The sequence below is a fragment of the Candidatus Krumholzibacteriota bacterium genome (assembly GCA_034520215.1).
GTDB lineage: Bacteria > Krumholzibacteriota > Krumholzibacteriia > Krumholzibacteriales > WJIX01 > JAGHBT01.
In genome coordinates, this window is sequence record JAXHNR010000001.1 from 634,388 (window position 1) to 749,730 (window position 115,343).

Genomic DNA, 115,343 nt, shown 5'->3' on the forward strand with positions numbered 1-115,343 from the left:
GATAAGCGGCGGGATTGTTGAATTAGAGAATGTTCCGGTCTTGATGGAAGATATACGCGTGGCCATCGAGATAATAAAAAGTATCGGAGCCGAAGTTAAAGTCAGCGGGAACAAAGTTATTATCGATCCATCCGGAATAAAAGATTCTTCATTGCCCCTGGAACTTGTTTCAAGAATCCGTTATTCACTTCTGCTTCTCGGTGTATTTCTGAATCGATTTGGCAAAGTGGAACTTCCTTTTCCCGGCGGATGTGATATCGGGGCGAGAAAATTTGATCTACACATCAAGGGGCTTCGTGACCTCGGCGCGGAAATGGTCGTAAATGACGAGGGTGTCTTCGGCACTGTCGGTTCGTTAAAAGGTGCTGAGGTGGAATTCTATCTTCCGACTACTTCCGGCACTGAAAATATTATGATAGGCGCTTGTATGGCCAAGGGTACGACTGTTATCAGAAACGCGAACACCAGACCTGAAATCCTTGATTTCGCGAGTTTCTTAAACGGTATGGGAGCAAATATCAGGATTTCAAACCGCTTAATTGAAATAAAAGGTGTAAATAGTCTTAAAGGAACAAAGCATAAAATCATGAAAGGTTCAGATGAAGCAATGACCTATATGATAGCCGCAGGCATTACAGGCGGGGAAATAGTTATCAAGGACTATAATCTTGATTATCTGAGGGTCGATGCACAATATCTAAGAGACTGCGGGATGGAAATCTTTGAATGGGGCGGTTCTATTTATGTTTCCGGAAAGAAGGAAATATCTCCTTTTGATATGTTTACTGCTCCGTATCCGGGAGTAAATTCTGATATGCAGCCGCTTTTTTCCGCTTTAGCGCTTAAGGCTGACGGTGAATCCACGATAACGGACCAGCGTTTCACCGACAGGTTCAGCTATGTTAAAGAGCTTAGATCTTTCGGCGCCGAGATAAATCACTACGGCAACTGCGCAGTTGTTCTGGGGGGAAAAGAACTTAGAGGAGCAAGTGTACGGGCGACTGATCTTAGAGGCGGTGTGTCTGAAGTACTTGTGGCTCTTATGAGTAATGGGGAGACTGTAATAAGTAATATATATCAGATAGACAGGGGATACGAGAGGTTGGAGAAGAAACTGAGCAGCCTGGGCGCCAGTATTGTAAGAACGGAAGATTAGGATTGAACAGATATAATGACGGAAAATTATATAGATATAATAAATAATAATATAAAGGGCGCTATTTACACCGGGGAACCCTTGTCAAATCACACTACCTACAAAGTAGGAGGAGAGGCTGAATGTCTTGTGTGTCCGGACTCCACGGAGGAAGCTCGCTGGATTTATGAATATGCCAAAAGAGAATCAATACCCCTGACACTTCTTGGGACCGGCTCGAATGTGATTGCTCCCGACCGCGGGATAAGAGGTATCGTTCTGAAACTCAGAACCGGTTCGGCGCGGGTTCAATTTCCCGAAGATAACAGAATTGTCGCGGATGCAGGCGTTACTCTTATAGACCTCGCAAAAAAGGCCGCGGCGAAAGGGCTTAAGGGGTTTGAATCTATCGCTGGCATCCCCGGCACGGTTGGAGGAGCGGTCTTTATGAATGCCGGGACAAAGGACGGAGATACAGCTTCTTTACTTGAAAAAGTGGAAGTCATTACGGGCTGTGGCAGGAAGAGAATATTTTATAAGGAGGAGCTTTCTTTTGGATATAGAAAAAGCGCTTTCCAGAAAACTGACTGGCTTATTCTGCGGGTCCATTTTAAACTTGAAAGGGGAGTGCCTGAAAGAATAAGGAAAGGCATAGAAAAGATATATAGGGAAAGGCAGAGGAAATTCCCTCTCGATTTTCCAAATGCCGGGAGTGTTTTTAAAAGACCGCCGGGGGATTACGCCGGCCGGTTGATTGAAGAAGCCGGATGCAAAGGTATGAGCGTTGGGGGCGCTTCCGTGAGTAAGACTCACGCCAACTTCATAATAAATTCTGATAACGCCACATCGGAAGATATAATCGGGCTGATATCAGAAATACGACGTATTGTCTACGATAAGTATGGAATCTACCTGGAGCTTGAGCAGAAGATATTTGAATCATTCAGATAGATTTGAACGATTGTTTTTGTTAACGATAGAGCGTATGTGCTGAAATCCCTTTTTTGCTAATTTAATGTACTTTTTAAAGTCTTCTTTATCAGGAACAAGGATTTTCCTGAGTTTTATTTTTGTCTGTATACGGAAGAATATCAGCAGTATAATTGAAAGTACCGAATATGAAATACTTGTGGCAATCCCCGCTCCGATAATGCCTAACCTGGGAATCAGAAAGATATTAGCGATCACATTAATTATAAGCCCTATAGTTGAAGCAAATATACCGATACCAAGTTTTTTCTTCGAGGCGAAGTATGAAGCAAGGAATTTGTAAATTGGGAAAATAGTTATTCCCCATAATATAGAATAGAGAGCATAAGCTACAGCTTCGTACTCCTTTCCATACAATAAAATAACAGCGGGATGGATTATAAACAAAGCGAGAATAGCCAGAGGGACCATGAGAAACAGATTGTTTCTACATAACCTGGCCGTAAATTTCGAGGTTCCTTTGTTCATTGCCATGAGTGTTGGGAAAAGCAGAGCGCTCATGGCATTTGGAATATACCAGAAGCGCTGAGCGATACTGGCGGCGATCTGGTAGTAACTGACATCACTTGCGGTGAGAAAATATTTAACCAGGAAAATGTCCAGCTTGTAATTCAGAAAATTAAAAATAAGAATCAGATAAACTTTTATCCCGTAACGGAAAAACGGTCCGGTCATGGAAAAATCAATTTTTGCCATTGGGCGATATTCTTTTGTGAAAAGAATAAAAGCAAGAAGACTCGCCGCAATAAAGGAAACGGTATAGCAGATTATTGCTTCCTTAATTCCGCCATTAAAAATCCAGACAATAATAATTACCAGAACGAGATAAAACAGGCTGTTGAGAATCCTTGTAATATTTGCCTCTCTTATCTTAAGATCGGCCATAAGAAATCTGATAAGAAAATTGTGTAGAAAGTAAAATGGAATAGCGATAAGTCCTATCAGCATCAGTGAGGGTGGTATACCTGTCCAAATATCTTTTATATAGGGGTATATGAAGAAAAAGATGATTGCCATAAAGCTACCAAGAATAAAGGGAACCGCGAATACAAATGAAAGAATCTTATTTCGGCTGTAATTTCTTTCTCCCGTAAAGTAGGCAATAGCAGAGCCGAAGCCAAAATGCCCCAGGGAGAATAATAACGAAGACGCCATAATAATCAGGCCGAAATAGCCTCTTTTTTCAGGTCCCAGCACTCTTGCTATAATTATCCCCGCGGCAGTTCCGAGTATGGTGGCTGAAATATTTGTTACAAAGATTCTGCCAGCTTTTTTTACAAAAGAGATGATTATCCTCCCCTGGAAATGATCTTTGCTGGTATACCGGCAACGGTTACGTCTTGGGGGATTGAGTCAATAACTACCGAATTAGCACCAACCGTAGCTCCGTTTCCGATTGTAACGGACCCCAGTATTTTTGCTCCCGTGAAAACAACAACATTTTTTTCCATTCCATTCGTCCCTTTATTCAATGATTATTTTCCCCATATCCGGTCCGTCAAAGCTGTCATCGTCATTTAAAAGGTCTTTGCTGCTGTAATTAGGATAAGCTGTACGTACTGACATTTTTACTGAAATTGTGTATTCTCCCGAGGCTATATCTTCAGGGATATCTATAAACATACTGTCATTTATTATATGCATAGGCGGCCATTTGTCAGGAGTAAATATACCGTTTAGAGGTAGATGACCAATACGGAAACGAAATCTTTGCCCTCTTACCCTTTCGAGAATTTTCCTATATATTTTCCCATACCATTTATGGAAAAGAAGCCCTTTATCAAAATCCGTGTCGAATCGAATATATGAAAGGTAGCTTCCGTAGTCGAGTTTTTTGCCTGCAACCCACTTAACATCAAGTTTTAGTTTATCACCTTTATTTATTATTTGTCTGTGAGGGTGAATAGACTTTATAAAAATCCCGGGGGTTTCAGAAGGAGTTAACTTCGATAATTCAATTTTTGTTATTTTGTTACCTATATATTCTTTCTCATGTTGTTTGCCTGAAGTTGTTACATAACTTGATGACAATTTATCGGTAATCTTAAAGATGGCGGTATTATTATCCTTGTATAATAATTTGAAAAAGGTTGGATATTCTGAAAATCTATTAATTGTTTCCATCGCCATTTTGTTATCCGGTTTCCAGTACAGTGTTCCTGTAGATACTGGGATCTTCCCGTTTACGACAATATATTCGGCTTGGTATTTAGTAAGCACTTTAGCAATATCAGACATTGGAGTTAAAAAAGAGAAGATGTCTCGACAGTCCATAATGCGCTGCAGGGCTGTCGAATCGTTTGGTGTAGAATGCTGGCTATTTGTGCAGATTACAAATTGATTCGTGAAGGCGGGTATGCAGTAACTTGTCATCGGATCGGAAGCGATGACACTTCCGTCGGGGACTTTTTCGTTAATTTGATTATACAGGTCGGAGATATTCAAACAACTGTATTCAGGTTTTAAACCTGTTGTTTTTGAATAGGCGAAATTTGGGGGTGTGATTGCAAGTTGATAACCGATAAAAACAATTATAGCGACACAGCCTATAATAGCTGCACCTTTTGAAATCGAAATTGACCGTCCCTTCAATTTTTCCCAGAGTGTTTTAATGAGGACAGCTGTTATTAAAGATGCCGGCAGAGCTATTGTTAATCTCATTACAAGATATGAGATTACTTTCATAAGAGGCGGTATCAGGATTGGATTAAACATCACTCCCCATATAGCAATTGTTCCCCATAGGAGGAGTCTAAGGTTTTCCTCATTCTTTGATTGTTTCCACAGGATAAAAATAGAAATAAAAGCGATAATACTCAATACACCCGTTTGTTGATAGAGCGTTACAGGATTAACTGTATAAAGATTTTCGGTAATACTGAAGATACCCTGAAGGTGTGTGTGAATTTCATTGTTTGGGGCGTAATCTCTAAGGTAACGCATTAGCAAATATGGTATATTTACAACTATTGTGATTGCTGCAATCAAAGGAGCTGTTTTTGTTATTAATTTTTTTCTTGCCGTGGGGGAATTTTCGATAAATTTTGCAATAATTAGCACGCAAAGTATAAAGATATCCACTACGAAGTGTCCTATATGCGTTCCTGTTGCAGCGATTGATGCTCCCGCTATTAGAGCAAGATATATTTTCTTATTATTCTTTAAAAAACCGAGGATTGAAAAGAGAAATACAAGGGAGAAGATTCTTCCTATGGGAAAAGAGAACGCCGCGGTGATCAGTCTGTATGAAGTGAGTCCGCCTCCGTGGATAAATACAAAAAGGAAAGCAGCTATTAAGCCCGTAGCCGCACTTCTGAAGATAAACCAGCCGGCACAGAAAAGAGCCAGGATGATAAAGGTAGAGCTTATAGCTGATATTAGAGGCCAGATAATTACAACATCTTCATGTCCTGTTAAGAGATTTATTGTTCCCCACACCGCATGCATAAGGCCCTTTCGAATATCGTTGGTCAGCATTCCGCCATCTTTGTATAGATACTGCTCGGGAAAGACGTTATGAGAGATAGATACTCTTTTTATATAACCTATATGGTCAACTGAATCACTCGTGTACATCAAGGGATCGCCGTGACCAATAATCAGTATAACAACGAAAATCAGCAGAAAAAGAAGGATTATGCGGGATTGGGTAGAAAACCCGGGCAGATCAAATTGTACTAACCCGGCTTTAGTAAAGGAAGAGGAGATGATTTTCCTGAAGAGCGCTAGAAACAACGATAAAGCTGGCATAAGAATTCCGATAAAAAAGATGTCTAGATGAAAAAGAGCAAATATCATAAGAAGTAAGAATGTAAATACTGTTCCAAACAGGAATGAAAGTAAGGTGTATCCGGGCAGATCAAGATCACCAAAAATTGTTTTAGTAAAGAGGTATCCCGGAAGAAGAATAATACTGAAGAAGAAAAAGAGGAATAAAAATGGATAATATCCAATAGAGAAAGAGAATTTGAGAAAGAACATGTGCATAAGAAGCAATAGGACAACAAGAGCAATTTCCCAGTTTTCTTTAATATATTTTTTTGCTTTTATTCCTGTGTACATAGCTTTAACCGGCACCTGGATACAAGAATTTTAGATTATTGTTCAAAGGATACTTCAGGAACACTTGTTGTTATCTTATCATTTGATTCAAGCCAGTTCTTCTTTTCACAAATGTATTTTTTCATTTTATCTGCCCGGTGTAATTATTCCAAATTTACCGTTAAGATTTATTCTTCCGTGTTTTTCTAATATATCAAGTATAATCAATCATTTGACATACTTTTTGCAAGACTTATACCATACTACTATTGTAAGATGTAATGTTGAAGTAGTAAAATCCAGGGCGATATTTTTGTAATCTGCTTGCAGGAGTTAGGTTTAAGAAAACGTTGGAGGATAATTGAGAATATTAATTTGTTACCCTTGGCTTGAGCTCGGCGGTGCGCCCAAGACAGCAATAACTCTGGCTAAGGGATTGAAGGAGAGAGGCCACCAGGTATATTTTTTCTCTAAAAAGGGCGGTATGTACGAAAGTCTTTTAAAGAAAGCTGATATACCGCTGATTTCAGCTCCATATAATTCTTTTCTTCCACATTTGTTCCATTTGAACACCAGGGCTTACCGTATATTGAAAAGGACGGTTGAAAAGTATTCGATAGATATCATCCATGCTTTTCATCCCATTTCCTATTTTCTTTCCCTGTTTTTTGCTCCGGGAAAGGATATTCCTGTTTTATACACGGTTGTTGGACCTCAGGACAGATGGCCATATCCGGCTTATCCGGGAAGAATTATGTTTGTGGCTGAGGAATTCAAGGATCAGTCAGAGCCGTTTCTGGGGAGATATTCTAAAGAGAGGATCGTGCTTCCAAACCGTGTTGATCTCGACAGATTCGGCAAAGATGTTGACTGGTCTGATTTTGCCATGAAGAAAGGGCTTCCGGAAGAAGGGGTTAAAATAGCATTTATGAGTAGGCTGGGACATACTAAAGAAAAATCGGTGTTCTATTCTATGGATGCTACCGAAATACTGGTGGAAAGGGGTTTTATGACGACACTTGTTATTGCCGGCGACGGGCCTTCCTATAGCCGGCTCCTTGAACACGCAAAAAAGATAAACGACAAGTATTCACGAAATCTGATAATATTTATTGGGAAAACCTCCAAAACGTCGGAACTTATGTCCTGGGCTGATATCGTTCTCGGTATCGGAAGATGCGCTTTTGAAGGAATGGCTACCAGTAAACCGACTCTGATTGTGGGGGAGACGGGTTTGGCCGGCGTTGTCCATAGGGATAATGTCAAGGAACTGCAGTATTACAATTTTGCCGGCAGGAATGTAAAAAAGGAACAGGATCCGGTTCTTCTGGCTGATTCTATTGAAGAGATCATGAATGATAGCCGCAAGTATAAAGAGTTAGCGGCTTTCTCAAGGGAGTACATCATCGAAAATTACGGATACCGCGAAGGTGTATTGAGGCTTGAAGATATTTATAAAAAGGCTCTGGAAGATAAACGGTTGAGTTTTTATGAAAAGGTAAGAACTCTTATAACAAACTTTTCGTATGGATTTTGCAGAAGTGCTTATATAGCTATGATAGTCAAAATAAAAGATATCTTTTCACGAGATTAATTTGATGAAAAAAGCATAGAGGCAATGGATACTAATAGAAAAGCAGAGGAGATATTACATTATGAGACAGACGGATTTAAAGAACGAATTGGAATCTTTTACAACTTTAGAAGAGTTGCCCCAGTGCGGGAATATACAGCGGGGGAAAGAACTTCATGTTCAGATAAAAAGACGTTCATCTCTAGATTCACGGAGAAAACTTTTATTTATATTGAACAATTTATCGTTACCGGCTGGCGGAAATGTATTAGAAATAGGCCCAGGGTGTTGTAACTTAGCGTTAGAATTCTTCCAGCGGGGATTCAATTATTACGGTTATGATATGGTAGATAAAAATATTGAAAAAATTGCCATAGATTGCTTAAGCCCGGGGGACGGATAGTAATAATCGACGGCAATATATTTGATCTACGAGGAACATTTAACATGATCTTTAAGAGGAAAGACGGAGGAATTCGGTGGTTATTTAATAAAAACAAGGTTTACGATAGCTACGGAATGGGCTGGAAAGGAAAATGCGAAGATGTAAAATCGATATTTTGGTGGAAAAGGACGCTGAGAAAACACGGATTTTCAGTTGTCAAAATATCAACGACCAGCTCATTTCACGACTGGTTTAGAAAGATTGGCTTATGGCCCTTTTTTGGCAGCGTGATAGCCGTTGGTGAAAAGAATTAAATTGCTACTGTTTTAAAACATTCAGTTTGAATTTGAGGTAGAAGGAAATTATGAAACCGCCATTTTACTGTTTCTGTTTCGGCTTAGAAGAAAACACTCTGAGTAAATTTGTACAACTGGGGTTTGACCTGTTCGGCAACGTTGATTCCGGGTATTTCTTTTGTGATGGTAGTAGTAACTGGTTTGGTAATGCTATTAATTCAATTAGAGATGACTATGATTCTGGTCGCAGCGGGGATTATAAAAAGCAATCATACGCCAATATCAATAAAAAACTATTTAATGCAATTAGCGATTATTGGGGAATGCGCCCTCATTATTACTATCACGAGGGCAGCAAATTTATATGCAGTAATAATTTATTACTAGTATCACTTTTCTCCGGCGCAAAAAAAATCTGCAGAAAATCTATGCTCGATTGTCTGCTTTTTGTTGTACCTCAGAACAATAGGACCTGGTTAGAAGATATTCGTGTGACAGGCCCCGGAGAGCATATCAGGTATTCTTTGGAAGAAAACAGCATTGAAATCCTAAAGAAACAATCCTGCCACGAATTATCCTCAATATCCGGGAAGAATATAAAAAGGACAGGATCGATAGCAGAAAGCTATTCGCGGTATTCAAGCTATTGTGAAAAAGAACTCTCGGAATTTCCAGTTTCTATGAGTCTTTCTTTTGGAAGTGATTCAAGAACTGTTTTGTCTCTGATACGGAAGAACCTCCCAAAATTAACCGCCTACACATTTGGTGATAATGATATGATTGAATTGAAACAGGTTCGGCAACTGGCAACTGAATTAGGATTGCAACACGAATCAGTTCCGTTCTCTGATTCATATTCTAATTTTAATTCTATAAATTTTTCAGGTGCCGTGTTGTCAGGTTTTTACATGAATCCTTTCAGAGTTCATTACTATTCGCTGTATAAAAGGATGGAAGGAAACAGGGCCGCGTTTGAAGGTATTCTCGGGAGTGAATTCATTAAAGCCGAGCTTGCTCAGAATGCAATGATAAGCACTGTTCAAGCTGATCATTTACGGGGACTGAAACTGGACGAAGCTGTAAGAAAAGAATTTGGGAATTCTAAAATTTCCGATGAATTAACTGAACACGGGAAATCGAATCAAGAAGATTACTGGAATTCTGATGATAAAATCAAAGTTTATGCCGAATGGGCACTTTCTAATATACCTTCCTTTATTTTCGCACCTATTTATTCCTTTCTCTACGTACGGGGCGTCTTCCCTTTCAGCCCTTTTCTGGACAGGAATATTCTAGCAACTATATTTGCTGATGGTTATGGGATAACTTCATACAATTCAGCCACGTATGATCATCCTGGGCCTATTCGAGCAGTTATTCCGGAAGCTATCGCAGCCAAGCATCTTGATAAGCGGTTATACAACACCCGGTTATCCAGGTTCTTCAGTTTCAGAGAATGTTTGAGTAGAAACAAATTCCTGCTTAAATATATAATCTATCTGCGGAGAGCTAAATACGAATATGGAAATAGAGAGCATTCGTTCGGACAGGTGAAGAATTGGGTAATTGACGATGCTTTCGGTGAATACATGGAAAATCGGGATTTATATTTTCCGTATTCAGATAACTCTCTGATAACAAAGGTAAACGGTACAGCTGCTACAATAAGGGAAGTACTTTCAGATGAAGAACGCGTTTGCGAGATAATCAGAGACAATATGTCCAATCTGACTTGAATAATTCTATCAGCGAAGTATTAAATTATGTTCAGTATACCTCTTTCTGTTATGAGCTTAGCTGAACTAAAAAATTTTGCAGAAGTCAGTTTGCGTCTGCATTTAATGAAATACCAGCCGCACTTTAGACATTTCTGAAACGGGGATTATATCGGACTGAATCATTTTCTGTTCATTTCTTACGGTAAGTAATAGAATGCGGGAGAGCTAATAGGGACTATTTTGTTGACACGACCTGTGAATTTGCGGTAGATATCAAGGTTAAATATAGTAGAAGTTATTTTAATTTATATGTCAGATTCCGCATTCAGAAGGAGGTTTTATGGAAGAGGAAAAGGGTGTGAAAGGACTGCCTGAAAATGCTTACAGAGTTTTAGAACCCGGAGAGGAATATGTTCCCTATGTACCCGCGGGGAAAAAGATACCCGAAGTAACATTCAGGTCTGTCTTTATCGGAATTCTTATGGCTGTGCTTTTTACAGCCGCCGCGGCTTATCTTGGACTTAAGATAGGCCAGGTCTTTGAAGCTGCTATTCCTATCGCTATACTTGCCGTGGGAATGGGCGGGATGTTCAGGCGCAAAAGTACAATTAGTGAAAATGTTATCATACAATCCATAGGGGGAGCTTCAGGCGTAGTTGTGGCGGGGATGATATTTACACTGCCGGCTATCTTTATTCTGAATCTTCAACTGCAGTTCTATCAGACATTCCTCGCCGCTCTTCTGGGAGGATTTTTAGGGATCGTCTTTATTATCCCGATGCGGCGCTATTTTGTAAGAGATCAGCACGGTTATCTGCCCTTTCCGGAAGGGACTGCTATTACAGAAGTTCTTGTTACGGGCGAGAGGGGCGGAGATCAGGCCAAAGTACTGGTTAAAGCGGCTGTTATTGGCGGTATATACGATTTCTGTATTGCCACGTTCGGGCTCTGGCGCGAAGTAATTTCTACGAGGGTTATTGCTCCTCTCGCTGTTGTTGCCGACAAGGCAAAGCTTGTAGTAAAGATCAATGCCGGCGCGGCTGTTATGGGGCTTGGATATATCATAGGTCTTCGTTACGCCACTATTATCGCGGCCGGAAGTTTTGTTTCCTGGCTTGTTCTTATACCGGCTGTTTTCTACTTCGGCCAGCATCTTGGGATGCCGGTCGGGGATACAACTCTGACTATCGCTCAGATGAGCCCTGAAGAAATATTTTCTAATTATATCCGCCATATAGGTATCGGCGGTATAGCTGTGGCTGGAATAATAGGTATTCTTAAATCATCTAAGATTATTATTTCCACATTTACCGTGGGGTTCAAGGAGATTTTCACAGGCAAATCTGAAGCTACCGCGGAGAGGACCGATAGAGATATAGGAATGGCGGCGGTTGTCAGCGGAATCGTTATCACACTGCTTGCGGTATTTCTCTTTTTCGGTATGGGCGTTGTAGATTCCTGGGCTTTCGCGGTGATAGCCCTGCTTGTTGTAGCTATTATATCATTTCTTTTTACCACAGTTGCCGCGCGCGCTATCGCTATTGTCGGCATGAATCCCGTTTCCGGAATGACACTTATGACTTTGATATTATCCAGTGTGATACTTGTCAAAGCGGGGCTTACGGGAGCTGCCGGCATGGTCTCAGCGTTGATAATAGGCGGAGTTGTCTGTACCGCCCTTTCAACCGCAGGGGCCTTTATAAGTGATCTTAAGGTGGGCTATTGGCTCGGGTCAACACCTGAGAAACAGGAGAAATACAAATTCCTCGGTATTGTTGTAGCGTCGGTCAGTATAACAGGAGTTATAATTCTTCTTAACAAAGTTTACGGATTTACCGGAGAGGGAAGACTCGCGGCTCCTCAGGCGAACGCTATGGCGGCAGTGATTAAAACGCTGATGTCAAACGCGACCGTTCCCTGGGGGTTGTACCTCGCGGGCGGTTTTATGGCCTTGATACTCGAAATGCTCGGGATATCACCCCTGGCATTCGCCCTTGGTATGTACCTTCCAATTGAACTTAATACTCCTATTCTAATCGGGGGTCTTGTAGCGTATTTTGTTTCGACGAGAAGCAAGGACAAAGCGGTTAACAAGAAGAGGAAGGAACGGGGCACTCTGATCGCTTCCGGGTTTATCGCAGGCGGCGCTCTGATGGGTGTTATAAGCGCGCTTGTGGCTCTTCCGGGATGGGATGAGGTTCTTAACACCGGAATAGCCGAGAAGCCCATAGGTGAAGTGCTGAGTGTTGTACTGTTCGCGGGATTGTGTATTTATCTCTATATAGATTCTAAGAAAGGGGCTGCTGATAAGGTCGCGTAGTGAAAGATGTTGAATTATGTTCCTTTTATGAATGGGAAATTATTTGTTACAGTAAAACCGTTGGTTCGGCAAGGTGCCGGGCCAACGGTTTTTTGATGAAAGTCGATAATTTTGTGATTGATTATGAAATATAATAAAGGACACATTAAGAGGTTTTAAATAACCTTAATATTTCCTTCAGGATTTTTCTTATTAATCGCGCCCAGAAGTGGGCAAAAAAGATTCTTTTATATTCGAGTAAGCTTAAGATCAAAGTAAAACCCGAATGATATACAACTTTTGAATCTTTTTCTGTTCTTCCATCCCAAAATAAGATTGCCGATGTTCTGGAAAATCTGTCAGATTTCTCGGACGGCAAATTCAGTAGAGAATCGCGAAATGACCGAGGCAAATCCTTTGCAGCGGTTGTCATTTTATACCCTATCTTTCTCGCCAGATAAACTCCGGTTTGTGTGCCGCTGCCGCCCGGCCAACATAGAAACTCGACCTTTTTATTCAAATTTTCTTCCAGTATTTTCTTTGAATCATAAAGTTCTCTCCATATTCGTTCTTTATACTCTTTCTCTGATTCATACCTGTCATTTTTGTGAATTTTCTTTGCTTTTTCAGCTTGCTCGAAAAGAATTTCTTTCCATCGCGGGCCTTTAAAAAATTCAATATTACCATGTGTTTCCACATATCTTTTTAAGTCCAGAGCTATCTCTTTATCAGGAAAATATCTCGGAGATGACAGGCTTTTATCATTTTCATATACCGGTTCGCCATAGTTGATTAGATTTTCATCATCAAACTGCAAATGAGGTTTCTTATCGATATTGTTATTCCAGGTATTCCAAATATATATGTCTGAGGGATGTCTGAAATCGATTATTTTATCCGATACCGGATACCATGTATGTGTCATAGCGTGTGACTGAGGGTCAAAGACACCTTCTTTTTCCCCTATTTGTAATTCCTGCCAGCTTAAGAAGCCCGAAGTATCCGATAAATTGAGTTTATCAATAGAGGACACTTCATCAGCGCGTTTTCTGATAATATTTCTTTTATCCACAAATTCGGGGTTAACGAATATTGTACCTTTCATTCCATATTTTTTCATTATCGGATAAGCAAAGATCCAGTTATCGGCAAAGCCGTCATCAAAAGTTAAAATAACGGATTTCTTTGGCAACTTTTTATTATTAAAAACAGAATTGTATAAATCTTCTAAATTTATGGTTACAAACCCCGTTTTCCTTAACCATTTCATTTGGTTTTCAAACTTATCATACGGACAGGTAAGATGCTTCCACATCCAGTCTTTATTCGGGATGCCTACTGTATGGTACATCAATACCGGAACGGGAGTTTCATTTTTCATTGGCCGCCTCGTTAAAAATAGTCTGATAGTCATCCAGCATTTCCTTGTATGAATATTTTCTTTCATAGGTTTTTAGAGCTTCAGCAGCGTAAGATTCGCTTTTTCGGCGGTTATCTATTAATTCTTTTATCTTTGATGATAGTTCCAAATGATTGCCCTGCTCAAACAATATTCCATTATATCCATTTTCTATAATTGTGTTTATTCCCTTGACGTCTGAGCCGATCACCGGAAGCTTGTTGTACATTGCTTCCAGTAGCGATAGAGGAGTAGCTTCATACTTTGAAGTTATAACATAAAGATCTGATATCTTGTATAAGTCGGGGATATCTTCTCTAGGCACATTACCTAGAAATTTTGTTCGTTCTGAATATTTTACACTCCTGATCATTTCTTCCTTCAGGTTTCCTTCGCCGGCAAAAATTAAATATAGATTGTTTTTATCTACAAAATCACTTTTAAGTAAATTGAATCCCCTAAGTAGGGTTAGAGGTGATTTCAGTTCCTTTAATGAACCGACGTACAAAATAATTCTAGAGTCTTTTGGGATATTATATTCTTCTTTTATAACATCAGTTTCATTTTCACTCTTTCTAAATGGCAATAGCGGAGGAATATATTTAACATTCAGTTTGGCTCTTCTATTGTATTCTTCGCAAATTCTCTCTGAAACTCCAATCAGTCTAAAAGCATTTCTAAAAGCCCAATAAAATGGGAAAAAGGGTTTCCACGGGTTCAGGCTGCCTCCATGTATTGTGATAATATATTCAATCCCAAAGATTTTTTTCAGTATAGGATATATTAACCATCCAAACCAATGAGACCGCATGTAAGAGAGGAAAATAACGTCAATCTTTTTTCGGGTTCTTAAAACATACCATAGTAATTTCAATGGCATAATGTAGCTTATGGGGCGCTGTTTTTTTACATTTACCAATTTGATATTTGCATGCTTTTTTGTGCAACATGAAAATAAAGTAACATTGTTGTTTGCTGATAATTTATCAGCAAGATAATAATTGAAAATTTCTGCTCCACCTGTAACACATGGATAAATATGATTTGAAACAAATAGAATTTTCATGTTCTTGTTTCTAAAATTTTATTTTTTGTTAAAGGTACCTGATCCAATCATGATTGTTTTGTTAGAAGTATTATAGGTTCTCAATCGAATTTATTCAATCAAGTATTCATATATAAATTTATCCAAAAGTGGTAATGTTAAGTTTAATGAATATTATGGACTTCAGGTTAGTTACTAGTTGAGTGGGCGCAATTCTTGCTTTCGGTCTTTCATGAGCCCTTAAGTGTTTAAAATAGAATATATTATGAAAAAAATTTGGATAGATATCGATAATTCACCCCATGTTCCATTATTTCGCCCTGTTATTAATGAACTGAACAGGAGAGATATTGAATGTATTATTACAGCGAGGGATTTCGCTCAGACCGTTCATCTTTTACATCTATGGGATATTCCTTTCCGGAAGATCGGGAAGCACGGTGGAAAAAACAAATTAAAGAAAATTATTAATCTTTTCACCAGAGCCAATCAGGTAAGGGGCTATATTAAAAAAAAATCAATTGATTTGGCTCTAAGCCATGGTTCACGGACTCAGCTGGTAGCAGCGAAGTTTTCAGGTATAAGATCTGTTGTTATGATGGATTATGAATATACTGAATCTAGAATATTTAATTATCTGTCTAACTACATGTTAATACCTGAGTATATTCCTGATTCAAGATTAAGATCCGTTAATATCAATACCGAAAAGGTAGTAAGATATTCCGGATTCAAAGAAGAATTATATCTGGATAGTTTTTCGCCGGATATGGATTTTAGAGAGAATTTGAATATAGACAATCAGAAGATCCTTGTTACAGTGAGGCCTTCAGCTATGGTTGGCAATTATCATGATTCAATGAGCGAAACTATTTTACTGAAAATCATGGGGGAATTAACAGCCGATAAAGATGTTTATCCTTTGATTATTAGTAGAACAGATGAAGATAAGGATTTACTCCGAAGTAATTTTGGCGACAAGGTTCATTTTCTTGAAAAAGCTGTTGATGGCCTTCAGTTGATATGGAATTCGGATCTTTTTATCAGCGGTGGCGGAAGCATGAATCGTGAGGCCGCTCTCCTGGGGGTTCCGGCTTATAGTATATTTACAGGGAGGAAGCCCTATCTAGATGAATATCTGCAGAAAAAGGGGAAACTAACCTTTATCGATACGGTAGAAAAAATTGATTTGCTTAATATTTCCAAAAGAGAAATTCCTGATAAATATGACAGTATAAATGCTGGTTTAGTTGAAGAAGTTGTCGATATAATATTATCTCTTTGATAGTAACCTGATATTTTTTAGAAATACTTTTCAACTGTTTAATTAGCTGCGCTTTAGTGGTATTATGATTGTGAAATAATAGTTTAGCTAAGATTTAGCGTTGATTGAATATGCGTATATCAGAATTAATTGAAAATCATTATAAGACCCTGAAAGAATGCGAGTTTAAAGGGTTCGATCTTTATGATGGTTTGGAAAGCAGGGTTTTTAAAAATTCACCTTTTTTTAAATCAAGGCTATTTCGGTTAGCCTGGATTCAATTTTTTAAATGTTCTCCCGTTAATTTTCGTTCTGTCTTTCTCGTCCCAAAGGGGTATAATTCAAAGGGGCTTTCTCTGTTTATTCGCGGTTTGCTCAATCTTTACAGATCAAGTAAAAAGGACGAATATTTAAAGGATGCTTACAGACTTGCAGATATAATCACCTCGCAAAAGGCGGAGAACAGAGATTATTTTTGTTTGGGGTATAATTTTTTCTGGGAGTCAAGGTCCTTTTCCGTGCCTCCTTTTACACCTAATTTGATAGTTTCTTCCTTTGTGGCTCATGCATTTATGGACTTGTATGACATTGATAGAAATCAGATGTGGCTGGATTACTCTTTGGGAATCGGAGAATTCGTTGAGACTGAATTGAAACTCTTCGAATCGGATAAAGAAATAATTTTTGGATATATTCCGGGTGAAAATACTATAGTTCACAATGTTAATCTTATGGGGGGCAGGCTCTTTGCCAGACTGTATTCATACACGAAAGAAGAAAAATACAGAGAATACGCAATTAAGTCTGCGCGATATTCAATTAACTCCCAGCGTGATGACGGCGCCTGGGTGTACGGAGAGAGCGATCACCTGCGATGGGTCGACAACTTTCACACCGGATTTAATCTTGTGGCACTGAGCGATACTCAGAAGTATATAGCCGCTGAGCGATGGGGTGAAAGCATGACCAAAGGGCTGGAGTATCATTTAGAGCGCCATTTTCTGGAGGATATGACACCGAAATATTATGATTATAAGTTATACCCGATAGATATTCATAATTTTGCCCAGGGAATTGACACCTTTTTAACCTTCGGATATGAAAATACAGCACGAAAATTGCTGGAGAAATCTATTGAATTAATGTGGAATAGTAAAAAAAATTACTTTTACTACCAGAAAAAAAGATGGTATACGAATAAGATTGATTATATTCGCTGGAGTCAGGCGTGGATGTTTTACGCGATGACCAAGTATCAAGTTTGTATAGAGTGAACTTATATTTTTTACAGTGAAATATTATTGTTTATTTACTTTTTTATCGAATCAAGTCTTTTAATTCCACGCGGGAGTATATATAAGTAGTAATTGTTCTGAATGAATTTATAAGTTCAAGGTTAATTAAGCAGGCATCGTTATGAGTGTTATATACAGAGTAAGAAAAGGGCTGCTTCGTTGGTTGTATAAGAGGAAGTTTAAATCCTGCGGCGAAAACTTCAGGTGGAATCCGATCAACAGTTCTTTTGTTAAACCTGAATCTGCTGAAATTGGAAATAATGTCTTCATTGGCGAAGGGTGTCACATTTCTGTTCATAACTCATTGAAGATAGGTGACGGTGTTGTTATTGGTCCAAGGTTAATTGTTATGGGAGGCGATCATGATTTTAAGATAACAGGTAAACGTTTATATGAAATAAAAGAAGGAATAAATCTTCCCGTAATAATCGGAAAAGATGTTTGGATCGGCGCCGGGGTGATAATTCTAAAGGGAGTGAGAATCGAAGAGGGCGCGGTTCTCGGTGCCGGAAGCCTGGTGACAAAGAATATACCACCATATACTATAGCGGTTGGAAGCCCCGCGGGACCCGTAAGAAAACGTTTTTCCGATGAAGAGTTAAAGCGGCATTTGAGATTATTAAAATATGATAAAGATAGAATTGGTCAGTTAATTGAAGCTCGAAACAAATATTTTGAAACAAACTGATTTCACCTGAGACTATTTGATTAAATGGAGTGATCTATGAAGAAGCTTATTAAAAATAACAAAACCGGTAAACTTGCAACAAAGGAAGTTCCCGTTCCTCATTTAAAAGATGGATATTTACTGGTTCAGAACCATTATTCGGCTCTAAGCGTCGGAACCGAGAGCTCTCAAGTTCAATTAGCGGAGAAAAATCTGCTCCAGAAGGCTCGTTCAAGACCTGAAGAGTTCAAAAAAGTGATCGATCTTGTTAAAACGGAAGGAATAATTTCCGCGTATAAGAAGGCGATGAACAAACTTGAACTTCCTTCGCCTTTAGGTTACAGCTCGGCAGGCAGGGTGTTGGAAGTTGGGGGAGGAATTGAAGGGTTTAAAAAGGGAGATAGAGTGGCGTGCGGGGGGTGCGGGCACGCGGAAGTCATCGCGGTTCCGAAAAACCTGTGCGTAAAAGTTCCCGATGATGTTGATCTAAAACAGGCCGCGTTCACTACCATAGCGTCGATAGCGATGCAGGGAGTCCGTCTGGCTGATGTGAAATTGGGAGACAATGTTGTTGTGATTGGTTTGGGAATAGTTGGACAGATAACGCTCCAGCTGATCGGGGCTTCCGGGGCCAAAGCTATCGGAATAGATATAGACAAAGATGTGGTAGATTACACAAGAAGCTTCGGCGTATTGGCGTTTCAGAGAAACGAGCGTTCACTTTTCGATAAACTCAGTTCACTTACAGGCGGTTACGGAGCTGATAAAGTTATTATAACTGCCGGTACCTCAAGTAACGACCCAATAGAATTCGCAGCGGGCGTATTGAGGGATAAAGGGCACATTACTGTTGTTGGGGGAGTAAGCATGGATCTCCCTAGAGAACCATTTTATGAAAAGGAACTCTCTTTAAATGTTTCCCGCTCTTACGGTCCCGGCAGATATGACGTAAATTATGAGGAGAAGGGGCAGGATTATCCGATCGGATTTGTAAGATGGACAGAAAAACGGAATATGGAAGCAGTATTGGAGCTGATGGAAATAAACAGGCTTGATCTGAAGAAGTTGATAACTGATCTTTTTCCGTTCTCAAAAGCTCCCGATGCTTATAAGAAAATAAAAGACGCGAAAGTTTCTGTTACTGGAGCGCTACTGGAATATGATCAGAAAGTAGAGACCCGGCGGAAAATAGTTCTGGCTTCCCCTAAAAAGAAAAATGGTATTGGAAAAACAGAGATCAATATCGGCTTTATAGGTGCCGGAAGTTATGCTCAGAAATTTTTACTGCCGAACCTGGCAAAACACAAAAGTGTGAATTTTACCGGCCTGTCAACAGCTACAGGGATGAATGCCGATCATATAGGCAGAAAGTACGGTTTTAATTACATAACCACAGATGCTGAAGAGATAATGGGTGATGATTCCATAAATTGTGTTTTTATTGCCACCAGGCATAATCTTCACGCGAAGTTGGTTATTTCCGCGCTGAAAGAGGATAAGCATGTATACGTTGAAAAGCCGATGGGGATAAAGGATACTGAAATAGAAGAAATAATGGAAGCCTGGAAGGAATCAAAGGGAACACTGACAGTTGGATTCAACAGAAGATTTTCTCCTTTTATAAAGAAAACGAAAAGTTTTCTAAAGGGTCACGCGGGGCCTCTCGCAATAAATTACAGAGTTAATGCCGGATATCTGCCTCCCGATCATTGGGCGCACGATCCGGAATTAGGCGGGGGAAGGATCGTTGGCGAAGCATGCCATTTTGTAGATTTATGCGCCTTTATAGCAGAATCTGAAATCGAAAGATTCAGCGTCGAAGCTATCAACTCAACTGAGGAAAGAATTCCGGATGAGGATACCTCTATAATATCTTTAAAATTCAAGAATGGATCCATTGCGACGATATCCTATTTTTCAAACGGGAATGATCGATTACCTAAGGAAAGGATCGAAGTTTTTTGCGAAAATTCATCTGTCGTTATAGATGATTTTAAAAAGTGCAAGTTTTTTTCCGGGAGAAAAGTTAAGAATTTTAATTTACGGAAGCAGGATAAAGGACAGAAGAACGAGATAGAAGAGTATCTTGAAATGTTGAAGGCGGGGGAACCTCTTATTCCGGCCGAAGAGCTGTTTTCTGTTTCAAAAGCTGTACTGGAAATGAAAAATCTCGTAAAGGATTAATCTCTAATTTCAGATTAACATTAAGAGCGGGCTATTACTGACCTGTAGTCGAGTCTATAATCTTTTTGAATCTTTCTTTTACAATTGAGATATCATATTTTTCCCTAGCGTCTTTGTGGGCGTTTAGGGCAATCCGCTCTCTGAATTGATCATCTTTGAGAGTTCTCTCTATATCTGAAGATAACCTCTCCGGGTTTCCGGGCAGAGTAATAACCGCGTTGTAATTGTTTTTCAGAACTTCAGATAATCCGCCGACCTGAGTTGCTACAATCGGAGTTTTTGTAGCCATTGCTTCAAGAATGACGTTGGGAATACCTTCTGAATAACTTGGAAGAATAAGCATTGTTGACTTGTATAAATAATCTATTTTTTCATCATCAGAAAGCCATTTTCCTACCTGAATGACATGAGCAAGTTTCTTTGTTTCGACATAGTTAATCAATTCCTTGCGTTGTTTAGTTCCAAAAAAATATAGTTGAAGGCCAAATCCTTTTTTTATAAGTATTTCAGTGGCGTCAACGAGGTCATAAACGCCTTTTTCGGGAATAAACCAACCTAGGAAAAGCAACTGATGTTGTCTTCTCCGGTTATTATGCGAATTGTTAAATAATTTTAGATTGATTGGGTTTCGTAATACATAAGTTGCTTTTTCAGGAAACAAAGAAGATATTTTTTCTTTCATGGACTCTGTAAGGACAATGAATGTGGCAGCTTTAAGTAGCAGGGAGAAAGAAAATTTCTTTTTAAACCCAGAAAGATTCATTAAAAAATCATAAAAGTGGCTAGGGTGAATATGAAATATAACCTTCTTTCGAAAAAGTAAGGCCAGGCAAAGAAAAAGAGATTTACGATAGAAACTTTTGCCTGATGAAGCATGGATATAAACCGCGCGTGTTCCTGTAATTAGAAATTTAATGAAAAATAGAATATTTTTTAGCAGAAAAAAAAGCTTGTTTATATCTTCATCGGTTACCGAGGGGATATATTTTATTTTACATTCTTTAAAAACACCGGTATCAGAATAAATTCTGGCTACCCTTGAAATGCCTCCAAGTCCTTTGATGTCCGGCCCAATCATGAGCATTGGTTTTGTCTTAATTGATTTGTTTTGATGTTTTTTATTGTTAATCATTGAGGCGATCCTATTTTATTAAATTTTTTCTTTCCAGCAGTTTATTATATAAACTGATATGTTCATTTACCATTTTGTCAATATGGAATTCCTTTTGAATTTTTTCTTTTCCCTTACTTCCCATAATTTTTCTCAAGTTTTCATCACTTAACAGACTGTTGATTTTTTCGGCTAACAGTTCAGGTGATTCATGGGGAATAAGAAAGCCTGTTACGTTATCTTCAACAAGTTCTCTTGTCCCTCCGCCGTCTGTCGCTATCACCGGTTTGGCCAAGGCCATATATTCCATAATGGAGTTGGAAATGCCTTCACCAATTTTCTCCAAATTTGTTAATAAAGTCCCTATATCAAATGTATTTACAATAGATTCCACATCATTCCTTTTACCGGTAAAGATAATTCTTTTCATACCTTTTGCCATTTTCTTTATTTGTTCTAGTTTTGGACCTTCACCTATACATATAAAAGTAACATCATTTCTTTGTTTTAATACTCTTTTGGCGGCTAAAATTAGTGATTCGTAATCCTTGTGATAATAAAGGCTAGCTACCATCCCGACAATATATTTAGTGTCGATATTTAGTTCCTGTTTTATTCGATTTTTATCTTTCAAGTCTTTAATTCGTTCAAAATCAAATCCGTTGTGTATTACATTACCTTTATTCTCAGGTACATTATAGGATATTAATCCGGCGAACGAATTTGATTGGATAATATTTGAAAAGGGAAATGATATTAATGATCTGAAATACTGTTTTCTGTTTAATTTTTTTGGAGCATTAGCGATCATGGCATTAATTAATTTTATCTTTTGGATCTTTGCCGCAGGGCTGGCATAGATCACCGGCATAGATCCCCACGCATGAATTATATCCGGATTCCATTTTTTGCAGATTCTATATAATTTATAAAATATCAGGGGATCTTTTTTTGTTTTTCTCTTGAGGATTATGACTTCTGTATTCAAATTTAATACTTCTTTGTAATGCACGATATTGGTTAACAAGATAACTTTGGTGGAGATTTCCTTATTATTCAGGCCCTTTAATAATTGTACAAGACGGCGTTCCTTACCTCCCGCTTCGAGTCCATCAATAATATATAAAATTTTCATTCTTCTCATTTTTAGAATTTTCTTAACTTTATCCCTGCTAAAGCGGCAAGTTTAATCTTGAATATGTGCTACAAAAGGAGATACTTTCGAGATAATAAATCGGTGTTTCCCGGATTCAGTCAAAGGAATTTTATCAACAAGTTCTATATCAATGTTCATATCTTCACCGCAATTTTCTTTAATTTTCTTAATCAGTTTTGCTTTTCCTTTTTCATTATATTGATTTGTCACAATTAATCTCAACAGTAATTTCCCATATTCTTCCTGGATTACCTGAAATTTATTTATCCCCTGAACATATTCTCTCAGCAAAATTGTCCAGAATGTTCCCGTAAGATGATTTCCGTTGGTTCCGACAATAATATCAAAGATTCTCCCCTTAACATTTTCCAGCATCGGGAGCCGTCGTCCACAATCGCAATTTCTATCTGATAGGACGCCAAGATCACCTATCTTGTATCGAATAAAGGGAAATGCGTAATTATCAAGTTCTGTAATGACAATTTCTCCAGTCTGGCCGGGCTTGCATGGCTTCCCATTTTCATCTACAATCTCCACGATTACATGTTCGATATTTATATGCAGTCCGCTCTGTTCTTCGCATTCCTGAGCAATATTACCTACTTCTCTGCATCCATAACGGTTTAAAACCTTGCAGCCGAATACCGTTTCAATCTTTTCTCTCTGGTGATTGTGCAGGGTTTCAGCGGAACTGATAATACCTGCGGGTTTGTGAATCTTAAGATCATTATTCTGGATAAATTCTGAAAAGAGATACAACGCTGAGGCATATCCGGTAATTATTCGCGGTTTATGCTTGTTTATTATCTTACAGTAATCAAACATGTCTTCTTTTGTCATGTCGTATGATGACATCATTTTATTCCTATGTATTAAAGAGCTCTGGAGTTTTCTGTAGAGACCGCCTGCTTTTGATATATCGTAATGAGCTCCCCATAATTGAGCCTGTTTTTCTCCAACTTTCCATCCTGCCCACTTGTTACCTCTCATTAGAAAAACGGCTCGTATTTCATTTTTATCACTATAAAATTGTAGTTTTTCGCCAGTAGAACCGCCAGTAGAATCTGTGTGAAATCTATCAGAAGTGTAATTTTGGGCTTTCAGCTGATTCTTGTTTCTCAGTATCACCTTCTTGGTCAGAAAAGGAATAGAAGCAATATCCTCAAGAGATTCGATTTTAATTCCCTCTAAGTTTTCACGATAATATGGAACATTTGATTTAGCGTGTTTTATAAGGGCTAAAAATTTATCTTCCTGTAGATTTTCCAGAAATTCTTTTGACCGGTACTCGTTTTTTTCCAGCTCGGCAAGTTTCTTCATTCTGGAGTGTCGAACGAGATAGAGCAAGAGTCTTGATAGATATTTAAGCATTCAGGTAATCCCATTACTTAATAATTGCAGGAACACGGTTCATTAAAAGCTCTAAACGCAATAATTATACCGGTTTTTGATATGTTCGTCTAATGATTAATTTCAGGTTAATTTCAGGATTAATCCAAAGCTGTAACTTTTACAATAGAACGATTAAATTATTAGAGGGTAAGATGTCATATAAATATTGATATCAGAAACTCTTCCATTTCTTCTTTATTCAGGTGGAATCAATAATGCTACAAGAAATTTTAATAAGCTTCTTCTGGTTCTCTATGCTCAGGTCGCCCCAGCGCGTTCTCTCGTTCAGGATCTCGTCCCATCTCTGCTTCTCGTACCAGGGCCCTCGTCTGTAAAAGATCTCTTGTCTACTAATGCTCTTTTCTTCTTCTATTTTCTCTTCTTCTAACTCTATCTCTTTTAATACATATTCCTGTTTATCTTTTTCTTTTTCCCCGCCCCCCTCCAAAGACTCCACCGCACCTCGAAGAGCCGCCCACACCCCTTCCCCAAAACAAAGAAGCTTCCTTAGCGCAGGAAGGGGATCATGATGTCTCTTCCCATTCCCGTCATTTTAAAATATCATGCTTGACTGAGGCCGTAACATTTGTGTAGGTTTCAGTAATGCTGTTATTCAGAAAGAATCAGTTCAGGTTTCATATGCGAATAAGATAGAGGTTGGAATGAACCGCGAAACAATTATTTATTCAGTTTTAACATTCCTTTTCATTATAGCTGCCGGGTGCGGCAGCGATCCTGAAGCGCCGGTAGTTGAAAGATTTCGTGACGGCACATATACCCCGGAGGCCGGAAAGACGTACTGTTATATAGATACTCTGGAGTATTCGTCAATCAATCTGGCAACAGGCGTGGGGGGGGATTGCAGTCTTCTTAAGATGGGATGGAATAAAGGGTTTAAGTTTGAAACCATACTTATTGATTTTAGTTCAGATTCACTCAGTAAATACGAGGGAAAGAGTGTTTCCGAAGTAACTCTCAAAATCCCCGTTAGGATCGGCCCGAGTAATTTTGATCTTAAAATAGGTCTTTACGAACTGCTGGGGCCCTTCAGCGAAGATGATACACTATCACCCGCCAACGCCCCGGCGCGGGCTGATACTCAGATAACAGATTCATTCGGGACGGTCCCTGAAAGGACTATTGCGGCTTTTGATCAGGAATATAGTATAAACAGAAATGTTGTTCAGAACTGGATCGACTCGAAGGCCGATACGAGTTATGGCCTGGCGGTTGTTCTTGAAGAAGATCCGGATTCACTGGGGTTTTTCGAGATCAATTCCGTTGCAGATCTTGAGGGAGGGCCCATAGCGCTTAATGTAATATTTGAAGATGATACCACTTCTTTTGGAGTGAATAGAAGTTACTCTATCGTGTCCGGTGGGAATAGTGATGAACTGGCTGTATACGGAGGTTTGGCAAGGAGAATCTTCTTTGAATTTGACCTCGGGGGAGTAAGTGACAGCGCTATAATTCACAATTCAGAACTTGTTCTCAATGTTGACGGCTCTGGAGGACTGGGGGCGACAGCGGGAGAGGAGTCCGGGGATATTTTAGGATTGCCCACAGTTTTTTATTACTATCTGTATTCACCTGACGATACTCTGTATCCTTCATTTCTGGAGGGTAAAGGCGTTTATGAGGGAGAATTCTACCCTTTTGAGTCGTTTGAATTAAGACTTCCACTTGATAAATACGTATCGGATATTATAGATGGTTCGCGAAGAAACACCGGGCTGGTTCTACAGTCCGATCTTGAAAATGTGAGATTCCAGAAGGTTCTGTTCAGTCCCGGCGTTGCTGATTCGTTAGAGCCTCCCCGAGTGGAGATAATCTATTCTATGCCGGCTGATTTTGACGGAGAATGATGAAGAGATATATGATGAAAAGATATATTGAGATAATTCTACTTTTCCTGATAGCGGTTTCTGTGAGCGGTAACGCTGCGGGGCAGTCAATATTCAGCCTTAATTATATTGGCCAGCATCAATTCAGAGGAGGCGCGCGCTCTATAGCTCTCGGGCTTTCGGCACTTGCGGTTCCGGACTCTAATATGGCCGGAACTATGAATACGGCGACACTCTCCGACCTGAATGCCGTAACACTTTCCGTTACGGAAAAGCTGCATATGAGCCGTGTTTCTTACCGGATGGAAGAATCAAACCAGAGCCGTTTTTTATTTCCATCGGTTATAGTTGCCGCGCCTGTTACCGAAGGGCTTGTATTGAGCGCCGGCTACAGAACGCGTTTCGCCGGAAGAGCTGATTTTACATTTCCCGGTGAACTTATCGGCAGCGAGAGTTCTTCCGCATCCGAGCCTTCGGAAGAATATGAACTGGACAGTTCTCTCTACTCAGTACCATTCGGGCTTTCGTGGAGAATCAACGAATGGGTAAGCATAGGGGGAGAATTACAAATAGAGAGAGGTTCTATCACGGACGGCGTTACAATAGCTTTTGAGGATTCAGACTACGGGACATCTTACTCGGAAAGAAAGAGGACTTTTTCGGGCGCGTCCTGGTCCCTGTCCTTTCTGGCAAAGCTGCATTCAAGGTTCTATATTGCCGGAGTCTTTGACGGCGGTGTTGGTTATTCCGTGAATGAATATATCACACATACAAGGAGTGAATTTAATTCAAGTGATTCCTGGAACTTTGATCTTCCTCCGGCTTATAGCGCTGGGATAGCGGTCGGCCTGTCAGAGAGATGGTGGATTACATCCGCGTTCTGGCTTCGAGCCGCACCTGACGCTTCAGGGTTCAGCGCTTTCGAAGGAGCGCTCGGGACCGAAAAACTCTACTCTGTAGGATTGGAAAGAAGAGCTGATAAGGAAGGCGATGACTGGTTTTCAAGGATGCCGCTTCGCGCGGGGTTCTATGAAAATACCTGGCATATCGAAATTCCAGGAGGAGAACCCGTCAAATCGAGATTTTTTACTCTGGGAAGCGGGTTTGAGATTCCCGGAGGAGACGGAAATCTTGACTGGGCTTTTGAATTCGGACGGGTGGGTTCTTTAGAACGTAACGGGATTGATGAAACGGTCTTCAGATTAAGCGTCAGCCTGGGTATTTCAGAAGCCTGGGAGAAAAGAGTAATCGAGAAACATTAGTCGCCGCGTCTTAGAATTACGAATTTCATATACTTAGGCAATCCATGAATAAAAAGATTTTTTCATTATGAACCATGTTGATTTGAAGAATAACCGGTTGAGCGGCAAAGGAATCCGCGGGATTTACAGTTTTTCAGTAATCTTTCTGATATTTTTCTTTTGTTCATTTCCGACCTCTCCTTGTACGGGACAGGAAATCCCCTTGGATAAACAGCTTGACGGACTCGGTCCGAAACCCCGAATAGCGTATCTTAGATATTTGATTGAAAAAAACGGGGCGAATGCCGATATTTATTTTCATCTCGGGCTGGCTTTCCAGGAAGAAATGAAAGCTGATTCCGCCATTTATTACTATGAAATGGCTTCCGAAGAAGACACCGCGATGTTTAAGGCTTTCAGTAATATGGGGGTTCTTTATGATAATCTCGGGAATTTCACAAGAGCTGTTGAAAATTACAAGAAAGCCATAAAGATACGGCCCGGCGCGGTTCTTCCGAATTCCCATATTGCCTATCTGTACTATCGGCAGAATTCATACGGAACCGCCACTTATTATTTAACCAGAGCTTTAAAGAGCAATCCCGATCACCCTCAGCCTCATTTCTATCTCGCGGTATTTTTCTGGGACAGCTTGATCTATAAGGAGGCCGTCAATGAATGGGAAAAGGTTATAGAATTGGCTCCTGATGACCCCCTGGCTCGCAGGGCGAAAGATAATATCGCGATGGTAAGAAGGGCAACGGGAGAACCCTCCGGCTCAAAAAAAGGCAGCCTCGATAATCCCATCTCTAATTAGAGGCAGTTCGTGCATACTATTACAAATCATCGACTACCTTATAGGTTATAAAAATTGGGGAAACTCCACTATTGACAATCGTTTGTTTCTTTATTTAAATTATAGATAGGGAGTAAGTATTTGTTTTTCATGAAAGGAAAGAGAATGAAAAAGGCAATTTCTGCGTTAGTATTTCTTTTACTGGCCGTATTCATTATTAGTTGCAGCAGTGTCGGGGATCTCTCAGCCGACCCGCAATTTAAGGATAGAAGGGGGTTTGACAAGGATCTGTCAGATGCTGAAGGAGAATATCAGTCCGCCAAGCAGTTCATGGAGGCGGAAAATTATTATGATGCGGTGGTTCATCTGCGTAAGGCCGTTAAACTTGATCCCGATTACGCCGAAGCCTGGGCTATGCTCGGGGATGGTCTTGCTAAAGTAAAGAAACACGAGGAAGCCATAGAGGCTTTTAAGAATGCTTTAGAGCTTAATCCGGAAGATGAGTCTCTGATTGCTTCTCTCGGATATAATTATCTAAGTAGTAATAATCTGGATAAGGCCGAAGAGTACTACAATATGCTTATTGAAAAAGATTTCTACGATTATAACGGAAATGTTTATTTAGCTTTTATAGCAAAACAGAGAAATCAAATTGACAGTGCTATTACACACTATAAGAGAGCTCTTAAGACGAAACCCGGCGACGCCGTAACACTGGGTTCTATTGCTTCCCTTTATGGTGATAAAGGTGATAAGGATAAAGAAATAGAATATATGCAGAAGGCTGTTGAAGTAGATTCGACTAACTACACAATGCTTCAGAAACTCGCCGGCGCTTATTTTTCCGCGCAAAAGTACGAAAAAGCTGTTCCGGTCTACAATGCGCTCTTAGAAGTTTATCCGGATAACGCCTCTTTTCACCAAAGACTTGGCTTTTCGATTTCTCAAGCCGGAGGCAACTATAAGGAAGCTACAGCCGAGCTCGAGAAAGCTAATTTATTAAGCGGAGGCAATCCTTTTAATTATGCGTTGCTGGCAAAGATTTATAATGATAACAAGAAGTATGACGAAGCCGTAGCCGCGGCCAGAATGGGATTAAAGATAGGCGGCGGCAAGGAGGCTTTCCTGCGTTATCAGCTGGGCGAAGCTCTTTCAAAGAAAGTAATGTATGAAGAGGCTATTACTCAATTTCAGAAGGTTGTCAGCTTAGGCGTAAAACCTTGGAGTAATTCAGCTAAGGAGCAGATCGAACGTCAGGAAATGCTGATAAAGAGGCTTGAGGCGCAAAAGGAACAGGAGAAGTACGAATAGCTGAACCTTCTCCTGGTAATTTAAAGAAACTTACAGCCTCTCCCTTTCGGGTGAGGCTGTTGTTATTGGTTCGCGCGTTTTTTAAGTGTGGTTCATGCTTGATTAAGAAATAAAGTAGAGAACGGAAAACGTCCAGTTGAGAGGAGATGGGATGAAACGGCAGAAGAGCTCGAAAAAGAGTGTTTATCTGGATCATAATGCCACAACATACGCGCGCGGCGAAGTTGTTTCTGCCATGGAGCCTTATTTTATGGAGAAATTTGCTAACCCGAGCAGTCTCCATTTCCTCGGCCGGGAAAACAGGGAAGCTGTAGAACGCGCCCGAAAAGAAGTGGCATCTTTTATTAACGCGGACGAGAGGGAGATAATATTTACATCTGGAGGAACAGAATCGAGCAATCTCGCGATTCGAGGGGCGCTGAGAACACTGGAGCGGCCTCTGAATGAATGTCATATTATTACTTCGACTATCGAACATCCCGCTGTTCAGAACACATTTATATCGCTTGAGCAAGACGGTGTGAGCTTAGACAGAGTAGAATGCGACCGCTTCGGGGTTGTTAAGATTGACATGCTTGAAGATCTTATAAGATCTGAAACTGTGCTTGTATCGATTATGACGGCAAATAATGAAACCGGAATAATTCAGCCCTTGGAAGAGATAGCTTCCAGACTCTCCGGAAGGGGGATTATTCTTCATTCTGACGCCGTGCAGTGTATTGGAAAGGTCGATGTTGATGTTGAGATACTGGGGGTGGATCTGCTCTCAATGTCTGCCCACAAATTCTACGGACCCAAAGGGACGGGGGCTCTCTATAAAAGAAAGGGGATTTCTCTTAAAGCCGTCTATACAGGAGCGGCTCACGAGTTTTCCCTCAGACCGGGAACAGAAAACGTTCCAGCCATTGTCGGTCTTGGTAAAGCGTGTAATATATCCAGGTCAATGCTTTCCGGGGAAATTGACAGAATCGGCAGGTTGAGAGACAGGATGGAAAAGATTCTTCTAAGGAAGATTCCAGAAGTCGATATCATAGGTAAGAACAGCGCAAGGGTTCCAAACACGAGCAGCATAATTGTTCCCGGCGTAGATGGTGAAGCGATAGTTCTTAATTTAAGCGCTCTAGGGTTTTGTATATCAAGCGGGAGCGCCTGCTCCTCAGGAGAGAGCGGGACCAGTGCTGTTATGAAAGCTATGGGGCTCGAGCCGGAACTGGCGAAGTCAGTGATAAGAGTAAGTCTCGGTATCCGAAACACGGAAAGTGATATTGAATCCTTCGCGGAAGCGCTAGCCGGCGTTGTGAAGAGACTCCGCGAAATCTCCCCCTCCAAATAGCTGATAACCAAAAGCTTTTGGATTTATTTACGCGGAATGGATATATTTTATATCTAAGTATAATTATGAATTTGAAAGGATACCGTGCGCAGCAGCAAATTGGAAGAAAAAGTAGTAGTCGGAATGAGCGGCGGTGTTGATAGTACAATTGCGGCTTTATCTCTGCTTCGGCAGGGTTATTCGGTAACCGGCGTAACCTTTCGTTTCTTCGGGGCTGTAAACTCTGTTTTAAATGATAAAGACAGAGAGGCAGTCACGAGGGCGGCTCACATTTGCCGGAGGTTTGATATACCTCATATTGCTGTTGAAGTGGGAGGAGATTTCAAAGACAGGGTTGTTAGGCGGTTTGTCGATTTTTACAGAAGCGGAAGAACTCCCAATCCATGTATAGGCTGCAATGAATACATAAAATTTCCATATCTTGCCGAAGCCGCTGATTCTGTGGGAGCAAAGTGGATATCTACGGGCCATTACGCGCGCGTAATAAATTATAAAAATAGAAAGTTCCTGTCAGCCGCGAGGGATAATCTTAAGGATCAGTCCTATTTTCTCTATCGTGTTCCAGTTAAATATCTGCAAAGAACAATTTTTCCACTGGGAGATAAATTGAAGAGCGAAGTCAGAGAGACAGCACGCGAGTATGGACTGACAGGGAGTACTGGCAGGGAAAGTCAGGATGTGTGTTTTATCCCCGAAAAAGAGTTCAACACTTTTCTAGAGAAAGAAGCGGATCCTACGCCCGGAGATGTTGTTGATTCAGAGGGTCAAACGTTGGGAAGGCACAGAGGGATATGTTTTTATACGGTTGGGCAGAGAAAGGGGTTGGGGATTTCAGCTTCGCAGCCCCTTTATGTAAAGAACATAGATCCGCGGACAGGCAGGATCACACTCGCGGAAAACGAAGCGATCTATACAAAGAAAGCTGTTTGTGAATCAGTAATACTAAGAGCCAGAGAACTGGAACTTCCTCTTAAAGCGAAGATCAGATTCAGACACAGAGCTGCCGTTCTGGAAGATGTTAAGCTACTGAACAGAAAATTGATCGTTTCTTTTCATAAAGAACAGCGTGCCGTAACGCCGGGACAGTCACTTGTTATTTACAAAGATGGTGTTGTTCTGGGGGGCGGTGTGTTAACTGACAGCAGAGGTGCTGGAAATTGAAAGGGAGACTTGAATATATAATTATCTTCGGTTTCTGCCTGCAGGCGTTTACCGCTTTCAATTTGTCGGCGAAAGGTGTAAATACCACATACGGCAGCCTCACCTCGCGTAATAAACCATTTATTGTCTTTTATCCCCGGAGATACGACAAAATGGCCAAAAGGATAAGAATGATTCTTAATAATTCATCCGGAAGGATAGCTTCTGATCTCGGACTTGGAAAGATTGATACGATAAGAGTTTATATCGCGGGCAATAAAGAGGATTATAGGACGCTGCACGGCGAGGCGGCTCCGGAATGGAGTGAAGCGTGCAGCGATTTAAGAAATATGCGTTTATGTATTAACACGGAGGCTGTTTTGCGCGAGCAAAGGCCGGTTCGTATTGTGATAACACATGAGCTCTCACATCTCCTGTTTGCTCAGAGAGTTCGCGGTACGCGTTGTCCCACATGGTTTCTCGAGGGGTTGGCCATGAGACAATCGGGTGAATGGGATTTTTCGGATCACTGGCATTTTATGGTCTCCGTTTGGAAAAAGAATTTGCCAGACCTTGAAGATCTTAGAGGAAAGTTCCCGAAATCCGGTGAAGATGCCGCCATGGCGTACAGACTTAGTTATATTGCAGTAAAGGAGCTTTTTGCCGAGAGGCCTGAGGACCTGATGACACTCACGGCTTTTACGCGTGATTCGGGTGATTTTAACAGGGCCTTCATCCTTACGTTCGGCAAATCTCCGCTCGATTTCGCGGCTGAATTTCACGCGACACTTGGTGATAAATACAGGAAAGGTTATATTCTGGCAGTATCCGCGCCTTTCTGGGTTGGTATGGTTATCCTGTTTTTAGTTGCCTACAATGTAAAGAGGTACAGAGCCAGGGTCAAAATAAGGAAGTGGGAGGAAGAAGAGATGGCCGCACAGAGGCAAACGGAGTCGGAAGTATAATCCCGTTTGTTCTTTTCGCCGGAGCGGCCCTCAGGCTCTGAAGTCTTTTATTTGACAGTGCAGGTGAATATTTTTATACTATCGGAGTCCTCTCGAATGAAATAATTCAGTTCGAGTGGAATTGTTTTTATATTTTACCGTAGAATATTCAGGAGGTAGTAATTCCGGAGGGCTAGTCCTAACAGGTAAGGCAGCGGATTTGAAATCCGCCGGGTGTTAAGCCCTTGGGGGTTCGAATCCCTCGCCCTCCGCCATAGGTTTAAATTCAGATTCACGGAGAGGTGGCCGAGCGGCTGAAGGCATCCGCCTGCTAAGCGGTTGTAGGGGTTATACTCTACCGAGGGTTCGAATCCCTCCCTCTCCGCCAGATTCCGCGCCCATAGCTCAACTGGATAGAGCGTCTGGCTACGGACCAGAAGGCTGGGGGTTCAAATCCTCCTGGGCGTATTTAAAATCGAATAAATACCTTCCGGCCGCAGTCATTACTATCAGGAAATTTTTTGCGGCCCGGGCGGACATTCGGCAGGTTCATTCACACTCCAGAGCGATTGCTTTTGTGGATACTGACAGACAATAGATTTTCTGGATTAAATTATGACAGGGTTGGTATAGCGCCCTTTGACAGCTGTTTCGGGAAAAAGGGGTTGACCTCTCTTTTGTGTATCGTGTATGATACTGCGGTATTGTTAGCATTAATTTGTTGTTTAGTCAGCAGAAATAACATAATGAGTTGATTTGAAGCTATACTGAAGGGAAAAGGTATGATCGAAATTAGAACCCATGGCCGTGGAGGACAAGGATCGGTAATTGCTTCGGAGATCCTGGCCGATGCTTTTTTTCATGAGGGCAAGTATGTTCAGGCTTTTCCGGCTTTCGGTGTGGAAAGGCGGGGAGCTCCTGTAATGGCTTTTACAAGGGTTTCGGAAAGTGAAATCAGGGAGAGATGCCAGATATATGAGCCTGATCATCTTGTTGTTCTTGATTCCATATTAATTGATACGGTCAATATAACCGACGGCCTTAAAGAGGGCGGCTGGATTATAATCAATACAAACGCTTCTTTTGATGATTCCGATCTGACCGGAAAATATCAGGTGGCAACAGTTGACGCTAACGCTATCGCAATAAAATACGGACTTGGATCAAGAGCGGCCCCGATTGTTAATACAGCTATAGTGGGCGCGTTCGCGGGAGCGACTGGACTTGTGGGGATTGAAGCTGTGCAGGAGGCTATAAAGGGTTTCGTGCCGCTTAAAAAGAAGGAAAACGCTCAAGCCGCTCAGGAAGCTTACGATAATGTCGGAAAATAAGGTCTTTATGACCATGAGTACGCGCAAAGAGGTTACATTTGCTGTATCAAGTTAGGAAAGTGGAGGATAAATGAGTAAACAGACGAAATTTGAAAGTTACAGGGAAATGCCTATCAGGGCTATGACTGTGGACAATATGCTGTGGAACGAAACAGGTTCATGGCGTAACGTCAAACCTGTTTACGACAACAAGGTGTCTCCTTGTATTTATGGCTGCCCCGCCGGGGAAAATATACAGCATTATATTCAGCTCGTTATTGACAGGAAATATAAAGAGGCCTGGGAGACTATTATTGAAACTAATCCAATGCCCGCAGTAACGGGAAGGGTTTGTTCCCACCCTTGTATGGATAAGTGCACCCGGGGTGATTATGACGAAACTGTCAATATAAACGCCATTGAGAGAGCGCTGGGTGATATGGGGCTTGATAATCCTGAATGGATGACAAAACCGGAAAAGAGTAAGAAGGAGAAGATTGCTGTTGTTGGTAGCGGTCCAGCCGGACTCACATCCGCCTTTTACCTTGCCCGGACAGGATATTCAGTGACATTATATGAAGCCGGGGAAACCCTTGGAGGAGTTCTTCGCTGGGGAATTCCTGAATATAGACTGCCCGACAGTGTTCTCGACAGGGTTGTCGAGTTTATTCTCAGTTCAGGCAAGATAAAAGTAGAAGCCGGCACTACTGTCGGGAAAGATATAGAATTTAAAAAGCTGAGAAATAATTTTGACGCCGTATTTCTCGGTGTCGGTCTTATGAAGAGCAGGCAGCTGGGGATTCCAAATGAAGATTGTAAAGGTGTAGAGCCCGGACTTGATTATCTCAGGAAAGTTAACAGCGGTCAGGTTTCCAGCTCCTCCGATAAAGCAGTTGTTATCGGGGGCGGGAATACCGCCATGGATGTAGCCCGTTCAGCTCTCAGAAAAGGAAGCGATGTAACAGTTGTTTACAGAAGAACCCGGACAGAAATGCCCGCTATCGCGAGTGAAATTGAAGAAGCTGAAAAAGAGGGGATTAAATTTCGCTTTCTAGCCTCCCCGAAGGATATAGTGACAGACGGGGATAAGCTCAGCAAGGTTATATTCCAGGAGATGGAACTTGGTGAACCTGACGAGACGGGAAGAAGAAGTCCGGTTCCTCTTGAAGGCAAGACCTTCACAATGGATGTTGACAGGCTTTTTACCGCGATAGGTGAAAAAGGTGATCTTGATGGTTTTAAATCGGAAGTTGACACGGAATGGGAATTGATCAAGGTCAAAGGTGAATTTGGGGAAACCGGAAAGAAGAAGATATTCGCGGGTGGTGATATCGTAACAGGAGCCGCCAGCGTTGTTGAAGCGGTAGCAGCTGGAAGAAGAGCGGCTGAGAAAATTGACAGAGTGTTTAATAATGAAAAAGATCCCCCCATAGAGCAGGAAATTGATTTTGGAATTGAAAACATTAATACTGATTATTTCCCGAAATCGAAGAGGGTATTGAAACCTAGAATTCCTGCCAGTGAGGCAATAAAAGGTTTCGAGGAAATTTTCAAGGGATTTGACGAGCAGATGCTTCAGAAGGAAGCGGATCGCTGTTTTTCGTGCGGTGTTTGTAATTATTGCGATAATTGCTGGATTTATTGTCCGGACGCTTCAATTATCCGCAAGGATGATGAATATGAGATAGATTTTGATTTTTGCAAGGGTTGCCTGGTATGTGTTGAAGAATGCCCGCGCAGCGCTCTTTCCATAGAGGAGGAGGGAAAATGAAAAAGGTTGTTATGGGAAACCACGCCGTAAGTTACGGTGTACGGGCATCAGAGGCAAAGGTCATTTCCGCCTATCCCATTACTCCGCAAACTCACGTTGTTGAGCTTCTGTCTGAGTTGGTGGCGAACGGCGAGATTGACGCTAAATTCATAAAAGTGGAATCTGAACACAGCGCTATGGCCGCCTGTGTTGGCGCTTCCGCGGCGGGATCAAGAGCTTTTACAGCCACATCATCGCAGGGTCTTTTGCTTATGACCGAGATGCTGCACTGGGCTGTCGGGGCAAGACTTCCGATTGTGCTTACAAATGTAAACAGGGCGATAGGTCCTCCCTGGAGCATATGGACAGATCAGAATGATTCACTCTCAATGAGAGATGTGGGTTGGATTCAGATTTACTGTGAGAGTAATCAGGAGACACAAGACGCTATTCCGCAGGCATTCAAGATCGCGGAAGAAGTCCAGCTACCAGTTATGTTGGTACTGGACGCGTTTTTCCTTTCTCATACCTACGAGATTGTAGATCTTCTGGATGTTGAAAAGGTGCGCGAGTTTCTGCCGCCCTATAATCCTGAATTAAAGATAGATCCGGCCGATCCCCATTCATTCGGCAACCTCGCCAGCGCGGATTATTATATGGAGCTCCGCTACATGATAGAAGAGGCTATGGATGAAGCGAGGGGAATTATAAAGAGAGTGGGCAGGGAATTCGGCGAACATTTCGGCAGGCATTACGGCATGGTTGTTCCTTACCGTTGCGATGACGCTGACGTAATTCTTGTTACTTCAGGCACGGTTGCTTCCACAACAAGAGCAGTCATAGATGAAATGCGTGATGAAGGGATCAAGATAGGCGCCCTTAAAATAAGGGTACTAAGGCCGTTTCCTTTTAAAGAAGTAAGTGAAGTGCTTTGTTCAGCAAAGAAGGTAGCTGTCCTTGACCGAAACATATCATTCGGTAACCACGGGATATTCTACCAGGAAGTAAAGAGCGCGCTTTACGGCAAGACAGATATTCCAATTTTAGGATACATTCTCGGTCTTGGAGGACGCGACGTAACTCCAAAAGTAATTCGCGAAGTTGCCGATAAAGCAATAAAAGATAAAAATCCTGAACCTTATATTAACTGGATAGGAGTCAAAAAATGAGAGAGGCAAGAATTCCAACTGATGAAATTATGGGGTCGGGGCATCTTGCCTGTCAAGGGTGCGGTGCTACTATGGCAATGCGGTTCGCCCTGAAGGCGCTTGGCCGTCAGACAGCTATGGTTATTCCGGCCTGTTGCTGGTCTGTTATTGACGGGACTTTTCCTCATTCAGCTGTTGATATTCCAATATTCCACACAGCTTTCGAAACCGCGGCGGTTACAGCTTCGGGACTCAAAGCCGGGTTGGAGATGCGGGGGGATCATGAGACTACAGTTGTGGCCTGGGCTGGAGACGGAGGCACTTTTGATATAGGCCTTCAGTCTCTTTCCGGAGCCGCCGAAAGAAACGAAGATATAATTTATGTATGCTATGATAATGAAGCTTATATGAACACGGGTATCCAGAGGAGTTCTTCTACACCGGTAGGATCCTGGACTACAACCACACCTGTGACAAATTATAAGAAACGACCTAAAAAGAATATGGTAGATATTCTTGCCGCTCACGAGATTCCATATATAGCAACAGGTTCTGTGGCATTTCCCGAAGATCTGATAAGAAAGTTCCATAAGGCGAAAGATATCAAGGGGACGAAGTATATTCAGATTCTCGCGCCCTGTCCGACAGGATGGAAGTTATCTCCTGAACTGACAGTCTGGGCCGCGCGGAAAGCGGTAACTTCGAAAGTTTATCCCATTATGGAAGTAACTGAGAATGGAAACAAAATTGCCGTATGGAAGGAATTTGAACCAACTTCGTTTAAAGAGTATATCAAACCTCAGGGGAGATTCCGTCATCTGAAAGAAGATGAAATCGCTAAAATTGAAAAGGATATTGAAGCAAGGTGGCAGCGCCTTCTCGCGAAAGAGGAAATGCTTTCCTCCATACCCGGGTTGTGAACTTACGAATAATCAGTCATTCTTTCATCGTTAGGCCTCGGGTGTGGTTAAAGTGGATTAGTTTATTATGGTAAGATAAAATCGGTGAACGGTTATAATGGATCATTATTACTTTAGTATTCCCTGCTTCTTCCACCAGCGGGTTTTCTCAGAACCATTTTATTATTACAGACTAAATCCTCCAACTCGCTCAGCCGGGTTTAAGATATTTGTTCCCCGTAGTACTCAGATCTTTCCGGAACTTTCCGGATGCTGATAATTATTTCGCGTAACCCTATTATTGGCAGTCAGATAACTTGGTATTTCAAATAATATTGCAACACAATTTCGCAAATCGACAATTCTTAAAACTACTGTCTAAAAAGATGGAGTTTCAATTGATTGATATAACGATAATTATACAAAGTTATCCAATTGGTACACCTTTAGCAAAGAGAGTTTAGTAAAACAAAGTGAAAGGAAAATAATGCGAAGCAAAAGTAAAAAAGAAATATCCGGATTGATGAGCCGGGGTTCCATATTCGCGGGAGTCATGATTGGTGTGGCGGCTTTAGGGATGATACTTGCCGTCGGAACACCTCAGACGGTTCAACTATTGAGGCGTTTTCAATCAAAAGACGCTGTGCAGATAGTAACTGGAGTTTTGCGGAAAGCGAGAACCATGGCGGTTCAGGAAAAAAATGAGTACGTTGTTTTTTTTGATTTGGAAAATTCTCAATTGAGTATTCTGGATGATGACGGGGGAGGGGGCGGGAACCCCGCTAACGGGTCTTTTGATCCAACTAACAGGGGCAACAGAGAAAAAGATAAAGACGAGAGATTATTGGGCCCTTTTAAGCTTCCGGATGGGCAAGTCTTTGGATTTATAGGTGGAACTGTCGGTCCGAATGGCAGCTACGTAACCTCTCCCGTGACTTTTTCCGGGTTTCCTCCGCATGTTGTATTCTTTTCTGACGGGAGCGTGAACGAGGAAGGAGTTGTCCTTGTAATGCCGGAGGTTGAATATCGTGAGCAAAAAAGAGGAAAAGATAAAATGATGCTGGTTAGCCGTTATACCGGCAGCATTGTTATCAGGGATCCGGGATATTTTAAAGTTGGGGGACGAGTAGAATAGAAGGAGTTTAAGAATGACCCCGGGCGTAAATGTGTTTAAGAAGACTTATATCGGAGTTGATTGAATAGAGCAAAGTGAGAGTAGTTTGATATAGCTGATCTATAAGTATATACAGATTTAAGAATATTAATTTGCGGTTTAATATTATATGGAGTAAAAATATGTCCGCCAAAGCGGCAAATAACAGGTTTCCTTATACAGAAGTGGCAATAGCGTTCTTTATCACAGCTGTTCTTGTGATGCTTTCCTATAATGTAATGACCAGTCAGAAAAAGATACGGGAAACAAAGTATAAATATATAAACGCCAGGCAGAATGCCCGTGTAAGTCTTGAGTCGCTCGAAGAAGCGCTGCGGCTCGCGGGGATCAATGTAGATGAATTCAATGGTCAGCCTGTTTTCCTGGACGCTGCTCCGTACCAGATAGTATTCAATGCTGATATATCCGGCGGTGTTTTTGGTACATCGGGTATGACTGTTGACCAGCGTGTACCGCTTCACGATGGAACCCCTTATACAGTCGGCTCATTTCCCGGCGAAAATATCGGCTTAATGCGTAATTATAACAATAACGCTGAAACGATAAGATACACTTTGGATAGAAATGATAATGGAAGAGTAGCCATCGAGGATAGATATACTGAAACCGGCAATCCGTACGATTACGCGATTTACAGAGAAGAGAATGGGGAGAGGAAGTTCATTGTAGGATATGGTATTCGAGGGGGAGAGGCATATCCCGACGGGAATCTTCCCCAACCGCTCTTTAAATATTACGGTGATTATAATAATAACGGAGCAGTTACACTCTGGGGAGATAGAAACGGTGACGGTATGCTAAATCAAGCAGAGATATCTACCCTCACAGCAGTATCACGAAATATGCTGGATAGAATTAGAGATGTTGAGATTTTTGTTGAAGTTGAATCGAGCGTTATGGAAGCTGGATTCGCGGGCTCTCACAGCATACCCGGTAGTACAAGAAACTACCGTTCATTCGTACTGACGAGTAGAGTGAGACCCGGGAATACGAATGTCGCTAAAGGCGAGCTTCATGCCTGTGGTGATCCTCCGGAAGCTCCCTCGCAACTTACTGCGGAAGATACACCCGGTGACAACGGCAGCAGTATTACCGTTACTTTCAAAGGTTCCATGGATGAACTTGCAGGGGAAGAGGATATTACCCAATATACAGTTTATCGCAAAAGAGAAGGGGCTCGAGGCTGGACCTGTATTGCTTCTGTAGTAACCGGAGGGACCGAAACCTATTCGATAGAAGATAACAAAGAAACTGGAAACAGGGAGCTGGAAACAGGCGTAAATTACTATTACTATGCTACAGCCTGGGACTGCAGACCGCAGGAATCTGATCCCTCAAATACGGCGGGTCCGGTGCAATCGGTTGCCAACGGTCCTTCTCCGCCCTTTATATTACAGGCCTATGACACGCCGTGCGACACGTTAGATGAGATCACTGTTGTATTGAAGCGGTCGAGTGAAGATCTGGCCGAATGCCCAAATGTGTCATTTTACAGGGTCTTCAGAGGGTGTGAAGAGGCCGGGGAAATTCGAAGCAGAGAACTTATAGGTACGATTACAGCGGATGGTTCGGAAACGTATATTCTTACTGATAATTTCAAAGATAATCTAAGCGGTACCGGGCCTGAGGCGCAAGAGAGTTATTACTACACGGCAGAGGCGGTAAGTCTCTCTGATTCAACTCCATCAGTTTTATCAAATGAATTCGGAGGGGTTTATTATACTGCAAGTATATCTTCAGCCCGTCTTACAGATGTAAGAGATTTTTCTGATAACAACGGAAAAGCACTTTCGATAAGCTGGACCGCGTCTCCTTCTGAAAATTGTGCTGACGCTGGGATTAAAGAATACGTATTAAAGAGGAAAGCCGTATTTGAATTGGCCTGGAGCGACGTATATTCCGTGTCAGCTTGCGGGGCACCTTCGTATGACTTTGTTGATACCGGGCTGAGCGCGGGAACTCAATATACGTACTGTGTTTGGACTGTTGGCAGAACAGGCGAAGTTCCTTCTAATAAGAAGGGCGGCATCCCCACGTTAAGCACTGAATTTAAAAGGTCAGAAGAGATAACGGGACATTTTTGATCCGAACAGTAAATATTGTGTATTTAAGGATGACTCTATCATGATAGATAAAGAACTTTTAGCGCTTAGAACTGGATCGGACGATATACCGTCCAGCTTAACAAGCTGCTAAGTAATGGATTAGGAAGAGTAATGTCATGACAAAGAAAAAGGTTGATAAAAGCAGTGAAAAAAAAGTGGTACTGGTAATTGTAACTCTTGTACTTATAGCCTTCGCGGGGATTGTGTTGGGAGTAAATTCAATATCAGTAAGTGAATTACAATCCATTTCAAATGGAAAATTAAATAAACAGGTTCTTTCCCTTGCCGAAGGCGGTGTGAATAAGAGCATTGAATATATTTCGCGGCTGCCGGTTCCCCTTGAAGGAAGGGGCGCTAATAAAGATCAGCCGATTCTTCTCTTTCAGGAAAAAACTCTCTACGATATCGGAACTGTGACGAGCTACCTTGATCCTCTGGATTCAGATAATAAAAGGCCGGCAGGTTTTGCAGTCATTACGGTTAGAGCTATTCTTAACGGCAGCGGTTTTTCTAGAGTGGTGCGAGTAAAAGTCGGGCAGATCAGCTTTAACGGCTATTCTTATTTCTTCGAAAAGGGGGAAAGCATCAGCGGAACTGCCGGGCGGCTTTTCCTGAAGGATAATCTTCCGAGCTCAGTTCTTTCCGGTAATCAGTTCTATAATTCTCAGGCTGAATCTCCCGCGAGGAAGCGGATTGAAAGAGTATCGTGGAGAGAACTCGACCCCTCCACAGATATCACTGTTAATTTCTGGTAGAAGAGGCCCTCGAGTTGCAGGCAGCAGTTTGGAGATAGTCGCGGCATACCGGATTTAAGGAAAGCACTTTCCCCAGCGTAGATTTATAAGAAGTGTAGCTTCAAGAGTATATATCGCCAAGTTATAATTAGGGCGGAATAAGATTTATTATCAGTTTCATTTATATTCCATATTGACATCTAAGTAAAGGACATGTAATTTTTAACAGGGGAAGTGGGGCTACTTGTGTACTGACTTCGATCAAGGAGAAAACCATGAAAAAGATCTTCTTAGTTGTTTTTTTGGTTATAGTTATGTTCTTTTCCGGCTGCGGGTCGAATCATCCTTCCAATATAATTGTTGATCCGGAGTTTAATCCTAACGATGTCAGTAGGATTCTTGTAACTCCTGTGATAAGCCTTATTTCAGACAATGCTGACAGAAATCGTCTGTCTGAACGAATGACTCAGAAGATGCTTTGGAAGAGATTATCCAGAATCTCCGATTATAAATTTTTTTCTCCACAGAGATTCTCCTTTGCTTTAAGGAAGGTAAAGAAACCGGTTCAGTTCGATGAAATTAAAAAGGGGTGGGTCGAAAGTAAAACGATCGACGCTGAACTATTAAAATTGATAAATGATTATGTGGATGCGGACCTCTTTCTTATTCCAGAAGTTTATTTATGGAATAAGGATGAAGCCGATTACAGAGAATCCAGTGCTGCTTCTTTAACCGAGGTTGGGGTGAGTATATATTTAGTTAATCCGGATTCCGGAAAGATTCTCTGGGAGGCCACTGATCAGAACTTTATGGAAGCTATGAGAACTGAGGGAGAGAGGGTGATGGTGAGAGGTAAGGGGGGATTTGACAGGCGTATAAAGGGTATAAGTCCTACGGGCAGTAATGTGTACGAGGCTCCGCCATTTGAGGATGTATTGGTCAAAGTACTTGGAGCACTTATTGAAGTTTTTCCCTCCCGTTCCATAGTTGGTAAATAATGGATGAAAAATGGATGGCCGAGGCCCTTGTCGAGGCTGAAAAGGCTTTGAACTACGGTGAAGTTCCCATTGGAGCCGTTATTGTAAAAGAAGCTGGAATTATAGGGCGCGGGCATAATGAGATAGAGAAAAGGGGAGTAGCTACCGCTCACGCGGAAATGCTGGCGATTCAACGGGCAGCCTCTGAGATAGGCGATTGGCGTCTTGTCGGATGCACGTTATATGTAACTCTCGAGCCCTGCCGCATGTGTTTTGGCGCTCTCTGCCTTTCGAGAGTAACCAGGGTGGTTTACGGAGCAAAACAATCTGCCGGTGTTCCCTGCGGGTCGATGGATGATTTCTTTCATTCTGATTCCTATGATTATAAAATGGAGGTAACCGGCGGAGTAGAAGAGGAAAAAAGCCTCTTGCTTTTGAGGAAGTTTTTTAGCAATCTCAGAAGAGAGGATTAGAGACGGAGAGATGCGAGAGCTGGCTGAATCGGCGCGATTGGAAATCGCGTGAGGGTATTTCCCTCCGAGGGTTCGAATCCCTCTCTCTCCGCCAGAATGGAACCTCTGAAATTTATATAGTGGAGAGATGCCAGAGCTGGTTTAATGGGGCGGTTTCGAAAACCGTTGAGCAGTTTGCTGCTCCGGGGGTTCGAATCCCTCTCTCTCCGCCAGAAAAATAAATGGTTTCTCTGGATTGGGAGCATGTTTGATATAAATGGGGATGTAGCTCAGCTGGGAGAGCACCTCGTTCGCAACGAGGGGGTCGGCGGTTCGAATCCGCTCATCTCCACCAAAAATTTTAAGGCCGCGCTAGATGGGGAGGTAGCGGTGCCCTGAACCCGCAATCCGCTAAAGCGGGATTGAATTCCCGATTGAGGGAATTCTGTTTTTGTGTGATCGACAGTGGGAAGTGATGTTGATAATCAGGACCCGCGCAACGGGAACCTGTAAACCCCGTCAGGACCGGAAGGTAGCAGCGGTAAGCAGTTATTCTTGTGTGATGCGGTGATTCCTGATTGGAGTTAACCCCACTGGTGGAGCACGGGAGCAGTTCACGAGATCGGGTGCGCGGTCTAACGGAATTAACAGTAAGGCTGCGGGAGTGATATGTCTTATGTAGTTTTAGCTAGAAAATGGCGTCCACAGACCTTTTCCGAAATAGTCGGACAGAACCATGTTTCTCAGACGCTCAAGAAGGCAGTTGAGAAAAACAGGCTTGCTCACGCGTATCTCTTCTCGGGACCGAGGGGCTGCGGTAAAACAACGACAGCAAGAATCCTGGCTAAGATAATTAATTGTGAAAAGCCGGAAGGCGGAGAACCATGTAATAAATGTAATTCCTGTAGAGAAGTATCCGCAGGTTCTCATCTTGATGTAATTGAAATAGACGGCGCTTCCAACCGCGGAATAGATGAAATAAGAGATCTAAGAGAAAAAATTGGTTACGCGTCAACCAGCGGAAATTCAAAAATATACATAATTGACGAAGTACACATGTTGACTCAGCAGGCATTCAACGCCCTTCTGAAAACTCTTGAAGAGCCGCCGTCCCATGTCTATTTAATACTAGCTACAACAGAACCGCATAAGGTTCCAGCGACAATTCGTTCGAGGTGCCAGAGATTTAATTTTAAGCGAATGGAATTTTCCGAACTTTCTCAGCAGCTTGTTAGAATATGCGAAAATGAAAAACTCAAATATGATAAAGAAGCACTTCAATTGATTTCAAGAAGGGCCGATGGCAGTATGCGCGACGCGGAGAGCCTGCTTGATCAATGTGTTTCGGCGGTTGATGAAAAGATCGACATTAAGCTTGTGCGTCAGATCCTGGGACTGGTCGACTCCAGGATTATTATAGAACTTCTTAAAGCGATAAGTCGTCATAATAAGAAGGGTTCTCTAGAAATAGTCGACAGAGCTGTCTCTTCAGGATTTGATCTTGAGGAGTTCTTTCTGGCATATTTAGAGGGTATTCGAAATATGCTGGTTATCAACATTGGAGAAGATAAATCAATTGAATGGCTTGATCTTACAGAATCTGAATTTGAGGAGATCAAGGAAATAGCAGGTCAATTCAATGCTGAAGACCTGCTTTTAATATTCAGAATGGCCGTTTCATCTTTCAGGGAGTTTAGAGGAGCCGGTCAACCTCGATACCATCTTGAGGCGGTTGTCGCGGAAGCCGCCGGATGGGAATCCGCCGTTGAAATATCGGAATTGATAAGTAAGATTGAATCCGGAGGCAATATCGGAGGAGCGAATTTAAATAGACGGGAAAAGAGCTTAGAAGAAGTTAACGGGGGAAAGAAGAGGTCTAAAAAAAAAGTATCCGGCAAGAGGAGTTTGAAAGAAGAAAATTTAAGTAAAGGCAATGAAGACATGGAAGTTTCTCAGGAAGAAACTCTGAGCAGCTTCAGGGAAAGAGAAAATGTTGAGGCGGGAAAAGCCCTTGCGATTCTCGGCGGAAGTGATAAGTGGGAAATATTTCTATCCCAGATCAGAGAATCAAAATTAACCCTTGGAATATGGCTCATGTCGGCTGTAGTAATAGAAGTAAAAAATGGTAATATTATTCTTGGGTTTGACGCGAATAACCGTTTTGCTAGAGAAATGGTCAGTGAATCTAAGAACAGGCGGTATATTGAAAATCACTTGGAAAAGTTCTTTGGCAGAAAATTGACTATTGAAGTCATAGAAATTGTCCGTGAAAAAGAAAAAAAGAAAAAAATCGGGAAAAAAAAGTTATCCGCTAAAAAGAGACAGGATCCAAATATCGATAAACTTGTCGAGAGCGAACCTATGGTAAAAAGGTTGATAGAGGAATTTGATGGAGAAGTTTATGGAGAAAATAATAAGAACGGGAGGACTGAAAGATGAAAGATATGGGTAAATTTTTGAAGCAGGCTCAGCAGGTTCAACAGAAAATTGCCGGAATTCAAGAAGAGTTATCGAATGAAGTCGTAGAGGCTACTGCCGGCGGCGGTATGGTTAAAGTTGCTATGAGCGGCAGTAACGAAGTATTATCGATCACTATAGACCCGGAAGTTGTTGATCCTGAAGATATCGAAATGCTTGAAGAGCTTATTGTAGCCGCGGTAAACGAAGCGCGTAATGAAGTTGAAGATATGATAAAGCAGAGAATGGGATCTATTACAGGCGGAATTTCAATTCCGGGTCTGTTTTAGTTACTCGCCGATATTTATAAGGTAAAAAAATATATTCTTTTTAATTATTCTGGTTTTAAGGCAAGCTTTTTGCATAAACATTGGAGAGAGTAATGAGTTATGAACTTCAGATTCTCAGGGCGTTGATTGACCATTTTAAGAAAATGCCCGGGATCGGAGAAAAAACAGCTCGAAGACTTGCTTTTTCGATATTGTATATGGGCACTGAGGAGGTCAAAAATTTTGCCAAAGTATTACTGCGTGCCAAAGAAAAAGTTAGATTCTGCAAAATCTGCGGAAACCTTGCAGAAAGCGAAACCTGCCAGATCTGCGAAGACTCCTCAAGAGATGGGAGTATCGTTTGCGTCGTTGAACGGCCGGCCGACCTTTACGTTCTTGAGAAAACGGGTCGGTTCAGGGGTCGCTACCATGTTCTGCATGGAGTCCTTTCTCCACTGGATGGAGTAGGACCTGAAGACCTTAATCTGAATGGATTAAAGAAGAGGGTTGAAAGAGAAGGGATCAAAGAGTTGATTATTGCGACCAATCCAAGTGTAGAGGGTGACACAACTGCTTTGTATATAAATGAATTGTTGAAAGACTGTAATGTTAAAATTACAAGACCAGCCAGAGGAATCCCCCTTGGTAGCACACTCGAGTTCATTGACGGCAGTACACTTTCAAAGGCTATTGAATCAAGAGAGCCGATTTAAATGCTGGTCGGGGAGTAACGGATAAATGGTAAAAGCTAACTGGAAAGTGTTTGAGAAGGATTATTGGGCCATAAATACGATACTTGAGGAGCTCCTGGATAATTCAAATTCAAAAAGTATTTTACTCCTTGATAAAACCGGACAGCTGATATCCAGCGTTGGTCAAAAACCGCAGTTTGATCTTTATACTTTTGCCTCTCTTTGCGCGGCTGATTTTGAGGCAAACGCTCAGCTGGCAAAACTTGTCGGAGAAGATGATTTTTCGACTTTATACCATCAGGGAAGCAATGAAAGCATGTATCTTTCAAGAGTTGAGAAGGATATTATTCTGGTTATTCTTTTTAACAAGAAAACAACCCTCGGACTTGTGAGATTGAGATCAAGGAAAGCTTTAGAAGGATTGGGGGTTGTGATTAAAAGACTTTATGACAAACTTGAATATGAGAATGAGGAGTATTCAGAGTCGGATTTCGATGAAGAATTCACAGCCGAAGCCGAATTTGAAATAGACAGCTTGTTTTCTGATTAGGGGGCGCTATTGTCGCTTATTAATTATTCATCTAGAGAAATAAACGTCAAAATAGTCTATTACGGTCCCGGCCTATGCGGTAAAACGACCAATATTCAATATATATACAACAAGGTTACTCCAGAGACAAAAGGAAAATTGATTACACTCGCTACTGAAATGGACCGTACTCTCTTCTTCGATTTTCTGCCTTTAGAGCTGGGGAAGGTCAAGGGGTTTAAGACAAGATTTCATCTTTACACAGTTCCCGGACAGGTTTATTATGACGCGAGCCGCAAGTTGATATTAAGAGGTGTCGACGGAATAGTTTTTGTGGCTGATTCACAATCTATGCGCTATGACGCGAATATAGAGAGTCTTTATAATTTACATGAAAATCTAGCTGAATATAATATGAAACTTGAAGATATTCCATTCACAATACAGTACAATAAAAGAGATTTGCCTGATACGATTAGTGTTGATGATCTGCAGCAGGAATTGAACCCGCGTGATTATCCATCCTATGAAGCCGTGGCGATAGAGGGTATGGGTGTCTTTAATACTCTAAAATCGGTCGCGAAATCGGTGCTGGGAAATCTCTCATAAAAATAGAGCCAATAGAGAAACTCTCTCTTAATTAAGTTCCCCAAAAACCCCGATACTTTTAAGATGCCTGAGAAAAGAATAAATTATTAAATGGCCCTTTCTCTCGACTGTGATCTCCAGGACAGTAACTGCTCTGACCATAATCAGAACCGGGCCGAACAATTCCCCGGCATTAAGTTGATACCTACCAATAAGTGGAGTTTCCCCAATTTTTATAACCTATAAGGTAGTCGATGATTTGTAACAGTATGCGGCTGATTGATATTTTCAAAATCGTGGTCGATTTCCCCGGCGAGGTAATCGCAACTCCCACCTCGGGCTCGCTCTTTCTGCCCCTTCGGGTCAGAAATCCTTGCCCGCTCGCCCTCCGGAGGGTTTTGAAAATATCAATCAGCCGCACTCATCAGCAATGAAAGCCCTATTCCACTTACCAATCCTGATAACTGATTGTATCTCGCAATGTTATTATAATACTTGCCGAATTTTCAGAGGGAACTCCAATCTACCAATAATGCTTGACCAATTTGAATTGTAAGAGTATTCTCCTATCCTTAAGAGGAGAAGATGCCGTGAAAAAACAGATTATTACATTCTTCGGGTCATTCTTTTATACTGGATTTTTTCCTGTTGCTCCGGCTACTTTTGCTACTTTTATATGGGCGGTGTGCTATCTCTTTATTCCTCCCTTAGGGTGGGCGGTTCATTTAATCGCTCTTCTTGTGATGTTGCCGGTATCGATATATATATCGGATGTTATGGAAGATTATTTCGGACATGACGCTCCCGTGATCGTAATTGATGAATTTGTCGGTTTGCAGGTTACTTTTTTTGCCGTTACGGCATCACCCCTTACAGTTCTAACTGGTTTTCTGCTGTTCAGGGTTTTTGATATAGCAAAACCTTTTCCGATAAGCAGGTCTCAGAAAATCAAAGGGGGTTACGGTGTTGTCGTGGATGATGTTATTGCCGGGTTATATGCCTATATAATTCTGAATATTCTAATTAAATATACTGACTTACTTTGATGTGCTGCCTTAACTGAAATTCATATAGTTTGTTTTTGTAACTGAAGAATTTTTCTGTTTTAAGGGAGGATTCAATAAATCAGCCAAGAATTATAAGTCTAGCCGCTGTGAGTAAAAGCTTTGCTGTAGAAAAATTAACCGGAATTTTCGGCGGCAGCGTAACTGAGAAGGTTAAGATAAAGGGGAGTTATCCCGCTTTAGATCTTCTGTTTTCCCAAAGCGACTACTCAGCCGGAGATATTGATATAATACGCGAAGCATTCGGAAGTTATTGTTATTCACGATGCGGAGACAGTCTTGAGAAAGTTGTGGCTGATCTTCTTCGCAGAAAGAAGGCGACTCTTTCTGTGGCAGAATCTATTACAGGCGGGCTGATTGCTTCAACCATTGTAACGGTTCCAGGTGCAAGTGAATTTTTCGTTGAAGGTTTTATTACTTACAGTAACAAAGCGAAAACGGACAGGCTTGGCGTGGATCCTCAGATTATAAAGAGTTATGGCGCGGTAAGTCCGGAGGTTTGCGTTCTGATGGTTCGCGGGGCGGCTTCGAAAGCCGGAGTTGACTACGCTCTGTCTACAACGGGAATTGCCGGGCCGGGCGGAGGCACGCCGGGAAAGGATGCGGGGTTGTGCTATATAGGGCTTCATTCGCCCGAGGGGAATAGTTATAACAAATATCAATTCAGTGGAAGCAGAGATGAAGTCAGAAGAAAAGCTGTTATCTTTGCTCTGGATTTGTTAAGACTTAAACTTGAAGGTTACAACAAGAGATTGGCTTCATTTATGAAAACCCTGCCCGGCCGGCAGATATAAGGAGTTATAATGAGGCTGTTTTTCGGAGTAAATATTATACCGCGGCTCACTGAACTTGTATGGAGAAGTATAGAGCAGTCACCGGTTCTGGATTCTCCCTGGCGCTGGATACCGCGGAGCAACTACCATATAACCCTTAAGTTTCTCGGTGAAACCGATGATAAGATTCTGTCTGATTTAAAAGAAGCCTCAGAGCGCGCGGTATCTGAAATTGATTCCCCCTTTAGAATAAGGTTTGATGATTTTGGCGCTTTCCCTTCTCTTTCCAGGCCCAGAGTTGTTTTCTATTCAGTACGAGAAGGAAAAGACAGACTCTCTATTTTAGCACAGGTTCTGAACAGGGAAATGGCAAATTTCGGCTTTAAAGCCGAGAGGCGTAGGTACCACGCTCATCTCACTCTCGCCAGGGTAAAGAAGAAGCTGAAGCCCGAGTTAATAGAAAAGCTGAAAAATATCCCACCCCTTCCTGAAGAAGCTAATCAGATGGTTGATTCTGTTGTTTTATTCAGGAGTCATCTGAGCCGCTCTGGAGCTTTATACGAGAAGGTGTGCGATTTTACTCTTTAAAATTCCTGATTATCATTGAATAAATTGTCTTTAAATGGTATAAAAATTTGTATCGGCTTTGCACTTGAAGCTGGCTAAATTGGTTTCTTTTGAAAAGATGAAGAAGTGGGAGGGTGAAGATGGCAAAATCAAATAATAAAGATAAGAAAAAAGGGAAGGAAAAGGCAATAGGACTTGCCGTTAATCAGATTGAGAAGCAATTCGGGCAGGGATCTATTATGCTGCTTGGTTCCGATAAGAGTGTTGTAGAGGTAAATAGTATTTCCACGGGAAGCCTGGCTCTGGATATAGCTCTGGGGGTGGGGGGCGTTCCGCGCGGCAGGATAATAGAGATATATGGGCCGGAGGGGTCCGGGAAAACAACCCTCGCGAGTTCGATTGTCGCTAACGCCCAGAGCAAGGGTGGTGTGGCGGCCTATATTGACGCTGAACACGCGCTTGACATAAATTTCACAAGAAAGATCGGTGTCGATGTAGATGAGCTCCTTGTATCACAGCCGGATACAGGGGAAGAGGCTCTCGAAATCGCCGAGGTTCTCATACGGAGCGCCGCGCTGGACGTAGTAGTTATCGATTCTGTCGCGGCTCTTGTTCCCTCCGCCGAAATAGAGGGGCAGATGGGGGATTCTCATGTTGGGCTGCAGGCGCGTTTGATGTCCCAAGCTCTCAGGAAAATCGCCGGAGCTGTGTCAAAATCGAAAACATGTGTTATATTCACGAATCAAATAAGAATGAAAATTGGTGTTATGTTCGGTAATCCGGAAACAACAAGCGGTGGTAACGCGCTCAAGTTTTACAGCACTGTTCGTATGGATATCCGGCGTATAGGAAAGATAAAAGACAGAGATGTTATAATCGGAAACAACACAAGAGTAAAAGTTGTAAAGAATAAGGTTGCTCCCCCCTTCCGGCAGGCTGAGTTTGAAATTCTCTTCAGCCAGGGGATAAGCAAGGAAAGCGATTTGATAGAACTTGGCGTTGAATCTGATATTGTAACCAAGATGGGAAGCTGGTATTCTTACGGTGATACCAGACTGGGTCAGGGGAAAGAAAACGCCAGAGTTTTCCTTATAGATAATCCCGATATTAGCAATGAGATAGAAGAGAAGATACGTGTTCATTATGGTCTCGAAGTGTCTCCTGAAGGGTTAAAATCGGAAAATGAAACCGGCAAGTGATGATCAAAAGGTAGTAAATATATCACGTAAAGCCGGCGGATTAAGGATAATCGAAATTTCTTCCGGCAAGAGATTTCTGGCAGTAAAAAATAATAAGACGGAGCATCTCATGACAACGGGGTTGGTATTGGGGGAGAAGGAGATTGATCTGCTGGAAGGAGAATTTGCCGAAGAGGCTGCTATGCGCCTCGCCAAGAATCTTCTTGCCAGGCGTGAGAGGACCAAATGGGAAATTCGTGATTCTCTTGTAAGGGAGGGTATAAATAAAGAGCAAATAGTTGATCGCACAATCGAGAAATTAAAAGAGCATGGTTATCTCGATGACCGAAGGTTCACGTCCAATTTTATCAGCTACAGGATGAAGCGCCGGCCTTCCGGCCCTCACTTTCTAAAACGAAAATTACTTGCGGTGGGTGTTGATTCTCGTATTATTGAAGATGAAATAGATCTTTTCTTTAAAGGCAGGGAAGAGATGGACGTTGCGGTAGATCTTGTTCTCGGAAGGTTCTCGGCTGAAATAGAAAGAGGTAAGCTGGTCAGGAGAGTGAACTCTTTTCTAAGACGCCGGGGTTTCACAAGTGAAGTAATTAATACTATTTGTTCCAGGTTAGCGAGAAGAGAAATGTTGACTGGTTGAGGTGGATATGAAGAGAAAATCGGCTCATGAGATCAGACGGACATATATCGATTTTTTTGTGAATAAAAATCATACCGAAGTTCCGAGTGCTTCTCTGGCTCCCAAAAATGACCCAACTCTTCTTTTTACTTCCGCAGGCATGGTTCAATTCAAGGATAAGTATATTGATACTGATGGATTGGAATACAAGAGAGCGGTAAGTGTTCAGAAATGCTTAAGAGCGGGCGACCTTGAAAACGTCGGGAAAACGCTTAGACATCATACATTCTTCGAGATGCTTGGAAACTTCAGTTTTGGTGATTATTTCAAACGTGATGCTATTCTCTGGGCCTGGGAGTTTGTGGTCGAAGTTCTGCAGCTTCCGGCTGATAGAATTTATATCAGTATTTTTAATGATGATGAAGATGCTTTCAATATGTGGAATAAAGAGGTTGGCATTTCTGATGACAGGATATTCAGATTGGGAAAAGAGGACAATTTTTGGGGGCCTGTCGGCGAAACGGGGATTTGCGGTCCATGTTCGGAACTTTATTATGACAGCGGCGAGAAAAATGGCTGCGGCAGAGAAGATTGTGCTCCGGGATGTGATTGCGACAGGTATATTGAATTCTGGAATCTGGTCTTCCCGCAGTACTGGCTTGAAAAATCGGGGGAGTATAAGCTGCTCGAAAAACCAGGCATTGATACGGGGTTGGGGCTTGAAAGGATGGCGACAATTCTGCAGGGTGTTGAGGATAATTTTCATACTGATCTTTTCAAACCAATAGTTGAAAGAATTATTAGTATTCTACCCTCTAACGCGCTGGGCGGCAGAGAGGATAGAATGTATGTAAATATGATAGCGGATCATGTGAGGGCTCTCACTTTCGCGCTCGCGGAAGGAATCTATCCCTCAAATGAAGGGCGGGGATATTTAATCAGACGCGTATTAAGAAAAGCCCTTACCCGAATGTATATGTTCGGTATTGAGAAACCATGTCTCTACAAGATTGTCGATCCTGTTGTTGAAATAATGAAAGAGGATTACCCCGAACTTGACAGCAGGTATTCAGAAGTCAAAAAAGTGCTCCGTTCAGGGGAGGAATCTTTCTTCAGAACGCTTATTTCGGGAAGGGAGAGGTTTTTATCCATTATTGAAGAGGTTAAGGACAAGGGAGGAAAATACTTAGATGGAGACGATGTGTTTCTTCTTTACGACACTCATGGTTTTCCTCTTGAATTAATGAAACCTCTTGCCGGTGAAGCAGGCGTTGAGATTGATGAAGAGGGGTTTAATAAAGAGATGGAGAGACAGAAAATGAAAGCGCGGGAAGGTAGTTCTTTCAGTGCCGCACCCGATGAGAAGATTCATATGGAAGAAGTCACAAACGGTAAAAGCTCGGCGTTTACCGGCTACGAAAGCTTGTCTGAACGCGCTGTTCTCAGGAAATTCGGGGAAGTTCCTAAAGAAGCCGTAGAAAATATTGCCTGGAGTAGTAAGGAGGGGACCGCGTATGAGCTCATCTTCGATAAAACGCCGTTCTACGCGATTTCTGGAGGTCAGGTCTCAGATAGGGGTTGGATAAGTTTTGATGATACTAAGTTTGAAGTAAAAAATGTTTTCTACAGGAACAACGAAATTGTTCATCTTGTAGAATCTTCTCGGAAGTCGGGGGGAATCGACATAGCCGGTTTATCTAAGAATGCGGCTCTCCTGGAAGTTGATAGAGAACTCAGGACCGCTACAGAAGCAAATCACACATCCACTCATCTTCTTCACGCTGCTCTGAAAGAGGTGTTAGGGGAACATATAGCACAAGCTGGTTCTTTTGTTTCCGAGGACAGGCTCCGCTTCGATTTTAATCATTTTGAGGCGATATCCCCGGAACAGAAAGAACGGATTGAATTTAGAATTAATGCCTGGATAAGAGAATCTATTGATGTAAAAACAGAGATTATGAGTTACAAGAAGGCGGTAAAGAATGGCGCAACGGCTTTATTTGATGAGAAATACGGCAATAAAGTACGTGTAGTAAAGATTAAAGGAGTTTCAGCTGAATTATGCGGAGGAACTCATGCCGATTCCACTGGAAACATTGGTCTTTTTCTTATTGTTAATCAGAGCAGTATAGCAGCTGGAGTAAGGCGTATAGAAGCGGTTACAGGTAGCGCGGCCCTTGAGTACGTAAGAGGTTATATTTCTGATGTCGAAGAAACCGCCGTGTTGCTTAAAACACCCAGGGACGAAATCGCGCAAAAAATCAGATTCCTTATCGATGAGAACGATAAATTGAAAAGGAGAATCAAGGAACTTCAGCGGGGGGATATCAACAATAGAATAAATCAAATTATAGAAAGCTCAGAAAAGATAGATAATGTGATTTTAGCCACCGGCAGAATAGACGTTGACGAAATGGCGGCTTTAAGAGCTCAAGCGGATCTATTCAGAAAAAGTGTGGGGAGCGGTATTGCCGTTTTGTCGATGTCCCCCGGCGAAAAACTTCATTTCATAGTGGTTGTAACTGATGATCTTGTTGAAAGGGGAGTTGGGGCAAATATTATTGTGGACAGGTTGAAAGATATATCAGGCGGTGGTGGTGGTGGAAGGAAACACCTCGCGCAGCTTGGTACGAAAAAAATAGGAAAAGAAAAAGATGTCTTTAAAGCTCTGGCTCCGATAGCACGGGATATTCTGTCATGAGTAAGAAGGGAAATCATGAATAGGATACAGGTTAAATTTTCTTTTTTTCTTATTATCGCTCTATCCCTGTTTATTCTTTGCCCTGTTTACGCTCAGATCGATACCGGCAATTATGACTATAACAGGGATAAGAATGTAAAGAGTTTTTTGACCAGGGACAGGAGAGCAAAGGATAATACGGGATTTCTTGCTGAATTGCCTAAGTTAAGCAGGCCAGTTGACCCCGACACGTATATTCTCGGTCCGTACGACAGGTTGTTGATTAGTATAACGGGAACCGAGACAAGGTCTTTTGATATTATGGTCCTTCCGGAAGGCAATGTGTATCTCCCAGGCATTGGTTCTGTCCGCGCGGATGGTATTTCTCTTTCTGAATTTCACACCAGAGTCCTGGCAAAAGCCCTGGAGGTTTTCCATGATATTGAACTTCATTCCTTACTTCTTTCACCCAGGATATTCAAGGTCTTTGTTTCGGGTGAAGTGAACAATCCGGGTATGGTAGAGGTTAGCGCCGTTGAATGTGTATCGGAAGCGGTAAAGAAGGCCGGCGACATAAATACCCATGGATCGAGCCGGCGAGTTGTGCTGCATAGAAATGGAGAAGTTACAGAAGTAGACCTTTTGAAAATATTGACAGGTGGTAATTTTGGAAATAATTTATTTCTTTCAAATGGAGATGCTATATATGTACCGCCGGCTGAAAGACATGTTACCGTCCACGGATGCATAAAGAAAGGCGGTACATACGAAATATTACCAGGCGAGTCGATAAAGGATCTTATCCAGCTCGCGGGTGGAATGAGCGGCGAGGCTGTGAGGGATTCAATCCTGCTGAGCCGTGTGGTTGCTGGAGATACTGTTTCTACTTCGAGTGTTGCCAGAGATGATTTTGATAAGAAATTAAAGGATCTTGATATAATAAATATTCTCGACAGGTTCAGTACCGCCGACAGAGTGTTTGTTTTCGGCGCCGTGGAGAAAACGGGACGTTTCTACATCACTGAAGGGGAAAAATTATCGAGTCTTCTCGCGAGAGTAGGTAGTTTCAATAACAGCGCGGATCTTAGAGCTTCCTCGATAGAGAGGAAGAGCAAGGAGCACATGAAGGTAGATTTAACTAAATATATGTCACAGGACATTGAAACCGATATAAGACTCAAGGATGGTGATAAGCTTTTCGTCCCTTCAGTTAACACAATAATAGCTGTCGGCGGTGAAGTTCAGGCTCCCGGCAGTTTCGAATATCAGGGTGATCTGACAGTAGCGCATTATGTTGGCCTGGCGGGCGGGCCGACCGAGAACGGCAGTATGAGCAGGATTGAAATTTATTCCACTGACGGGTCAGTAAGAGAATCCAGCAAAGACACGAGGCCCAACCGCGGGGATGTAATAATAGTCAAGAAATCAAAGAAACGTCTGATAGGGGAATTTGTCAATGGTGTAATAAGACTGGGAACTGTGGTTATTTCAGTCATCGTCCTTACAAGGTAGGATGGATCATAATGCGGGATAGATTTATCGAGCAAGTGAAATCGGAGATAGATCAACTCTATCAGATACTGCGGGTTTTTCCTGAAGGTCAGATTGCTGTAATTGTGAAAATGGCAGAAATTATGGCATCCGCGATTATTAAGGGTGGTGTTATTTTTACTTGCGGGAATGGAGGAAGCGCTGCTGACGCTCAGCATATTGCCGGTGAACTGGTAGGCAGATTTCGCCGTAAGAAATTAAAGGGTTACAAAGCTGCAGCTCTTACGACTAACAGCTCTATTGTTACAGCTCTTGCCAACGACTACTCCTATGATGAAATATTTTCCAAACAGATCGAAAGCAGGGGGTGTAAAGGTGATATACTGCTTTCTCTATCAACGAGCGGCAACTCAGCCAATACCGTTAAAGCGGCTATAGAAGCTGATAGTTTAGGTATGAATTCATTTGCTTTTGTGGGGAGGGAAAAGGGGCGGCTTGGTGAAGTTTGTCATTATTTTCTTTCCGTTCCTCATGATGACTTCGCGAGAATTCAGGAAGTACATATGTTAATGGGTCATATTCTGTGCGGTCTTGTTGAAGATATGGTCGTTTCTGAGAGCGGGGCGTAAATCTTGTAACATCTTTCTATAAAAATTTTATGTTGATTGAATAAACGGCGGAATTTAAGTATATCCTATTATTATTGTTGTCTATATGAACTTATCTTCTGCCGCTGCCGCAATAATTTAGCTTGATTTTTTGATATTCTTGAGTATATATAAGATGAGGTATTGAGTAGTATATATAGTCTTTTTTTGATCGACCATTGAGCACAAGACCTGATTTTTAAGGAGGAAACATGACTAAGTATTTAACTTATATAACGGCGATTATATTGTTTTTGTCTGTTGCTGTTTCAGTATCTTCCGCGGAGACTGCACAAAAGGTATATTCCGAGGATTTTACCTCCGGAGAATACTGTGACATCGAAAATACGACGGCCTCCTGGGATTCTCTGCGCGGTGAGATCAAACTGCCCCTTTACGAAATTAGCCTGATTGGGGGATATAGCACTTTCGATGCTTCATGGGGAATCGAGATAGAAGGTGACAGTGCTTATGTAGCTGATGGATTCGGCGGCGTCTTGCTTTATAATATAAGTGACCCGACAGATCTCGTATATGAAGGATACTATGAAACAGAAGGTGAAGTACACGGAGTGGATGTCGGGGAAGATCGCATATATGTAGCTGCGGGGGAGAAGGGATGGGACATCATAAACAAAAAATTTATATTTGCCTCTCCTTATTCAGGCGATAAACCTGAAAGGAATATACAGGACAGCTCGTCAATTCCTCAAGCAAGCGCGTTTGATTTCATTAATCCCGAGAGACATATTCTTAGTTCCGCAGGTCTTCAAAGTTTTGCTTTTGATATACAAAAGGCCAGGGATTCGCTTATTGTGGTAGCATCCTGGGATTCAGTAAAAGTCATAAAGTTCAAAAGCATTGTTGATAGAAATCTTCCCAACCTCATTGATGGAAAAGATACGCCGGGGGGCGCAATCGATTTTGATGTTGTTGGAAACAGGATTTTTGTTTCAAACCACACGAGCGGTCTTGAGATAATAGATTTTGATAACTGTATTGATGTTGTTGGCAGCTGTGAAATTCCCGGATATTCATATGGTTTTGATATAGAGGGAAATTATCTATATATGGCTAACGATGAAGCCGGCATGAGGGTTATAGATATAAGTAACGAAAAATCTCCCCATATCGTTGCTACATTTGATACTCCCGGGTATGCTGTTAACGTTGATGTTTCGGGAAATTATGCCTACGTTTCAGATTGGGAAGAGGGTGTTTTGGTAGTGGATATCAGTGATCCCACTATACCTGTTCTTGCAGGATCTTCTCCTTGCGAAACTGAGCTTGAGGGAGCTCTTAATTGGCCGTGGGATGTAAAAATCACTGGGAATTACGCCCTGGCCGCGAATCACGCGGGCGGGATTAAGGTTCTTCAGATAACGCCTGATTATACCATGGATTTCTATCATACTCAGTCCCTTGCTGTAAACGCCGCGGAAGAGGCTGTCTCAAGTGTTAAAATTAATACAGTTCAGGAAGGTTCTGTAACTTGGGAGATCAGCGCTGACGGCGGTGATAACTGGCAGGACATTAACCCGGATGACCAATGGCATAATCTCGTTTATCCCGGCAATCAATTGATATGGCGTTCCACTCATTCTTATCCGGGGGGCATGACGAAATCACCTTGCTCATTTCTTAATATTGAATGGGACAATCAGGTCCCGGCACTTCTGGCCAATTCCCCGGAAGTTTCATTAAAAGGATCTGCTATTGAGGTCGAGTGGTCTGTTTCCAGAATCAGCGATGAAATAAAGTTTATAGTATACCGTGGGCTTTATCCGGATGGCAATTTTGAGAAAATTTCTGTTGTTGACGCGGAAGATCGCCTGAAATATAAATTTATCGATGACCGGTGCGAAGATGGTGAAACTTATCATTATTCAGTATACGCGCGGGAAAATAGTAAAGAGATATTCCTATTTGATACAAAGCCCATTACCATTCCTCCGGCCGTTTTATCACTTCATCAGAACAGGCCAAATCCGTTTAATCCTCTAACGACTATTGGATATAACCTCGCAGTGAAAAGCCGCGTTGTGCTTGATATTTATGATGTTTCGGGGCGTTTAATTAAACGGCTGGTTGATGAAGTTAAGGACAGGGGACCTCACGAGGTTATATGGAATGGAAAGGATTCCAAAGGTCATACATTTGGATCCGGGGTGTATTTCTATACATTGAAAGCTGAAAATGGTAAAAAGACCAGGAAAATGGTTCTTTTGAAATAGCAGAAGTATCTTTCGGGAAGAACATCTTATAAGTTTGGTCTTTTTGTCGGATGGATTCAAACCTTTACAACTAAATATTCAATGAATCTTCGAATAAGCGGATAGAAAATATTATAGCTTTGCGATCATGGAGTTATCTTAAGGGGGAAGGTTTTTATTATTAATGAGAAACGTAATTAATATAACAAGGAGTATGCGTCCGAAACAATGGACTAAAAACCTGGTCCTGTTCGCGGGTGTGGTTTTCGCGAAGGAGTTTTTGAACCCGTCTTTACTTCTTAGAAGTATCCTGGGATTTATCGTATTCTGCGTACTTTCGGGGATGATATATATCATTAATGATATATTCGACCGCAGGAAAGACAAAAAACACCCGGCAAAAAGAAACAGGCCAATTGCATCAGGTTCTCTTTCTGTAGTTCACGCGGTAATAATCTCGGTGACGGGAATAGTTGTTTTTACTGTCTTTGCAGTCTTCTTGGGTATGCAGTTTTTCGGATTTGCTTTAGCTTTTATTATAATAAATTTATTATATTCTCTGTTTTTAAGGGATATAGTGATAATTGATGTTCTAAGTATATCTTTCAGTTTTCTCGCAAGAGCGGGAGCCGGTGTTGCTGTACTCTTTCCCGTTCTTCCATCTATTCAGTTTTCTCCCTGGCTCTGGATGTGTACCTTGTTTCTTTCCTTATTTCTTGCTGTTTGTAAAAGGCGCAACGAATATATTGTTCTCGACAACGCCGCGGAACACAGAGGGTCGTTATCGTTCTACTCCGCTCACTTACTTGATCAGCTTGTAGGATTAACAGCTACAGCGACTTTGCTCTCTTATTCAATATATACTGTATGGCCGGGTACTGTGTCTAAATTTGGCACAAATAATCTTGTTTTTACAATACCGTTTGTGATTTTTGGTATTATGAGATATCTCTATCTTGTTTACAACCGCATGAGGGGCGATGATCCATCCGCTGTACTCCTTACTGAGAAGCAGTTGATGATCGATGTTTTTCTGTGGTTTGCTGTTACTGTTATTATAATTTATTTCAGCTAAATATGTTGAGGAGAGCATTTGAGCAGGACCGGTTTTTCTGTTGTTAGATGCGCTGCCAAAATAAATCTTTATCTTGGAGTAGTTGGAAAACGTTCTGACGGCTATCATGACATAGAGACCGTTTTTCAACCCGTATCACTCTTTGATGAAATAACTTTTGAGAGAGCAGATGAAGGTATTGAGCTTTACGGGAGCGATAATAATATTAGCTGGGATAGAACAAATCTCTGTTACAGGGCGGCGGAGGAACTCTTTGGGCATGTTGGTTTAACGCCGGGAGTTCGAATTAATGTAATAAAGAATATTCCTGTTGGGGCTGGGCTCGGAGGGGGAAGCAGTGATGCGGGTGCTGTGATCAGGGGGCTTAATGAGTACTTTGATTTTGGTCTTAGCAGCAAAGAGCTCATGGAAATCGCTTTAAAAATAGGAAGTGATGTTCCATTTTTTGTTTTCGGCCGTCCAGCTGTAGGAAGGGGGAGAGGGGAGCTTCTTGAAGGTATAGACGGTCTCGAGGAATGCTTCATTCTTCTTGTTCTGACTGGAATAAGAATTTCCACAAAGAAAGCTTTTAAAAATATTAGTTTATTGTTGACAAGGTCTGACAGTAGATATAGACTGAACCGACTGCTTAATGGATTAGATGAATTTCCGGAATCGGAAATCGTTACCCATAACAGTTTTGAAGTACAGACGGAGGAAAAATATCCGGATATCGGGAAGGTTCTGGCTATATTGAAGGAGCGGGAAGGTTGTGTTTTTTCTTCTCTGAGTGGCAGTGGGTCAGTGTGCTTCGCTGTTTTTAACGATAGAACAAACGCGGAAAGAACATTGAATTATTTGTCCGGCAAGGGGTTTATGGGTTCAATTGTAGAGCCCTTAAAGAAAACTGTTTATTTAGAAGGAAATGGTAAGCTCAAGGGGGGCAAATGGAAATCACCGAAATAAGAATTTCATTGCATGAGGATAATAAATTAAAGGCCTTTGCCAGTATCACGTTTGATGATTGCTTCGTCGTTCGCGGCCTTAAGCTTATCGAGGGGTCAAAGGGAGTATTTGTCGCAATGCCAAGTCGTAAGCGCCCTGATGGAAGTTATCAGGATGTAGCTCATCCTATTAACAGCGAGACGAGAAACTGGATGGAAAAAGTAATAATTGAAGCCTACCAGAAAGAAATTAAGAACATTGAATCCGAGGCCGAAAAAGAGCTCTTAGAGTAGAATTGACACGGAAGGGTTAACGGTCGATGTATAAGGTGGGGCGTCGTCAAGTGGCAAGACACGGGATTTTGGGTCCCGCATCGGAGGTTCGAATCCTCCCGCCCCAGATAAAATAGGTAATGGTGACCTTTGCGGTCACCTTTTTTATGGAGGAGTTTTGATGGCTGACAAAATAACTTTGATTTCAGGAACTGCGAATCCCAATCTTTCCAGATCAATCTCTGAATATTTAGGGAAAGATTTATGTGATGTCAGCGCGGAGCGTTTTTCAGATGGAGAAATACAGGTAAGTATCAATGAAAATATCAGGGGACAGGATGTATTTATTATTCAGCCGACATTTCCCCCGGCGGAAAATATGCTTGAATTACTGATATTAATTGATGCTTGTTATAGGGCATCGGCAAATAGAATTACAGCTGTAATTCCTTATTATGGTTACGCGCGACAGGATAGGAAACATAAACCGAGAGTTTCGATTTCAGCAAAGCTCATGGCCAATCTTATTGAAACATCCGGAGCCCACAGAGTGCTGGCTTTTGAACTGCACGCTGCGCAAATTCAGGGATTTTTTGACATTCAGTTGGATAATCTCTTTGCAACCCCGGTCTTTCTTGAATATATTATGAAAAAGAAATTCAATGATCCCGTTGTTGTCTCACCCGATGTCGGCGGAATTAAAATGGCAAGAGCTTTTGCCAAGAAAGTGGAGGCAAAGTTAGCTATAGTCGACAAACGGAGAATGACGCCGGATGCAACGGAAGTCATGAATATAATAGGTGATGTTTCAGGCAGTGATATAATCATTTTTGATGATATAATAAGCACAGCCGGGACAATTACTCAAGCAGCAGAAGCGTTGAAAAAAGAAGGTGCAAAGAGAATAATCGCGGCCGCTTCACACCCCGTGTTTTCCGGGCCTGCTCTTGAAAGGCTTGAGAAATCCGTTATCGAAGAAGTTGTTGTGACGAATTCGATTCCGTTTAATGGAAGCGGCAAATGCAGTAAGGTAAAAGTGCTTGATCTTTCGTCTCTGCTTGGTGAAGCAATCAGGAGGATTCATAAAGAGGAATCAATCAGTATGTTATTTATATAAATACGGAGGAAAAAATGGAAAAGATACTGTTAAAATCAACTGTAAGAGAAGAAGTTGGGAAGAAAAGCGGAGGCAGGTTGCGTAGAAACGGGAAAATCCCGGGCATTCTTTACGGCCACAAAGAAGAGCCTATTCCCCTTGCGATAGATGAACATGATATATGGGAGATTCTTCACAACGCTCAAACTGAAAATCTTATTGTTCACCTTGACATTGAAGGTGTGGACCTTCCCGAGAATGTAACAATTGTAAGAGATATTCAACAGCACCCTGTTACAGGCGATATCCTTCACGTCGATTTATTGAGGGTCGCTATGGATGAGATGATCGATGTAAATGTGCCAGTTAGAATCAAGGGTGTCGCAAAGGGTGTAACTGAAGAAGGAGGAATACTCTATCATAGTATTCGACAGATAAGGATTAATTCCAACCCGTCTGAAATTCCTGAATTCATCAATGTCGATGTTACGGAAATGTCTATAGGCGATACGATTCACGTTTCTGATATTGTGGGAGATTATGAAGATATAAACTTTGTTTCTGAATTGGATTTAACTCTGGTCCATGTTGCGGCTCCCAAGGAGCTTGAACTGCCCGAAGAAGAGGTCGAGGAAGAAGGGCTCGCAGAGGGTGAAGAGGTTGAAGAAGGCGAAGAGGAAGAAACTGAGGGTGAAGAAGAGCAGGACGAAGAAGGATCCTGATATTAAGTGTGTGGGATATCTTATCTTTGCGGGCTTGGCAATCCCGGCAGTGTGTATGCCGGCACGAGACATAACCTGGGGTTTCAAGTACTGGATCTACTCGCCGGAGAATATAATCTCAGCTGGAAAAACGGGAATGAAAGCGCGGATGCGGCAATATGGAAAACCAGACATGGCAAAGTAACTTTAATTAAGCCACTTTCCTATATCAACCTTTCAGGTTCGGTGCTGTCTGCTTTCACTCACCTGGAAAGTTCTAATATTCTAGTTATATGTGATGATATTCATCTCCCGGTTGGATCTCTACGCGTAAAGAAATCCGGAGGCAGTGGTGGACATAAGGGGCTTGAGTCTATTGAGGAAGAATTCAATTCAACAGAATTTGCTCGTCTCCGTTTGGGAATAGGTCCGGCTCCTCTGTCATCTAAATGGAAGGAATTTGTTCTCAAACCATTTTCTGAATCAGAAATATCAGATGTAAATTCAATGCGGAAAGAGGCGGTTGAAGCGATTAAAGTAATTGTAAACAGGGGGATTGAAACAGCCATGCGGAACTTCAATCGAAAAAGAGAATAGAACTGATAAATTTTCAGTCAGTTTTGGGGCTTGACCCCAAATTGTACGAGTGTTATATTTCATCTCTGCTGTTTCTGCGGAAATAGCGGGTATAGTTAAGCGTTCTTTTATCACCCTACTTTCTCCCTGATTAGGAGAAAGTCATTAAAGACCGAAGGGAGGGAATTGCGAATGAGAGCATATGAATGTGTTTTTATTCTGGAGCCTTCATTAGAAGAAGCTGAGATAAACAGCCATGCCGACCGCTTTGCTGAGATTATAACTTCACGCGGCGGACTAATTAATAAAAAGGATATATGGGGGAAACGTAAACTTGCCTATGCGATCGATGGATTCGTTGAGGGTGTTTATGTTCTTCTTAAATTTAAAGGGAATAATGAAATCCTCGATGAATTGAAAAGGGTATTCAAATATGATTCCGTTATTATCAGGCATATGATTGTTATAGACGACAGTAGTGTTTCGCCAGAGGATGAAAAAACAGAGGAATCAATAGAGAGGTAAAGCTATGGCTAAAAAATCAAAGAATAGAAAAATTAAAAGCAGAAGGCCGGGGTCTGATAAACCCTGTAAATTTTGTAAAAAAGGTGTTAATAAAATCGATTGGAAGGATGATGTTCTTCTCAAACGCTTTATCACCGACAGAGGGAAAATAGCGCCGCGCAGAGTGACCGGTACGTGCGCCCGTCACCAGCGAATGCTCGCGCGCGCTATTAAACGCGCTAGATTTATGGCATTGTTACCATTTGTAAGGGTATATTACCGGTAAGGTGGTGCGAGGATAATGGAAATAATTTTAAGAGACAATATAGAGAATCTAGGTAAAACTGGAGAAATTGTTGATGTTAAAGACGGTTACGCGAGGAATTTCCTCATACCGAAAGGCCTGGCCGTTATAGCTACCAAATCAAGCAAGAAGGTAATAGAAGAAGAGGACCAGCAGCGTAAAATTAGAGCCAGGAAAATAAAACGTAATTTGGAAGGGACTGCCGAGAAGATGAAAGGCATTTCCTGCACTATTACTGTACAAGCCAGTGAAGAAGATAGATTGTATGGTTCCGTTAACGCGTCTGATATCGCTGATGCAATTAATAAACACAGTGATATCAAAATCGACAGCAAACAGGTTATACTGGAGGAACCAATAAAGATTCTCGGTGTATATACAGTTACTGTGCGCCTTCACAAAGAAGTTGAAGTTCCTGTTAAGGTATGGGTTGTCAAGGAGTAGTTACTTTCTTTTTTCAAAAAGTTTTTTGGAAATTCGACAACTCCCTTGTTGATTGATAAGGAGGATAATCATCGTATTACCGGAAAAAATATTCAGAGAGTACGATATTAGAGGTGTTGTCGATGAGGATTTAACGGATGATGGAGTGAGGAATCTTGGTAAAGCAGCGGCTGTGACATTCCTGAGAGACAATATAGAAGAAGTTATTATCGGAAGAGATATACGTCTTAGTAGTGAGAGGTTTTTTAACGTTCTCACCGAAGGATTACTAACAAGCGGTGTGAATGTTATAGATATTGGCGTTGTCCCTACTCCTGTCTTCTACTTTGCGGCAAAGAAATGGGACAAAAGGGGCGGAATAATTATTACAGCCAGCCACAATTCCGCGGAATTCAATGGTTTTAAGGTGTTTCGCGGTGAAGGCACTATTTATGGAGAGGATATCCGTGAGCTGCACAGCATTATCGTAAATGGAAGATTCAGGGAGGGAAACGGCAGTTTAATCCAAAGAGATATTAAAAACGAATATATCGATTTCCTTTGTGAAAATATAGATATTAAACGCCCGGTAAAATTTGCCGTCGACGGCGGGAATGGAACGGCCGGTATTGTGGCTTTGGATATATTCAGAAAGCTGGGGTTGGAGCCTGTTGAGTTGTTCATGCGCCCGGACGGCAATTTTCCCAACCATCATCCTGATCCTACAGTTGAGCATAATCTAATTGATCTCAAAACCGCGGTTAGTGAAAACGGACTTGAACTGGGTATTGGTTTCGATGGAGATTCTGACCGAATCGGCGTTGTAGACGAAGAAGGAAATGTTCTATGGGGTGATGCTCTTCTGGCACTGTACTCGAGAGATGTGTTAAAGAATAATCCCGGTGCTACAGTTATATTCGAGGTTAAATGTTCAAGGTCCCTCGAGGAGGACATAAGGAATTTGGGGGGCAACCCTATCATGTGGAAGACGGGCCATTCCCTTCTTAAGAAGAAAATGCGTGATGAAAACGCTCTGCTGGCGGGTGAGATGAGCGGACATCAGTTTTTCGCCGATAGATATTTTGGATATGACGACGCTATATATGCGGCTTTGAGACTTCTTGAGATCGTCTCGATGAGAGAAAAGCCTCTAAGCGATTTTTACAGAGAATTTTCAAGATATAAAAGTACACCTGAAATAAGGATCGAATGCGAAGATGCCCGGAAATTTGATATAGTAAGAGAAGTTTCCGCTCAATTCAAAAAGACGAACAGGGTTCTGGATGTTGATGGCGCCAGAGTTGATTTTGAAGAGGGATGGGGACTTATAAGGGCGTCAAACACTCAGCCCGCTCTTGTTTTCAGGTTTGAAGCTGAAACAGAAAAGGCTCTTATTGCAATAAGGGAAGAATTTTCCAGAGTGTTGGAAAAATTCAAATTGAATACTTCAAAGTTTTTTAATTAAGAACACTCTATGTTCGTTAGGAATTTTTTCTTGGTAAGTGGAGGATATAGTGTACGCTGTTATTCTGGCTGGGGGTAAGGGTAAAAGATTTTGGCCGGCAAGCAAGGCAAAAGAACCGAAACAGTTTCTTAAGATAAACGGCGACCGGAGTATGCTGTCGATAACCTTCAATAGACTGGCTTCCGTTCTTTCTAAAGAGAAAATATTTCTTATCACCGTTGAGGATCAGTTGGAACTGATAAAAGAAGAACTTCCTGAAATTTCTTTTGAAAATATATTCACCGAACCCGCGGGGAGGAATACAGCCCCGGCGCTGGCTATTGCCGCCCTTTTGGTTAAGAAGCGCGGCGGCGATGAACCTTTTCTGGTTTGCCCGGCTGACCATTTAATAGAAAATACTGACAATTTTTATGATTCAGTAAAGAGAGCAGCGAGATTAGCGGAGAAAAACGACTTTATGGTGACATTCGGAATAAAACCGAAATATCCCGCCACCGGTTATGGATATATTCAGGCTGGCGAAGAACTTGATATGGAAACCGGAAATATTTTTTACAGGGTTGAGCGCTTTCACGAGAAACCGGATCGAAAACTGGCTGTAAAATTTATCGAAACAGGTGGATATTATTGGAACAGCGGCATGTTTATGTGGAGACCTTCTGTTTATCTGCTGGCCTGGTCGCGTTTTCTGCAGTCGGGGAATGACGCTCTTATGAGGATTGATGAATCGATAGGAAAGAAAGAAATGCAAAAGGTTGTCCGCGAGGAATATCCACATCTTCCATCTACTTCCGTCGATTACGGAATTCTGGAAAAGGCAGATAATGTTGTTGTTATTCCAGTAGATCTAGGTTGGAATGATGTCGGCAGCTGGGATGCCCTATATGATATTTTCCCAAATGATAGTTCCGGAAATGTTAAAATCGGAAAATCTAAGCTGGTTGATTCTAAAGACTGTCTTTTTTTCAACCCTGATGGATTTACCGCCGCCGTCGAAGTTGAGGATATTATTGTGATTTCTGACGGCGCCAACATTCTTGTCTGCAAAAAGGGAAAGAGTGAGAGAGTTCGTGAAATTGTTGAATTTGCTGAAAAAGAGGGATTGAATAAACTTCTGTAGAATCTGAAGGAGGTTTTGTTATGTCACGCAACTTGTTTACAGTAATAATAGTTATCTGCGCGGTGAGCTTTATCGCGGGATGTAAGGGAGGGGATGATATTGAAGTTAAATCCGGTTTGGTCGCGAGACTGGATGATGAAGTCATAAAAGAGAGAGAACTTAAGGCCAGGATGAAATCCCTTCCTTACAGTCAGAAGAAGAAATATGAAGGAGAAGCCGGAAGGGCGGAACTTGTAGATGAAATGATCAAGGAAAGAGTTCTTTACAAGGCAGCTCTTGAAAATAAGATTCAGAATAAGGAAAGTATAAGAACAAAACTGGATTATGCCAGGCGGGCAATTTTAATCAAAGCGTATTACGGTTATATGGCTGAAAAGATGGAGTGTACTGATAAAGAGATAAAGGAATACTATGATAATCATCAACTTGAATTCAAGAATGAGTCTACGGTAAGAGCTCAACACATATTTTCCCGCGACAGCCTCAAAGCTGCAGAATGGAAAAAAAGGATCGAAAGCAGTGATGATCCTCACATCTTTAATAAAATTGCCAAGAAGGAAAGTGAAGATTTATCGACTTCACAAAATAATGGAATCTTGGGATATTTTAACCCTTATGGTTATATTAATTTTGTTGGAAAAGACCGAAGATTCGGCAATGCTGTAGAATGGCTCTCCGAAGGGCAAATCAGCGATGTTATTTCTTACGACAAGGGGTATTCTATCGTTAAGGTTCTGGAAAAACGCCCGGCAACAATTAAACCCTTGTCTGAAGTTCGTGAAGATATTATTAGAAAGATTAAAAATCGTAAAATAAAAGAGGTTATTGAAAATGAAATAAAGAGACTGCAGAAAAAATACAATGCTGTCAATTATCTTCGCCAGGAGTTGATAAAAAACACAAGATCGGCCAAGGAGCTATGGGAGCTTGCCCAGGAAGAAGAGTCGCCAAATAAGAAAATCATATATTACAGAGCGATATCCAACGGTTATCCCGATCACAAATTCGCGCCGCAGTCTCTGTTTATGATAGCTTTTACTTATTCCGAAGAATTAAGTGATTATGTTTTTGCCCGAAGAGCCCTTAACGAATTATTTGAAAAATATCCCGATTCTGAGATAATCGAGTCCGCGAAATGGTTGAAAGAGAATATGGGTAAAAATTCATTGAAACTTGATTCAACAGGTAGTATTAAGAAAGAAAGCGCAGAAGAGTAGGCAGGGGGATAATATCAATGAGAGAAGTTGTTGTAAGCGCTTTAGCTATGGATAAAGAACGGGAATATCCAGTGGTACTTCTAAAGGCTTCCGAGAAGAGCGCGGTGTTGCCGATTTGGATTGGTCCCGCGGAGGCCTCCTCGATATTTACCGTTTTAGCTGGAAAATCATTTCAAAGACCAATGACACACGATCTTATGCGGATTATTGTGGACGTCCTCGAAGCTGAAGTAAGTAGTGTGGAAATAACCGGAATTTCAAAAAATACCTATTTTGCCAGGATTGTTCTGAGGCGGGATGAAGATATTTTCTATGTGGATGCCAGACCGAGTGATTCGATTGCTCTTGCTCTGCGTTGCAAAGCTTCTATTTTTGTGGACAATGATCTTTTCGATGAATATTCCAGGAAGATGTCTATCAAGAAGGACGACGAGGAGGGACATCTTGACAGAATTGACCCTGAAGATTTCGGGTTTTTTGATTTGTAGCCGGAAAAATATGTTTATACGTAAATATTGAGTTTTCTTTGAATAAGAACTGATTATGAAAATATTCATTATTCTATCTTGCTGTTTGATCCTTTTTTCCTGCGCTCTTTTTCCCCCTTCAGGAAAAGAGACAGAAGATCTAAGCAAAGACGAAGAAGCATTAATCACGAAAATAAGAACCCTTCTTTTTGAAGGTGATATTAACGGCGCGATCGAATCCGGCAGGCGCTATCTACTGCGTTACGCGGACAGTGAGAATGCAGGTAAAGTCCGTGTTTATGTGGGCAGGGCTAATTTGAAACTGGGCCACACTGACCGGGCGATCGAAGTCTTAAGTCCAATTTTTAAAGAAGATCATCCGGACAGATTAAAAATCAAAGCTTATCTTATCACCGCTGAAGCCCAAATGGCCAAGGGGAAAATATCCAACGCGACAGAGAATATTTTGAAGGCTTCAATACTGGATATAAGTGAATCTCAGTTATATAAAGCTAAAGAATTACTTTCTGAAGAAGAAAAAATGCTGACTTTAGCAGATCTTGAGAATATGGCAGAAAAATATAATTCATCTCCACTTCTTTTTTTTATGCTGGAGAGGAGTCTGAAATTATCCGAGAGGGGGGCGGATAAGGATTATAAAGATAGAATAGTAGAATTGATTTCCCGGTATACAGGCGCTGATTTACCTGAAAATAAGGGATTGGAAAGGGGAATTCGGAAGCGGGAATTATCTCCCTTCAGGATAGGCGTTATATGCCCGCTAACCGGCAGGTTTTCAAAACTCGGGGAATCTTTCGCTAACGGAGCAATCCTCGCTTTGAAAGAAGCCAGGAAAAGGGGTGTCCGCGGTGTTGAGATTGTTGTTGGAGATACAAAAGCGAATTCTCTTGAAGCTTACTTAGTAGCCGAAAGACTTATAAAGGAAGAGGATGTTGATGTGATAATCGGGGCTATTTCAAGTTCTTCTACTGTAGCCGCGGCGCAGGTTGCTCAGGCTCGCAAGAGAATACTGTTTTCTCCAGTTGCCCCCGAAAGAGGGATCGATGATATCGGTGATTACATATTCCAGGATTTGAGAAATTATGAATCTGAAATAATTGCCGTCGCTAAAGTTGCCTGTAGAGAACTCGGAATAAAAAGGATTGCTTTACTTGCTTCAGATAATCAATTAAACAGGAGAATCGAGTTATTGCTTAGAGCTGAAGTAGAAAGAGAAGGAGGAAATATCTGTTTGGCTGATTATTATAAGGAGGGGGATACCGATTTTAAAGAAAATATCGATAGAATAAGGGCGGCTTCTCCCGAAGCACTTTTTATTCCTTCAGATAAAGATGACCTGGTTTTGATATTGCCCCAGCTTTCATTTTATGAATTCGGAGTACAGCTGCTCGGCTTGAGTAGTTGGGATTTTGATGATTTGATACGGATGACTGGAAAAGATATGACAGGGGCTTTATTTCCCGCGAAAACGAGCACCAATGACGAACGCGAATTATACAACTCAGCGGCTGCTTACACGGGACAGTCCGAGGAAGCCGCCAACCGTTTTGAAATCAAAGGATACGCGGGAGCTAAAAAAATCATCGATCTTCTAACTGTTGAAATAGAGGATATGAACTTACGTGAAAAGATGGAGTATCTGTTGAATAACAGGAAGCACCAATATCTTAAGAGCATATCGGACAAAGGCATTTTATTCTACACGGTAAGAAATGCCGAGAAAGTACCGTTTTTATCTCATAAAAGCAACCAAGCGGATAAAAACAGAGAACACTGACCTTTTAAGTACTTCGAGTATATGTTATGTTGCGGGATATGATCAATAAACTGCCGATCAATCATCTTTCAATTCAATTAATATTTCATTTTCCGTCTCAGCTTGAACATCATACATTCCCCAGCGATACTCTTCGCCGCGAGTTTGAACAACGATCATATGTTTTCCGGGGTCAATATGGCTGAAAACCGCTATTCCCCTGTCATTTGTCGGTAGTGTAAGAAGATTATCGACGGTTACGTATACATCAGGTATACCACGTCCTTTAGAGGTTATTTTGATTTTTACCGGATTAAATTCAGCGTGGTCAGCGTTGAAATAATTCAGGATAGATGAAAATATATTTTCGCTTATCAGATTTATATAATCAGGATCGGAGGCAATTTCTTCAAATTCTTTTTCATCCAGCGACGTGAAATGGATTTCACAGGCGGGGCAGGATGTCTGTGAAAGAAGTGAGCTCGCTGAACTTTTTATTACACCGCTTTCGGCCAGGTAGAGTCCTTCGAGGTTGGAGTTAATGATAGCAGCTATTTTTGTTCCTCCTTGGCTGTCGGGATAGTGCCTGATCGAGAAGGCGCCCTTAGCATTATCCAATTTCAAGTCGTGGTTGATCTGGATTGACAGCTCCGGATAGAAGCGGTTTATACCTGCGATTCTTTCCTGCTGCGATAGAGTTTCTTCCCCTTCTCTGGTTAAATACACAAAGGCTCCGGAAGTTTTTAAAATATTACTTACTTGTTTGGCTATTCTCAGATTTATGGAACTTTCTTTAATCATCTTCTTACCTGAAGTTCCGCCGTACGCTCCACCGCAGGCGGGATCTATAGCAATTCTTCGTGAGTTTAATTTTCCCTCAAATAAAGGAGGAAGTTTTATAACTATCGTCTCTTTCCCCTCAGAAAAAGCATTGATGTCGGTTGTAAACGGTTTGAACCCTCCCGCTATTATCAGAGGGTTTATCTTTGGAAGGGAATCGGGAAGATGAACGATTCCATTTCCGTCACCTTTTAGCGTATGGCTGTTTTTACCCGTATAAACCAAGGGGAAAGGTATTACGCTATTATCCCCCGAGCTTACGATTTTCAGGGTTCTGGTTTTAGAGGGGGCAAATTGGGGAAAGTAGAGAGTATCATTTCTACCTGATATATCGACAGTAAAATTCCCCGGTAGAAGGGATTCTTTTACACAAAAGGAGAGCATTCCGTTATTGCATTCCTCCGAATATTTCTTCTCGGAGTCCAGAGGTGAAATTAAAGCGTGAGATCCGTCGATTATGGGATTGCCGAATTTATCAAGTATTTTAACAGAAAGAATAATATTTTTATCTGAGCCGCGTTTGGGAGGAAGGGGCAGAAAATGCACCGGAGGCCGGTTTAATACAAAAGTATGCAAACCGCTTGTAGCAGTTGCTCCTCTTACACTTTTGACGCTTGCCCGGACTGTATGAATTTTGTTCGGAGTATCGGAAGTGATGCCGAAATGAAGTGTTTGAGTGTTTATGTCTAAGGACGGTTTATTTGCTTTTCCGTCAAAATATATTGTTGATGAAGCGGGGTCGATTGGTATATTATTTCCCCTCTTTATTTTGAAAACAATATTATTATTACTATAAACAGTATCAGCTTGAGTCGATATTAATTTTAATACGGGTACTCCCCTTGAAAAATAATTTACCAGAGCGATAAAGTAACTTTCAGCTTCGAGTTGCTGCTTGGAAGACAATTTCAATTTACCCTCTACCGCCGGATTGGATATATAGCTTGCTTCACCCAGAATCGACGCCTGTCCGGTTGAATTCCTCAGGACATAGTAATTCCCGGGATTTATTCTTGAGTTTTCTATGCCGAGATTCCTTGCCAGATGAAGTCTGACCAATTGAGCAAGCTCAAGTGAAGCCCCTGAGTCCTTGCTGTTATAGTAGATTTCAATTCTGTTTTTATCTCTTTTGACGGGGAGTGTTGAATTATGATGAATTGAAATAAATACTTCGGGGTTGTAAGAATTGGCTTCTTCAACCCGGGCTTTAAGGTCGTCTTTAAGATCTTTGGAATCCTCTGAGAGGAAATCACGGTCAGTTGTTCTTGTCAATTTAACGTCAGCGCCGGCTTCATCAAGCAAACCCCAGAGGTAAAGCGCTACTCCCAGATTTACTTCCGCTTCGGACAGACTGTCTGCTCCCAGGGCGCCTTTAAAATTACCGCCGTGCCCGGGATCTATAACTATTTTTCTATCCACGAGAACCCTTTGTTCAAGGGTTGGTCTTTTTTCGGATAGAGATGAATACAGTCTAATATATTTTGAATGTCTTGAAGCGCAGCCCGCGTATAACAACAGGGCTGCCGCGGCGAATATTGTGTAAAATGCTAGTCTCTTACGGTTCTTTAAACACAGTTTTCCAAAAGAGATCAAGAAATTCTTTTCCATTCATTTCTCCTTTTATTATCTTTATCGAGTTCAGAGAAATTTATCTGAAAGGTCTATTTTAATATTCTAGACAAAGCCTCGTTATTGGTCCAAGATACAATAGATGTGTGGAAATTGCAATCAAGCAATAATATGATGGACAGCAGACTTGTTCAATATATTGTGAAAGTTATTGACTATACCCACAATATGTGGTAGAAAATGGGAAATTAAACCAACTCAGGTTTGTGAGGAAATATGAATTTACAAGTGCTTCTGAAAAGTTTGCCCTCAGTTGAAAAAGTACTTAAAGATGATCGTATAAATATTCTTATCACCCCCTTCTCAAGAAAGGGGGTTGTACAGCTGGTACGTCGGGCAATAAGTGGTTACCGCCGTGCTATTATCGAAGGTGAGGGAACTGTCTCCGGCAGGGAAGAAGATCTCACAGGCGCGATAGTAACAGAGGTTGTAGAGAAAGTTAAAAAGTTGACAGGGAGTGTCTCAAATAGAGTGATCAACGCTTCAGGAGTTGTGCTTTATACGAATCTTGGGAGAGCTGTACTGGGAGAGCAGGTAAAGGCTGAAATCAAAAAAGCTGCTTCCGGCTACATTGATTTGGAGATCGATCTTGAAACAGGTCAGAGAGTTAAGAGAGAGAGGCGCGCCGCAAAGCTGCTGTCCCTGATAACAGGAGCCTCCGACGCTCATATTGTAAATAATAACGCGGCCGCTGTCTTTCTTGCGGTAAATACTCTGGCGGAAAATGGGGCGATAGCCGTATCAAGAGGGGAACTCGTTGAAATTGGAGGAAGCTTTAGACTTCCGGATATACTATCAAAATCCGCGCGTAGAGTCATTGAAGTCGGGACAACGAACAGAACGCACATAAAAGATTATAAGAAAGCTATCCTGAATGGCGCGGATCTTTTATTAAAGGTGCATAAGAGTAATTATAGTATAACAGGTTATACTAATGAAGTTTCTTTAAAAGAACTGGTGGAACTTGGACGGGAGAATAACATTCCCGTTATGTATGATCAGGGTAGCGGATTATTGTATCCTATTGAAGCGGGGGAAATAGAGGGAGAAGAATCTATAAGTGAAATAATAGGGTCAGGGGTCGATCTGATTTGTTTCAGCGCCGACAAAATGTTCGGGGGTCCGCAGGGCGGAATATTACTCGGTTCATCCGATTTGATTGAGAGTATGAGGAAGAATCATCTTTCAAGGGCGCTTAGAATTGACAAATTAACGCTCGCTGGTCTTGAGAAAGTCCTTATCCATTATTGGAATGGAGAATTGGAAAGTATTCCCGTGCTTGAATCGGTTAATATGAGCGCGGAAGAAATAAAAAAGAGAGCCGTGAATTTTTCAGAGTCGATTGAAGAAGAACTTTCCGGAAAGATTTCAATAAGTACTGTAGAGGGGCTATCTTCTGTGGGCGGAGGATCATTTCCAAATTATTCCTTGCGAAGTGAACTTGTTAAAATTACTCTTGCAGAAGGGAATCCGGATAGGTTTTCGGTTCTGCTGAGAAAGCAAGATCCCGCGGTTATCGTAAGAGTGAAAGGGGATTCTATATTTATAGACCTTCGGACTGTTAGTCATGATGAAGAAATTCTACTTAAGAAAGCAATTGTAAAGGGACTGCGAGATATTGCCTCGAGGGAGTGATTTTAATGACAAATAGTGATTCCAGAGACGATTCTCTGAGAAATAATGATGGATACGGCAGAGATGTTTACTCAATTTCCCTGAGTAAAGAAAAAATGATAAAGTTTATCGAGGAGGGGGATTATTCTTCTACAAATTATCTTGATCTTTACGAAGAAATAGGCAGAAAGCTGGAGGATAAAATCACAGAAAAGGGGTGTGTGTCATTTTTCCTTTTCTCTTTAGGTGAGGACAGGATTACAAGAGATTTTTCAGTTCTTCAACTTGCTCATTTCTTTTCCAGAAAGGGAAAAAAGCTCCTTATTGTGGATTGCGATTTTCTTAGTCCGGGTCTGAACGGGCTTGTTGACAATGTTGAAGAACTTGGGTTTCTTGATCTCCTTTTATACGGAAGTTCATTAAAGTCTGTGGCCAGACCGATTGGAATCGAAGGTGTTAAAACAATAGGTCCGGGGTCATTCCCCGTTTCAAGAACGGTTCCTTTCGCCACGAAGGAGTTTGACAGAGTAAATCATTTCCTTCGTGAAAGAAATGATGTTATTCTATATTGCTCCACACTTTATTCAGACAGCAATGAAATAAATCCTCTTATTAAATTTGTTGATGACGCGGTTATTTCCTGCCGGGCTGAAGAATTTTCGAAGGGGAAGCTCAGAAAGATCCTGACTGATCTGGAAACATCCGGTTTTCCATCAGTAAAAACGATTTTTTTCGGCGGTTTATTAAGTGGGCAAGCCGTGGCAGGAAAAGAGGAAAAACGGCGGGAGGAAGAAGTTAAGAAGGAAGATATAAAAAAGAAAAAGAAGCTGGAAAGACAAGAAACTAAAGGGGAGATTGCAGATGGGGGGATAGGAGGCAAGGTTCCCTCGGATGGGGAATCCGGCGACATTGAATCCGGATTCATAGAGAAAACAGAAGAGATTGAACCTGAAGATGAATTTCCCGGAAGAAGGATAAATCCGCTTCGAATAGTTCTGATAACTGCCGCTTTCTTTATAGTCGCTTTTGCGGCGTGGATGTTTATGAGGGGATGTTCGTCAAAAGAAAAGAGAAGTAGCGAGAGGATTAATAAAGCTGTTCAGACAATGCAGGAAGCCAGTAGAGATAACAAGAAAGATGTTAACGAAGATGCCGGTAAGAAAGAAGAGACAGATACAGAGAAAGAAAGCGGTGTAATTCCCGTGGCCGGAGTTGAAGATTCCCTGCAAGAAGCTTCTGAAAAAGAAGCCTCAGGGGTTTCTCCTGATGAGGCAGAAGCCTCTAAAGCGGATAAGATAGAAGAAGACGTAAAGCCGCCGGCGGATTATTATTCTGTTCACATAGCTTCATTCAGGGATATAAAGAACGCGGGGGATGAGGCTGAGTATTTTGAGAAGAAAGGGTTTGATGTCTTTGTAACAGAAGTAACGGTTAAAGATACTAAATGGTTCCGCGTGTTGGTTGGAAGACACAAGACAAAGAAGTTAGCAGGTATAACGAAGATGAAATTGCTGCCGTTGAAAAGAATTGGTTATGCTAGAGTGGTTAAAGTGGACAAATAACTGGATTTAAACTTTGGAGGAAAATATAAGTGAGTCTGGCAAAATTAAAAGTTTTCGGGTTTAAATCTTTCATGAATCCAGTAACTCTCGAATTTAACAAGGGAATTACCGCGATTCTGGGTCCAAATGGCTGCGGGAAAACTAACATTGTTGATTCTGTCAGGTGGGTACTTGGGGAAAGAAGCGCCCATCAACTTAGAAGTAATAAGATGGAAAATGTTATATTCAATGGAACTCAGTCGCATAAACCTGTCGGTTACGCGAAAGTAGATCTGACACTTGATAATGAAAAAGGAACTTTTCCCCTGGAATATTCGGAAATTGTGATAAGCAGAAAGGTCTATCGTTCAGGAATAAGTGAGTATTTCATTAACAAGACTCCCTGTCGTTTGAAAGATATTAAGGAATTATTTGCCGATACAGGAACGGGAAGTCATTCTTACGCTGTTATTGAACAGGAGATGATGGATTATGTGCTGAAAGATTCTCATGGTGAAAGAAAGGAGATGTTTGAAGAAGCCGCGGGCATTGTTAAATACAGAATGAGAAGAGAAGAAGCTAAAAGAAAACTGAAATTGACCCAATCGGATCTTCTCCGTCTTGACGACATAATGGATGAACTCGGCAGGCAGGTTCGTTCCCTTCGTTATCAAGTTGGAAAGACAAAGAGATATAAAAGGTTAAAGGATAAGATAAGGGGTTGGGAACTTATTCTTATACGTAATAAACTTGCCGGTTTTCTTGAAGATAAAGTTAAAGAGAAAAGAGAGCTCTCGGAAATACAGCAGCTTTCCGGCAGGGAAATGGTTTCAACGGGGGAAATTGAAAGAGATGTAGAAGCCAAGAAACTCGAACTTGTGGAAATTGAGAAGAACAGCAGGGAGTTTCAGGATAAACGTTATGATCTAAGGAAGAATATCCAGTCGATTGAAGAAAGAATAATTCAGATGTCGGAACGCCGCGGAGAAATGCAGAGAATAATCGCGAGAGCTGAGAGTGAAATAGAGGAAGCGAAAAAACGAATCGATAAGATTGCAGGCAGGATTGACGCCGTGAGTTCCGAATGTGAAAGGATTTCTGAAGAAATAGAAGACAGCAGAGAGAAAAATGCCGATTTAGAAAAAGAACACAAAGAGGTTTCAACAAAGGCGGAAGAATTAAAAACCAAACTCTTTAATCTTAAACAGACTCAGCTGAGTTTTGTTCAAGACCAGGCCAGATTGAAGAATGACATCGAGCATTACGAATCTGTTCTCAGCGAACTTGATGCGCGTATTTCAGACGAGAGAGACCAGCTGCTCGGACTGGAAGAAGAAAGCTCCAGATTGTCAGGTGAGAAAGAAGAGGCCCATTCAGAGGTTGAATCAATTCAGCGGCATTTGAACAAAAACAAAGATAGCCGAAAGGAACTGTCTGAAAAGGCCGGTGAAGTTAAAGAGAAATCGTCGAAGCTGGAGAAATCACTCTCGGAAAGAAGAACAAAGCTAGCGAAGTTGAATAGCGAATATGAGCTTTATTCAAAGATGATAAAAGAATTTGAGGGTTTTCCATCCGGCGCGAGACACGTTCTAAAGAATGGAAGCAGTTATGTTATAGGTCCTATAGCGGAACTTTTAAGCGTAGAAGATAAATTCCATACCGCCCTTGAATCAGTTCTTGGAGGTATGCTTGACGCCATTGTAGTAAACGATTTCTCGGGGGCGGTAGAACTTGTCGGAGAACTTGAGAAAAACAGTCTTGGCAAGGCGAGGTTCCTTGTCGAGGGTCCTGATACCGGTGATAAAGAAGAGATCGGGAATATTAACGGACTACTTGGGAAACTGAGTTCCTTTGTTAAAGCCAAAGATGATGTACGCGGGTTTGGGGTTAATTTTTTCAGCAGAATACTGGTTTTTGAAAAGACGGCTCACGCGGTAGAATTTATCAGAAGACATTCTGATAATTTGCCCTACGATGCCGTCAGCCTCTCAGGGGTCTTTCTACGCCGAAGCGGCGAGCTGTATTTTTCAGGGATGGAGGAGAATGAAATATCTCTGCTTGGAAGATCTGAACGGGTTGATCAAATAGAGAAAAAGATAAACTCCCTGGAGAAAGAGGTGGAAACTCAGGAGGGTAGACATAGAGATTATATCGAGAGTTATGATGACCTTCAGAATAGAATAAATATTCTTAGTGATGAGTATTTAGCGGCAGAGGAAGAACTCGCGTCCAAGAGGGATGAACTTCAGGAAAAAGAACGGAATTATATAACAAAAAAAGAAAAATGTAATCTCAAGAGCAAATCACTTCAGGAACTCGAGGAGTCCAGAAAAGATGTCCTTTCACGGTTAGAGGAAGTAAGACTGTCTATTGAAATGAGGCGTAATTCGGATGATGCTCTGCAAATATCTTCAATGGAGGAAGATCTGAAGAGCATGCTGGAAAAGAAAGAAGAAATAGAGAGCGTTATTACACAGCGGAAAATCTCCTTTGCTTCTTTTCAGGGCGATTATGAAAAGAAGAAGGAAGAAATTCGCGGATTACGCGAAATGCAAACTCAGTTCAGAGAAGTGATTCAGCAAAGGGGAGAGGAAATAAGTTCCCTCGAGAGTGAATCTATTGAGAATGAAGAGGGGTTGAAGAGAGAAAGAGCTGTTGTTAAAGACTTACTCGAGAAAGAAAGGCACTTTCAGAGCAAAATAAACGACTTTAGTGATAAGTTGGAAGATAAAAGGTCGGATATTACGGGGATTGAGAAGGATCTTAAAGAAAAGCAGCAGCGTAAGGAGGACCTTGTTTCCCGGGAGAATCAGATCCGAATAAATATTTCCGCCCTTGAAACGAAGATGAACGACGCGATTGATGTGGCAAACGATCTGTATGGTGAAGATTACAGGTGCTATCTTGAGGGTATTCAGATCCCTCTTTCAGAGGAGGAGAAGAGGATTACCTATGATATGCTGGTCGGAGAAAAGGAAAAACTCGAGAGAGTAGGGCCTGTCAATCTGGCGGCCGTTGAAGAATATGAAGAAAAAAAGGAACGCCTGAATTTTCTTGAATCTCAGAAGGAAGATCTTATTAAAGCAAGGGAAGAATTAGATGAAGCAATATCAAAAATAAATACAAAAGCGCGGAAGTTGTTCAGAGAAACCTTTAATCTGGTAAAGGTGTATTTTTCTGAAATTTTTGAAGTTCTTTTCGAAGGCGGGGAAGCCAACTTGTCACTGAGTGAGAACAGTGATCCTCTCGAAGCTGATATTAATATTTCCGCGAGGCCGAAGGGGAAAAGACTTCAGGATATATCACTGCTTTCAGGCGGTGAACGCGCTTTAACCTCACTCTCTCTCCTCTTTGCTCTTTACAGAGCGAAACCCAGCCCCTTCTGTATTCTCGATGAGGTTGATGCTCCCTTAGATGACTCTAATGTACAGCGGTTTGTACGTATGGTCAAAAAGTTTTCGGATGAAACCCAGTTTATTGTGGTCACTCATAATAAAATAACAATGGAGATGGCTGATTCACTTCTGGGTGTTACGATGCAGGAAAAGGGCGTTTCAACAGTAGTAGGTGTTGATATAAAGAAGGTTGAGGATATCCTTTCAAAGAACGAAAAAACAGCAAATAAGTTGAAAGAAACTGCCGTTTCACAGAATTGACAGGGTCATAATGGCAAAGGGAATCTTCAAAGGTCTGGAGAAGACACGGGAAAAATTTATCAGTCCTCTGCTTGATCTGTTTAGATCCGGAGAGCTTGATGATTCGAGCATTGAAAAAATCGAGAGGCTTTTGTTTTCAGCGGATTTGGGTTTTGAAGCTACCGAGAGGATCGTTGAGCGTCTGAGTGGAAAAAACTGCCGGGGAGAAAATGATGAGGTGTTGGATATTTTAAGATCTGAACTTCTCGATGTTATCGAAAGTGTTCCCGACTATAAACAGCCGGAAGGTAATCCGAGAGTTATAATTGTTGCCGGAGTAAACGGTGTGGGGAAGACTTCAACGATCGGGAAACTGGCAAGGCGTTTTCAGAATGAAGGCAAATCTGTTTTATTCGCCGCTTGTGACACATTCAGGGCGGCCGCGATAGAGCAACTTCAGCTATGGGCACAAAAATGCGACGTTCCTGTTGTAAGGCAGCAAATGGGATCTGATCCTGCCGCTGTAGCTTTTGACGCCGTAAGCTCAGCCAGATCTAAAGGTATCGATATTGTAATAATAGATACAGCGGGACGTCTGCATACTAAGAAGAATCTTATGAGAGAACTGGAAAAGATATTCCGCGTTCTTTCAACCAGATTTGATGATATCGGGTTGGAGGGGTGGCTGATTATCGATGCCAATTCCGGACAGAACAGTATCAGACAGGCTGAGGTTTTTGTTGAATCTTTGCCCATTACGGGAATGATAGTCACTAAACTCGACAGCACTTCCAAAGGTGGAGTAATAATACCAATACAGAATAAACTTAACCTTCCCGTTCTGTATATAGGTGTTGGTGAGGGAATAGACGACCTGGCAGATTTTGACCACAAGTTGTTTGTGTCAACTCTCCTCTCCGGTTAGTCCTGTTTTTTATATCTCTGTGTGGATGCAACTAGAACGCTTGAACTTTTTTCCTTCTCTGACAGGCATTTATGAATATCATTCTTTCTTGATATATTTCCGCATGAAATCTTTTCCATAGGCGCGTTCCGCCTCCAGCTTGTTATGTCTCTCGCAGAGAAGCCTCAGGTTGCCGGGGGAGTTATCACCTCCCCTGGCAAACTGGAATATGTGATCGATCTGAAGATTCCAGGTTGAATCACACATCTTTCCGTTTCTGCCCGCGAAGCTGCAGAGCCCTTTATCTCTCCTATAGACTTCATCACGGACAGCGGCCGGGATATTGCGGGTTCTACGCCCTCTATTTTTCTGCTCCCTCTTTTTGTTATCTCCGGAGACAGTCTTTGTTTCTCTCTTTTGAGAGCTTTTTTGTTTTTTTCTTCTCTCTATTCTTTTCTCAGGGCTGCGGCGCTTCAAGTATTCATCCATAACTATATTAAATAACATCTCAAAACTAACACCTGCCGGGTATTTTCTTGAAAGTTCGGATCTGATCCTTTCAAGTTTCTTTAAGAATTCAGGGTCCACCATAAATTCCACCTTAAATTTCTGTTTCACCTCTGCCTCTTCAGCAGAATCAGTTTCAACGTCGGGAGTGATTTTCGCGCCCTGCTTACCGGAATCTGTCTCAACGTTGAGACTTTTACTGTAATTATTAACACCAGGATCACTACCGGCGCCGGTGGTAAATATCTTGCCACTTTCTCTTTTTCCTATCTCCGGACTTTTCCCCTCTGAACTATTTGTTCTAAGGAATATCGGTTTGATTGTATCGAAATAATTTTCCCCGGGGGAGTACCTGGCCACAATTCCTTCTACACTTCTTGTGGACATATTTTTTAATTAATTTCAAATAATAAGTGCAATTTAAAAAAGCTCAATTCAATTAAACATCAGATTAACGAAACATTGAGAACAATTCAAAATACCGCGTGTTCTTGACTATAATTGTTAAAAAGATTATATTGCGGAAAAGAAACGAAGTTTTAATGTTTCTATTTTAAACCTTCGGGGCGGGGTGAAATTCCCCACCGGCGGTAAAAGTCCGCGAATGGGTGGAAACCCATTGACTCGGTGGAATTCCGAAGCCGACAGTAACAGTCTGGATGGGAGAAGGTAAAGATGAGACAGCAAGCTTCAACTGCTATCAAATTCATATTAACCCTTTTCCATTTAAATACCAGAGATGCCCGAAGTTTAGTTTTGTTTTGCTGACTGGGGAGTTTCTTTTGAACTCAGATGAATTGTATCTAGGGAGAGCTATTGAGCTTGCCAGGAAAGGTATTGGAGATACTTTCCCTAACCCCAATGTCGGCGCTGTTGTTGTTTCAGACGGCAGAATTGTCGGGGAAGGGTATCACAAGAAAAAGGGTGAGCCCCATGCTGAAGTTGAAGCTATCAATGAAGCCGGCTCTGAAGCACGGGGGGGTACTATTTATCTGAATCTAGAGCCATGCTGTCACTACGGAACGACACCGCCCTGCACCGAACGAATAATACAGGCAGGTCTTAAGCGTGTTGTTTTCAGTATATACGATCCTGATCCCAGGGTTAGCGGAAAGGGGGCGCGAATCTTGAGGGAAAACGGGATCGAAGTGGAAACGGGTGTTAAATCGTGGGAGGCTATGGAAATAAATCTTCCTTTCATTCACAGGTGTGAAACAGGCAAACCCCTGGTTATTTTGAAGTTAGCTTTGACCCTTGACGGTTGTTTAACCGTGGAACCGAACGGATGGTTTACTTCGGAAGAATCAAGAAAGTATGTTCATTATTTGAGAGCTCTAACTGATGCTGTTGCTGTCGGGATTGGGACGGTAAAATCGGATAACCCCGTTTTGGACAGGCGTTTTTTTGAAAGGAAGTTGCCACCGCCTGTCAGGTGTGTATTTGATTCGAAACTTGATTTTCATCTTGAGAGCTCCTGGTTCAACGACGGCGAAAGAATTATGATTTATTGTTCGGAAGACGCGAATACGGCTAAGGCAGAATCTCTGAAGGAAGCAGGGGCTGAGGTTATTCCATTATCTGAAAATAACGGCAGGATAGATCTTGAAAGATGGATTGAAGATCTTTCAGAAAGATCAATCCATTCTGTTCTTGTAGAGGGTGGAGCCGGCATAGCAACCTCTTTTATAAAGAAGCGGCTTGCTGACAGAATGTTTATATTTTTTGCTTCACGAATTTCCGGAAAGAAGGGGCTTTCTTTCTTTATGGAAGACGAGGAGCCGGATTGGATTAAAGGGGGAGGGTTGAACCCAAGCCGTGTTTCTCTGTCCGGAAGTGATATTGTTGCCGTATATGATAATCCGGTAATTGAAGGATATTTCAAGAGATTGGCGGGCGATTGAGTTGTTTACAGGTTTGATTCAGGAAGTGGGAAAGGTTGCCTTCCTGCGCAGGCATTCGCGGGGAGCGGGTCTCTCTGTAAAAATGGCTGGGAATGTTGACGTTGGAGAGAGTATCGCGGTAAATGGAGTATGTCAGACAGTAAGCCGGGTTCTCAAAGACGGCTTTGAATGTGATATCCTGCCGGAAACGTTAAGAGTCACTAACCTCGGTGAGTTGAAATCCGGCGCGAGTGTTAATCTCGAGAAAGCCCTTTTGCCGGGTGATAGAATGGGAGGTCATATTGTTAATGGCCATGTGGACGGTGTTGGTACCGTAAGAAAATTATCGAAAAGACCTTATTCCTTGAATATTAAATTAGAAAAAGAGATGTTCGATTATATTGTCCCGAAGGCTTCTATAGCGGTAAATGGAATCAGTTTAACTATAGGTCCTGAGCCGGGCAGCGGGTGTTTCGATGTTTATATTATTCCTCATACGTGGGAAAATACGAATCTCAGATTTGTCCGCCCCGGAAACAGAGTGAATATTGAAATTGATATTCTTGCCAGGTATGTAAAAGAATTCACGCGTAAACTAAAATAACGGAATAAATATAAAGCTGAGAGGTGAAAGATAGTGAAAAATTTTTGTACGGTTGAGGAAGCGATCGAAGAAATACGCCAGGGAAGGATGCTAATAGTAGTTGATGATGAAAACAGGGAAAATGAAGGGGATATTGTGATGGCCGCGGAAAAAGTGGATGCGGATGATGTTAACTTTCTGGCACATCACGCTAGAGGACTTATCTGTGTTTCACTGGAGAATGAACGGGCCGATAAATTGGGACTTGATATGATGGTTAAGAAAAACACCGCGAGGATGGGCACTTCTTTTACCGTCTCTGTTGACGCGAAAAAGAACACAACAACCGGGATTTCAGCTTTTGATAGAGCGGTTACGATAAATGCTCTTGTTGACCCGGACACAAAACCTGAGGATCTAGCCAGGCCCGGACATATATTTCCTCTGAAAGCCGTAAGGGGAGGGGTCCTTCGCCGGGCGGGACATACAGAGGCGTCAGTTGATTTTGCGAGACTCGCGGGGCTTCATCCGGCGGGTGTTTTGTGTGAGATTATGGCGCCGGACGGCAGTATGGCAAAGAGACCGGAGCTTATTGAAATGGCGACCAAATTTGATCTTAAGATAGCCACAATAACCGATTTGATCGAATACCGGAGGCGCAAAGAAAAATTAGTAAGGAGGGGGGCGAGAGCTTCACTCCCGACGAAATACGGGGAATTTGAACTTTTCTCTTATGAAGGCAGTATTGACAAGTCTGTGAGTGTCGCGCTTGTTATGGGGTCTCCTGAAAAGGACGAGAGCCCGCTTGTAAGGGTTCATTCTCAATGTCTTACCGGCGACGTGTTCGGATCACTTAGATGTGATTGTGGAAATCAGTTGAATAAAGCCCTGGAGATGATAGCTGAAGAAGGAAGTGGAGTATTTCTTTATATTCAGCAGGAGGGACGGGGGATAGGACTGATGAACAAGGTTCGGGCTTACGAGCTTCAGGATAAAGGCAGAGATACAGTCGAAGCGAATATTGAACTGGGATTCCCCGCCGATTTACGAGATTACGGAATAGGCGCCCAGATTCTTGCCGATCTGGGGCTGCACAAAATAAGGCTTATGACAAATAACCCAAAGAAGATTGTCGGGCTTAAAGCTTATGGGTTGGAAGTGATCGAGAGAGTGCCGATCGAAATTGCTCCTAACAGGAGGAATATAAAATATCTTTCATGCAAGAGAGATAAACTCGGACACATCCTGAAGGATCTCGATAAGACAGAAGAATGGAGAAATCTGAATCAAACCAATGGAAAGGAGAAATAAATGGTTATCGAAAAAGCCGGAAATCTCTTAGGCAAAGGAAAGAAATTCGCTATAGTAATTGGCCGTTTTAACGAGCTTGTTACGGGGAAGCTGCTCGAAGGAGCTCTGGATTGTCTTGAAAGACACGGTGTGGATAAGGATAATATTACTGTCTGCCGTGTTCCCGGATCTTTTGAGATTCCACAGGCGGCAAAGAAGCTGGTGTCAACGGATATTGACGGTATTATTTGCGCCGGCGCTTTAATCAGGGGAGATACACCTCATTTTGATCTGCTTGCAAGCCAGGTTGTCAAGGATGTTTCAAATATAGCCGTCAGTTCAGGTATGCCCGTATCGTTTGGAATTATAACGGCGGACACACAGGAGCAGGCACTGGAAAGAGCGGGCAGTAAGGCGGGGAATAAGGGATGGCAGGCAGCTATGTCGGCACTCGAAATGTCTAATCTATTCGATGATATTGGATGAAAAGGTGAGGATTTGAGTCGAAGAAGAAAAGCCAGGGAAATAGCCCTACAGGCGTTATATGCCGTGCAGTTATCTTCTCAGGATTGGGAAAAAGCGCTCAGCGAGAATGTTTCAAGGCGTCATTCCAGCGGAGAAGCTGTTGATTACGCGGAGGCTTTGGTCGAGAGAGTTGTAAAGGAAAGTGGAAAACTGGATTTAATGATAGAGGAAGTTCTTGAGAACTGGGATTTTGAGAGAATATCCGTTGTAGATCTTTTAATATTGAAAATAGCTCTTGTCGAGCTCATCCATTTTCCGTCTACACCAAAGAATGTTATAATCAACGAAGCAGTTGAAGTGGCGCACCGGTTCAGTTCAAAAAATGCCGGCGAATTTGTTAACGGTATTCTGGACGAACTTGCCAGCCGGATTCGTGATTGAATCGATAGAAAAGCGGGTATTTGAGTAAAATGGAATAAATACTGCTTTTTTTACGCAAATGTTTCCCGGTAATTTATAGTGGTATTATTATTTGAGGTTACATAATATGAGTGAAAAGCACATCTCTGAGAAAAGGCACTGGAACAGTTTCTGGGAACAGTCACCTGACGTTAATCAGGTTTATGACAATGAGGAAAGAGTAAGCAGACATTTTACAGAAATTGTCCCGCCTGAAGGTTTGAGGATACTTGAAGTTGGAGCCGGCTCGGGAAGAGACGGGATTTTGTTCTCCCGAATGGGAGCAAGGGTTGTTTCTCTGGATTACAGCAAAAGTGCGCTGGGGCTGGTTAAATCACAGCTTTCGAGTGGTGATTCCGTGGACCTCTGCTGTGGTGACGCGTTTTCTCTGCCCTTTAAAGATGAAACGTTTGATCTTGTTTTTCACCAGGGACTTCTGGAACATTTCCGAAATCCGGACGATATGATAAAGGAGCATAAGCGGGTTATTAAGAAGGGTGGTTATCTTCTCGTGGATGTACCACAACGGTACCATTACTATACGGTTGGTAAACATCTGCTGATATCTCTGGGAAAATGGTTCGCGGGATGGGAGACGGAGTACAGCGTGAAAGAGTTGGAGAGAATGCTGGAAAGGCAGGGGCTGACCGTTGTAAAGAGTTATGGTGAATGGTTGAATCCCCCTATATGGTTTCGAATGCTTCGGAAAGGACTTGTCAGGTTTGGAATAAGAATTTCTATGTATCCGGCGGTTTTCTCAGCCCTGAGAAAAATCTTTCAAGGTCCGAGAAGATTTATTCTTAACATGAGATGTACTCTTTATACAGCAGTTGTCATTGGAAGTATTGCCCGGAAAGATTAAAGGAAGGTTTGTTTTGAGGTTTCTTGCTCTGAACTGGAGAGATATAGAACATCCCGAAGCCGGCGGAGCTGAGGTGCATCTGCATGAAATACTTACTTTCCTTGTTAAGTGGGGACATAATGTGACACAAATTTCTTCCGCTTTTCCCGAAGGAGAATCCCAGGCAGTAGTCGATGGAGTAAGGATTCTAAGATCCGGACACTGGTTTGACGCGAATTTCACATTGCCTATCTTTGCCAGGCGTATAATGAAATCGAATACTTTTGATGCTGTTATTGAAGATATAAACAAACTTCCCTTTTTTATGCCCCTTTATACAGATATCCCCGTTCTTGGAGTGGTACCCCATCTTTTTGGCACTACAGTATTTCGTGAAGCAAATTGGTTGATAGGTTCATATGTTGTTATTATGGAAAAACTTATACCATATATATATAAGAACAACCGATTTATGGTTATAAGTCCAAGTACTAAAAGTGACCTTTCCGGCAGGGGAATAGCCCCCGACAGAATAGATGTTGTATTATGCGGTCTGAATCACCAGCTATATCGTAATCTTGATCTGGAGAGGAATGAAGATCCGACGATAGTTCATCTGGGAAGGCTTAGAAAATATAAGAGTGTTGAAATAGCAATCCGGGCGGTAGAAATTATAAGAAAAAAACTACCTAAAGCAAAGCTCTTGATAATTGGAGACGGGCCCTATAAATCAGTACTTGAAGATACCGTTGAGAAAGCAGGCATGGAAGAGGCAGTTGAATTTAAGGGGTACATGGAAACGGAAGATGTTGTAAAGTGTCTTAATAAGGCGCATCTTCTGATTAATCCGAGTCCGAAAGAGGGATGGGGATTAACGGTTGTGGAGGCGAACGCCTGCGGTATGCCTGTTGTAGCAAGTGACAGGCCGGGGCTTAGGGATTCCGTATGGGTAGGTGAAACAGGATATCTCGTTCCCTACGGTGATGAGAACGCGTTCGCGGAAAAGTCCCTGGAATTGCTTTTGAACAGGGACCTCTGGAGTAAGATGAGCAAAAACGCTCTGCGGCGCGTAAAAGAGCTTACATGGGAACGTTGCGCCCGCGAGAGTGAATCAATTTTAAAGAGAGTAGTTGAAGGTTGATAAACCGGAGGAGTTATTGTTGAAAAGAAGAAAAATCCTCTTTCAATGGGTTAAAATAATAATCAGTGCCGGGTTGATTACTTTCTTGATCTGGAAAATATCACCGGCCAAAATATCACACTATATCAAAGATATAGATCCATTTTTGCTAACCGCGGCTCTTTTAGTCTTTCTCCTGAGCAGTTTCCTGGGAGCTGTTCAATGGTATATTCTCCTTAAGAAGAGCGAGCTGAATTTGTCTTTCTCCAGGGTTCTTAATCTCTATTTTGTCGGTTTGTTTTTTAATAATTTTCTTCCGGCAAATGTAGGGGGCGACGCATACAAGATATTCGATGTATCAAGGATGGGTAATGACCCATACAAAGTATTCGCGATCACGTTACTCGACAGGATATTCGGTATATTCGGTCTTTGTATCCTGGCACTTGTATCTTCACTGATTCTGCTTCCTTCCGGGGATATAGGCAATATTAGTATGTATATATTGCTTTTCGCGGCTATCGTGGGAGGAATTCTTATATTAATGTTGAACAGGCGGCTGGCAAAACTTCTTAGAAATATTCTTACGCGAATAAAGCTGTGGAATATTGGAGAGCGCCTGGATATAATATTTAATCAGCTTGGAGGGTTGAGAGACCTCAAGTTCTTAATGACTAAAATTGTTTTACTTACTCTTTCAATCCAGTTTTTAAGGATTATGACTCATGTCATAGTAGGAAGATCGATTGGGATGGAGATGTCTATATGGATTTATCTATATTTCTTCGTTTTTGTGCCGCTACTTGGGATAATTATGATTTTACCAATTTCAATAAACGGACTTGGAGTTCGTGAGGGAGCTGGAGTTCTGCTGTTTACCAGCGTTGGGATTCTGGCTGAACAGGCGCTGCTTGTTGAATTCCTTACCTACGCCGTTATGGTTACAGTAAGTTTATCCGGCGGTATACTCTTTTTAAGGAGGAATATAGGCAGTCGATAGGAGAAATATTATTTCCAATTAAGATGGAATTGTTTTAGTTTAAATTAGTAGAATAAGATATTATGATTTAATGGTTTTTAAGGGAAGATGCTATGTCGGAAAAGAGAATACATTATATTATTTCAGTCTTAATTTTTATAGTCAGCCTGACGGTTTATCTGCAAACTATGGCCGCGAGTGTTTCATTCTGGGACAGCGGTGAATTTATAGCAACTTCCCATATTTTAGGTATTCCTCATTCTCCCGGCACCCCCCTTTATGTACTTGTGGGAAAAGTCTTTTCTCTATTACCTCTGCCGCTAACCATTGCTCAGAAAGTTAACCTTCTTTCAGCAGTATTTGGAGCACTTGCCGTTTTAGTGGCATATTTGATTATGGCCGAAGTTCTCAGCCTGATGTTCGGCAGGATGAAAAACGGCTTAGAGAAATTTATCCACTACTCAGGTCCCGCGGCCGGCGCTTTGTATTTAACATTCAGTGATACTTTCTGGTGGAATGCTACTGAAGCGGAAGTATATTCACTGAGCGCGTTTCTGATGGGACTGACTATTCTATTGGCTCTGAAGTGGTATAGAAACCCTGACGGAAAAGTCAGCGCCCCGAAAAGGCAGACAATAATCGAAGAAAAAGGAAAAACTGAGGGAAGTAAAATACTGCTTACACTGGACGAAAAGGGAAAGAAGCATTCCCGCAATCTCGCGCTGTTTATTATTTATCTTTTTTCACTCGGCATCGGATTTCATCTTGGAACTATTCTGACAGCCGGGGGCATATTTCTGCTCTTTTTTATAGTTAAAGAAAAAACATTCAGCAACTTTGAATTTATCGTATTCGGGTTTGGTATGGCTGTTATTGTTGCTGATATGACGATGTACAAGAATTCAATGATTACGGTCGTAGGTTTGCTGATTCTAGCCGTTCTTCTGATATGGACTATATTGTCTGAAGGAAAATTTGCCGTTACAGCGACCGCTCTCTTTCTGCTGGGTCTGTCCGTGCATTTGTTTCTCTATATCCGTTCAGGATTGAATCCCCCGATCGATGAAGTAGATCCCGAAACATGGAGGGCTTTATACGCGCATATTCGACGAGAACAGTATCCCCCGATGAATATTTTTAACAGGAAAGCTTCTCTGATATTTCAGTTTCAGCATTTCTGGGGTTACTTCCGCGAGCAGTTCAGGATGCTCGGTGACATTATGATTGGGCGCTTTAATTTAGGCAGAGCCAGTATGATTATCCCCTTTGGATTGGGGCTTTACGGGATAATTTCAAATTATTACAGAGAGAGGAAAAGCTGGATTGTTAATTTTACGGCTCTGGCCTTGAATTCAATAGGATTGATTCTCTTTCTCAATTTCAGTGATCATGAGGTCAGGGAGAGGGACTACTTTTATAGCGGGGCTTTCTATTTTTTCTCTATCTTTATCGGGATCGGGGCGAGCGCGTTTCTAATTCTGCTCAGGGATTATTTTAAAACCAAAGGGGCTAAATTCAGGCGCCCGACAGTAGCGGTAGGAGTTATTATTATAGTTTTATCGATACTGCCCGCGAGATATCACTGGTTTGAGCATGACAGATCTGAGAATTATATTGCAAGAGACTACGCTTACAATATGCTGGCTTGCCTGGAGCCTGACGCGGTTATTTTCACCAATGGTGATAACGACACTTTTCCCCTGTGGTATATTCAATGTGTCGAAAATTTCAGGAATGATGTATGCGTGGCCAATCTCAGTTTATTGAATACGAATTGGTATATAAAACAGTTAAGGGATATGAAGGCCGGCGCGCCAATTAAACTGAACGATTCAGAGATTGAAAACTTAAATCCCGTAAAACTCAAAGACGGCAGTATAGCCTGGAAACGAGACAGAGCTGTTCAGCATATAATACGGAACTCGATATGGAAACGTCCTGTTTATTTTGCGGTTACAGTTCCGCATGAAGTGTGGGAGCCTTATAAACAGAATCTTGAAATGGAAGGAATGGTGCGCAGAATTGTACCCTACAAGGGGGAACACCTTCTTAATGAATTTTTAATGACAAGGAATTTTGACGATATTTATAAGTACCGCGGGGTACTAACTGACAAAATGAAAAGAGATACGTCGGTATTTAAGAACAAAGACACAAAAACGATGTTTATTAATTTCTCAGTCGCAGCGTTTCAATTAGCTCAGGAGGCGGCGAGAGACGGAGATTATGAAGAAGCTGCCAGTCGGGCTGAACTTTCGATTGAATTTAATTCCTCTTTTGACTACGCGAAGAAATACGCGGGAATCTATTATGTTAGAAACGGGGAGCTGGCCAAAGCTGTTCGACACTATGAAGAGTTGTTAAAGAATTATCCCGAGAGAGCGGACTATTTTACAGGTCTTGTTGCGGTTTACCGTGAAGCGGGAAAACCGGCCATGGCAATTGACGCGGTAGATAAGGGTATTAGGATGTTTCCTGATGAGAGAGATATTTATGCTTATGGTTTCCAAATCTCCGTGGACCTTGGGGATTACAGCCGGGCAAAATCATATATAGATAAATGGCTGGTACGTCATCCGGAGGATTCTGAATTCAGCCGGCTTAAGAGACAATTTGAACAAGAGAGCAAGAGCGATTCCGGATTAAATTTACCGGAATAGAAAAGGGACTTTCTAAATTATGAAGAACAAGGTGTTAGTGACGGGAGCCGCCGGATTTATTGGTTCAAATGTTTGTGAGCGGCTTATCGCGGACGGATATCAGGTGTTGGGAATAGATTCTTTTACTGATTATTACAGTCCGGAACGAAAACGGAAGAATATAGAGAATATTATTTCTGACAGTAATTTTGAATTGTTGGAAGAAGATATCAATGATTTTGATTTTCGGGGGATGATTGAAGGTTACGACTGTGTTTTTCATCTTGCCGCTCAGGCTGGAGTGAGGATGAGCTGGGGGCGGGAGTTTTCGATTTATGTTGATTCAAACATTCTTACAACACAGAAAATCCTCGAAGCGCTTAAGGAAAACGTCAGAACAAAGCTCGTTTATTCAAGCTCAAGTTCAGTATACGGAGAAACAGACAAGCTTCCAATGAAGGAGGAACAGAAATTAAAGCCGCTGTCTCCTTATGGAGTGACAAAGCTGTCCGGAGAACATCTGTGTGAGCTGTATAGAAATAATTATGATGTAAATGCTGTTTCTCTGAGATATTTTACAGTTTACGGGCCGAGGCAAAGGCCTGATATGGCCTTTAGCCGTTTCATAACTTCAGCTCTTGCCGGTGAGGGAATAGAGATTTACGGGGATGGTAAGCAGACCCGGGATTTTACATACATATCGGACGCTGTTGAAGCAAACATATTGGCTATGAAATATGACGGAGAAGAGAGCATCTTCAATATAGGGGGAGGAAGCAGAGTCTCCATACTTGAAGTACTGGAATTAATAAAGACCGGAATTAACGAGGATTTCGATATTACTTTTCTTGACAGGGCTAAAGGTGATGTTCTCGATACATGGGCTGATACTTCAAGGGCAAAAAGGGAACTTGGATTTTCGCCGGAAATCGGTCTCGAAGAAGGTCTCAAGCGGGAAATCAGGTGGTACCGTGATCTCTTAAACTCCCGGTAAATGAGAAGATAATATGGAAAAGAAACATAACATCTCGGTGGTTGTTCCTCTCTTCAACGAGGAGAGGAGTCTCGAAGAGCTTTATAATCGTTTAACGGCCGTGTTGGAGAAAATAGCCAATTATTACGAAATATTATTTGTTGATGACGGGTCGACTGACGGTTCTTTGAAAATTCTCCATTTATTGCGGGAGAAAGACAATCACGTTAAGATAATAAGTTTCCTGCGTAATTACGGCAAATCAGCAGCCCTGTCAGCTGGATTTGATGCCGTAAAAGGTGATATTGTAATTACAATTGATGCTGATCTTCAGGATAATCCCGATGAAATTCCAGGACTTATCGAAGTGATAGATCAGGGAGCGGACCTTGTTTCCGGCTGGAAAATTAACCGTAAGGATCCTGTTACCAAGACCATACCCTCAAAGATTTTTAACTTTGTTACTTCGCTTGTGAGCGGCATTAAACTTCACGATTTCAACTGCGGGCTAAAGGCATATAGGAAAGAAGTTACCAAACGGGTATTAATCTATGGTGAACTCCACCGTTTTATTCCAGTTCTGGCAGCCTGGGAAGGATTTAAAATATCTGAAGAAGGGGTAAGCCATTTCGAAAGGAAATTCGGTAAAAGTAAATACGGCACGAGAAGATTTCTTAATGGTTTTTTTGATCTAATGACTGTTATTTTTATTACTCGACGATCTACTTCACCTCTGCATTTCTTCGGGCGCATAGCTTTCTTCTTCCTGGTAATCGGAGGGTTAATTAATCTGTATTTTCTGATTCAGTGGCTCACAGGCAACGGGTTGCATGTGAGACCTGTTATGGTCGGCGGGATGATCTTGATTGTAATGGCTGTTCAAATCGGCTCTTTTGGATTACTTGCTGAACTCTTTTCATCCCGGACCACGAAATCTTTTTCATTCAGAGAGTATTTAATCGATGATTAATACCGGTGAGAGCGATTGTCAGAGAATTTGTCTTGTTGGACCGGCTTATCCCTACAGGGGAGGTATATCCCATTATAATACAAGACTTGCCGAAGAATTGAGAAAAAAGTACAGAGTTTATCTCGTAAATTATAAACGTCTTTATCCGGAATTTTTATTTCCCGGCAAGACTCAATTTGACGAAAGTAAAAATCCTCTTCTGGTTGATTCTGACAGGGTCATAGATTCTGTTAATCCCTTTTCCTGGATAAAAACAGCAGTCCGCATTATCCGTTTTAAGCCGGATATTGTAATTGTTCAATGGTGGCAACCCTATCTTGCTTTCGCGTTGTCGAAGATATGTTCTATTCTGCGTCTTCTATGCGGCGGAAAAATTATCTATATCTGCCACAATGTTCTTCCTCACGAACGATCGGTACTTGACGGTATTCTCACCAGAATGGCGTTTCTTCCCGCGGAAGGGTTTATTGTTCAGTCAAAGGAAGACAGAGACAATTTGGTTAGAATAAAAAAAAATGCCGATTTTATCCTGAGGCCTCTTCCAATCTTCGATTTTTTCAGAAAAGGAGATATTACAAGGCGGCAGGCGAGAGAAAATATTCAGGCGGATTATGATAATATTATTTTATTTTTCGGTTATGTAAGGCCATATAAGGGGCTGAAGTATCTCCTTGAAGCAATGACCACGATTCTGAAAAATGTACAGGTTCATTTATATGTCGTGGGTGAATTCTATCAGGACAGCTCTTTTTATAAAAACTTTGTCAAAGAGAATGGGCTTTTGGGCAATGTTACTTTTATTGACCGTTATGTTGATAATGAAGAAGTGGAAAATTTCTTTGTTGCCTCCGACCTGGTTGTGCTTCCCTATATTTCAGCTACTCAAAGCGCTATTGTTCAGATAGCCTTGTCTTTTGACAGGCCTGTTGTTGTTACGGATGTGGGAGGGCTTCCTGAAGTAGTCTCGGAAAACAGAACCGGTTTTATCGTTCCTCCGGGGGATGAGAAAGCTCTGGCCTCGGCAGTGACGAAATTCTTCCTCGAAGAATGGAATCTTAAGATGTCACCCTGTTTTGAAGAAGAAAAGAAACGTTTCAGCTGGGAAGGTATGGTTTCCGCTCTCGAAGAACTTTTCAGAAAGTAATATTGGAGAAGATTAAATTGTCTCAAAAATTAATTCACGTGATTGTACTTAACTGGAATGGGAAAGATGTAATAGAGGAATGCCTCGAGTCTCTTTCCGCGGTTGATTATTCTCCTATAGAAATAACAGTGGTAGATAATGCTTCTACGGATTCATCTTTGAAGATAGTGAGGGAAAGATTTCCTCAGGTTAATATTATTCGCAATAAAGAAAACCTATTGTTTGCCGGGGGTAATAATGTGGGCCTTCGGAAATGTATAAAGGAGGGGGGAGAGTTATTCCTACTGTTGAATAATGACACTGTTGCAGCGCCTGATTTTATCTCTGAGATGATAAGGGTTTTCGAGCGTCCCGATGCGGGTATAGCGGGAGCAAAAATATACTATTTTGATAATCCTGAGAGGATATGGTACGGAGGGGGCGGATTTTATCCTTTGATCGCCCTGCCCCGTCATCTGAATATAAGGAAACTCGACAGGGGAATCGATAAAGCAGTAGAAGAGACGGGTTATGTTACTGGCTGCGCGATGATGATAAGAAGGGAAGTATTGGAGCAGATTGGTCTCCTTGATCCCGGCTATGAGATGTATTGTGAAGATGTTGATTTCTGTCTCCGCGCGCTGAAAGCGGGATGGAAATCTTATTATTCTCCCGAGGCTCATGTATGGCATAAAGTAAGTTCAAGCAGTGGCGGAGGTTTTACTCCATATAAACTGGAAAAGAGGATTGTCAGTACATACAGACTTTTCAGACTGCATAAGTCACGGGTGTGGAGAATTCTGGTTTTCCCCCTTTACGGATTTTTATTTGTTTTGCTGGCATTCGCTTTTTCCCTCTCTTGGAACTGGGCTCTTTTCAGAAGCCTTTTCAAGGGCGTTCGGGGTGTATTTGATACTATGAGAAATATGTAGTCAGACATGTTTACTAAAAGATATTAAAATGTTAGAATGTTAAATAGCTTGAGACAACCCTTTGTGGTAAATGTATATAACAGAAGGGACGTTAATTTCCAATTATACCTTTTTAGCGCTGGAACGAACGGATTATATTTTGAAGAGGAGAGTTTGATTGGTTGATATAGATCAGGGACAAAAAGGAGATCTTTCCGGTTTTGATCCTGTTATTAAACTGGATAGGATTTCCACGTGGAAGAGGACATTGATTGTCGGCGCGGTTCTGCTTATTGTTATAGCTGTTTTAATGCCGGGCATCTTTTTTCAGAATAAGATTTTCTTTGTTCCTGACAGCAAGACTCCTGTCAGTTTTGCTTCAGTTGGAAAAGAAGCTCTCGATTCGGGGATATATCCGCTCTGGAATCCTTATCTTTTTTCCGGGATGCCGAGTTTTTCGAGCATGGCCTATAATCCATATGTCTATCCACTAAGCTGGATAACACATTTCTTACATAAATCTCTGGCTTTTCCCAGGATGACCTGGCTTATACTTCATTATTTCCTGGCGGGTGTAGGGATTTATCTATTGTTACGCTCTTTCGGTGTTTTATCTTCAGTGTCGCTGATTTCCGGGGTGCTCTTTATTATGCTTCCGAATTATCTCGCTATGGGAGCTAATGGACACGGTTCCAAGGCCTGCGCTGTGGCGTTTATGCCTTTCGCTGTTCTTTTTGCCAGGCGATTGCTGTCGGGTGATAGAAAGATTATGATGGCAGGTCTTCTCTCTCTTACGCTGGGTGTTCAAATGCTTCGCGGCCATGTTCAGATTTCTTACTATACTTATCTTGTCGTAGGGCTTCTTTTTATCTTCGAGACTGTATATTTGTTCCGGAAGGGTAAGAAGAAGGATTTAGCCGTCAACACTATCCTGATATTCCTTTCCTTTATCATTGCTGCCGGCATAGCTTCTATTCTCATTATGCCCCTGAAACATTACGCTCAGTTTTCTATCAGAGGCGGAGGCGCCGGCGGAGGGCTGGAATACGGATATGCCACGAGCTGGAGTTTGCATCCCAAGGAAATGTTGACCTTTGTGTTTCCATGGGCTTTCGGGTTCGGAAAAATGACCTACTGGGGATACATGCCGTTTACAGATTATCCCAATTATCTGGGAATTGTAACTGCTCTTTTTTCCGGCGCGGCGTTATTTCTTATAAAAACCAGATGGAAGTGGTTTCTCGCCATTACAGCTTTGTTGTCAACTTTATTGAGTTTCGGAAAATTCTTCCCTCTTTTTGGATTTATGTTTAAATACTTTCCGTATTTCAACAAGTTCAGGGTTCCGGTAATGGTGCTTATCGTTCAACAGCTTATGGTTGTCGTTCTCATGGGGCTTGGCATTCAAAAGTTTGTAAACTTGTATAGTGAAGGTGTTTTGTTCAGTTCAAAAAGCAGAAAAGTTTTCAAATATTCTATTATCGCCTGTGCTGTAGTTCTTTTTCTTGTTTTTGTCGCCAGCAGCGGAATACAGGAGAGAATATTAAACAGCCGGGTAGCGGATAAAGTCCGTTATGCCGACAAAGCTGCTGAAGGATTCACAAAAGACCTGATTACAAGAATTTTTCTCCTTACAGCAGTGGCCGCTATTCTACTGGTTGCTTCTGTAAAGAAAATTAGAAAAGGATATTTAATATTAGTCCTCGCCGCTGTCTTGTTCTTAGATCTTTTTCTTCTGAGTAATTCTATAATTCATCCTGAAAGAACATGGGGGCATGAAGGTATGAGGATTGTGAAATCAGGTGAAGAAAGAGAAAAATATAAAGAACCTGACGAAGCGATAAAATTTTTAAAGAAAGACGAGTCATTCTACAGGATATTTCCGGCTCCAGCTGCCGGGTTAGGCAGATGGTCTCACAGCGTTTTTCCTTTCAGCGAGAATAAGTATATGATATCGGGATTATTTTCTACCGGTGGATATCATGCGGCAAAACTGCAAATATATCAGAATGTAATGGATAAAATGTTTGAATTATTCAACAGCAGGACGGTCCCTCTGCAGATTCTTAATATGCTTAATGTAAAGTACATATTTTCTTATAATCCCCTGTTTAATGAAAACGCTACTTTCCCGCTTGTGTGGAAGCAAGGCTCAAAATGTATTTACGAGAACACAAGAGTCCTTCCTCGAATATTTTTTGTTGACAGAATGAAAGTTTTAGAGCCGGAAAAGATGCTTGATTTTATTGCGTCAAGTAAATTTAATCCGGCTAAGCAGGTGCTTCTGGAAAAACCTGTTTCCCTCGAGATAGGATCGGCACAGGGAAGCCATGCTGAGATAAAGAGTTACGGATTGAATTCAATAAAAATAGATGCCCACGTTGAAAATTCATGTATAATGGTTTTAAGCGAGATATATTACCCTGACTGGAGAGTTGAAGTTGACGGTGAAGAAAAAGAGATTCTAAGGGCTGATTACTGTCTGCGGGCATTACCGCTAAAAGAGGGCGATCATAAGATCAATTTTAATTATCAACCTAGAGTGATAGAAGCTTCGTTAACATTATCGATTATAAGCTTTATATTGTCAGTGTTTTTGTCTATAGCCGGGTTTTTAATATTCAGGAGAAAGGTCGGTTGAAATTGGATGCTCTTGTTGTAATCCCCACGTATAATGAAGAGGAGAATGTTCGGGAGATAATAAGCATAGTTCTGGGAGTTTCGGACAATCTGGGAGTATTAATTGTTGATGATAACTCTCCGGATGGAACTGGCGAGATTGCCGAGAGAATAGCAGAGGAAGATGAAAGAGTTAACGTTATTCACAGGCAGGGTAAAATGGGTTTGGGGTCAGCTTATATAGCCGGGTTCAAATGGGCTTTGACGAACACTCCAGCAAAATATATTTTCGAGATGGATGCCGATTTTTCCCATAACCCGGAGGATATCCTCAGGTTTCTCGATGCAATCCGAAATAACGATCTGGTGGTTGGATCCAGATATCTTAAGGGGATAACAGTTGTCAACTGGCCCCTGCGCCGGTTGATTCTGAGTTACGGAGCGAATCTATATACAAGAATTATTACGGGGCTTCCGCTCACAGATTCTACCGGGGGCTTTAAATGTTTCAGGCGCGAAGTCCTGGAAAAAATGCCACTCGAAAAAATTCACAGCGATGGATATTCATTTCAGATCGAGATGAATTACCTATGCTGGAAAAAGGGTTTCCGAATCAAAGAGATTCCTGTAGTTTTTACCGATAGAAGAGTCGGCGTCTCTAAAATGTCGAAAAAGATTGTTTGGGAAGCTGTTTTTCTGGTATGGCGTTTAAGATTTATGAGTATAAGCCATATGAAAAAGTTTAAATAATTCTAATTTAAAAAGACAAATTCTTTATGGATCTTTCAATAGTTATTGTTACTTACAACAGCAAGAATGTAATTGGAAAATGCATTTCCAGTTTGAAAGAATATTCTCCTTCCTGTAATTATGAAATAATAGTAATAGATAATGCCAGTAAAGACGGTACGCCTGAATTTGTAAGCAGCGAATTCAATAATGTCAGGGTAGAAGCAAACAGTAGAAACAAAGGATATTCAGGGGGAGTAAATCAGGGGGTTTCCCTTTCAAAAGGACGTATGGTTTTGATCCTTAATCCCGATATAGTAGTAAGAGAGAAATCTATAGACAGATTATTTGATTTTATGGAAAAGACACCGGACGCGGCGATGGTAGGGTCAAAGCTGCTTAACTCTGATGGATCTCTGCAATATTCCTGCCGGTCTTTTTATACGATAAAGGCTCTTTTTCTCCGGCGGACATTCTTAGGCAAGCTGTTTCCAAGAGCTAAGTCATTGCGCAGGCATCTCATGCTGGATTATGATCATCAAAAAACCAGAAGAGTGGACTGGATTCTTGGAGCCTGCATGATGGTCCGCGCAGAAGTAATTGAAAAAATCGGGATGATGGATGAAAGGTTTTTCCTTTATTTTGAAGATGTTGACTGGTGTTACCGGATAAAACAGTTTGGATGGAATGTTTATTATCTGCCGCGGTCCGTTATGACTCATTTATATATGAGATCGAGTTCACGTTCCATGTTCCGTAAACCGTTCTTGATTCATCTTCTCAGTTTGTTGAAATATTATGATAAATGGAATGTGGTATTCTATTTTTTCAAGAGACACAGGGCGATGCTAAAATCACTGACATTTGTTATTGTCGATATTTTGGCAATTAACGCGAGTTTCTTCCTGGCATATTGGCTTCGCGCGATCGCGGACTCCTTTTTCGCGCATGGTTTGTATCCACTGTCCTGGTATTACTATTTTATTTATTTCTATAACATTATATTTTTCTTCTCATTCCTTTTCGGAAAGCTGTATAGTATCAGGCGTGAGACAAGTTCTATAGAGGAATTCAGCAGAATCATAAAAGCAGTCCTTGTTTCATTGACTGTGATAATGACTTCCACCTATCTGCTTCGTATTAGAATATATTCAAGGGTGATCATACTGGGCCAAGGTGTTTTTGGAATTATTATTGTTTTTACCTTTAGAAAATTAATTCGAACAGTACACCGGTTATTTGTTGAAGCCGGATTTGACCGCAAAAGGGTGGGGCTGGTTGCCAAAAGGGAAGAAACGGAAACTTTTCTAGAATCTGTTTCTTCTTCCCCTGAGCTGGGATTAGATATCGCCGGACATATTAATTACGAAGAGAATTCTTTGGGTACACCCGATGAAATTGTGGAAATTATTGATAGATTTAAAATTCATGAAATATTTATTTTCCCGTCATTCGAGAACACTGATATAATGTTCACCTTAGTATCAAGCAATAAATTCAGTACTATTCAGATAAGGATCGTTTCGCCTATTGCTCGTTTCCTGAGCGACAGAGTAAGGGTCGACAATATAGGAGGGGATTATCTGTTCTCTGTTGAGAAGGGCTCTGCTTTTCAATTGAGAAAGTGGATAATACGTGTTTTTGACATTTCCCTGTCTTCTTTGCTATTACCCATTTCAACAGTACTTTCTTTGCTTTTGAAGTTGTACGGAAAGTGTAGAGTTAATATCTCCTTTTATAGCGAGAGGAGATTTGCGGGAGGTAAAAGAAGAATATTGTGGCCCAGGATAGTATTCGAGTCAGGCAGGGAGGCAAGTGATATTTTCAAGCCCGGGTTATATTTCTCCGTATTGAAAGGAAAGTTAAGTTTTGTGGGAGCTCCTGCTCTTCTCGCCGAGGATAGTATAACACACTTTTGCTCAGAGGGCGCCTATTACAAACCGGGGATTACAGGACGATGGAGAATTTCGCCTACCGGCAACTTTCCCGCTTTAATCGAAGAAGAGATAGTTGCACTGCAAAAACAGTCTTTAACAAATTATATATTATTAATATTTAAATCGTTTTTAGTATCCTTGTCAGGGACTTACCCCGAATGGTTTTATATTGAGGATGGGGAATAATGAAATATTTTATTCTATTGATTGCCGCGGCAGTTATATTTCCCGGTTCAGTGGTCCGCGCTGATATAAACTGGGATGTTTATATATCTCAAAGCAAGGTAAACGCGATAGAGGTGGTGGGGGATAGTCTATGGTGTGCTACGGACGGCGGAATTATGCTGTTTGACAAGGGTGATTCGGTCTATACCTCTTATTTAAACGGTCTTGAATTACGATCGAGTAATGTGGAAGCGGTTACTGTTGACGCGAATAATGATATCTGGGCGGGATTCAGAGGACACGGTGTAGCCCGTATAAGAAATACAGGGCAGGAGGCGAATTGGTATACGGAAGAATACGGTTTAATAAGTGACAGTGTAACCTGTATAGCCAATGTAGATAATGAAATATACTATGGGACAGTGAAAGGTATAGGTAAATTTGTGGAAAAGATTCCTTCAGGGGAAATGGTGCTTACAGATAGTTTGAGCGGTTCAACTATAAATGATATTTTTGCTGTCAACGATACTATTTTATGGGTAGCTGGTTCGGACGGCGTGTCGAGATTCAACAGAGAAAGTTTTGATTATGATTTCTTTCCTCTCAGCAATGCTGTTTCTCTATGCTCTTTTAACGGTAATATTTATTGTGCCACAGACAGCACCATACAGTTTTTAGATGACGGAAAGTGGTCAGTGTTGGGATTTCCCTCCGGCCCCGACAAATATCCGTTTGTTGCTGTAGCCTCCGGAGGCGGGGAGCTCTTTTGTATAACAGCGGACAGACTTTATAATTGGGACCTTTCATCATCTGTATGGCGGAGCGTTGATTTCGTAGGAATGAAGGGTTTATTCTATTCTGAATATAAATTATCTGGGAGGTTCAATCTGAGAGCCCTTGGTATTGACAATGCGGGTATGCCCTGGATTGGCGGTGATAGCGCGGAGAGACCCGGAAGAGGAGTACACATCTGCTCTTATGACGGAGGCGCATGGATAACGAGGAATCCGGGAGGACTTAATTCTAATATAATCAGAAGAGTCGATATGGACCCCGAGGGAGGGGTATGGGTTAGTACGACTTTTTTTGGAGTTTGTTATAATTCAGGGAATGACAACTGGATTTCATATATAGATTCCCTGTCCTATCTCAATTATAACATTGCTCTTATCTGTGATTCAAACGGAAGGCTGTGGAGTAGCGCGCTTGAAAATCCACTTGATATGGTTGAACTTGGAGAACGGCTTGTTGCTGAAGATGACAGGTGGAATAGATTTACCAGAGATGAAGACGGAATATCTTCGAGGCATATAAATATCGCGGAAGACCCCGCCGGTAATATCTGGTTTCTTTCTGATGACGATTATCCTTCGAAAGGATGGGGGATAGATATTGTAAACGCGTCCGCGACCGAGTGGATAAGTATAACACCGAGTAACAGTGATATTGCAGGAGGCAATGTAAGGGACTGCGTTTTTGATGGTTCCAGCGCTTATCTGGCTATCAATGATTACGGCGTTCAAGTGTGGAACACAGGGGGATTTGAATGGTCATCACTTAAGGATCGAAGTGATGATTATTGGTATACTGCTGTTGATCAAACAGATCTTTCAAGTACTGAACTGAACGCTCTTGAGATTATTGAAGATAATTTATGGGTGGCGAGCGGGGGAGAATTATTGAAACAGGGTAGTAGTGGAAATTTGATAATATACACAAGCGATTTGACCGATGAGAAGAGGAAGATATTAAATAATGAGGTAAATGATTTAGATAGGGATGATTTCGGGAATTTATGGGTTGCAACAAGCGCCGGATTGAATATTATTGACAAGAATGGTGAAGTTAAGGGAATTTATACGACTTATGATTACTGGAAATCTAATTTTCAGATCACATATCCCAATTCAGTGATTTCACCCCTTCCCGATGCTTATTGCAAATCCCTTGCTTTCGATGGAGTGAACGACAAAATGTGGGTTGGAACGGGGAAAGGTATCGCCGGTATTGATATGGGAATTCTTTCACCGGAACAAAGCCCCCTTTCGGAATTATTTCTTTATCCAAATCCGGTATATTGTCACAACGGTGATGATGAACTGAAGATTTCTGGTATATCGGGCATTGTGGATGTGGAAATTTACAATATCGAAGGAGAGCTTGTACACGAAAAGGAGAATATTTCTGACGGAGAAGTGATATGGGATATTCTTACAATTAATGGATTTAAGGTCGTCTCCGGCATATATATTGTTAGGGTTATCGGAAATAACAGTTCAGAGATAAGAAAGGTTGCGGTTGTCAGGTGAATAAGAGAAAAAGAATTCTCATAGTGGGAGCGGGCGAAGCCGCTAGAATGGTAGTTTCCAGGATAAAGGAAAACAAAGAACTTGGATTGGTTGTTGTTGGCCTGCTGGATGATAATCCTGACCTTGACGGAAAAAAAATTGACGGTATTCCAGTTTTCGGGAAGACCTCACGTCTGGAAGAGTTTGTACTGGAGAAAAAGATCGATGAGATTATAATAGCGATCCCGACGGCTCCGCGCCCTTTTGTAAGGAATATGATACATCTATGCGGTAGGGCGGGGACTCCATATAAGATAGTTCCCGGTGTCATGGAGATAATCAAGGGTGATGTCAGCATTAATCAGATTCGTGAGGTTCGTGTTGAGGATCTCCTGGGAAGAGAGACGGTTGATTTTGAACTCGATTATATCAAACCCGCTCTATCCGGAAAGCGAGTGCTTGTAACTGGAGCTGGCGGAACGATAGGGAGTGAACTCTGCCGTTATATTTCTTATGTAAACCCCGCTGAACTTATACTTCTGGGGAGGGGGGAGAACAGAATATTTGAGATTGAAGAAGAGTTGAAAACAAAATTCAAAGATATTAAGATATCGACAGTCATTAACAATCTGAGGAATCCGCAGAGGACTAAAAGACTGATTGCTACCATTTCCCCTGATATCATCTATCATACTGCCGCCCATAAGCATGTTCATTATATGGAAGAAGATCCCGAGGAAGCAATTATAAATAATGTAGGTACAACTCTCAATCTTGCCAGGGCTTCCGCAGAAGCTGAGACGGAGCGTTTTGTATTTATCTCTACAGATAAAGCGGCGAATCCCCGAGGTGTAATGGGGGCCTCTAAACGCGTTATGGAGTTGTATTTTTCGACTCACGGGCGCATGGATAAATGCCGTTTTATATCTGTGCGTTTCGGTAATGTGATAGGGAGCGCGGGTAGTGTTGTTCCCCTGTTTCTCAAACAGATTGAAAGGGGAGGCCCCGTTACGGTGAGCCATCCTCAGGCCGCTCGCTACTTTATGACAGTAAAAGAAGCGGCGCTTCTGGTACTTGAGGCGTCTGTAATGGGGGATGGAGGAGAGATATTTATTCTCGATATGGGAGAGGCAATAAACATCCTTGAGATGGCAAAAGATATTATCGTACTTACAGGCCATATTCCGGAGAAGGAGATATCAATAGAATTTACAGGACTGCGTCCCGGAGAGAAGCTCCTTGAAGAGCTTGTAAATGTGGAGGAAAATCTGGTTTCGTCTGAACAGGAGAAGATATTCCTCGCCCGGTCCTCGTCACAAATCCCCGCTGAATTGGATGAAAAGATAGAAAAAATGGTGCAATTTGCCGTAGAGGGAAAGAAAAACAAGATGTTGGAGATCTTAAGAACTCTAGTTGCCGGTTTATATAATTGATATTATTAACCCCGGAGAAGTAATATTTTGGTCAAAATAGAAATTGAAGAAAGAGTTGAAGAAGGCGAAATATACAAACTTTTAGATAAGATTAAATTCCGCAATTTTTTTAATACTCCCATCTGGATTGATATTCTCGAATCATCGTTTAGTGAGTTTTCAGCTCGTTGGATTACCGCCAGAATAGGAAAAACCCTTTTAGGCTTTATGCCTGTTATTTTTATCAAAAGGAATATCTTTTATTTTATTCGCAGTCTCCCTTTCGGAACATACGGAACACCGGTAGCAGAAGATGGAGATATTTCAAAGAGTTTGGTAGAGCAGTTTCTAAAGCTTTCAACATCTTTCAGGTGTCTTAACGCGACCGCTGTAATATTTGATCCGGATTGGGATGAATGGCTCTCTTCTGCCGGGCTGTACGAAGTCGCCGAATGCAGAATTGCTGATTTGAAAGGCGGTTTTGAGGATTATAGAATGGTTAAGCTAAGCAGTTCTAAAAGGAAAGCATGCAATGGCTGCCAAAGAGCGGGTGTTGTTGTAAGACCTCTGAAAACAAAGGGGGAAGTTCTAAACTTTTATGATATCTACACCGATATGGCTGCCCGATGGGGAGGTGTTCATCCTTTTCCCCTAAGTCTTTTTATGGAATTGTTCGTAAAGGGAGGCAGCAATGTTCTGATTCTGGGCGCCTTTCTCGATAACAGGTTATTGGGAGGTCATGTGGATTTTTATTATGGAGATATAGCTCAGGCATGGCAGGCCGGCGTTTCTGAAGAAGCTAAAAGTTACGGAGTTTCCCCTTATCTTGTTCTTCGTGCTATAGAGGAAGCATATAGGAGAAAGATGAAATTCTTTAATATGGGAAGCAGCGGGGGAGACGAAGGATTGATTTATTTTAAAGAGTCGTTGGGTGGAAGAGAATTCAACTATCCGGTAGTAAAATCAGGGAAAAGATGGTGGGAATGGATAAGAAACCTGTAGAATCAGGGCAATCAAGGCTAGTGGAAAATACAGTATCTCTTACTGTATCGGGGATATTCAGTGTTGTCTTTACCCTGACACAACTTGGACTTCTCAGCCGTTTTTTAGGGGGTGAAGAGTTTGGCCTCTTTATCGCTCTAAGAGGATTGCATATCCTTCTTGCCACATTAATTCTCCTTGGTTTGCCGCAGGTACTTATGAGATTTATACCTTCCTATCAGGGAAGAGGAATGAGAAAAAAGGCTTTTCTTCTTTTCCTTTCCTCAACGGGGATCGTTCTGTTTCTAGGTGCACTGCTGTATTCTGCAGCAGATCTCTGGAAGGGATGGATGCCTTCGAGACTGACGGAATTGCTTATCAGCAGAGATATTATATTCTGGCTGACACTTGCTTCTATCACACTCGGACTTAAGTTGTTGCTTTACGGGGCATTCAAAGGGTTAAGGGTTATGAGCGCCCAGATGGTTTTGGAGCTTTCCTGTCTAGGTCTCTTTACGGGATATATTTTCTTTACAAGGAACAGTCTGAGTGTTATTTCGCTTTTCCGCGCGCTTTTTGTAATTAATTTTCTTGTCTGCCTTACGGGGTTTCCTTTCTATTTCAGTTTGTCAAAACGTCTGATCGGCAAAGAGATAATCAGGAAAGACAATATTATCCTTCCGAAATTATTTCCATACTGGGGAAATTGCCTTCTCTTGAGCTTTGTAGCGCTTGCTTTTACCGATATTGACCGTTTTGCAATGTCATCAATGCTTCCAGTAGCGATGATTTCCGTATTTCATATAGCTTCCAGGATAAATGTGTTTCTGAAGAGATTCCTGGGATTTCCAATTATTGCCCTTCAGCCTGAAGTGACAAGGCTTTATGAAGAAGGCAGGTGGGGTGAATTCAAAAGTAAAATTGTTCTTTTTACAAAAGTAACTTTTGTCGCTTCGTTGCTAATGGTTGCCGTAGTTGCAATTACGGGGGGTGATATTATATCGTTAATTGCCGGAACAGGATATAAAAACGCCTATACAATTTTATTGATCCTTTTGCCGACAGTACCTATCGCCGCTTTCATTGCCCCCCTTCTGGTAACGATGAAGGGGCTGCATTATATAAAATGGGCACTTCTTTGTGATTTAATCTGGATGATCGTCTATTTTGGCGGATTTCCATTTTTTGTTTCCCGTTTGGGATTGAAGGGAATGGCGGTCGCCCAACTGATTGCTTCTATCACCCAGATGCTATGTGCCGTTCTGATAGCTCGAAAGCAGGGCTTCTACGGAGGTATAGGGAGACGTGTATTCCGCGTTATACTCATAGTCGCGGTTATAATACCTGTTGGTATTTCAGCCGCGACTCTCTTGGGTCTGTGGGTATCGTTGTTATCCTTCGCAATGTTCCCTTTTTTATGCCGATTTGTCTTCGGGCAGTTAGGTTTGTTTGAACCCGATGATGTGGAGCAGATTCTTAGTTTGATAAAATTCCGGTGGGGTAAGAGAATTGCCGGATGGTTTTTTCAGTTTGAAGTAGCATGAAAGAAAAACGAATATTAGTAATTGTGAATTTTTTCCCTCCCGCCGGAGGGGGTGGAGTCTATCGCCCTCTTTCTTTTGTAAAGTATTTAGCAAGGTTTTCCTGGAAGGTTACCGTTCTTACACCAAAAGTGGGTGAATTCTGGATTTCAGACCCCGGGCTTGAAGATCAGATACCGAATGACGTTAAAGTAGTGCGGACATTATCAATTTCTCCGTCACGCTTTTTGAATGCTGTTAGAAAGAAAAACGGAAAAGCCAGGCCGAAGAGATCAACCGGCAGTTTTGAACTTCTCAGACGGCTCGGGGAAATATTTTTTATCCCTGATACATATGTGGGGTGGGCACCCTTTGCCTACAGGGCCGCTTCGAAACTGTGCCGCAAAGAGGATTTTGATGTTATACTCTCTACAAGCCCTCCCGACAGCACACATCTCGCGGCGGGAAAGATTTCACGTAAATATCGTATTCCCTGGATTGTAGATTTCAGGGATCCATGGATATCCCTTTATCTTAGAAATCCCATAACGTCAGTTCACAGAAAGTTGCATCAAATGATGGAAAGGTACACCGTTGAAGCTGAGAGGATTTTGGTGACAACTGATTGGCAGAGGAGGAAACTTATTGAATTATACCCGGGATGCAGTGTGGAGAAAATCCCTAACGGCTACGAAGAAGAAGATTTTGCCGGGCTTGAAGATGTTAAACCCGACCCGGGAAAATTTACTATATTGCATGCAGGTATGCTGACACTTGAAAGAAAGTCAGAAAACTTCCTCAAGGGAGTTTCCCTGTTCTTAAATCGAACTGAAAAAGCAAAAGGATTACTCAGAATTATCTTCGCGGGCGGAAGAGAATCAGCTAATGAGCAGTGGGTAAGTAAATTGGGGTTGGAAAATATTGTTGTTTTCAAAAATAATCTCCCTCACCGCGAGTGTGTCAGGCTCGAAAAGAGCAGTCATGTGCTTTTGCTGATAAAACACGACGATAGGCGATATAATGGGCTTATACCCGGGAAACTCTATGAATATATTGGCGCGGCACGCCCCATACTTGCCGTTGTTCCGGATGGAGAAGCAAAGAATATTGTACAGGATCTTGATAGAGGTGAAACAGCTCAAGTAAATGACCCGGAAGATATTGCCGGTAAAATTGAGATTCTATTTGATCTCTATAAAACACGCAAACTCGACAGCAGCTATTCGCTTGAAGATGTGCCGAAATATTCAAGGAGATCTGAAGCGGAAAGATTGAATAATCTTCTCTCTGAGGTGGTGTATAAAGATGAACAGTAAGAATGCCTTGATAATTATCAGCGCTGTAATACTTTTTCTTGTTATCAGTGCACCCTTAAAAGATACAGTTGTTGATGACACCTATATACATCTTCAATATGCGCGCAACCTGGCTGTTGATAACCAATTAGCTTTTAATAAAGGCGAGCCGTCTTACGGGGCAACAAGCCCGCTGTGGGTTTTTCTTCTTTCCGTGGGGTATAAGACGGGGGTCGATCTTCTTCTTCTGTCTCATATTCTATCGGAAGTGTTCGCCGTTTTGTCCATAATACTTATTTATTATTATGTTTTAATGGTTGAAAGGAAAAGGACGGCGGCCTCGGCAGCCGCGATTATCATGTCCGTGGAAGCCTGGCTTGTAAGGTGGAGCTCGGTGGGTATGGAGACTTCACTTGCTGTTTTCATGGTCCTTGTCGTATTTATTCTGTCCCTTAAAACATTAAGATCGATAATATATTCATCTTTGTTCGGTTTATCCCTCTTTTTTTCAGCTCTCGCCAGGCCGGAAATAATTCTTCTTGTTCCAATCGCCGCAGTTATTTTCCTGTTTAGAAAAAGAGAGAAATATTCCGTCAGATTAACGTGGCTGATTGTGTTTGTTTCAGCTTATTTTCTCTGGCTTATATTCATCAAGAATCATACGGGCACTTTTTTTCCACTTACCGCAGGGGCGAAACGAGGCTGGCTCTTTTTCAGTCCGGCTAATTTGAAGAGAGTGTTGCTGCCGCTAAAAATTATAGCAGCCACTTTAATTATACCTTCAGCATCTCTTATTATCTGGGTAATTTTTTACTGGGTAAAAAGGACCGAAGCTCTGAAAGAGGATATGATTTCAAATAATCTTCTCTTTCCTCTGGCGTGGGCTGCGATTCTGCCAATGGCTTATGTTCTATTAGACTTTACTATTCTTTCCAGATATCTTGTGCCGACCGCGCCTGCTATTATCGTTCTCGGAGTAGTTTCGGTCAGCCGGTTAATCTCATATTTTGCCTGCAGCCTCAAATTTGAACGGTTGATTCTTGGAATTTTTACAATATTCGTTGTACTGCAGAACGTTATCTTCTATTTTCTGATCGTTGTGCCGCCGACAAGAAATTTTACCGACGATATCAATGACGTTCTCATTCCGATGGGAAAATGGATGCGTGATAATACTGCCGCGGAAGCCGTTGTGGCAACACCCGATATCGGAGCTATAGGTTATTATTCTGAGAGAGAAGTGCTGGATCTTGGGGGGCTTGTAACTCCAGAAATAAACGGGATGCGAGATTCACTGACTGTTGAAAGGATCGTGTCTGAAGGTTTTTTCCTTGAATACGATCCGGATTATCTAATTGATAGAAACCCCTCAGCCCGAAGATTCTCCGGGAAAATTATCAGGGGTGTAGAGTTTATACCTTTAATGAGCGATACAATTTCAACGCGGGGCGTACGTAAATCAGACCCCGTTGTTTATACTCTCTATCGGCTTGAATAAAAACGGAATTACTAAAGGGGCCGGGTGATAAAGATTGATCTACACCTTCTTTAAGAAGGGAGAATCGCTTTAGGGGCAGTTATTTTATAGTGCAAATTTATAAGGGGGGTTGCTATCTTCGAATTAGCTGAAAAAGAGTTTTGGATAAGCGGGTTAGAAGAAAACGAGATTGATTTAATATTGAATATAAGATTACATTAAACCTAATAAATATGAATATAAAAATAAGTCATAATAAGAATAATACAAATGTCAAACAGATAAAGAAGATTACGTGGACAGGGATTGCCTTAAACTTATTTCTGGCGTTTATTAAATTCCTGTTTGGTTTTATTGGAGCGAGTCACGCGGTAATTGCTGACGCGGTTCACAGTATCTCAGACCTTTCTACTGATCTTGCCGTTCTACTGGGAGTAAAATATTGGAGTGCTCCGCCGGATAAAAACCATCCCTACGGCCATAGGCGTATTGAAACATTAATAACTCTCGCGATTGGTATTATCCTGGCATTTATTGCTGTCGGATTGGGATATAACTCTCTAACATCAGTGCGAGAAATACATAGAGAGCAAACAAGCTGGATCGCCGTTATTGGACCTCTTCTATCGATAGTTTTCAAGGAAATTCTCTATAGATGGACTTTAAAAATAGGTAATCGCGTAAAATCAACAGCTGTGATTGCAAATTCAATGCATCATCGTTCCGATGCTTTAAGTTCATTACCTGCATTAATTGCTGTTACGGTATCTTCTCTTAATCCGGAGCTGTCATATATTGATGATATCGGCGCCTTGATAATTTCAGTTTTTATTCTAAAGGTTTCCTGGGATATAGTCAGGCCGTCATTAATTGAGTTGACAGATCATGGCGCGTCTGAGAAGGATCGTGAATTGATCAAGAATATAGTTATGAATATAGAAAGCGTAAAGGATGTACACGCCATACGGACACGTAAGTTCAGCTCTAATCTTGTCGTGGATCTCCATGTACTTGTTGATCCGGATATTTCAGTTCGAGAGGGTCATTGTATATCTCAGGAAGTTGAAGATGAGATATTAAATAAGGGCCCCGACATCATTGATGTAGTTGTCCATATAGAACCTTTCGAGAGCGGGCCGTAATAATACGGCATTTTTAAACCTGACGTTTACCCCTCTTAATCTCCATCGCGGGATTATCTCTGAAAAGTTCATTAATTCCCGCAGTGGGAAAGATTCCCATAAAAAAAAATCATATTTTTTTAAATTATTTTCGTGTATATAATGTAACCTATTTTATAGCAAGGGTTAACAAATGTATAAATATTTAAAAAAAATCCTTTTAGTTCTTGACACGGTGGGAAGAAGTGGGGTAGAGTGGGGGGCAATGGAGAGAAGTATTGAAAAAAAGTGATAACATTACAGAATTCAGCGCTAATATTTTTCTTTGAATATAGAATAGACTGGAATGTAAATGCAGAATTTCCTCGGTGATTATGAATGTTCAATAGATTCGAAGGGCAGAATGCTCATCCCTTCCAGATTCAGGCGCCTTATACCGGCGGATAACGATAATAAATTTGTTATCAGTCTCGGAAAGGAACAGTGTCTTAATTTGTATCCCCTCAACGAATGGAGAGATGATGTTGAAAAGAGACTTCATCAGCTCCCTCCGGGCCTGAAGAAAAGAAAGGTAATACGTTTTTACAGCAAGATGTCCCGTCATGTCGAATCTGATAAATCCGGCAGGATCGCTATACCGCGCAAATTCCTTGAAGTAATAAGTAATCCCGGGAAGGTAGTTGCAGTCGGACTTCTAAACTATATAGAAATATGGTCTTTTGATGATTACAGAGATATCAGCATAAAAATTGAAAATGATTTCCAGAAACTGGAATGGGAATATTAATAGAATTCACCGATATTTTATTTCCCTCTACGCCGGAGTGGAATCTGAGTGTTTCACATACCTGTTATGAAGAAAGAGATTTTAGATCTCCTGATAACGAACCCGGAAGGGATTTACGTGGACTGCACGGTTGGAACAGGAGGGCACACGGAGGGCATTCTCAAAGCGAAAAGAAATCGGAGAATTTCGGTTATTGGGATAGACCAAGATGGTATGGCTTTGGATATTGCCCGGAAAAGATTAGAGAGATACGGAGAACGGGTAAGGTTGATTCAGGGGAATTTCCGAGACATAGAAAAATATCTAGCCGGAGAGAAGTACGATGGATTCCTTCTGGATTTGGGAATTTCATCACTGCAGCTCGACGATAGTTGCCGCGGTTTCAGTTATATGAAGGACGGTCCAATTGATATGGCAATGGGAGAGGACGCGAATTCGGTCAGTGAAATGCTGGCCGGCGCGGACAGAGGAAAAATAAGCAGGATTATAAAAGTGTATGGTGAGGAAAGAAAACACGGAATGATAGCAAAAAGTATAGTTAAAATGCGAAGTTCGGAGGCAATAGAGAGGACGGGTCAATTGGTAGAAGCTGTTAAGAAGGTTGTCAGTCCTAACAGGCTTTACAGTACGCTTTCGAGAGTTTTTCAGGCTTTCAGGATTTGGGCCAATGATGAGATTGAAAACCTGAAGCTTTTTCTGCCCCAGACATTGAGGCTTTTAAGTCCGCGTGGGAGAATCGCTGTTATCTCATACCATTCTATCGAAGATCGCATCGTTAAGAGATTCTTCATCCACCAGGCGAAGAAATGTGTTTGCCCACCGGATTTTCCGGTGTGTGTCTGCGATAAACGAGCAGAATTAAAGATCGTAACGAATAAACCGGTTTTACCATCTATTTTGGAAATTGAGAATAACAAGAGAGCAAGAAGCGCTAAACTGCGCGTAGCTGAAAGGATTTGATATGAGCAGCAAGAAGAAATGTTATAGTTTGCAGATGTTAGTAAGCAGAATGCTCACGGGGAAGATAAGTCAGCTGAATTTTTTGATACTCTTAGGATTGACGGCCAGCCTCGCCATGTTATATATCGGACTTCACGTCTATTCATATTCACTTTCTGAAGAAATAAGCGGATGTTTAAAAAAGCGCACCTTCTTAAGAGAAAAAAAGGTATGGCTGCTTGCTGATTATAACAGACTTATAGCTCCTGAAAGGATTATCCCGGAAGTGGAAAGAATGGGGATGAAGCAGGGATCGTCCATGGATGTAAACAAGCTCACTCTGTATAGGAATAAGCGGCTGTTCCGGAATGTAAGTGAAGACCCCGAGAAAGTTACGAGCATAGCCAAAGAAAAAATCTTTATTTTTGGTGATGGCAATGTGGAGAACTAATGATACGTAAATTATCAAGAGGTCGTTTGAGGTTTATTGTTGTATTTCTGAGCGCGGCAGTAGCCGTTATTATATTCAGAATTGTAAAAGTTCAGATAATTCAGCATGAGAAATATAAGAATATCGCCAAACAGCAATGGCACAACAAACTCACAATATCCGCGGAAAGAGGGAAAATCCTCGATCGGCGAGGCCGGCCTCTGGCGGTCACTTACTGCACGTACACTCTTGGTATTACTCCAAGGGATATACCTGAAAATAAAAAGGTTGTCGAATTTATTGCAAAGATAGCAGAGAGTACGCCTTCCCAAATAAGAAAACTTCTTAATAAAGACAAAGATTATGTTCTTATAAAAAAAGGGCTTCGGCTAAGCGCCGGCCAGTTGTCAAAACTTTATCTGTTGCCGGGTGTTCGTCTTGATTCCGTTCACAAGAGATTGATGCCTCTACAGGCCATTGATAAACATTTTATCGGTGTTGTTAATCACAAACAGAAAGCTATTGGCGGAATTGAAAGCGCTTTTGACGAGATTCTAACTGGTAAAGACGGTTGGGTTGTTGTAAACAGAGATGCCAGAAACGGACCGTTCAGGCCTATTGACGCTCCGCACAGGAAGGCTATAAACGGTCGAGATATATATTTGACGATTGACTCAAATATACAGACGATAGTTAATTTTGAATTAAAGAAGGCGGTAAGAAAATATGGTGCTGAAGGAGGAGTGATAATCGTAGCTGATCCTTCCAGCGGTGATATATTAGCTCTTTCAGAATTTTTCCCGGATAAACCCAAACACTCGTTATATTCAACCAGCAGTTATTATGAACCAGGTTCAACCTTTAAGCTTATAACCGATGCTTATCTTTTAAATACCGGCAAGGTGGCTCCATACGACGCTTTCTATGGAGAAGAGGGTGAGGCGGAGCTTGAGTTTGGGGTTTTCCGTGATGATCATCCTCACGGCTGGTTGACTTTCAGGGAATCGTTCGTCTTTTCAAGCAACATTTGTACAATTAAGGCAGTCTCTGGTTCCGGCAGGGAGGAATTCTATAGATATATTCTAAAGATGGGATTTGGGGAAAAAACCGGTGTGGACTTACCTGTTGAATCCGAGGGGTTTTTACGTGAGCCGCGGGAGTGGTCCGGGAGATCACTGGCAAGTATAGCGATTGGTCAGGAAATAGGTGTTACCCCGCTTCAGATGTTGTCCGCCTATTGCGCTCTTGCCAACGGAGGTGAATTGTACGTTCCCCGGGTTGTTCTGAAGCTCAGGGAAGAAGACGGCGGGATAGAGGAAATCCCAAGTGTAAGAGTAAGAAGGGTTTTCCCCCCTAAAATATCCAATACAATAAAGAATTTCTGCCGGGATGTTGTCAGGGAAGGAACTGGAGGAAACGCTTCCACAGAGATGGTTGCCGTGGGTGGAAAAACCGGAACAGCACAGAAAGCGGGTAGAAATGGATATCTGCGGAACAAATATATAACGAGTTTTATTGGATTTGCTCCCGTAGAGACCCCGCAAGTTGCCTGCCTTGTTCTTTTTGACGAGCCCGATTATCCCTACACATACGGAGGGCTTTCAGCGGCACCGGTTTTCAATAGAGTTATAGAGAGCATTTGTTTAACTACCGACTATATATCACAAGATTCCGGAAAGATGCTTGCTGCCGGGGAAGGTGAAGAAGCAAAAATAAAAACACCATCTTTTTACAGAATGACTTCTTCCGAGGCTTATAGAATGGCTTCAAGGTCGGGTATTGGCGTGAGGTGTTCAGATGATAAAGGGAGAGTATACTCTCAGATTCCCGGACCGGGAACACTTGTAGAGACGGGAACAGAAATAACTCTGCTTTTCAGAGAGAAACAATCCGGCGAGAGAAGATCACGCGTTCCGGATTTGAGAG

At 41.7% G+C, this 115,343-nt stretch carries 96 protein-coding genes, 7 tRNA genes, 1 other RNA gene and 1 riboswitch (2 of these 105 running past the window's edge); of the genes, 93 read left to right on the forward strand and 11 right to left on the reverse strand.

Annotated elements, in window-relative coordinates:
- Positions 1 to 1,156: the 3' portion of a UDP-N-acetylglucosamine 1-carboxyvinyltransferase gene (gene murA, locus U5O15_02665; GenBank protein MDZ7859567.1), read on the forward strand. 98 nt of this gene lie to the left of the window's left edge; 1,156 of the gene's 1,254 nt are visible here — the last part of the coding sequence; the start codon falls outside the window, past its left edge; its stop codon occupies positions 1,154 to 1,156.
- A 15-nt stretch (positions 1,157 to 1,171) separates the two neighbouring features.
- On the forward strand, positions 1,172 to 2,086 hold the full coding sequence (gene murB / locus U5O15_02670) for a UDP-N-acetylmuramate dehydrogenase (protein ID MDZ7859568.1): 915 nt from the start codon (positions 1,172 to 1,174) through the stop codon (positions 2,084 to 2,086).
- Here murB and U5O15_02675 read toward each other — a convergent pair.
- From U5O15_02675 to U5O15_02685, 3 genes are read right to left on the reverse strand one after another with little or no spacing between them, the layout of a single operon-like run.
- The gene (locus U5O15_02675; protein MDZ7859569.1) at positions 2,075 to 3,418 is read right to left on the reverse strand and encodes an oligosaccharide flippase family protein; all 1,344 of its coding nucleotides are present in this window, start codon (positions 3,416 to 3,418) and stop codon (positions 2,075 to 2,077) included. The two genes, murB and U5O15_02675, sit on opposite strands and share 12 nt — an antisense overlap.
- Complete coding sequence (locus U5O15_02680; GenBank protein ID MDZ7859570.1) at positions 3,415 to 3,597, reverse strand: hypothetical protein; 183 nt, start codon at positions 3,595 to 3,597, stop codon at positions 3,415 to 3,417. The genes U5O15_02675 and U5O15_02680 overlap by 4 nt, the downstream gene beginning before the upstream one ends.
- A complete protein-coding gene (locus U5O15_02685; GenBank protein MDZ7859571.1) occupies positions 3,590 to 6,187 on the reverse strand; it encodes a hypothetical protein in 2,598 nt (865 codons plus the stop codon). Before U5O15_02685 ends, U5O15_02680 begins: the two co-directional genes overlap by 8 nt.
- Before the next feature lie 340 nt (positions 6,188 to 6,527).
- On the opposite strand from U5O15_02685, the gene U5O15_02690 reads away from it, so the two are divergent.
- From U5O15_02690 to U5O15_02705, 4 genes are all read left to right on the forward strand, one after another.
- On the forward strand, positions 6,528 to 7,760 hold the full coding sequence (locus tag U5O15_02690; protein MDZ7859572.1) for a glycosyltransferase family 4 protein: 1,233 nt from the start codon (positions 6,528 to 6,530) through the stop codon (positions 7,758 to 7,760).
- A 357-nt stretch (positions 7,761 to 8,117) separates the two neighbouring features.
- The gene (locus tag U5O15_02695) at positions 8,118 to 8,438 is read left to right on the forward strand and encodes a hypothetical protein (GenBank protein ID MDZ7859573.1); all 321 of its coding nucleotides are present in this window, start codon (positions 8,118 to 8,120) and stop codon (positions 8,436 to 8,438) included.
- 50 nt (positions 8,439 to 8,488) lie between these two features.
- Positions 8,489 to 10,156, forward strand: coding sequence for a hypothetical protein (locus tag U5O15_02700; protein ID MDZ7859574.1), 1,668 nt, complete (start codon positions 8,489 to 8,491; stop codon positions 10,154 to 10,156).
- A 322-nt stretch (positions 10,157 to 10,478) separates the two neighbouring features.
- Positions 10,479 to 12,458, forward strand: coding sequence for an oligopeptide transporter, OPT family (locus U5O15_02705; protein ID MDZ7859575.1), 1,980 nt, complete (start codon positions 10,479 to 10,481; stop codon positions 12,456 to 12,458).
- A 145-nt stretch (positions 12,459 to 12,603) separates the two neighbouring features.
- Here U5O15_02705 and U5O15_02710 read toward each other — a convergent pair whose 3' ends face one another.
- A complete protein-coding gene (locus U5O15_02710; protein MDZ7859576.1) occupies positions 12,604 to 13,818 on the reverse strand; it encodes a polysaccharide deacetylase family protein in 1,215 nt (404 codons plus the stop codon).
- Positions 13,808 to 14,902: a glycosyltransferase family 4 protein gene (locus U5O15_02715; GenBank protein MDZ7859577.1), complete on the reverse strand. Its 1,095-nt coding sequence runs from the start codon at positions 14,900 to 14,902 to the stop codon at positions 13,808 to 13,810. Before U5O15_02715 ends, U5O15_02710 begins: the two co-directional genes overlap by 11 nt.
- A 244-nt stretch (positions 14,903 to 15,146) precedes the next feature.
- Between U5O15_02715 and U5O15_02720 the strand changes: the two genes are divergently transcribed.
- From U5O15_02720 to U5O15_02735, 4 genes are all read left to right on the forward strand, one after another.
- Entirely contained in the window at positions 15,147 to 16,166 is a 1,020-nt protein-coding gene (locus tag U5O15_02720) for a DUF354 domain-containing protein (GenBank protein ID MDZ7859578.1), read from the forward strand.
- 104 nt (positions 16,167 to 16,270) lie between these two features.
- Positions 16,271 to 17,419 carry a hypothetical protein gene (locus U5O15_02725; protein ID MDZ7859579.1) on the forward strand — a complete coding sequence of 383 codons (1,149 nt, stop codon included), beginning with the start codon at positions 16,271 to 16,273 and terminating at the stop codon, positions 17,417 to 17,419.
- Between the two features lie 142 nt (positions 17,420 to 17,561).
- On the forward strand, positions 17,562 to 18,128 hold the full coding sequence (locus U5O15_02730) for an acyltransferase (protein MDZ7859580.1): 567 nt from the start codon (positions 17,562 to 17,564) through the stop codon (positions 18,126 to 18,128).
- 36 nt (positions 18,129 to 18,164) lie between these two features.
- Entirely contained in the window at positions 18,165 to 20,291 is a 2,127-nt protein-coding gene (locus U5O15_02735; protein MDZ7859581.1) for a bi-domain-containing oxidoreductase, read from the forward strand.
- Positions 20,292 to 20,325: 34 nt separating this feature from the next.
- On the opposite strand, the gene U5O15_02740 is transcribed toward U5O15_02735, so the two are convergent.
- From U5O15_02740 to U5O15_02755, 4 genes are all read right to left on the reverse strand, one after another.
- Complete coding sequence (locus U5O15_02740; protein ID MDZ7859582.1) at positions 20,326 to 21,423, reverse strand: glycosyltransferase family 4 protein; 1,098 nt, start codon at positions 21,421 to 21,423, stop codon at positions 20,326 to 20,328.
- A gap of 10 nt (positions 21,424 to 21,433) precedes the next feature.
- A complete protein-coding gene (locus U5O15_02745; GenBank protein ID MDZ7859583.1) occupies positions 21,434 to 22,546 on the reverse strand; it encodes a glycosyltransferase in 1,113 nt (370 codons plus the stop codon).
- A 42-nt stretch (positions 22,547 to 22,588) separates the two neighbouring features.
- Complete coding sequence (locus U5O15_02750; GenBank protein MDZ7859584.1) at positions 22,589 to 23,929, reverse strand: AMP-binding protein; 1,341 nt, start codon at positions 23,927 to 23,929, stop codon at positions 22,589 to 22,591.
- 220 nt (positions 23,930 to 24,149) lie between these two features.
- Entirely contained in the window at positions 24,150 to 24,407 is a 258-nt protein-coding gene (locus U5O15_02755; protein MDZ7859585.1) for a hypothetical protein, read from the reverse strand.
- Between the two features lie 205 nt (positions 24,408 to 24,612).
- On the opposite strand from U5O15_02755, the gene U5O15_02760 reads away from it, so the two are divergent.
- The 52 genes from U5O15_02760 (at position 24,613) to U5O15_03015 (ending at position 70,835) form a co-directional block, all read left to right on the forward strand.
- Positions 24,613 to 25,815: a hypothetical protein gene (locus U5O15_02760; GenBank protein MDZ7859586.1), complete on the forward strand. Its 1,203-nt coding sequence runs from the start codon at positions 24,613 to 24,615 to the stop codon at positions 25,813 to 25,815.
- A gap of 14 nt (positions 25,816 to 25,829) precedes the next feature.
- A complete protein-coding gene (locus tag U5O15_02765) occupies positions 25,830 to 27,056 on the forward strand; it encodes a hypothetical protein (protein MDZ7859587.1) in 1,227 nt (408 codons plus the stop codon).
- Positions 27,057 to 27,258: 202 nt separating this feature from the next.
- Entirely contained in the window at positions 27,259 to 27,852 is a 594-nt protein-coding gene (locus U5O15_02770; GenBank protein ID MDZ7859588.1) for a tetratricopeptide repeat protein, read from the forward strand.
- Between the two features lie 144 nt (positions 27,853 to 27,996).
- Entirely contained in the window at positions 27,997 to 29,142 is a 1,146-nt protein-coding gene (locus tag U5O15_02775; GenBank protein ID MDZ7859589.1) for a tetratricopeptide repeat protein, read from the forward strand.
- A 151-nt stretch (positions 29,143 to 29,293) separates the two neighbouring features.
- Positions 29,294 to 30,475 (forward strand): cysteine desulfurase family protein, encoded by a 1,182-nt coding sequence (locus U5O15_02780; protein MDZ7859590.1) that lies wholly within the window; start codon positions 29,294 to 29,296, stop codon positions 30,473 to 30,475.
- A gap of 84 nt (positions 30,476 to 30,559) precedes the next feature.
- Positions 30,560 to 31,636 carry a tRNA 2-thiouridine(34) synthase MnmA gene (mnmA, locus tag U5O15_02785; GenBank protein MDZ7859591.1) on the forward strand — a complete coding sequence of 359 codons (1,077 nt, stop codon included), beginning with the start codon at positions 30,560 to 30,562 and terminating at the stop codon, positions 31,634 to 31,636.
- The gene (locus tag U5O15_02790) at positions 31,633 to 32,580 is read left to right on the forward strand and encodes a hypothetical protein (GenBank protein ID MDZ7859592.1); all 948 of its coding nucleotides are present in this window, start codon (positions 31,633 to 31,635) and stop codon (positions 32,578 to 32,580) included. The genes mnmA and U5O15_02790 overlap by 4 nt, the downstream gene beginning before the upstream one ends.
- Positions 32,581 to 32,746: 166 nt before the next feature.
- Positions 32,747 to 32,834: transfer RNA gene (locus U5O15_02795), tRNA-Ser, on the forward strand.
- A gap of 21 nt (positions 32,835 to 32,855) precedes the next feature.
- A tRNA-Ser gene (locus tag U5O15_02800) sits at positions 32,856 to 32,947 on the forward strand.
- Between the two features lie 6 nt (positions 32,948 to 32,953).
- Positions 32,954 to 33,027, forward strand: a tRNA-Arg gene (locus U5O15_02805).
- Positions 33,028 to 33,341: 314 nt separating this feature from the next.
- The gene (locus U5O15_02810) at positions 33,342 to 33,890 is read left to right on the forward strand and encodes a 2-oxoacid:acceptor oxidoreductase family protein (GenBank protein ID MDZ7859593.1); all 549 of its coding nucleotides are present in this window, start codon (positions 33,342 to 33,344) and stop codon (positions 33,888 to 33,890) included.
- A gap of 70 nt (positions 33,891 to 33,960) precedes the next feature.
- Positions 33,961 to 35,640, forward strand: a complete 1,680-nt coding sequence (locus U5O15_02815) for an NAD(P)-binding protein (protein ID MDZ7859594.1) — start codon at positions 33,961 to 33,963, stop codon at positions 35,638 to 35,640.
- On the forward strand, positions 35,637 to 36,788 hold the full coding sequence (gene porA, locus U5O15_02820; protein MDZ7859595.1) for a pyruvate ferredoxin oxidoreductase: 1,152 nt from the start codon (positions 35,637 to 35,639) through the stop codon (positions 36,786 to 36,788). Before U5O15_02815 ends, porA begins: the two co-directional genes overlap by 4 nt.
- Entirely contained in the window at positions 36,785 to 37,687 is a 903-nt protein-coding gene (locus tag U5O15_02825; GenBank protein ID MDZ7859596.1) for a thiamine pyrophosphate-dependent enzyme, read from the forward strand. The genes porA and U5O15_02825 overlap by 4 nt, the downstream gene beginning before the upstream one ends.
- A gap of 466 nt (positions 37,688 to 38,153) precedes the next feature.
- Positions 38,154 to 38,801 (forward strand): hypothetical protein, encoded by a 648-nt coding sequence (locus tag U5O15_02830; GenBank protein MDZ7859597.1) that lies wholly within the window; start codon positions 38,154 to 38,156, stop codon positions 38,799 to 38,801.
- A gap of 161 nt (positions 38,802 to 38,962) precedes the next feature.
- Entirely contained in the window at positions 38,963 to 40,924 is a 1,962-nt protein-coding gene (locus U5O15_02835; GenBank protein MDZ7859598.1) for a fibronectin type III domain-containing protein, read from the forward strand.
- 137 nt (positions 40,925 to 41,061) lie between these two features.
- Positions 41,062 to 41,700, forward strand: coding sequence for a hypothetical protein (locus U5O15_02840; GenBank protein MDZ7859599.1), 639 nt, complete (start codon positions 41,062 to 41,064; stop codon positions 41,698 to 41,700).
- Between the two features lie 254 nt (positions 41,701 to 41,954).
- Positions 41,955 to 42,677 carry a hypothetical protein gene (locus tag U5O15_02845; GenBank protein MDZ7859600.1) on the forward strand — a complete coding sequence of 241 codons (723 nt, stop codon included), beginning with the start codon at positions 41,955 to 41,957 and terminating at the stop codon, positions 42,675 to 42,677.
- Positions 42,677 to 43,129, forward strand: a complete 453-nt coding sequence (locus tag U5O15_02850) for a nucleoside deaminase (protein ID MDZ7859601.1) — start codon at positions 42,677 to 42,679, stop codon at positions 43,127 to 43,129. Before U5O15_02845 ends, U5O15_02850 begins: the two co-directional genes overlap by 1 nt.
- Positions 43,130 to 43,133: 4 nt before the next feature.
- Positions 43,134 to 43,223 (forward strand) — tRNA-Ser (locus U5O15_02855).
- A gap of 27 nt (positions 43,224 to 43,250) precedes the next feature.
- Positions 43,251 to 43,341: transfer RNA gene (locus tag U5O15_02860), tRNA-Ser, on the forward strand.
- A gap of 46 nt (positions 43,342 to 43,387) precedes the next feature.
- Positions 43,388 to 43,463 (forward strand) — tRNA-Ala (locus U5O15_02865).
- A gap of 12 nt (positions 43,464 to 43,475) precedes the next feature.
- Positions 43,476 to 43,742: signal recognition particle sRNA large type (ffs, locus tag U5O15_02870), an RNA gene on the forward strand.
- Positions 43,743 to 43,777: 35 nt separating this feature from the next.
- Complete coding sequence (gene dnaX / locus U5O15_02875; GenBank protein MDZ7859602.1) at positions 43,778 to 45,547, forward strand: DNA polymerase III subunit gamma/tau; 1,770 nt, start codon at positions 43,778 to 43,780, stop codon at positions 45,545 to 45,547.
- Complete coding sequence (locus tag U5O15_02880; protein ID MDZ7859603.1) at positions 45,544 to 45,855, forward strand: YbaB/EbfC family nucleoid-associated protein; 312 nt, start codon at positions 45,544 to 45,546, stop codon at positions 45,853 to 45,855. The genes dnaX and U5O15_02880 overlap by 4 nt, the downstream gene beginning before the upstream one ends.
- A gap of 92 nt (positions 45,856 to 45,947) precedes the next feature.
- A complete protein-coding gene (recR, locus tag U5O15_02885) occupies positions 45,948 to 46,547 on the forward strand; it encodes a recombination mediator RecR (protein ID MDZ7859604.1) in 600 nt (199 codons plus the stop codon).
- A 25-nt stretch (positions 46,548 to 46,572) separates the two neighbouring features.
- The gene (locus tag U5O15_02890; GenBank protein MDZ7859605.1) at positions 46,573 to 47,076 is read left to right on the forward strand and encodes a roadblock/LC7 domain-containing protein; all 504 of its coding nucleotides are present in this window, start codon (positions 46,573 to 46,575) and stop codon (positions 47,074 to 47,076) included.
- Positions 47,077 to 47,085: 9 nt separating this feature from the next.
- Complete coding sequence (locus tag U5O15_02895) at positions 47,086 to 47,664, forward strand: GTPase domain-containing protein (protein ID MDZ7859606.1); 579 nt, start codon at positions 47,086 to 47,088, stop codon at positions 47,662 to 47,664.
- A 569-nt stretch (positions 47,665 to 48,233) separates the two neighbouring features.
- Positions 48,234 to 48,689 carry a phosphatidylglycerophosphatase A gene (locus tag U5O15_02900; GenBank protein ID MDZ7859607.1) on the forward strand — a complete coding sequence of 152 codons (456 nt, stop codon included), beginning with the start codon at positions 48,234 to 48,236 and terminating at the stop codon, positions 48,687 to 48,689.
- A gap of 107 nt (positions 48,690 to 48,796) precedes the next feature.
- Entirely contained in the window at positions 48,797 to 49,501 is a 705-nt protein-coding gene (locus U5O15_02905) for a nicotinamide-nucleotide amidohydrolase family protein (protein MDZ7859608.1), read from the forward strand.
- Between the two features lie 9 nt (positions 49,502 to 49,510).
- Positions 49,511 to 50,068 (forward strand): RNA 2',3'-cyclic phosphodiesterase, encoded by a 558-nt coding sequence (gene thpR / locus U5O15_02910; GenBank protein ID MDZ7859609.1) that lies wholly within the window; start codon positions 49,511 to 49,513, stop codon positions 50,066 to 50,068.
- 119 nt (positions 50,069 to 50,187) lie between these two features.
- Positions 50,188 to 51,246: a recombinase RecA gene (gene recA, locus U5O15_02915; protein MDZ7859610.1), complete on the forward strand. Its 1,059-nt coding sequence runs from the start codon at positions 50,188 to 50,190 to the stop codon at positions 51,244 to 51,246.
- Positions 51,230 to 51,883, forward strand: a complete 654-nt coding sequence (locus U5O15_02920) for a regulatory protein RecX (protein MDZ7859611.1) — start codon at positions 51,230 to 51,232, stop codon at positions 51,881 to 51,883. Before recA ends, U5O15_02920 begins: the two co-directional genes overlap by 17 nt.
- 7 nt (positions 51,884 to 51,890) lie before the next feature.
- A complete protein-coding gene (gene alaS / locus U5O15_02925; GenBank protein ID MDZ7859612.1) occupies positions 51,891 to 54,563 on the forward strand; it encodes an alanine--tRNA ligase in 2,673 nt (890 codons plus the stop codon).
- A gap of 15 nt (positions 54,564 to 54,578) precedes the next feature.
- Positions 54,579 to 56,054 (forward strand): SLBB domain-containing protein, encoded by a 1,476-nt coding sequence (locus U5O15_02930; protein MDZ7859613.1) that lies wholly within the window; start codon positions 54,579 to 54,581, stop codon positions 56,052 to 56,054.
- A gap of 11 nt (positions 56,055 to 56,065) precedes the next feature.
- On the forward strand, positions 56,066 to 56,662 hold the full coding sequence (locus tag U5O15_02935; GenBank protein ID MDZ7859614.1) for an SIS domain-containing protein: 597 nt from the start codon (positions 56,066 to 56,068) through the stop codon (positions 56,660 to 56,662).
- Between the two features lie 230 nt (positions 56,663 to 56,892).
- A complete protein-coding gene (locus U5O15_02940; GenBank protein MDZ7859615.1) occupies positions 56,893 to 58,914 on the forward strand; it encodes a FlgD immunoglobulin-like domain containing protein in 2,022 nt (673 codons plus the stop codon).
- A gap of 163 nt (positions 58,915 to 59,077) precedes the next feature.
- Positions 59,078 to 59,968: a decaprenyl-phosphate phosphoribosyltransferase gene (locus tag U5O15_02945; GenBank protein ID MDZ7859616.1), complete on the forward strand. Its 891-nt coding sequence runs from the start codon at positions 59,078 to 59,080 to the stop codon at positions 59,966 to 59,968.
- An 18-nt stretch (positions 59,969 to 59,986) separates the two neighbouring features.
- Complete coding sequence (gene ispE, locus U5O15_02950; GenBank protein MDZ7859617.1) at positions 59,987 to 60,913, forward strand: 4-(cytidine 5'-diphospho)-2-C-methyl-D-erythritol kinase; 927 nt, start codon at positions 59,987 to 59,989, stop codon at positions 60,911 to 60,913.
- Positions 60,895 to 61,185 (forward strand): septation regulator SpoVG, encoded by a 291-nt coding sequence (spoVG, locus tag U5O15_02955; GenBank protein ID MDZ7859618.1) that lies wholly within the window; start codon positions 60,895 to 60,897, stop codon positions 61,183 to 61,185. Before ispE ends, spoVG begins: the two co-directional genes overlap by 19 nt.
- Positions 61,186 to 61,221: 36 nt before the next feature.
- A tRNA-Gln gene (locus U5O15_02960) sits at positions 61,222 to 61,292 on the forward strand.
- 53 nt (positions 61,293 to 61,345) lie between these two features.
- The gene (locus U5O15_02965) at positions 61,346 to 62,281 is read left to right on the forward strand and encodes a ribose-phosphate pyrophosphokinase (GenBank protein ID MDZ7859619.1); all 936 of its coding nucleotides are present in this window, start codon (positions 61,346 to 61,348) and stop codon (positions 62,279 to 62,281) included.
- A gap of 14 nt (positions 62,282 to 62,295) precedes the next feature.
- Positions 62,296 to 62,982 carry a 50S ribosomal protein L25 gene (locus tag U5O15_02970; protein MDZ7859620.1) on the forward strand — a complete coding sequence of 229 codons (687 nt, stop codon included), beginning with the start codon at positions 62,296 to 62,298 and terminating at the stop codon, positions 62,980 to 62,982.
- Between the two features lie 6 nt (positions 62,983 to 62,988).
- Positions 62,989 to 63,558 carry an aminoacyl-tRNA hydrolase gene (pth, locus tag U5O15_02975; protein ID MDZ7859621.1) on the forward strand — a complete coding sequence of 190 codons (570 nt, stop codon included), beginning with the start codon at positions 62,989 to 62,991 and terminating at the stop codon, positions 63,556 to 63,558.
- Positions 63,559 to 63,729: 171 nt separating this feature from the next.
- On the forward strand, positions 63,730 to 64,062 hold the full coding sequence (gene rpsF, locus U5O15_02980) for a 30S ribosomal protein S6 (GenBank protein MDZ7859622.1): 333 nt from the start codon (positions 63,730 to 63,732) through the stop codon (positions 64,060 to 64,062).
- Positions 64,063 to 64,066: 4 nt separating this feature from the next.
- Positions 64,067 to 64,327 carry a 30S ribosomal protein S18 gene (gene rpsR / locus U5O15_02985; GenBank protein MDZ7859623.1) on the forward strand — a complete coding sequence of 87 codons (261 nt, stop codon included), beginning with the start codon at positions 64,067 to 64,069 and terminating at the stop codon, positions 64,325 to 64,327.
- A 15-nt stretch (positions 64,328 to 64,342) separates the two neighbouring features.
- Entirely contained in the window at positions 64,343 to 64,789 is a 447-nt protein-coding gene (gene rplI, locus U5O15_02990) for a 50S ribosomal protein L9 (GenBank protein ID MDZ7859624.1), read from the forward strand.
- A gap of 52 nt (positions 64,790 to 64,841) precedes the next feature.
- The gene (locus tag U5O15_02995; GenBank protein MDZ7859625.1) at positions 64,842 to 66,233 is read left to right on the forward strand and encodes a phosphomannomutase/phosphoglucomutase; all 1,392 of its coding nucleotides are present in this window, start codon (positions 64,842 to 64,844) and stop codon (positions 66,231 to 66,233) included.
- 49 nt (positions 66,234 to 66,282) lie between these two features.
- Positions 66,283 to 67,353 (forward strand): sugar phosphate nucleotidyltransferase, encoded by a 1,071-nt coding sequence (locus U5O15_03000; protein ID MDZ7859626.1) that lies wholly within the window; start codon positions 66,283 to 66,285, stop codon positions 67,351 to 67,353.
- A gap of 20 nt (positions 67,354 to 67,373) precedes the next feature.
- A complete protein-coding gene (locus tag U5O15_03005) occupies positions 67,374 to 68,570 on the forward strand; it encodes a peptidyl-prolyl cis-trans isomerase (protein ID MDZ7859627.1) in 1,197 nt (398 codons plus the stop codon).
- Between the two features lie 17 nt (positions 68,571 to 68,587).
- Positions 68,588 to 69,058 carry a bifunctional nuclease family protein gene (locus U5O15_03010; protein ID MDZ7859628.1) on the forward strand — a complete coding sequence of 157 codons (471 nt, stop codon included), beginning with the start codon at positions 68,588 to 68,590 and terminating at the stop codon, positions 69,056 to 69,058.
- A 55-nt stretch (positions 69,059 to 69,113) separates the two neighbouring features.
- Positions 69,114 to 70,835: an ABC transporter substrate-binding protein gene (locus U5O15_03015; protein MDZ7859629.1), complete on the forward strand. Its 1,722-nt coding sequence runs from the start codon at positions 69,114 to 69,116 to the stop codon at positions 70,833 to 70,835.
- A 57-nt stretch (positions 70,836 to 70,892) separates the two neighbouring features.
- Here U5O15_03015 and U5O15_03020 read toward each other — a convergent pair whose 3' ends face one another.
- Positions 70,893 to 73,262: an N-acetylmuramoyl-L-alanine amidase gene (locus U5O15_03020; GenBank protein ID MDZ7859630.1), complete on the reverse strand. Its 2,370-nt coding sequence runs from the start codon at positions 73,260 to 73,262 to the stop codon at positions 70,893 to 70,895.
- A 237-nt stretch (positions 73,263 to 73,499) separates the two neighbouring features.
- On the opposite strand from U5O15_03020, the gene selA reads away from it, so the two are divergent.
- The 4 genes from selA to ftsY are packed head-to-tail and all read left to right on the forward strand — an operon-like array spanning position 73,500 to position 80,998.
- Positions 73,500 to 74,918, forward strand: coding sequence for an L-seryl-tRNA(Sec) selenium transferase (gene selA, locus U5O15_03025; protein MDZ7859631.1), 1,419 nt, complete (start codon positions 73,500 to 73,502; stop codon positions 74,916 to 74,918).
- Between the two features lie 5 nt (positions 74,919 to 74,923).
- Positions 74,924 to 76,459: an SPOR domain-containing protein gene (locus U5O15_03030; protein MDZ7859632.1), complete on the forward strand. Its 1,536-nt coding sequence runs from the start codon at positions 74,924 to 74,926 to the stop codon at positions 76,457 to 76,459.
- Positions 76,460 to 76,488: 29 nt separating this feature from the next.
- The gene (gene smc, locus U5O15_03035; protein MDZ7859633.1) at positions 76,489 to 80,094 is read left to right on the forward strand and encodes a chromosome segregation protein SMC; all 3,606 of its coding nucleotides are present in this window, start codon (positions 76,489 to 76,491) and stop codon (positions 80,092 to 80,094) included.
- Between the two features lie 10 nt (positions 80,095 to 80,104).
- On the forward strand, positions 80,105 to 80,998 hold the full coding sequence (gene ftsY, locus U5O15_03040; GenBank protein ID MDZ7859634.1) for a signal recognition particle-docking protein FtsY: 894 nt from the start codon (positions 80,105 to 80,107) through the stop codon (positions 80,996 to 80,998).
- A gap of 78 nt (positions 80,999 to 81,076) precedes the next feature.
- On the opposite strand, the gene U5O15_03045 is transcribed toward ftsY, so the two are convergent.
- Entirely contained in the window at positions 81,077 to 81,871 is a 795-nt protein-coding gene (locus U5O15_03045; GenBank protein ID MDZ7859635.1) for a hypothetical protein, read from the reverse strand.
- A 166-nt stretch (positions 81,872 to 82,037) separates the two neighbouring features.
- Positions 82,038 to 82,159, forward strand: a riboswitch (FMN riboswitch).
- A gap of 107 nt (positions 82,160 to 82,266) precedes the next feature.
- On the opposite strand from U5O15_03045, the gene ribD reads away from it, so the two are divergent.
- From ribD to U5O15_03180, 27 genes are all read left to right on the forward strand, one after another.
- On the forward strand, positions 82,267 to 83,385 hold the full coding sequence (gene ribD / locus U5O15_03050; GenBank protein ID MDZ7859636.1) for a bifunctional diaminohydroxyphosphoribosylaminopyrimidine deaminase/5-amino-6-(5-phosphoribosylamino)uracil reductase RibD: 1,119 nt from the start codon (positions 82,267 to 82,269) through the stop codon (positions 83,383 to 83,385).
- 1 nt (position 83,386) lies between these two features.
- Positions 83,387 to 83,968 (forward strand): riboflavin synthase, encoded by a 582-nt coding sequence (locus U5O15_03055; protein MDZ7859637.1) that lies wholly within the window; start codon positions 83,387 to 83,389, stop codon positions 83,966 to 83,968.
- Positions 83,969 to 84,001: 33 nt separating this feature from the next.
- On the forward strand, positions 84,002 to 85,258 hold the full coding sequence (locus U5O15_03060) for a bifunctional 3,4-dihydroxy-2-butanone-4-phosphate synthase/GTP cyclohydrolase II (GenBank protein MDZ7859638.1): 1,257 nt from the start codon (positions 84,002 to 84,004) through the stop codon (positions 85,256 to 85,258).
- Positions 85,259 to 85,723: a 6,7-dimethyl-8-ribityllumazine synthase gene (gene ribH, locus U5O15_03065; GenBank protein MDZ7859639.1), complete on the forward strand. Its 465-nt coding sequence runs from the start codon at positions 85,259 to 85,261 to the stop codon at positions 85,721 to 85,723. It begins immediately after the preceding gene.
- A gap of 12 nt (positions 85,724 to 85,735) precedes the next feature.
- Complete coding sequence (nusB, locus tag U5O15_03070; protein MDZ7859640.1) at positions 85,736 to 86,143, forward strand: transcription antitermination factor NusB; 408 nt, start codon at positions 85,736 to 85,738, stop codon at positions 86,141 to 86,143.
- 106 nt (positions 86,144 to 86,249) lie between these two features.
- Positions 86,250 to 87,023, forward strand: coding sequence for a class I SAM-dependent methyltransferase (locus U5O15_03075; GenBank protein ID MDZ7859641.1), 774 nt, complete (start codon positions 86,250 to 86,252; stop codon positions 87,021 to 87,023).
- On the forward strand, positions 86,998 to 88,143 hold the full coding sequence (locus tag U5O15_03080; protein MDZ7859642.1) for a glycosyltransferase family 4 protein: 1,146 nt from the start codon (positions 86,998 to 87,000) through the stop codon (positions 88,141 to 88,143). The genes U5O15_03075 and U5O15_03080 overlap by 26 nt, the downstream gene beginning before the upstream one ends.
- A 19-nt stretch (positions 88,144 to 88,162) precedes the next feature.
- Complete coding sequence (locus U5O15_03085) at positions 88,163 to 89,122, forward strand: lysylphosphatidylglycerol synthase transmembrane domain-containing protein (GenBank protein ID MDZ7859643.1); 960 nt, start codon at positions 88,163 to 88,165, stop codon at positions 89,120 to 89,122.
- A 92-nt stretch (positions 89,123 to 89,214) separates the two neighbouring features.
- Positions 89,215 to 91,761 (forward strand): DUF2723 domain-containing protein, encoded by a 2,547-nt coding sequence (locus U5O15_03090; protein ID MDZ7859644.1) that lies wholly within the window; start codon positions 89,215 to 89,217, stop codon positions 91,759 to 91,761.
- Positions 91,762 to 91,780: 19 nt separating this feature from the next.
- Entirely contained in the window at positions 91,781 to 92,734 is a 954-nt protein-coding gene (locus U5O15_03095; GenBank protein MDZ7859645.1) for a GDP-mannose 4,6-dehydratase, read from the forward strand.
- A gap of 13 nt (positions 92,735 to 92,747) precedes the next feature.
- Positions 92,748 to 93,683, forward strand: a complete 936-nt coding sequence (locus U5O15_03100; GenBank protein ID MDZ7859646.1) for a glycosyltransferase family 2 protein — start codon at positions 92,748 to 92,750, stop codon at positions 93,681 to 93,683.
- Positions 93,676 to 94,827: a glycosyltransferase gene (locus tag U5O15_03105; GenBank protein MDZ7859647.1), complete on the forward strand. Its 1,152-nt coding sequence runs from the start codon at positions 93,676 to 93,678 to the stop codon at positions 94,825 to 94,827. The genes U5O15_03100 and U5O15_03105 overlap by 8 nt, the downstream gene beginning before the upstream one ends.
- Positions 94,828 to 94,844: 17 nt before the next feature.
- Positions 94,845 to 95,738, forward strand: coding sequence for a glycosyltransferase family 2 protein (locus U5O15_03110; protein MDZ7859648.1), 894 nt, complete (start codon positions 94,845 to 94,847; stop codon positions 95,736 to 95,738).
- Between the two features lie 157 nt (positions 95,739 to 95,895).
- Positions 95,896 to 98,358, forward strand: a complete 2,463-nt coding sequence (locus U5O15_03115) for a YfhO family protein (GenBank protein ID MDZ7859649.1) — start codon at positions 95,896 to 95,898, stop codon at positions 98,356 to 98,358.
- Positions 98,359 to 98,360: 2 nt separating this feature from the next.
- The gene (locus U5O15_03120; GenBank protein MDZ7859650.1) at positions 98,361 to 99,086 is read left to right on the forward strand and encodes a polyprenol monophosphomannose synthase; all 726 of its coding nucleotides are present in this window, start codon (positions 98,361 to 98,363) and stop codon (positions 99,084 to 99,086) included.
- 26 nt (positions 99,087 to 99,112) lie between these two features.
- A complete protein-coding gene (locus tag U5O15_03125; protein MDZ7859651.1) occupies positions 99,113 to 101,188 on the forward strand; it encodes a glycosyltransferase in 2,076 nt (691 codons plus the stop codon).
- Complete coding sequence (locus U5O15_03130) at positions 101,188 to 103,476, forward strand: T9SS type A sorting domain-containing protein (GenBank protein MDZ7859652.1); 2,289 nt, start codon at positions 101,188 to 101,190, stop codon at positions 103,474 to 103,476. The genes U5O15_03125 and U5O15_03130 overlap by 1 nt, the downstream gene beginning before the upstream one ends.
- Complete coding sequence (locus tag U5O15_03135; GenBank protein ID MDZ7859653.1) at positions 103,473 to 104,888, forward strand: nucleoside-diphosphate sugar epimerase/dehydratase; 1,416 nt, start codon at positions 103,473 to 103,475, stop codon at positions 104,886 to 104,888. Before U5O15_03130 ends, U5O15_03135 begins: the two co-directional genes overlap by 4 nt.
- Before the next feature lie 27 nt (positions 104,889 to 104,915).
- Entirely contained in the window at positions 104,916 to 105,869 is a 954-nt protein-coding gene (locus tag U5O15_03140; GenBank protein MDZ7859654.1) for a GNAT family N-acetyltransferase, read from the forward strand.
- A complete protein-coding gene (locus tag U5O15_03145; GenBank protein MDZ7859655.1) occupies positions 105,851 to 107,392 on the forward strand; it encodes an oligosaccharide flippase family protein in 1,542 nt (513 codons plus the stop codon). The genes U5O15_03140 and U5O15_03145 overlap by 19 nt, the downstream gene beginning before the upstream one ends.
- Complete coding sequence (locus tag U5O15_03150) at positions 107,389 to 108,684, forward strand: glycosyltransferase family 4 protein (protein MDZ7859656.1); 1,296 nt, start codon at positions 107,389 to 107,391, stop codon at positions 108,682 to 108,684. The genes U5O15_03145 and U5O15_03150 overlap by 4 nt, the downstream gene beginning before the upstream one ends.
- Positions 108,674 to 110,161, forward strand: a complete 1,488-nt coding sequence (locus tag U5O15_03155; GenBank protein MDZ7859657.1) for a hypothetical protein — start codon at positions 108,674 to 108,676, stop codon at positions 110,159 to 110,161. The genes U5O15_03150 and U5O15_03155 overlap by 11 nt, the downstream gene beginning before the upstream one ends.
- A 212-nt stretch (positions 110,162 to 110,373) precedes the next feature.
- On the forward strand, positions 110,374 to 111,282 hold the full coding sequence (locus tag U5O15_03160; GenBank protein MDZ7859658.1) for a cation diffusion facilitator family transporter: 909 nt from the start codon (positions 110,374 to 110,376) through the stop codon (positions 111,280 to 111,282).
- A 331-nt stretch (positions 111,283 to 111,613) separates the two neighbouring features.
- On the forward strand, positions 111,614 to 112,048 hold the full coding sequence (locus U5O15_03165; GenBank protein ID MDZ7859659.1) for a hypothetical protein: 435 nt from the start codon (positions 111,614 to 111,616) through the stop codon (positions 112,046 to 112,048).
- Positions 112,049 to 112,096: 48 nt separating this feature from the next.
- Positions 112,097 to 113,008: a 16S rRNA (cytosine(1402)-N(4))-methyltransferase RsmH gene (gene rsmH / locus U5O15_03170; protein ID MDZ7859660.1), complete on the forward strand. Its 912-nt coding sequence runs from the start codon at positions 112,097 to 112,099 to the stop codon at positions 113,006 to 113,008.
- Position 113,009: 1 nt separating this feature from the next.
- Complete coding sequence (locus tag U5O15_03175; protein ID MDZ7859661.1) at positions 113,010 to 113,438, forward strand: hypothetical protein; 429 nt, start codon at positions 113,010 to 113,012, stop codon at positions 113,436 to 113,438.
- Positions 113,438 to 115,343 carry the 5' portion of a penicillin-binding transpeptidase domain-containing protein gene (locus U5O15_03180; GenBank protein ID MDZ7859662.1) on the forward strand. It continues 197 nt past the right edge of the window, so the window shows 1,906 of its 2,103 coding nt (coding positions 1-1,906); it begins with the start codon at positions 113,438 to 113,440; its stop codon lies off the right edge, out of view. The genes U5O15_03175 and U5O15_03180 overlap by 1 nt, the downstream gene beginning before the upstream one ends.

Coding starts and splice junctions, on each gene's coding strand:
- murB (MDZ7859568.1), top strand. CDS start 1,172: ATGACGGAAAATTATATAGATATAATAAATAATAATATAAAGGGCGCT.
- U5O15_02685 (MDZ7859571.1), bottom strand. CDS start 6,187: ATGTACACAGGAATAAAAGCAAAAAAATATATTAAAGAAAACTGGGAA.
- U5O15_02700 (MDZ7859574.1), top strand. CDS start 8,489: ATGAAACCGCCATTTTACTGTTTCTGTTTCGGCTTAGAAGAAAACACT.
- U5O15_02705 (MDZ7859575.1), top strand. CDS start 10,479: ATGGAAGAGGAAAAGGGTGTGAAAGGACTGCCTGAAAATGCTTACAGA.
- U5O15_02710 (MDZ7859576.1), bottom strand. CDS start 13,818: ATGAAAAATGAAACTCCCGTTCCGGTATTGATGTACCATACAGTAGGC.
- U5O15_02715 (MDZ7859577.1), bottom strand. CDS start 14,902: ATGAAAATTCTATTTGTTTCAAATCATATTTATCCATGTGTTACAGGT.
- U5O15_02720 (MDZ7859578.1), top strand. CDS start 15,147: ATGAAAAAAATTTGGATAGATATCGATAATTCACCCCATGTTCCATTA.
- U5O15_02730 (MDZ7859580.1), top strand. CDS start 17,562: ATGAGTGTTATATACAGAGTAAGAAAAGGGCTGCTTCGTTGGTTGTAT.
- U5O15_02735 (MDZ7859581.1), top strand. CDS start 18,165: ATGAAGAAGCTTATTAAAAATAACAAAACCGGTAAACTTGCAACAAAG.
- U5O15_02740 (MDZ7859582.1), bottom strand. CDS start 21,423: ATGATTAACAATAAAAAACATCAAAACAAATCAATTAAGACAAAACCA.
- U5O15_02745 (MDZ7859583.1), bottom strand. CDS start 22,546: ATGAGAAGAATGAAAATTTTATATATTATTGATGGACTCGAAGCGGGA.
- U5O15_02750 (MDZ7859584.1), bottom strand. CDS start 23,929: ATGCTTAAATATCTATCAAGACTCTTGCTCTATCTCGTTCGACACTCC.
- U5O15_02760 (MDZ7859586.1), top strand. CDS start 24,613: ATGAACCGCGAAACAATTATTTATTCAGTTTTAACATTCCTTTTCATT.
- U5O15_02765 (MDZ7859587.1), top strand. CDS start 25,830: ATGAAAAGATATATTGAGATAATTCTACTTTTCCTGATAGCGGTTTCT.
- U5O15_02775 (MDZ7859589.1), top strand. CDS start 27,997: ATGAAAAAGGCAATTTCTGCGTTAGTATTTCTTTTACTGGCCGTATTC.
- U5O15_02780 (MDZ7859590.1), top strand. CDS start 29,294: ATGAAACGGCAGAAGAGCTCGAAAAAGAGTGTTTATCTGGATCATAAT.
- U5O15_02810 (MDZ7859593.1), top strand. CDS start 33,342: ATGATCGAAATTAGAACCCATGGCCGTGGAGGACAAGGATCGGTAATT.
- U5O15_02815 (MDZ7859594.1), top strand. CDS start 33,961: ATGAGTAAACAGACGAAATTTGAAAGTTACAGGGAAATGCCTATCAGG.
- porA (MDZ7859595.1), top strand. CDS start 35,637: ATGAAAAAGGTTGTTATGGGAAACCACGCCGTAAGTTACGGTGTACGG.
- U5O15_02825 (MDZ7859596.1), top strand. CDS start 36,785: ATGAGAGAGGCAAGAATTCCAACTGATGAAATTATGGGGTCGGGGCAT.
- U5O15_02830 (MDZ7859597.1), top strand. CDS start 38,154: ATGCGAAGCAAAAGTAAAAAAGAAATATCCGGATTGATGAGCCGGGGT.
- U5O15_02835 (MDZ7859598.1), top strand. CDS start 38,963: ATGTCCGCCAAAGCGGCAAATAACAGGTTTCCTTATACAGAAGTGGCA.
- U5O15_02840 (MDZ7859599.1), top strand. CDS start 41,062: ATGACAAAGAAAAAGGTTGATAAAAGCAGTGAAAAAAAAGTGGTACTG.
- U5O15_02845 (MDZ7859600.1), top strand. CDS start 41,955: ATGAAAAAGATCTTCTTAGTTGTTTTTTTGGTTATAGTTATGTTCTTT.
- U5O15_02850 (MDZ7859601.1), top strand. CDS start 42,677: ATGGATGAAAAATGGATGGCCGAGGCCCTTGTCGAGGCTGAAAAGGCT.
- dnaX (MDZ7859602.1), top strand. CDS start 43,778: ATGTCTTATGTAGTTTTAGCTAGAAAATGGCGTCCACAGACCTTTTCC.
- U5O15_02880 (MDZ7859603.1), top strand. CDS start 45,544: ATGAAAGATATGGGTAAATTTTTGAAGCAGGCTCAGCAGGTTCAACAG.
- recR (MDZ7859604.1), top strand. CDS start 45,948: ATGAGTTATGAACTTCAGATTCTCAGGGCGTTGATTGACCATTTTAAG.
- U5O15_02890 (MDZ7859605.1), top strand. CDS start 46,573: ATGGTAAAAGCTAACTGGAAAGTGTTTGAGAAGGATTATTGGGCCATA.
- thpR (MDZ7859609.1), top strand. CDS start 49,511: ATGAGGCTGTTTTTCGGAGTAAATATTATACCGCGGCTCACTGAACTT.
- recA (MDZ7859610.1), top strand. CDS start 50,188: ATGGCAAAATCAAATAATAAAGATAAGAAAAAAGGGAAGGAAAAGGCA.
- U5O15_02920 (MDZ7859611.1), top strand. CDS start 51,230: ATGAAACCGGCAAGTGATGATCAAAAGGTAGTAAATATATCACGTAAA.
- alaS (MDZ7859612.1), top strand. CDS start 51,891: ATGAAGAGAAAATCGGCTCATGAGATCAGACGGACATATATCGATTTT.
- U5O15_02930 (MDZ7859613.1), top strand. CDS start 54,579: ATGAATAGGATACAGGTTAAATTTTCTTTTTTTCTTATTATCGCTCTA.
- U5O15_02935 (MDZ7859614.1), top strand. CDS start 56,066: ATGCGGGATAGATTTATCGAGCAAGTGAAATCGGAGATAGATCAACTC.
- U5O15_02940 (MDZ7859615.1), top strand. CDS start 56,893: ATGACTAAGTATTTAACTTATATAACGGCGATTATATTGTTTTTGTCT.
- U5O15_02945 (MDZ7859616.1), top strand. CDS start 59,078: ATGAGAAACGTAATTAATATAACAAGGAGTATGCGTCCGAAACAATGG.
- spoVG (MDZ7859618.1), top strand. CDS start 60,895: ATGGAAATCACCGAAATAAGAATTTCATTGCATGAGGATAATAAATTA.
- U5O15_02965 (MDZ7859619.1), top strand. CDS start 61,346: ATGGCTGACAAAATAACTTTGATTTCAGGAACTGCGAATCCCAATCTT.
- U5O15_02970 (MDZ7859620.1), top strand. CDS start 62,296: ATGGAAAAGATACTGTTAAAATCAACTGTAAGAGAAGAAGTTGGGAAG.
- rpsF (MDZ7859622.1), top strand. CDS start 63,730: ATGAGAGCATATGAATGTGTTTTTATTCTGGAGCCTTCATTAGAAGAA.
- rpsR (MDZ7859623.1), top strand. CDS start 64,067: ATGGCTAAAAAATCAAAGAATAGAAAAATTAAAAGCAGAAGGCCGGGG.
- rplI (MDZ7859624.1), top strand. CDS start 64,343: ATGGAAATAATTTTAAGAGACAATATAGAGAATCTAGGTAAAACTGGA.
- U5O15_03005 (MDZ7859627.1), top strand. CDS start 67,374: ATGTCACGCAACTTGTTTACAGTAATAATAGTTATCTGCGCGGTGAGC.
- U5O15_03010 (MDZ7859628.1), top strand. CDS start 68,588: ATGAGAGAAGTTGTTGTAAGCGCTTTAGCTATGGATAAAGAACGGGAA.
- U5O15_03015 (MDZ7859629.1), top strand. CDS start 69,114: ATGAAAATATTCATTATTCTATCTTGCTGTTTGATCCTTTTTTCCTGC.
- U5O15_03020 (MDZ7859630.1), bottom strand. CDS start 73,262: ATGGAAAAGAATTTCTTGATCTCTTTTGGAAAACTGTGTTTAAAGAAC.
- selA (MDZ7859631.1), top strand. CDS start 73,500: ATGAATTTACAAGTGCTTCTGAAAAGTTTGCCCTCAGTTGAAAAAGTA.
- U5O15_03030 (MDZ7859632.1), top strand. CDS start 74,924: ATGACAAATAGTGATTCCAGAGACGATTCTCTGAGAAATAATGATGGA.
- ftsY (MDZ7859634.1), top strand. CDS start 80,105: ATGGCAAAGGGAATCTTCAAAGGTCTGGAGAAGACACGGGAAAAATTT.
- U5O15_03045 (MDZ7859635.1), bottom strand. CDS start 81,871: ATGTCCACAAGAAGTGTAGAAGGAATTGTGGCCAGGTACTCCCCCGGG.
- ribH (MDZ7859639.1), top strand. CDS start 85,259: ATGGTTATCGAAAAAGCCGGAAATCTCTTAGGCAAAGGAAAGAAATTC.
- U5O15_03075 (MDZ7859641.1), top strand. CDS start 86,250: ATGAGTGAAAAGCACATCTCTGAGAAAAGGCACTGGAACAGTTTCTGG.
- U5O15_03090 (MDZ7859644.1), top strand. CDS start 89,215: ATGTCGGAAAAGAGAATACATTATATTATTTCAGTCTTAATTTTTATA.
- U5O15_03095 (MDZ7859645.1), top strand. CDS start 91,781: ATGAAGAACAAGGTGTTAGTGACGGGAGCCGCCGGATTTATTGGTTCA.
- U5O15_03100 (MDZ7859646.1), top strand. CDS start 92,748: ATGGAAAAGAAACATAACATCTCGGTGGTTGTTCCTCTCTTCAACGAG.
- U5O15_03105 (MDZ7859647.1), top strand. CDS start 93,676: ATGATTAATACCGGTGAGAGCGATTGTCAGAGAATTTGTCTTGTTGGA.
- U5O15_03125 (MDZ7859651.1), top strand. CDS start 99,113: ATGGATCTTTCAATAGTTATTGTTACTTACAACAGCAAGAATGTAATT.
- U5O15_03130 (MDZ7859652.1), top strand. CDS start 101,188: ATGAAATATTTTATTCTATTGATTGCCGCGGCAGTTATATTTCCCGGT.
- U5O15_03145 (MDZ7859655.1), top strand. CDS start 105,851: ATGGATAAGAAACCTGTAGAATCAGGGCAATCAAGGCTAGTGGAAAAT.
- U5O15_03150 (MDZ7859656.1), top strand. CDS start 107,389: ATGAAAGAAAAACGAATATTAGTAATTGTGAATTTTTTCCCTCCCGCC.
- U5O15_03155 (MDZ7859657.1), top strand. CDS start 108,674: ATGAACAGTAAGAATGCCTTGATAATTATCAGCGCTGTAATACTTTTT.
- U5O15_03160 (MDZ7859658.1), top strand. CDS start 110,374: ATGAATATAAAAATAAGTCATAATAAGAATAATACAAATGTCAAACAG.
- U5O15_03165 (MDZ7859659.1), top strand. CDS start 111,614: ATGCAGAATTTCCTCGGTGATTATGAATGTTCAATAGATTCGAAGGGC.
- U5O15_03175 (MDZ7859661.1), top strand. CDS start 113,010: ATGAGCAGCAAGAAGAAATGTTATAGTTTGCAGATGTTAGTAAGCAGA.